The 115,343-nt window shown below is 57.0% G+C and carries 106 protein-coding genes, 9 tRNA genes and 3 pseudogenes (1 of these 118 only partly in view); 34 read left to right on the top strand and 84 right to left on the bottom strand.

Annotated features, from left to right (window positions below; translation table 11 throughout):
• Nucleotides 1–690 precede the first annotated feature (690 nt).
• Both A6070_RS16795 and A6070_RS07145 read right to left on the bottom strand, forming a co-directional pair.
• Nucleotides 691–1,053 (bottom strand): hypothetical protein, encoded by a 363-nt coding sequence (locus A6070_RS16795; RefSeq protein ID WP_456119764.1) that lies wholly within the window; start codon nucleotides 1,051–1,053, stop codon nucleotides 691–693.
• Nucleotides 1,054–1,089: 36 nt separating this feature from the next.
• Nucleotides 1,090–2,220 (bottom strand): deoxyguanosinetriphosphate triphosphohydrolase, encoded by a 1,131-nt coding sequence (locus tag A6070_RS07145; protein WP_083558808.1) that lies wholly within the window; start codon nucleotides 2,218–2,220, stop codon nucleotides 1,090–1,092.
• A 167-nt stretch (nucleotides 2,221–2,387) separates the two neighbouring features.
• Here A6070_RS07145 and rsmD point away from each other — a divergent pair, with 167 nt between their 5' ends.
• Complete coding sequence (gene rsmD, locus A6070_RS07140) at nucleotides 2,388–2,966, top strand: 16S rRNA (guanine(966)-N(2))-methyltransferase RsmD (protein ID WP_072287677.1); 579 nt, start codon at nucleotides 2,388–2,390, stop codon at nucleotides 2,964–2,966.
• Nucleotides 2,963–3,451, top strand: a complete 489-nt coding sequence (gene coaD, locus A6070_RS07135) for a pantetheine-phosphate adenylyltransferase (RefSeq protein WP_072287676.1) — start codon at nucleotides 2,963–2,965, stop codon at nucleotides 3,449–3,451. The genes rsmD and coaD overlap by 4 nt, the downstream gene beginning before the upstream one ends.
• Before the next feature lie 87 nt (nucleotides 3,452–3,538).
• Here coaD and A6070_RS07130 read toward each other — a convergent pair whose 3' ends face one another.
• From A6070_RS07130 to gltX, 15 genes are all read right to left on the bottom strand, one after another.
• Complete coding sequence (locus tag A6070_RS07130; RefSeq protein ID WP_072287675.1) at nucleotides 3,539–4,258, bottom strand: creatininase family protein; 720 nt, start codon at nucleotides 4,256–4,258, stop codon at nucleotides 3,539–3,541.
• A gap of 36 nt (nucleotides 4,259–4,294) precedes the next feature.
• Nucleotides 4,295–5,056, bottom strand: a complete 762-nt coding sequence (locus tag A6070_RS07125; protein WP_083558807.1) for a 7-carboxy-7-deazaguanine synthase QueE — start codon at nucleotides 5,054–5,056, stop codon at nucleotides 4,295–4,297.
• Nucleotides 5,028–5,396: a 6-carboxytetrahydropterin synthase QueD gene (gene queD / locus A6070_RS07120; protein WP_072287673.1), complete on the bottom strand. Its 369-nt coding sequence runs from the start codon at nucleotides 5,394–5,396 to the stop codon at nucleotides 5,028–5,030. Before queD ends, A6070_RS07125 begins: the two co-directional genes overlap by 29 nt.
• A 7-nt stretch (nucleotides 5,397–5,403) precedes the next feature.
• The gene (locus tag A6070_RS07115; protein WP_072287672.1) at nucleotides 5,404–5,622 is read right to left on the bottom strand and encodes a DNA gyrase inhibitor YacG; all 219 of its coding nucleotides are present in this window, start codon (nucleotides 5,620–5,622) and stop codon (nucleotides 5,404–5,406) included.
• 138 nt (nucleotides 5,623–5,760) lie between these two features.
• Nucleotides 5,761–5,835, bottom strand: a tRNA-Gly gene (locus A6070_RS07110).
• A 39-nt stretch (nucleotides 5,836–5,874) separates the two neighbouring features.
• Complete coding sequence (locus A6070_RS07105) at nucleotides 5,875–7,179, bottom strand: tRNA nucleotidyltransferase/poly(A) polymerase family protein (RefSeq protein WP_072287671.1); 1,305 nt, start codon at nucleotides 7,177–7,179, stop codon at nucleotides 5,875–5,877.
• 68 nt (nucleotides 7,180–7,247) lie between these two features.
• On the bottom strand, nucleotides 7,248–8,552 hold the full coding sequence (locus A6070_RS07100) for an aminotransferase class I/II-fold pyridoxal phosphate-dependent enzyme (protein ID WP_072287670.1): 1,305 nt from the start codon (nucleotides 8,550–8,552) through the stop codon (nucleotides 7,248–7,250).
• A 75-nt stretch (nucleotides 8,553–8,627) separates the two neighbouring features.
• Nucleotides 8,628–8,759 (bottom strand): hypothetical protein, encoded by a 132-nt coding sequence (locus A6070_RS16320; protein WP_268807493.1) that lies wholly within the window; start codon nucleotides 8,757–8,759, stop codon nucleotides 8,628–8,630.
• Nucleotides 8,760–8,805: 46 nt separating this feature from the next.
• Nucleotides 8,806–9,606, bottom strand: coding sequence for a hypothetical protein (locus A6070_RS07095; protein ID WP_145926442.1), 801 nt, complete (start codon nucleotides 9,604–9,606; stop codon nucleotides 8,806–8,808).
• The gene (locus A6070_RS16040) at nucleotides 9,603–9,827 is read right to left on the bottom strand and encodes a hypothetical protein (RefSeq protein ID WP_236718916.1); all 225 of its coding nucleotides are present in this window, start codon (nucleotides 9,825–9,827) and stop codon (nucleotides 9,603–9,605) included. Before A6070_RS16040 ends, A6070_RS07095 begins: the two co-directional genes overlap by 4 nt.
• Nucleotides 9,827–10,765, bottom strand: a complete 939-nt coding sequence (locus A6070_RS07090) for an acetoin utilization protein AcuC (RefSeq protein ID WP_236718915.1) — start codon at nucleotides 10,763–10,765, stop codon at nucleotides 9,827–9,829. Before A6070_RS07090 ends, A6070_RS16040 begins: the two co-directional genes overlap by 1 nt.
• Nucleotides 10,766–10,989: 224 nt before the next feature.
• A tRNA-Gln gene (locus tag A6070_RS07085) sits at nucleotides 10,990–11,063 on the bottom strand.
• Nucleotides 11,064–11,188: 125 nt separating this feature from the next.
• The gene (locus A6070_RS16315; RefSeq protein WP_269085286.1) at nucleotides 11,189–11,869 is read right to left on the bottom strand and encodes an aminopeptidase N C-terminal domain-containing protein; all 681 of its coding nucleotides are present in this window, start codon (nucleotides 11,867–11,869) and stop codon (nucleotides 11,189–11,191) included.
• Between the two features lie 8 nt (nucleotides 11,870–11,877).
• Nucleotides 11,878–13,866: an aminopeptidase N gene (pepN, locus tag A6070_RS07080; RefSeq protein ID WP_269085285.1), complete on the bottom strand. Its 1,989-nt coding sequence runs from the start codon at nucleotides 13,864–13,866 to the stop codon at nucleotides 11,878–11,880.
• A 157-nt stretch (nucleotides 13,867–14,023) separates the two neighbouring features.
• Nucleotides 14,024–15,424 carry a glutamate--tRNA ligase gene (gltX, locus tag A6070_RS07075; RefSeq protein WP_072502051.1) on the bottom strand — a complete coding sequence of 467 codons (1,401 nt, stop codon included), beginning with the start codon at nucleotides 15,422–15,424 and terminating at the stop codon, nucleotides 14,024–14,026.
• 259 nt (nucleotides 15,425–15,683) lie between these two features.
• Between gltX and A6070_RS07065 the strand changes: the two genes are divergently transcribed.
• Nucleotides 15,684–16,592 (top strand): GGDEF domain-containing protein, encoded by a 909-nt coding sequence (locus A6070_RS07065; protein ID WP_072287664.1) that lies wholly within the window; start codon nucleotides 15,684–15,686, stop codon nucleotides 16,590–16,592.
• Between the two features lie 48 nt (nucleotides 16,593–16,640).
• Here A6070_RS07065 and amrB read toward each other — a convergent pair whose 3' ends face one another.
• From amrB to A6070_RS07005, 12 genes are all read right to left on the bottom strand, one after another.
• Nucleotides 16,641–17,444 (bottom strand): AmmeMemoRadiSam system protein B, encoded by an 804-nt coding sequence (amrB, locus tag A6070_RS07060; protein WP_072287663.1) that lies wholly within the window; start codon nucleotides 17,442–17,444, stop codon nucleotides 16,641–16,643.
• Nucleotides 17,445–17,593: 149 nt separating this feature from the next.
• A tRNA-Cys gene (locus A6070_RS07055) sits at nucleotides 17,594–17,667 on the bottom strand.
• Nucleotides 17,668–17,765: 98 nt separating this feature from the next.
• Entirely contained in the window at nucleotides 17,766–18,191 is a 426-nt protein-coding gene (locus A6070_RS07050) for a hypothetical protein (protein WP_145928199.1), read from the bottom strand.
• A 26-nt stretch (nucleotides 18,192–18,217) separates the two neighbouring features.
• Nucleotides 18,218–19,789 (bottom strand): hypothetical protein, encoded by a 1,572-nt coding sequence (locus tag A6070_RS07045; RefSeq protein WP_072502048.1) that lies wholly within the window; start codon nucleotides 19,787–19,789, stop codon nucleotides 18,218–18,220.
• 16 nt (nucleotides 19,790–19,805) lie between these two features.
• Nucleotides 19,806–21,185: a hypothetical protein gene (locus A6070_RS07040; RefSeq protein ID WP_072287661.1), complete on the bottom strand. Its 1,380-nt coding sequence runs from the start codon at nucleotides 21,183–21,185 to the stop codon at nucleotides 19,806–19,808.
• Entirely contained in the window at nucleotides 21,182–21,658 is a 477-nt protein-coding gene (locus tag A6070_RS07035) for a hypothetical protein (RefSeq protein WP_072287660.1), read from the bottom strand. The genes A6070_RS07040 and A6070_RS07035 overlap by 4 nt, the downstream gene beginning before the upstream one ends.
• Before the next feature lie 9 nt (nucleotides 21,659–21,667).
• The gene (locus A6070_RS07030) at nucleotides 21,668–22,345 is read right to left on the bottom strand and encodes a MotA/TolQ/ExbB proton channel family protein (protein ID WP_072287659.1); all 678 of its coding nucleotides are present in this window, start codon (nucleotides 22,343–22,345) and stop codon (nucleotides 21,668–21,670) included.
• 47 nt (nucleotides 22,346–22,392) lie between these two features.
• Nucleotides 22,393–22,935 carry a hypothetical protein gene (locus A6070_RS07025; protein ID WP_072287658.1) on the bottom strand — a complete coding sequence of 181 codons (543 nt, stop codon included), beginning with the start codon at nucleotides 22,933–22,935 and terminating at the stop codon, nucleotides 22,393–22,395.
• Nucleotides 22,936–23,143: 208 nt separating this feature from the next.
• The gene (locus A6070_RS07020; protein ID WP_072287657.1) at nucleotides 23,144–25,288 is read right to left on the bottom strand and encodes a carboxy terminal-processing peptidase; all 2,145 of its coding nucleotides are present in this window, start codon (nucleotides 25,286–25,288) and stop codon (nucleotides 23,144–23,146) included.
• A 510-nt stretch (nucleotides 25,289–25,798) separates the two neighbouring features.
• Nucleotides 25,799–27,499, bottom strand: a complete 1,701-nt coding sequence (locus tag A6070_RS07015; RefSeq protein ID WP_072287656.1) for an FAD-dependent oxidoreductase — start codon at nucleotides 27,497–27,499, stop codon at nucleotides 25,799–25,801.
• A gap of 182 nt (nucleotides 27,500–27,681) precedes the next feature.
• The gene (locus tag A6070_RS07010) at nucleotides 27,682–29,328 is read right to left on the bottom strand and encodes a putative manganese-dependent inorganic diphosphatase (RefSeq protein ID WP_072287655.1); all 1,647 of its coding nucleotides are present in this window, start codon (nucleotides 29,326–29,328) and stop codon (nucleotides 27,682–27,684) included.
• The gene (locus tag A6070_RS07005; protein WP_083558805.1) at nucleotides 29,325–30,326 is read right to left on the bottom strand and encodes a DUF3108 domain-containing protein; all 1,002 of its coding nucleotides are present in this window, start codon (nucleotides 30,324–30,326) and stop codon (nucleotides 29,325–29,327) included. Before A6070_RS07005 ends, A6070_RS07010 begins: the two co-directional genes overlap by 4 nt.
• 74 nt (nucleotides 30,327–30,400) lie before the next feature.
• Here A6070_RS07005 and A6070_RS07000 point away from each other — a divergent pair, with 74 nt between their 5' ends.
• Together A6070_RS07000 and A6070_RS06995 are read left to right on the top strand one after the other, a co-directional pair.
• Nucleotides 30,401–30,694, top strand: coding sequence for an ArsR/SmtB family transcription factor (locus tag A6070_RS07000; RefSeq protein WP_072287653.1), 294 nt, complete (start codon nucleotides 30,401–30,403; stop codon nucleotides 30,692–30,694).
• Complete coding sequence (locus tag A6070_RS06995; protein ID WP_072287652.1) at nucleotides 30,691–31,869, top strand: class I SAM-dependent rRNA methyltransferase; 1,179 nt, start codon at nucleotides 30,691–30,693, stop codon at nucleotides 31,867–31,869. The genes A6070_RS07000 and A6070_RS06995 overlap by 4 nt, the downstream gene beginning before the upstream one ends.
• Before the next feature lie 17 nt (nucleotides 31,870–31,886).
• On the opposite strand, the gene A6070_RS06990 is transcribed toward A6070_RS06995, so the two are convergent.
• The 4 genes from A6070_RS06990 to A6070_RS06975 are packed head-to-tail and all read right to left on the bottom strand — an operon-like array spanning nucleotide 31,887 to nucleotide 35,462.
• Nucleotides 31,887–32,693 (bottom strand): methyltransferase domain-containing protein, encoded by an 807-nt coding sequence (locus A6070_RS06990; protein WP_072287651.1) that lies wholly within the window; start codon nucleotides 32,691–32,693, stop codon nucleotides 31,887–31,889.
• Complete coding sequence (locus A6070_RS06985) at nucleotides 32,690–33,499, bottom strand: alpha/beta fold hydrolase (RefSeq protein WP_072287650.1); 810 nt, start codon at nucleotides 33,497–33,499, stop codon at nucleotides 32,690–32,692. The genes A6070_RS06990 and A6070_RS06985 overlap by 4 nt, the downstream gene beginning before the upstream one ends.
• Nucleotides 33,496–34,668: an 8-amino-7-oxononanoate synthase gene (bioF, locus tag A6070_RS06980; protein WP_072287649.1), complete on the bottom strand. Its 1,173-nt coding sequence runs from the start codon at nucleotides 34,666–34,668 to the stop codon at nucleotides 33,496–33,498. Before bioF ends, A6070_RS06985 begins: the two co-directional genes overlap by 4 nt.
• Nucleotides 34,659–35,462: a 6-carboxyhexanoate--CoA ligase gene (locus A6070_RS06975; RefSeq protein WP_072287648.1), complete on the bottom strand. Its 804-nt coding sequence runs from the start codon at nucleotides 35,460–35,462 to the stop codon at nucleotides 34,659–34,661. Before A6070_RS06975 ends, bioF begins: the two co-directional genes overlap by 10 nt.
• A 197-nt stretch (nucleotides 35,463–35,659) precedes the next feature.
• On the opposite strand from A6070_RS06975, the gene A6070_RS06970 reads away from it, so the two are divergent.
• Nucleotides 35,660–37,024 carry an ISNCY family transposase gene (locus A6070_RS06970; RefSeq protein WP_072286075.1) on the top strand — a complete coding sequence of 455 codons (1,365 nt, stop codon included), beginning with the start codon at nucleotides 35,660–35,662 and terminating at the stop codon, nucleotides 37,022–37,024.
• A gap of 228 nt (nucleotides 37,025–37,252) precedes the next feature.
• On the opposite strand, the gene A6070_RS06965 is transcribed toward A6070_RS06970, so the two are convergent.
• Entirely contained in the window at nucleotides 37,253–37,774 is a 522-nt protein-coding gene (locus A6070_RS06965) for an O-acetyl-ADP-ribose deacetylase (RefSeq protein ID WP_072288178.1), read from the bottom strand.
• A gap of 215 nt (nucleotides 37,775–37,989) precedes the next feature.
• Here A6070_RS06965 and modD point away from each other — a divergent pair, with 215 nt between their 5' ends.
• A complete protein-coding gene (gene modD, locus A6070_RS06960; protein WP_072288177.1) occupies nucleotides 37,990–38,841 on the top strand; it encodes a ModD protein in 852 nt (283 codons plus the stop codon).
• Between the two features lie 37 nt (nucleotides 38,842–38,878).
• Here the strand turns inward: modD and A6070_RS06955 are convergent, their stop codons facing one another.
• From A6070_RS06955 to A6070_RS06940, 4 genes are all read right to left on the bottom strand, one after another.
• Nucleotides 38,879–39,715 (bottom strand): BtpA/SgcQ family protein, encoded by an 837-nt coding sequence (locus tag A6070_RS06955; protein WP_072287647.1) that lies wholly within the window; start codon nucleotides 39,713–39,715, stop codon nucleotides 38,879–38,881.
• 129 nt (nucleotides 39,716–39,844) lie between these two features.
• A complete protein-coding gene (locus A6070_RS06950; RefSeq protein ID WP_072287646.1) occupies nucleotides 39,845–40,081 on the bottom strand; it encodes a MoaD/ThiS family protein in 237 nt (78 codons plus the stop codon).
• Between the two features lie 487 nt (nucleotides 40,082–40,568).
• Nucleotides 40,569–41,717, bottom strand: coding sequence for an iron-containing alcohol dehydrogenase (locus tag A6070_RS06945; RefSeq protein ID WP_072287645.1), 1,149 nt, complete (start codon nucleotides 41,715–41,717; stop codon nucleotides 40,569–40,571).
• 147 nt (nucleotides 41,718–41,864) lie between these two features.
• On the bottom strand, nucleotides 41,865–42,809 hold the full coding sequence (locus A6070_RS06940) for an AraC family transcriptional regulator (protein ID WP_072287644.1): 945 nt from the start codon (nucleotides 42,807–42,809) through the stop codon (nucleotides 41,865–41,867).
• A gap of 208 nt (nucleotides 42,810–43,017) precedes the next feature.
• Here A6070_RS06940 and A6070_RS06935 point away from each other — a divergent pair.
• Nucleotides 43,018–43,421 (top strand): annotated as a pseudogene (locus tag A6070_RS06935) ((R)-mandelonitrile lyase).
• Between the two features lie 214 nt (nucleotides 43,422–43,635).
• On the opposite strand, the gene glnA reads toward A6070_RS06935, so the two are convergent.
• From glnA to A6070_RS06905, 6 genes are all read right to left on the bottom strand, one after another.
• Nucleotides 43,636–45,045 carry a type I glutamate--ammonia ligase gene (glnA, locus tag A6070_RS06930; RefSeq protein ID WP_072287642.1) on the bottom strand — a complete coding sequence of 470 codons (1,410 nt, stop codon included), beginning with the start codon at nucleotides 45,043–45,045 and terminating at the stop codon, nucleotides 43,636–43,638.
• Between the two features lie 68 nt (nucleotides 45,046–45,113).
• Nucleotides 45,114–45,452, bottom strand: a complete 339-nt coding sequence (locus tag A6070_RS06925) for a P-II family nitrogen regulator (protein WP_072287641.1) — start codon at nucleotides 45,450–45,452, stop codon at nucleotides 45,114–45,116.
• A 341-nt stretch (nucleotides 45,453–45,793) separates the two neighbouring features.
• Entirely contained in the window at nucleotides 45,794–46,306 is a 513-nt protein-coding gene (locus A6070_RS06920) for an NUDIX hydrolase (RefSeq protein ID WP_072287640.1), read from the bottom strand.
• Nucleotides 46,307–46,315: 9 nt separating this feature from the next.
• Nucleotides 46,316–46,840, bottom strand: coding sequence for a ferredoxin domain-containing protein (locus tag A6070_RS06915; protein ID WP_072287639.1), 525 nt, complete (start codon nucleotides 46,838–46,840; stop codon nucleotides 46,316–46,318).
• A gap of 157 nt (nucleotides 46,841–46,997) precedes the next feature.
• Nucleotides 46,998–48,341 carry a GTPase gene (locus A6070_RS06910; RefSeq protein ID WP_072287638.1) on the bottom strand — a complete coding sequence of 448 codons (1,344 nt, stop codon included), beginning with the start codon at nucleotides 48,339–48,341 and terminating at the stop codon, nucleotides 46,998–47,000.
• Between the two features lie 14 nt (nucleotides 48,342–48,355).
• The gene (locus A6070_RS06905; protein ID WP_072287637.1) at nucleotides 48,356–49,846 is read right to left on the bottom strand and encodes an aldehyde dehydrogenase family protein; all 1,491 of its coding nucleotides are present in this window, start codon (nucleotides 49,844–49,846) and stop codon (nucleotides 48,356–48,358) included.
• Between the two features lie 224 nt (nucleotides 49,847–50,070).
• Between A6070_RS06905 and lpxA the strand changes: the two genes are divergently transcribed.
• Nucleotides 50,071–50,862 carry an acyl-ACP--UDP-N-acetylglucosamine O-acyltransferase gene (lpxA, locus tag A6070_RS06900; protein WP_072287636.1) on the top strand — a complete coding sequence of 264 codons (792 nt, stop codon included), beginning with the start codon at nucleotides 50,071–50,073 and terminating at the stop codon, nucleotides 50,860–50,862.
• A gap of 172 nt (nucleotides 50,863–51,034) precedes the next feature.
• Here the strand turns inward: lpxA and A6070_RS06895 are convergent.
• From A6070_RS06895 to xseA, 7 genes are all read right to left on the bottom strand, one after another.
• Nucleotides 51,035–51,109: transfer RNA gene (locus A6070_RS06895), tRNA-Val, on the bottom strand.
• Between the two features lie 156 nt (nucleotides 51,110–51,265).
• On the bottom strand, nucleotides 51,266–51,667 hold the full coding sequence (locus A6070_RS06890; protein ID WP_072287635.1) for an acyl-CoA thioesterase: 402 nt from the start codon (nucleotides 51,665–51,667) through the stop codon (nucleotides 51,266–51,268).
• A gap of 17 nt (nucleotides 51,668–51,684) precedes the next feature.
• Nucleotides 51,685–52,359: a Crp/Fnr family transcriptional regulator gene (locus A6070_RS06885; protein WP_072287634.1), complete on the bottom strand. Its 675-nt coding sequence runs from the start codon at nucleotides 52,357–52,359 to the stop codon at nucleotides 51,685–51,687.
• A gap of 87 nt (nucleotides 52,360–52,446) precedes the next feature.
• Entirely contained in the window at nucleotides 52,447–54,348 is a 1,902-nt protein-coding gene (gene dxs, locus A6070_RS06880) for a 1-deoxy-D-xylulose-5-phosphate synthase (RefSeq protein WP_072287633.1), read from the bottom strand.
• 26 nt (nucleotides 54,349–54,374) lie between these two features.
• Nucleotides 54,375–55,265, bottom strand: coding sequence for a polyprenyl synthetase family protein (locus tag A6070_RS06875; protein WP_072287632.1), 891 nt, complete (start codon nucleotides 55,263–55,265; stop codon nucleotides 54,375–54,377).
• A 43-nt stretch (nucleotides 55,266–55,308) separates the two neighbouring features.
• Nucleotides 55,309–55,533 (bottom strand): exodeoxyribonuclease VII small subunit, encoded by a 225-nt coding sequence (xseB, locus tag A6070_RS06870; protein WP_083558803.1) that lies wholly within the window; start codon nucleotides 55,531–55,533, stop codon nucleotides 55,309–55,311.
• A gap of 134 nt (nucleotides 55,534–55,667) precedes the next feature.
• On the bottom strand, nucleotides 55,668–56,897 hold the full coding sequence (gene xseA / locus A6070_RS06865; RefSeq protein ID WP_072287630.1) for an exodeoxyribonuclease VII large subunit: 1,230 nt from the start codon (nucleotides 56,895–56,897) through the stop codon (nucleotides 55,668–55,670).
• 102 nt (nucleotides 56,898–56,999) lie between these two features.
• Between xseA and A6070_RS06860 the strand changes: the two genes are divergently transcribed.
• Entirely contained in the window at nucleotides 57,000–58,394 is a 1,395-nt protein-coding gene (locus tag A6070_RS06860) for a ParA family protein (protein WP_072287629.1), read from the top strand.
• A 92-nt stretch (nucleotides 58,395–58,486) separates the two neighbouring features.
• Here the strand turns inward: A6070_RS06860 and A6070_RS15350 are convergent, their stop codons facing one another.
• From A6070_RS15350 to A6070_RS06740, 24 genes and pseudogenes are all read right to left on the bottom strand, one after another.
• On the bottom strand, nucleotides 58,487–59,716 hold the full coding sequence (locus tag A6070_RS15350) for a divergent polysaccharide deacetylase family protein (RefSeq protein ID WP_072287628.1): 1,230 nt from the start codon (nucleotides 59,714–59,716) through the stop codon (nucleotides 58,487–58,489).
• Nucleotides 59,717–59,768: 52 nt separating this feature from the next.
• On the bottom strand, nucleotides 59,769–61,085 hold the full coding sequence (locus A6070_RS06850; RefSeq protein WP_072287627.1) for a S41 family peptidase: 1,317 nt from the start codon (nucleotides 61,083–61,085) through the stop codon (nucleotides 59,769–59,771).
• Nucleotides 61,086–61,107: 22 nt separating this feature from the next.
• Nucleotides 61,108–62,274: a murein hydrolase activator EnvC family protein gene (locus tag A6070_RS06845; protein WP_072287626.1), complete on the bottom strand. Its 1,167-nt coding sequence runs from the start codon at nucleotides 62,272–62,274 to the stop codon at nucleotides 61,108–61,110.
• 2 nt (nucleotides 62,275–62,276) lie between these two features.
• Nucleotides 62,277–63,173 (bottom strand): permease-like cell division protein FtsX, encoded by an 897-nt coding sequence (gene ftsX / locus A6070_RS06840; RefSeq protein WP_072287625.1) that lies wholly within the window; start codon nucleotides 63,171–63,173, stop codon nucleotides 62,277–62,279.
• Between the two features lie 65 nt (nucleotides 63,174–63,238).
• Nucleotides 63,239–63,904 (bottom strand): cell division ATP-binding protein FtsE, encoded by a 666-nt coding sequence (ftsE, locus tag A6070_RS06835; RefSeq protein WP_072287624.1) that lies wholly within the window; start codon nucleotides 63,902–63,904, stop codon nucleotides 63,239–63,241.
• 7 nt (nucleotides 63,905–63,911) lie between these two features.
• Complete coding sequence (locus A6070_RS06830) at nucleotides 63,912–64,379, bottom strand: type IV pilin protein (protein WP_083558800.1); 468 nt, start codon at nucleotides 64,377–64,379, stop codon at nucleotides 63,912–63,914.
• Nucleotides 64,321–64,812 carry a type II secretion system protein gene (locus A6070_RS06825; RefSeq protein ID WP_327191983.1) on the bottom strand — a complete coding sequence of 164 codons (492 nt, stop codon included), beginning with the start codon at nucleotides 64,810–64,812 and terminating at the stop codon, nucleotides 64,321–64,323. The genes A6070_RS06830 and A6070_RS06825 overlap by 59 nt, the downstream gene beginning before the upstream one ends.
• A gap of 1 nt (nucleotide 64,813) precedes the next feature.
• The gene (locus A6070_RS06820; RefSeq protein ID WP_083558799.1) at nucleotides 64,814–67,129 is read right to left on the bottom strand and encodes a secretin N-terminal domain-containing protein; all 2,316 of its coding nucleotides are present in this window, start codon (nucleotides 67,127–67,129) and stop codon (nucleotides 64,814–64,816) included.
• Nucleotides 67,110–67,784: a hypothetical protein gene (locus A6070_RS06815; protein ID WP_072287622.1), complete on the bottom strand. Its 675-nt coding sequence runs from the start codon at nucleotides 67,782–67,784 to the stop codon at nucleotides 67,110–67,112. The genes A6070_RS06820 and A6070_RS06815 overlap by 20 nt, the downstream gene beginning before the upstream one ends.
• On the bottom strand, nucleotides 67,781–68,338 hold the full coding sequence (gene pilO, locus A6070_RS06810; RefSeq protein WP_072287621.1) for a type 4a pilus biogenesis protein PilO: 558 nt from the start codon (nucleotides 68,336–68,338) through the stop codon (nucleotides 67,781–67,783). The genes A6070_RS06815 and pilO overlap by 4 nt, the downstream gene beginning before the upstream one ends.
• Before the next feature lies 1 nt (nucleotide 68,339).
• A complete protein-coding gene (locus tag A6070_RS06805; RefSeq protein ID WP_072287620.1) occupies nucleotides 68,340–68,882 on the bottom strand; it encodes a hypothetical protein in 543 nt (180 codons plus the stop codon).
• Complete coding sequence (locus tag A6070_RS06800) at nucleotides 68,883–69,770, bottom strand: type IV pilus biogenesis protein PilM (RefSeq protein ID WP_072287619.1); 888 nt, start codon at nucleotides 69,768–69,770, stop codon at nucleotides 68,883–68,885.
• Entirely contained in the window at nucleotides 69,767–71,500 is a 1,734-nt protein-coding gene (locus A6070_RS06795) for a GspE/PulE family protein (RefSeq protein ID WP_072287618.1), read from the bottom strand. Before A6070_RS06795 ends, A6070_RS06800 begins: the two co-directional genes overlap by 4 nt.
• 18 nt (nucleotides 71,501–71,518) lie before the next feature.
• Nucleotides 71,519–72,532 carry a type II secretion system F family protein gene (locus tag A6070_RS06790; RefSeq protein ID WP_158514034.1) on the bottom strand — a complete coding sequence of 338 codons (1,014 nt, stop codon included), beginning with the start codon at nucleotides 72,530–72,532 and terminating at the stop codon, nucleotides 71,519–71,521.
• 286 nt (nucleotides 72,533–72,818) lie between these two features.
• Nucleotides 72,819–72,895 (bottom strand) — tRNA-Asp (locus A6070_RS06785).
• Nucleotides 72,896–72,933: 38 nt separating this feature from the next.
• Nucleotides 72,934–73,009: transfer RNA gene (locus tag A6070_RS06780), tRNA-Val, on the bottom strand.
• An 8-nt stretch (nucleotides 73,010–73,017) separates the two neighbouring features.
• Nucleotides 73,018–73,094: transfer RNA gene (locus tag A6070_RS06775), tRNA-Asp, on the bottom strand.
• Nucleotides 73,095–73,205: 111 nt separating this feature from the next.
• Nucleotides 73,206–73,478: an HU family DNA-binding protein gene (locus tag A6070_RS06770; RefSeq protein ID WP_072287616.1), complete on the bottom strand. Its 273-nt coding sequence runs from the start codon at nucleotides 73,476–73,478 to the stop codon at nucleotides 73,206–73,208.
• A 102-nt stretch (nucleotides 73,479–73,580) separates the two neighbouring features.
• A pseudogene (lon, locus tag A6070_RS16705) lies at nucleotides 73,581–75,985 on the bottom strand (endopeptidase La).
• A 42-nt stretch (nucleotides 75,986–76,027) separates the two neighbouring features.
• Nucleotides 76,028–77,278, bottom strand: a complete 1,251-nt coding sequence (gene clpX, locus A6070_RS06760; RefSeq protein ID WP_072287614.1) for an ATP-dependent Clp protease ATP-binding subunit ClpX — start codon at nucleotides 77,276–77,278, stop codon at nucleotides 76,028–76,030.
• Nucleotides 77,279–77,300: 22 nt separating this feature from the next.
• Nucleotides 77,301–77,885 carry an ATP-dependent Clp endopeptidase proteolytic subunit ClpP gene (gene clpP, locus A6070_RS06755; protein WP_072287613.1) on the bottom strand — a complete coding sequence of 195 codons (585 nt, stop codon included), beginning with the start codon at nucleotides 77,883–77,885 and terminating at the stop codon, nucleotides 77,301–77,303.
• Nucleotides 77,886–77,889: 4 nt separating this feature from the next.
• A complete protein-coding gene (gene tig, locus A6070_RS06750) occupies nucleotides 77,890–79,209 on the bottom strand; it encodes a trigger factor (protein ID WP_072287612.1) in 1,320 nt (439 codons plus the stop codon).
• 162 nt (nucleotides 79,210–79,371) lie between these two features.
• A tRNA-Leu gene (locus tag A6070_RS06745) sits at nucleotides 79,372–79,454 on the bottom strand.
• 163 nt (nucleotides 79,455–79,617) lie between these two features.
• A tRNA-His gene (locus A6070_RS06740) sits at nucleotides 79,618–79,693 on the bottom strand.
• 443 nt (nucleotides 79,694–80,136) lie between these two features.
• Between A6070_RS06740 and tmk the strand changes: the two genes are divergently transcribed.
• From tmk to A6070_RS06710, 6 genes are all read left to right on the top strand, one after another.
• Complete coding sequence (tmk, locus tag A6070_RS06735) at nucleotides 80,137–80,787, top strand: dTMP kinase (protein WP_072287611.1); 651 nt, start codon at nucleotides 80,137–80,139, stop codon at nucleotides 80,785–80,787.
• Nucleotides 80,787–81,752 (top strand): DNA polymerase III subunit delta', encoded by a 966-nt coding sequence (gene holB / locus A6070_RS06730; protein WP_083558798.1) that lies wholly within the window; start codon nucleotides 80,787–80,789, stop codon nucleotides 81,750–81,752. Before tmk ends, holB begins: the two co-directional genes overlap by 1 nt.
• 29 nt (nucleotides 81,753–81,781) lie before the next feature.
• The gene (locus A6070_RS06725; protein ID WP_072287609.1) at nucleotides 81,782–82,888 is read left to right on the top strand and encodes a PSP1 domain-containing protein; all 1,107 of its coding nucleotides are present in this window, start codon (nucleotides 81,782–81,784) and stop codon (nucleotides 82,886–82,888) included.
• The gene (gene metG / locus A6070_RS06720) at nucleotides 82,885–84,417 is read left to right on the top strand and encodes a methionine--tRNA ligase (RefSeq protein ID WP_072287608.1); all 1,533 of its coding nucleotides are present in this window, start codon (nucleotides 82,885–82,887) and stop codon (nucleotides 84,415–84,417) included. The genes A6070_RS06725 and metG overlap by 4 nt, the downstream gene beginning before the upstream one ends.
• Nucleotides 84,418–84,486: 69 nt before the next feature.
• Nucleotides 84,487–85,881 (top strand): TatD family hydrolase, encoded by a 1,395-nt coding sequence (locus tag A6070_RS06715; RefSeq protein ID WP_072287607.1) that lies wholly within the window; start codon nucleotides 84,487–84,489, stop codon nucleotides 85,879–85,881.
• A gap of 154 nt (nucleotides 85,882–86,035) precedes the next feature.
• Entirely contained in the window at nucleotides 86,036–86,314 is a 279-nt protein-coding gene (locus A6070_RS06710; protein WP_072287606.1) for a DinB family protein, read from the top strand.
• Nucleotides 86,315–86,587: 273 nt separating this feature from the next.
• Here A6070_RS06710 and A6070_RS06705 read toward each other — a convergent pair whose 3' ends face one another.
• Nucleotides 86,588–86,938 carry a DUF3135 domain-containing protein gene (locus A6070_RS06705; protein ID WP_072287605.1) on the bottom strand — a complete coding sequence of 117 codons (351 nt, stop codon included), beginning with the start codon at nucleotides 86,936–86,938 and terminating at the stop codon, nucleotides 86,588–86,590.
• Between the two features lie 70 nt (nucleotides 86,939–87,008).
• Nucleotides 87,009–87,557, bottom strand: a complete 549-nt coding sequence (locus A6070_RS06700) for a hypothetical protein (protein ID WP_072287604.1) — start codon at nucleotides 87,555–87,557, stop codon at nucleotides 87,009–87,011.
• 353 nt (nucleotides 87,558–87,910) lie between these two features.
• Here A6070_RS06700 and A6070_RS06695 point away from each other — a divergent pair, with 353 nt between their 5' ends.
• Both A6070_RS06695 and A6070_RS06690 read left to right on the top strand, forming a co-directional pair.
• On the top strand, nucleotides 87,911–88,477 hold the full coding sequence (locus A6070_RS06695; RefSeq protein ID WP_158514033.1) for a DNA-binding protein: 567 nt from the start codon (nucleotides 87,911–87,913) through the stop codon (nucleotides 88,475–88,477).
• 256 nt (nucleotides 88,478–88,733) lie between these two features.
• The gene (locus A6070_RS06690; RefSeq protein ID WP_072287602.1) at nucleotides 88,734–89,447 is read left to right on the top strand and encodes an ATP-binding protein; all 714 of its coding nucleotides are present in this window, start codon (nucleotides 88,734–88,736) and stop codon (nucleotides 89,445–89,447) included.
• Nucleotides 89,448–89,514: 67 nt separating this feature from the next.
• On the opposite strand, the gene A6070_RS06685 is transcribed toward A6070_RS06690, so the two are convergent.
• The 5 genes from A6070_RS06685 to A6070_RS06665 all read right to left on the bottom strand — a co-directional run bounded on the left by A6070_RS06685 (nucleotide 89,515) and on the right by A6070_RS06665 (nucleotide 96,962).
• On the bottom strand, nucleotides 89,515–89,790 hold the full coding sequence (locus A6070_RS06685) for a DUF4242 domain-containing protein (protein ID WP_072287601.1): 276 nt from the start codon (nucleotides 89,788–89,790) through the stop codon (nucleotides 89,515–89,517).
• A 147-nt stretch (nucleotides 89,791–89,937) separates the two neighbouring features.
• Nucleotides 89,938–90,453, bottom strand: coding sequence for a hypothetical protein (locus A6070_RS06680; RefSeq protein ID WP_072287600.1), 516 nt, complete (start codon nucleotides 90,451–90,453; stop codon nucleotides 89,938–89,940).
• A 94-nt stretch (nucleotides 90,454–90,547) separates the two neighbouring features.
• Nucleotides 90,548–93,904 carry a UvrD-helicase domain-containing protein gene (locus A6070_RS06675; protein WP_072287599.1) on the bottom strand — a complete coding sequence of 1,119 codons (3,357 nt, stop codon included), beginning with the start codon at nucleotides 93,902–93,904 and terminating at the stop codon, nucleotides 90,548–90,550.
• Nucleotides 93,895–96,582: a PD-(D/E)XK nuclease family protein gene (locus A6070_RS06670; RefSeq protein ID WP_072287598.1), complete on the bottom strand. Its 2,688-nt coding sequence runs from the start codon at nucleotides 96,580–96,582 to the stop codon at nucleotides 93,895–93,897. The genes A6070_RS06675 and A6070_RS06670 overlap by 10 nt, the downstream gene beginning before the upstream one ends.
• Nucleotides 96,579–96,962, bottom strand: coding sequence for a VanZ family protein (locus A6070_RS06665; protein ID WP_072287597.1), 384 nt, complete (start codon nucleotides 96,960–96,962; stop codon nucleotides 96,579–96,581). The genes A6070_RS06670 and A6070_RS06665 overlap by 4 nt, the downstream gene beginning before the upstream one ends.
• A 453-nt stretch (nucleotides 96,963–97,415) precedes the next feature.
• On the opposite strand from A6070_RS06665, the gene A6070_RS06660 reads away from it, so the two are divergent.
• The 3 genes from A6070_RS06660 to metF all read left to right on the top strand — a co-directional run bounded on the left by A6070_RS06660 (nucleotide 97,416) and on the right by metF (nucleotide 100,756).
• Nucleotides 97,416–97,883 carry an RrF2 family transcriptional regulator gene (locus A6070_RS06660; protein ID WP_072287596.1) on the top strand — a complete coding sequence of 156 codons (468 nt, stop codon included), beginning with the start codon at nucleotides 97,416–97,418 and terminating at the stop codon, nucleotides 97,881–97,883.
• Nucleotides 97,884–98,028: 145 nt separating this feature from the next.
• A complete protein-coding gene (gene glgP, locus A6070_RS06655; protein ID WP_072287595.1) occupies nucleotides 98,029–99,741 on the top strand; it encodes an alpha-glucan family phosphorylase in 1,713 nt (570 codons plus the stop codon).
• A gap of 106 nt (nucleotides 99,742–99,847) precedes the next feature.
• Complete coding sequence (metF, locus tag A6070_RS06650; RefSeq protein ID WP_072288174.1) at nucleotides 99,848–100,756, top strand: methylenetetrahydrofolate reductase [NAD(P)H]; 909 nt, start codon at nucleotides 99,848–99,850, stop codon at nucleotides 100,754–100,756.
• A gap of 18 nt (nucleotides 100,757–100,774) precedes the next feature.
• On the opposite strand, the gene A6070_RS06645 is transcribed toward metF, so the two are convergent.
• On the bottom strand, nucleotides 100,775–101,923 hold the full coding sequence (locus tag A6070_RS06645; protein WP_072287594.1) for an aldo/keto reductase: 1,149 nt from the start codon (nucleotides 101,921–101,923) through the stop codon (nucleotides 100,775–100,777).
• Between the two features lie 256 nt (nucleotides 101,924–102,179).
• Between A6070_RS06645 and lexA the strand changes: the two genes are divergently transcribed.
• From lexA to A6070_RS06630, 3 genes and pseudogenes are all read left to right on the top strand, one after another.
• Complete coding sequence (gene lexA, locus A6070_RS06640; RefSeq protein WP_072287593.1) at nucleotides 102,180–102,788, top strand: transcriptional repressor LexA; 609 nt, start codon at nucleotides 102,180–102,182, stop codon at nucleotides 102,786–102,788.
• Nucleotides 102,789–102,849: 61 nt separating this feature from the next.
• Nucleotides 102,850–104,016, top strand: a complete 1,167-nt coding sequence (locus A6070_RS06635; protein ID WP_072287592.1) for a Y-family DNA polymerase — start codon at nucleotides 102,850–102,852, stop codon at nucleotides 104,014–104,016.
• Between the two features lie 82 nt (nucleotides 104,017–104,098).
• Nucleotides 104,099–107,130: pseudogene (locus A6070_RS06630) on the top strand (DNA polymerase III subunit alpha).
• Between the two features lie 26 nt (nucleotides 107,131–107,156).
• On the opposite strand, the gene A6070_RS06625 reads toward A6070_RS06630, so the two are convergent.
• A complete protein-coding gene (locus tag A6070_RS06625; RefSeq protein ID WP_083558796.1) occupies nucleotides 107,157–107,639 on the bottom strand; it encodes a GtrA family protein in 483 nt (160 codons plus the stop codon).
• 485 nt (nucleotides 107,640–108,124) lie between these two features.
• Here A6070_RS06625 and A6070_RS15345 point away from each other — a divergent pair, with 485 nt between their 5' ends.
• The 10 genes from A6070_RS15345 to A6070_RS06580 all read left to right on the top strand — a co-directional run.
• The gene (locus A6070_RS15345) at nucleotides 108,125–108,349 is read left to right on the top strand and encodes a hypothetical protein (protein ID WP_145926440.1); all 225 of its coding nucleotides are present in this window, start codon (nucleotides 108,125–108,127) and stop codon (nucleotides 108,347–108,349) included.
• Nucleotides 108,346–108,528 (top strand): Flp family type IVb pilin, encoded by a 183-nt coding sequence (locus A6070_RS06620; RefSeq protein ID WP_072287589.1) that lies wholly within the window; start codon nucleotides 108,346–108,348, stop codon nucleotides 108,526–108,528. Before A6070_RS15345 ends, A6070_RS06620 begins: the two co-directional genes overlap by 4 nt.
• Nucleotides 108,529–108,595: 67 nt before the next feature.
• On the top strand, nucleotides 108,596–109,204 hold the full coding sequence (locus A6070_RS06615) for an A24 family peptidase (protein WP_072287588.1): 609 nt from the start codon (nucleotides 108,596–108,598) through the stop codon (nucleotides 109,202–109,204).
• A gap of 111 nt (nucleotides 109,205–109,315) precedes the next feature.
• The gene (gene cpaB / locus A6070_RS06610; RefSeq protein WP_072287587.1) at nucleotides 109,316–110,149 is read left to right on the top strand and encodes a Flp pilus assembly protein CpaB; all 834 of its coding nucleotides are present in this window, start codon (nucleotides 109,316–109,318) and stop codon (nucleotides 110,147–110,149) included.
• Nucleotides 110,150–110,176: 27 nt separating this feature from the next.
• Complete coding sequence (locus A6070_RS06605; protein ID WP_158514032.1) at nucleotides 110,177–111,694, top strand: type II and III secretion system protein family protein; 1,518 nt, start codon at nucleotides 110,177–110,179, stop codon at nucleotides 111,692–111,694.
• A gap of 20 nt (nucleotides 111,695–111,714) precedes the next feature.
• The gene (locus tag A6070_RS06600) at nucleotides 111,715–111,984 is read left to right on the top strand and encodes a hypothetical protein (protein ID WP_072287585.1); all 270 of its coding nucleotides are present in this window, start codon (nucleotides 111,715–111,717) and stop codon (nucleotides 111,982–111,984) included.
• Between the two features lie 81 nt (nucleotides 111,985–112,065).
• On the top strand, nucleotides 112,066–112,548 hold the full coding sequence (locus A6070_RS06595; protein ID WP_072287584.1) for a TadE/TadG family type IV pilus assembly protein: 483 nt from the start codon (nucleotides 112,066–112,068) through the stop codon (nucleotides 112,546–112,548).
• A 20-nt stretch (nucleotides 112,549–112,568) separates the two neighbouring features.
• The gene (locus A6070_RS06590; RefSeq protein WP_072502044.1) at nucleotides 112,569–113,864 is read left to right on the top strand and encodes a TadG family pilus assembly protein; all 1,296 of its coding nucleotides are present in this window, start codon (nucleotides 112,569–112,571) and stop codon (nucleotides 113,862–113,864) included.
• Between the two features lie 56 nt (nucleotides 113,865–113,920).
• Nucleotides 113,921–115,099, top strand: a complete 1,179-nt coding sequence (locus A6070_RS06585; protein WP_072287582.1) for a response regulator — start codon at nucleotides 113,921–113,923, stop codon at nucleotides 115,097–115,099.
• A gap of 21 nt (nucleotides 115,100–115,120) precedes the next feature.
• Nucleotides 115,121–115,343, top strand: the 5' portion of a protein-coding gene (locus A6070_RS06580; RefSeq protein ID WP_072287581.1) for a CpaF family protein. It continues 1,133 nt past the right edge of the window; only the first 223 of its 1,356 coding nucleotides appear in the window; its start codon is at nucleotides 115,121–115,123; its stop codon lies off the right edge, out of view.

The raw sequence follows: 115,343 nt of genomic DNA, 5'->3' as shown, positions 1-115,343 counted from the left end.
ATCAAAAAATGAAATCAGGAAAATAAAGCGTAAAGCGGCGAAAAACCCTTTTTCCCTTGCAAACGGCGTTTGCCGCGCCTGTGGCCTTGCGGTCAGAGATCGGACACAGCATCTCACCTGCCCATGGCAGAACGTGCAAAATAAACCATACAACGGGCATCACTGTCAATGACTTAACTGCTTAATTTTAAACGGTTTTTTTGGAACATATCGAGACGGACCACAAATAAAGTTGTAACACATTGTGCCGATCTGTAACTACCTGGCCGAGGAAAACATTCGTTGTCGCCCTTGATATGCCTGAAAAGAGGATAAAAACCGAAAAATCAGAGAAATGAGAAAAGACAATAGGGACAAGATGCCCCGGAGGATCTTGAGGTGATCGAAGCTATACAACGGTTCCCTTTTCAGGAAAGGCATCATAAAGTCAATCTCAATGAAATCCGACGGCAGAAACAAGCGTCAGATCGGAGTTATCAGCGAACCCGCCAACCATCTTGGCGATAAAAAATTCGCGTGTATATAAACACCTTTTGGCCAATGGGTCAACCCCTTAATTGCTGCTCAGAATAGACACATTCTGAACCACATCCCGCCTTGGCAAGGTCCATAACGCGACACCTAGGCGCCCCAGCGGGAAAATTCGGGAGAAAAGCAATAAACTTCAAGACAGATCTTTTTATCGTTTGATCATTTACCAATTTTTTGGTAGAAGGTGGGTTTGACCAAAACTTCAAGGAGCCTTTTAAGATGCGAAATCATTCGCTTACAGGAAAACAGACCAGGTACCTCCGAGGCATCGGACACCACCTGAAACCCCTCGTCCAGATAGGCAAGGAAGGAATGAGCTCTGGATCGATACAAAATATACTCCAGTGTCTGGAAGATCACGAACTGATCAAGATCAAACTGCTGGAGACATGTCCCTTTGACCGCAAGAAAGCGGCGGTCGAGATCGCCGCTATGACCGGATCGCATGTAGTTCAGATCATTGGCAGGACGATCCTCCTTTATCGTCGCGGCGAAACGCCCGAGATATCGCTGCCATAACAATTTCGGACATCATCTCCATCGGGTTCCCGCAACCCTTCACACCGGTTCGTAGGGCTCAAACAGCTTCTTGTATTCTTCCAGGGCGTACCGATCCGTCATGCCGGCAACAAGATCGCAGATGGTTCTTTCCTTCCCATAGATCTCAAACTTGCGGTGACTCTCCTCGGGCAGAAGAGACGGCGTTTTCAGGTAGGTTTCAAATATCATGGCAAGAACACGCTCCACCTTGATACGCATTCTTTCAACCTTGTAGTGCCGGTATAGTCTGTTTTTAAGAAAGCTCTTCAAAAAATCATTCTGTTCCGCGACGGCGGGGCTGAAAGAAACAAGGCGGCCCTCCTGTCGCCGCACGTCCGGCATGCTTTGCACATTGCACATGGCGATGTTGTCCTGGGCCGTGTGGACAACGTCGCCGATAAGCCGGCCTATCAGGGTGCTGATAGTCTGATAGACATGACGTGTTTCATTCAGCAGGGGATATCTCTGGCCGACATCGGCAAACGTCTCCCTCCATAAAGGGACGCTCTTCAAGGCGTCGAGGGTAATGTACCCCGCATTGAGACCATCGTCGATATCGTGGTTATTGTACGCAATCTCATCGGCCAGATCAATGATTTGCGCCTCCAGAGTGGGTGGTACCCCGGGAGAATATTCTTCGGCCTCCGGCCAGACCAGACGGTTCTTGCCGGAGTGCTTGACGATGCCCTCCCGGGTTTCCCAGGTAAGGTTCAAGCCGCAGAAATCCGGGTAGCGCTCTTCCAGAAGCTCGACAATGCGCAGACATTGATGGTTGTGTTCAAAGCCGCCATAGCCCTCCATAAGGCGGTTGAGTACCTCTTCACCGGTATGACCGAAAGGCGTGTGGCCGAGATCGTGCGCCAGGGCCACGGCTTCGACGAGGTCTTCATTAAGGGACAGACGACGCGCTATACCACGGGCAATCTGCGCAACTTCAAGTGAATGTGTAAGCCGAGTGCGAAAATAATCACCCTCGTGGTTTACAAAAACCTGTGTTTTGTACTCGAGCCGCCTGAAGGCTGCGCAATGGATAATCCGGTCACGATCACGACTGAATGCCGTTCGCTCATCTCGAAACACCTCCTGGTAGCGTCTCCCACGGCTTTGATTGCTGCGGGCGGCATATGGAGCAAGGTCTGGGCGTTCCACGTATACCTCCAAATTATAGGGGTCTTCTTGACCGAATGGGTGCGCTATGCTAGATTTTTCGCCAAATTTTTGATGAAATCATCGAAGGCTCGCCTTGCGGGGCCGCAGGGCTGCATGGCGCAATTTTTACGGCGTCACCGATTTAATCAGAATGAAGGAGCGTTCGGGTGCGCATTATAAGCGGAACTGCAAAAGGGAGAAAACTCAAACAGTTCAAGGGCCAGCGCATCCGTCCTACGGGAGACCGGGTTCGGGAAGCTGTATTCAGCAGTCTCCAGAGTCGCTTCGGGACATTTGAAGGACTGAAAATACTGGATCTTTTCGCCGGTACTGGGGCGCTCGGCATCGAGGCGCTCAGCCGCGGGGCCGCAAAGGCGGTTCTTGTCGATCAGAGCCCACAGGCCGCAGATATCATCGCCGACAACATACGCTCCTGTGGCATGGCCGAACGTGCCGATTTTTTCAGAGCTTCGGCAGACAAGATTTTTGACAGGCTGGTACGATATGCCCCGTTCGATATCATATTTCTCGACCCGCCCTACAACCAGGGTTTGATTGGACCAGCCTTACGCGGAATCATAAAAAACAGTCTGCTGTCCGAAAAAGGTGTCGTGTGCGTCGAATCGGCGCGTGACGAACAAGTGCCGGTGGATGTCCTCGAAGTCGTCACAATGAATCGCAAGGAATATGGTGCAACTGTCGTGACTTTTCTTTCCCTCTCCATCCCAGAGGCAACCTCCCGATGAAAAAACGTATTGCGGTTTATCCCGGCTCCTTCGATCCCATCACCAACGGCCATCTGGATATAATCCATCGGGGTCTTCAGATATTTGACGAGTTGATTGTGGCAATTGCTCACAATGTCTCCAAAAAAGCCCTGTTTTCCATTGATGAAAGGCTGGCATTGATCCGGGAAAGCGTCAAGGATTACCCACAGGTTCGGGTCGACACCTTCCAGGGTTTGCTGGTGGACTACATGACACGGCAGGGGGCCAGAATCGTATTGAGAGGTTTGCGGGCGGTTTCGGATTTCGAGAATGAATTCCAGCTGGCTCAAATGAACCATACCATGAACAGCGAGCTTGAAACCCTTTTCATGATGACTTCCGTTTCCTACGGTTATCTCAGCTCCTCAATTGTCAAAGAGGTCGCCTCCTGGGGAGGCGATATCGATGAGTTCGTGCCCCTTTGCGTTAAAAACGCCCTGAAAAACAAGTTTTTTCAGGAATAGCCAAAAGCGGCCTGCCAACCCCGACGGATCACCTGCAGGAAGCCTTTCGGGTGGGGTTGGCAAGCCGGCTCAGGGGAGCCTGGCCCCCTACTCTACCCAGCTTTCGAGATGGTCGACAAAACGATCCAGGGCACTTACCACCAGCTCTTCAATCCTCAAACCTTTTTCCGCTGAAGCCTTGCCTGGATCTCCCCAGACACCGCCCTGCCAGAACTTCCGCTTATCCCTGACCAGAATGCCTTTGGGGAAGCGCGGAAACTCCCTTGCGGCATCACCTCTGACCAGATGCGGATGAGAATGAAGCATGCGTGATGTTTCAATCTCCCCGGCGTGGGAATCGCCTTCCGTTTCTATCAGCCCCCTGCCCTCTTCCGCGGCCAGTTGATATTCGGTCAATACAGCGATTTTGAGATCGTTGAAACGTTCCAGCAATTCCTCGCCGGCATCGATCAGGGCGGCACTGTGGGTTCCTCCGGCATGCCCGGTAAGCAGAATGAAATTCCGCAAGCCGTGCCTGTAAAGGGAAACCACAACATCGCGAACAAGCGCCTTCAGGGTTTGCGTCGTGATGCTCAAGGTCCCGGGGTGACAGCAGGTGGACCGGCAAACCCCGTAGGGTATGGCGGGCGCGACAAATATGCAGCGCCGTTCGGCTAACCGCCGTCCCACGGACACCGCCTGCAAGGTGTCGGTCGACAGGGGAAGATGCGGGCCATGCTCTTCCGTTGACCCGATGGGGATGTAGACCGTGCGGGTTTTTTCCAGTCCGGCGACAAATTCCGGCATGGTCATGTCTTCAATGATCATAAAAAGACTCCAGGAGGCACGGAAGACGTGTAGCGATTATAACAGGTTCATAAAAACATGCATTTGCGGGACAACCCTGACATTGGCATGCTGTTTTGCCACCGCCGCCTGCAGACAGAGGAGATGGTTTGACGACATGCCGATCTTTCCCTGCTGGGTGACGGGTTGCAAATAGACACTGGTGTCAGGGGACATCTGGCGCACCATCCGACCCAGATCGATCATTTCTTCGACAGGCGTCTCCTCGCCCACAACAGCCTTCACACAAACTTTGGTTCTGCTGGCTATTTCCAAAAAAGCCCGGTGCAGCTTCCAGGGTGTGGCAACACCGGTTACGGAAGAAAGTTTGACATCCATGGATATCATATCCAGGTGGGGCACCAGCGGCTCCAGGGCCGCGGCACAGGTGCCGTTGGTTTCAAGGTGCAAAGGCAGAATTTCCCGCAGGACCGGGGCCCAGTTCAGCAAGACCGGCGCCTGAAGCAGGGGTTCGCCGCCGGTGAGGCTTATGGAATGGTGCATGCCGGGAGATGCGTCCACCCAAGCGCTCACCAAAGAGGCTATGACTTCCAGAGATACGGGATTGGCGATGCCACGAAACTGCCCCGACCCGGGAGCATCCTCGACGCGGCAATGCTCCCGAAGCGAGTAATCGGTATCGCAATAAGCGCAATGCAGATTACAGCCTGCCAGTCGAATGAATATCTGCCGATACCCGACCAGTTCCGCTTCGCCCTGGATAGACGAAAATACTTCAAGCAGCTGAGCATCATTGCAGGGCATAACTTGCACAGGCATTTTCGGATTCCCAGATACAAACGCTTTCAATAACCACAGCCTCGTTGAATACCTGCTGCAGTTCCTCGAAAACAAATCGCGCAATGTTTTCCGATGAAGGGCTTATGTCTTTAAAAAATGGCAACTCGTTAAGGTATTTGTGGTCGAGAAGACCAAGAATGCGTTTCGTTTCCTTTTTGAGAACCTTGAAGTCGATACCCAGTCCGGACTTATCGAGTTGCCGCGTCGCAACCGTGACTTCAACCTTCCAGTTATGACCGTGCAGGTTTTCGCAATCCCCCTGATAATGCATGAGATTGTGAGCTGCCGCAAAATAAGTGCTAATCATCAAGCGATACATTAACTTTTCAGCTCCATTTATCTGTATTGTCGTATGTTGTTTCGCAGGAAGCATCCGCTTCGGAAATGTCGGATGTCACTGGAACACGATACTCCTCATCGATCCACGCCCCGAGGTCGACCATGCGGCATCGACGGGAACAGAAGGGACGCCAGGGATTATCCTCCCAGCGTGTCGGCACGCCGCAGCGGGGGCATTTGAATTGTCGTGGGTTTTTCGGGTCCATCCTGAGCCAATCCGCATCTGGAGTTTGAATATGATTCGTGCACGGATATTAATAGCATACCGTCAACTGGTGTGACAATCCAAAGCCGCCGGAATGAAAAAAGGGCCAGGCACGATACCTGACCCCGAATCAAGCTATTGGAGCGGGAAACGGGATTCGAACCCGCGACCTTCAGCTTGGGAAGCTGACACTCTACCACTGAGTTATTCCCGCCTGATGAGAGCCGAATTATAGGAGCGGCCCCCGGCATTGTCAATGGGTTTTTTGACACCTTTTCTCCAAAAAGGTATAGGCCTGCCTGATGTTGCAGACCCTTCCTGCGATTTCTTCCCGTCGCAGAGCACGCAAGGCGCGCCCTGTCTCCGGTCCGGGTTCCACGCCAAATCGCTGCAGCAGACAACGACCATCCACCAGATCCCGAAGTGGCGCCGCAACGGTAAACTCCCGGGCCATGGCAATCGCTTCCAGGGCGGCGCGGCGGTTTTGATGCCAACCGGCCGCGGCCAGAAACAGCAGACATCCTACGGCATCGTGGCCGAGGTCCGCAGTCCACCAGTATCGGCCGCGAGCCCCACAGCACAATCGCTGCACATCCGACAATCGGGAAAAAGCCAATTCCAGGTAGCCGCGGATCGCCCTGCTGGCCGTTCGGCTGAATTTCTGGTTTAAGAGAAAGGTCTTTGCCGCAGCAGGTTCGATGGCGCGCAGTATCATCGTCAGGTTGAACGCCGCTCTGCGGGTCATGCCCTCTTCCAGCGAATGCCCAATACTGGTCTGAAAAAACAAATTCGTTTGCATGTCCTGAATGTTGCGTCCCAGCATTTCCAGCGCCGCCACAATCTCATTGTTTTTGCAGGCATGGACTTCTCCGAAAAAATATCGGTGCAGACCAATGGAGACCAGACGGCGGTAGACAAGGGCCGGCCTGACATGGTCGAACAGCAAGCCTGTTTCCCTGCGAATCCGCTCGGCGGCAACGCCGGCGATGCCGCACGCCGCGGCGCGCATGGCGGACAAGGTATCCGGACAGGGTTCGACCCCCATGTTTGTCCAGTGACGCAACCCCTTCAGGATGCGAAGCGGGTCGTCCTTCAACACGTCGCGGGAGCAGATCCGCAATCTGCCCGAACCCAAGTCACCAAGCCCGCACAGGGGATCATAAAAATCCTCCCCTTGCGTCTCTCCACGGACGCGCATTGTCATGGCATTGATGGTAAAATCCCGCAATTTCAGGTCCTCCAGGAGACCGGGGGACCGCAGGGGTGCAAAATCACAGGAAACCTGAGTATCATTAAAAGGCAGAAGGATGCGGCTTTGCCGACGCGATTCATCCAGAAAAAACCAGCGACCACCGAAATTGCGGGCAAGGGTTCTGGCCAGAGCGGTAGGATCAAAGGCTGCAGCAAAATCCAGATCGCTGCAGGCTCTGCCGAGGAAAAGATCGCGAAGCGCGCCGCCTACCAGATAGAATGGCGCAGCGTCGGGCAGCAGTTTTGCAAGCTGCGCAAAGGGGAAAAGCCCGTTCAGTTCATCACAGACCTGATTGACTGATCTCATGACATCACGCTTTCCGGAAAGCGACGCATATGGCAAAGCCCGCTGTAAGCGGGCTTTGCCATACTACATCAGGAAAGGTCACCGGCCGCCTGGTATATCAGGTCAAACAATTCAGGGAGATGCTCTTCCTCGATACAACTGAAGGCGATGCGAAGATCTGTCCGATTGATGGCGATGGTGCCGATTCCGTAATGATCCAGCAGGTGCAGCCTCAAACTCTCCGCATCAACGTTTTTGAGCTTGAGACACATGAAATAGCCTGAATTGAATGGATAAAAACTCCATGCATCATCGTAACGCCCGCTCTCCAGAACCTGTCGCGTTTTCAGGGCGCGACTTTTCATGATTTCGAATTTCTGCTGTTTTTGAGTTTCGTAATCGGACGATCTGAGACCTTCAATCACAAAGGTTTGCGACGGATGAGGACAATTGGAGATGGTTCCGCGGATAATGCCGAGAGTTTTATTCTCCAGTACCTGAATGACATTGGATGCTGCTGTTGCTGCACAACCACCAAAAGTTATGAATCCGACCCGGAATCCCCAGACAAATTCCTCTTTGGTTGCTCCGTCAATTTTGACGGCAAGAATACGCGGATGCAGATCCACCAATTTGCCAAACAGGGATTCCTTGAGACAATCCTGATAAAAAAGCCCGAAGTAGGCGTCATCCGTAACCGCGACGATATTGCAGCCATTATCGGCTTCCTGACGCAGAACCTCCAGCAGAGCGTCGCCTTCTGCGACGCTTGGCGTATAGCCGCTGGGATTGTTCGGAAAGTTCAAGACAACCACGGCCTTGCCTTTTTCCCGGGCGACACTTTGTAAGACCTGTCGGAAGGCTTCTATGTGATAAGCGCCGCTTTCGGTAAAGGTGGTATGCTTGCGTATTACCCCGCCCCGGCGAACCCCAAAAGTAAGGTTGTAGTTACCCCACATCATATCTGCCATGATGACCTGGTCGCCTTCGTCGACGAAAAGGTCGGCCACAATGGAAAGACCATGGGTAAGCGCGCTGGTAACAATCGGCGTGCCGAAATATTTTCCCGTCAGAGAAGGATTTTCCCGCAACATCTTTTCACGCCACAGGTTGCGGAGTTCCGGTTTCCCGGCAGGGGGGGCATAACCATAAAGGTCCGAAGGCTTGAAGGCGGACAATTTTTCATGAATACAGGGCAGATACATAGGTTCGCCGTTCTCGGTGGCAATCCCGATCGTGGCGTTGAATTTATGGGCCTTGGTTTTTGCCTCAGCGGATTGTGTCAAAATTCCTTTGGGAAAATAGAGTTCTTTCCCCAGCCGAGAAAGCAGGTCAAGAGCCGAGGAACATTCCTCTTCCAACTGCTTGTTCAAGGCGAGCGCCAGCGGATTCACGGTTTTTCCTCCCCAGGTTCAGGCTTTTAAACCAGCCGTATTCGGAAGAATCTGCATCGGCTGGCAGGTTTGCAGTTAAAAAATCAGGGTGATCGGAGCCGAGACATGCAGCACCACAGGTCTGCGGGCTTGGATGATTTGAAGGCCGAGCGACTGTTTGCCCCTGTCGGCGGTGCGCATTAAATCAGGAAAGAATGTTTTTTTCAACGTAAATATACTCCCTGCCCGCAAGCAGTTCGAGTGTCGGATGGATTTACCACTCCAGCCCGGAAAACGTCCGAATGCCGGCGTCCTGTCCGATGACTTTGTAAATCCGGATGCCGTCCCAGGAACACTCGAGAATGCCGTCATGAATGGCCCAGCTGCGCCCGCGGACGGTCCGGTTCATCCCCGGTTGTCGAAAGGCACTGGATCCATCGAGTTTTTGGGTAAGATCTCCATCGTCACGAAAGCCGGCATCGATGCGCCGCATAAGGTTATAGCCGCAGAGATAACCGAACCCCATCTCCTCATACAGAAGCGCCGTATTATACGAAAGGGGTTCGGCAACGATGGTGTCGATGCCGAGATCTTCGGCAAATTGTTCAAACAAACAAAAAAACTCCCGGAACAGACCGAGTCCGGGGAGCACCTGGTGGGGGCAGAGGCCTGCGCGCATTGCGTCTATTTCTTCAGGTATGTTGCGAGTCAGGGTGCCCAGGCAATTGTCCCGCCCCTCGGCATCGCGGTCGATGTCGTATCTTCGTCCATCGATATTATTGATAATACACAATGTCAGTTCAAGTTGCCCATAGGGCGTATCTGCGGCCTGCATGAAAAACAGGCAATCGCGATCTGCCTCGGACCTGCGCACTTCGATCCGGACCAAACCCAGATTTTCCGGGCAGATGTAGCGAATAAGCGGCCCATTGCGCCCCGCGGCCCTCCAGCGGGGATCCTGCAGAATCGACGCCGGAATCAGGGTTCGATAAATCGCTTCCCTTCGCGCGGCACTGGTATTGTTGAGATTCCTGAGGGAGCCGAGGGATCCGGTTGTTTTCCATGAAAAGTTCAAGAAAAACCTCCTCCCCTGCCGAATATGGTCATGCCATGAAGCGGGAATAGCCGTCTTTCCAGAAAAGCCAGATTTCTGTCAAACTGTTCCTGAGCACGGCAGAAGTCATCGGGATGGGCAAGATGCGGCTCATCGCGCAAGGCCGTTGTCGCATAGCCAAGCGTCTTCAAAGTCGAAAGAATCTCCTCGGGCAGATCATCCGCAACTTTTTGATCGCTCATCACGGCCCAAAGCAATGTCCACCCCGTGCCGTATTGAGTCTGTCATAGCCTCCGCCACCGAGAGCAACCCAGGGCAGTCCCGTCCGCCGCAGCAGACGAGCGGCCAGCTCAACGGATCCGGTGGTCATTTCGAGCCTTGTCAACGGATCGGTTCTCAAAATATCCATTCCCATCTGCGAAACCAGTACATCGGGTTGATAGGCATGCAGCAACGGCATGACCACGCGTCGCAGGGCCTGCTCGAAAACCAGATCGTCGGAATGCGGGGCAAAGGGAAGGTTTACCGTGTACCCATATCCGGCTCCCGCGCCTAATTCCCTGACAAAACCCGAATAGGGGAAAAAATCCTTTCCGGTCTCATGCAGGGATATGGTAAGAACCCGGTCCGTCCGATAAAATGCCTCCTGAACGCCATCTCCATGATGAGCGTCAAGGTCGATATATGCAACCCTCAGGCCACGGTTCACCATGGCGTTTATGGCAATGACCGCATCATTGAGATAACTGAACCCCGAAGCCCTCGCCGCATGAGCATGATGCCATCCGCCTGCCATGTTGAATGCGCAGTGGCACCCTTCATCGAGCACCTGGCGTACAGCTTCCAGGGTTGCACCGCAGCATAGGCGGACCCAGTCAAACACCCCGGGGAAAACCGGATTTTCATGGTCACCGAGGCCGAATCGAAAATCGGCCCGGCGGCCTTCGGCCTCACTGAATTCTTTGAGTTTTTCAAGATAATCAAGATGATGGAAGGAATGAAGATCAGATTCATCGGCTAGTTGCGCCTCTACGATCCGAACCTCGGGAGCAGACAACAAGTCGAGACCACACAGCAAGCGATGGGTCAGGGCGAAACGTTCCACTTTAAAGGGATGGTTCCCGCCAAAGCAGAAATCGCCAAAACGATTTGAATATATAAAGGCACAATTTTCAGACATGATAGCCCCCGGTATCTGTTTTACACTGCGTCATGGCGCAGGTCAACATTCCGGGCAATCAAAGGCAAGCACACCGGCGGTCAACGGCTATTAAAGATAATTTTCATTGAAGATCGACAAGATAAAACCCGACCCAAAAAAAAGGTGGAGAAAAACTCCACCTTCTGGCCGCCCCTCGGGACAGCCCCAATCCTATGACGGCACGCCTGCCGGCGTGTTTGATTTGGCTGGGAGACAAGGATTCGAACCTTGGTTGACGGAGTCAGAGTCCGTAGTCCTGCCGCTAGACGATCTCCCAAAAGCGAGTGACTTTTTAGCAAAGCTGCAGCCTGGTGTCAAGGCCAAAAACAGAATTTTTAAAAAATCGTCGAATTTCTTAACCCGCCGCCGGTTTTGTGTCCATCCGGAAACTTTGAATGAAAATCAGTCTTGAGCCGGTGTCATATCCTGATGCAGGCAGCGATGCACAATTTCTTCCAGGTCGGATGAAAGGCATTGCTGAGCGGCAATGTTTTCCAGCTGGGCTTTCATCAGGAGGCGCCGCCTCCGGTCATAGCGTTGCCAGGCACTGAACGCCCCGGCAAGTGATGCTGCTACCTGGGGATTGATCCGGTCAAGTTGTATGACCTGCTCACCGACCAGGTGATACCCTTCGCCGTTCGCAGCATGAAATCCGCCGGGATTGCCGCGGGCAAAGCTATGCAAAACAGAGCGGACGCGATTCGGGTTGCGTAGTGTGAAATCCCGATGCGATAACAGAAGACGCATTTTTTCAATAATGGAAGGATTTCGTGCGGCAGCCTGCGCGGCGAACCATTTATCCAGGACCAGGGAATTATGCCTGGACTGATCATAAAACGACGCCAGCACGGCCTGGCTTTCCGGCGATTCCCGCTCGGCAAAAATGGCAAGAATAGCCAGACGATCGGTCATGTTGGAAGTTTGCCCATAGAGGTCGGCGAGCCAGCTCCAGAAATCACTGCACGGCTGCGCGGCAAGATATCCCAGACACGTGTTCTTCAAGGCGCGGCGGCCAGCATCCTCCGGAGAAAAATTGAAAGCGACAGCATCTTCACCCTGACAGAATTGCCACCTCGCCAGCAAGGCTTCCCTCAGCTGCCCCCCAGGGCTTGCCGAACCTTCTGACGTGCCTGGCAGATGGCATCGATATCGATGCAGTCTTGTTGTTCCGCGAGAAAATTTTCACTGGGCAACATCAACATCTGGGCGGCAAGCCCTTTATCCCCGAGATCGCCATCAAGCACTTCAGTGAAGGCCTGTGACAAAATCGGGTCGAGGGCAAAATCCGCTCCTGTTCGCAATTGATCGACACAGCGCAAAATGATCCGGCAAGCGAGTTTCTGTGCGGCGTCCCATCGATTGAAAGCATCCGAGTCGTGCACCATCAAAAATCGCAGATCCGCATCCGAATAGTCGTAGTCGAGCCTGACGGGCGCGGAAAAACCTCTCAGCAGAGAGGGTACGGGCCGGCAGGGCACATTGCCAAAACGGAATGTCTGCTCTTTTTGGCACAGCGACACCACGGTGCTGGGGCCGAGATCAGGGTCTGGGGCACCCGGCAGACAAAGGGGAATTTGCCCGCCGGTGTTGTCGAATAAAGCCAGGGCTACGGGGATGTGAAGCGGCCTTTTTTCAGGTTGTCCCGGTGTCGGCTGACACTGTTGGCGAAGCGTAAGGCTGTACTCCCTGCGGTTGGCATCATAACTGTCGGAAACGACAACTTTGGGCGTCCCCGATTGGCTGTACCACAACCGGAACTGCGATAAATCGATATTGGCGGCATCCTCCATCGAACGCAAAAAATCCTCGATTGTAACCGCCTGCCCGTCGTATCGTTCGAAATAAAGATCAAGACCCCGGCGAAATCCTCGCGCACCAATCAAGTTTCGAAGCATGCGAACGATTTCGGCTCCCTTTTCGTAGACGGTTGCGGTATAAAAATTGTTGATCTCCTGGTAGGATTCCGGGCGCACTGGATGAGCCAGAGGACCGGAATCCTCGGCGAACTGGACCGTGCGCAGCAACCGCACATCATGAATCCGCTTCAGCGACATGGCTACCAGATCAGCCGAAAATTCCTGATCCCTGAAAACCGTAAGGCCTTCCTTGAGACTGAGCTGGAACCAGTCCCTGCAGGTAACCCGGTTCCCGGTCCAGTTATGAAAATACTCATGAGCGACAACCTCCTCGATAGCCTGAAAATCGGCATCGGTAGCCATGTCACTGTCAGCCAGCACATATTTCGAATTGAAAATATTCAGACCCTTGTTTTCCATGGCGCCCATATTGAAGTCATCGGCGGCGACTATCATATAGAGATCCAGATCGTATTCGAGTCCATAGACCTCCTCATCCCAGCGCATGGCTTTTTTCAAAGCTCCAAGGGCATGCTTTCCCCGGCCACGGTTATGCTTTTCCAGATAAATCCGCAACTGAACCTGACGTCCCGAACGTGTCACGTAAAAGTCTTCTTCGACGGCCAGATCACCCGCAACCATGGCGAACAGATAGGAGGGTTTGGGAAACGGATCCTGCCAGACGACACGATGCCGCCCCTGCGGGAGGGTTTCCGTCGAGACAGGATTACCATTGGAAAGCAGTACCGGGTAGCGATCAAGGTCGGCGGTGATCGTGGTGGTGAACCGGGTCAGCACATCGGGACGATCCGGGAAAAAAGTGATGCGTCGAAAGCCTTCGGGTTCACACTGGGTACAGAACATGGCGCCTGAACGGTACAGCCCCTCCAGGGCCGTATTATCCTGCGGACGAATTGCCACCACGGTTTCCAGGGTAAAACGGTCGGGAACACCATGGATCCGCAAACCATGTTGATCCACGGTGAAACCGTGGGGGGCAACACGCCGGCCATCCATTTTCAGGCAGCGCAGCGCAAGGTCCTTGCCGTCAAGAAAAAAGCCTCCCGACCCAAGGCTCACAGCGGGGTTCCGCCGCACCTGCAACTCCGTGTGCACCTCAACAACTTCTTCGCCAAGGATAAAATTTATTTTTGCAGCATCGACCACAAACGCCGGCGGCGTGTAATCTTTCAGCCAGACTGCTTTGCGATGAGTTTCCGACATAACGGAACCTGTTCCCCTTAAAAAAAATAAAACCGCAGGCCGACCAAACCTCGAAGCGCATGCGCAGACCATGCAGAACAGGGTGCCCTGCCTGTTGTGCCTCGGCAAAACACCCTGTCAATGCCATAAAATGAGTTACCGCCCCTGAGCGACAGTTTTAAGCCGGTCGGGAAAGAACATTCCGCAGGCGATCGAGGGTTTTTTCCTTTCCAAGGATCTGCATGATCTGACAGATGCCTGGCCCGTTGGTGCTTCCCGTCAACGCGACCCTGGCAGGTTGGGCGAGCTTTGCAAATTTGAGCCCCTGAGACTCCAGCACCTTTTTAAAGACCGGATCCAGAGCCTCCTCCCGCCAATCTGAACATGTTTCAAGATCGTTCAGAAGACCTTTTAAAGGAAGGCGACTTTCCTCTCCCAGGAATTTTGCCACCGCAGCTTCGTCAAAATTGACCTCGTCGACCAGAAAGCACACCGCTTGCCGGGCCATTTCAATGAGGGTTTTACTGCGGTCCTGAAGTGCCGTAACGATGGACGTTAACGGCCGGTCCTCGCCAACCGCGATTCCTTCAAAGGCAAGGTGCTCCCTGAGCAGATCCGCCAGGCGTTCCGGATCACCGGTCTTGATATAGTGACTGTTGAGCCATAACAGTTTTTCAGGATTGAAAACGCTGGCCGATTTTCCGATATTTTCAAGGTTGAACAACTGGATCAGCTCATCCATGGAAAAAATTTCCTGGTCGCCATGAGACCAGCCCAACCGCACCAGGTAATTGACCAGTGCTTCGGGCAGATATCCCATCTCTTTATAAGCCATCACCGATGTAGCGCCATGCCGTTTGGACAGCCGGCTTTTGTCCGCTCCGAGAATCATCGGCACATGGGCAAAGTCGGGTACGGGGTAGCCAAGGGCTTCATACAGCATTATCTGCCTCGGCGTGTTGTTGATATGGTCGTCGCCACGCAGAACCAGATTGATTCCCATCTCCGCGTCGTCCACAACAACCACAAAATTGTAGGTTGGCGTTCCGTCGGTACGCTGAATGATTAAATCGTCCAGCTCATCGTTCTGGAAGGTAATGCTCCCCTTGATGCGATCGACAAAGGTCGTCTCTCCTTCCTGGGGCGCTTTGAAACGTACGACAAAGGGACGGTCTTCAGCTGTCCCCTGCTGCCCTTCACGGCAGGTTCCGTCGTATTTGGGCTTGCGCCCTTCCTTGAGTGCGTCTTCCCGTTTGCGTTCGAGATCATCTGCCGAACAGTAGCAGCGGTAAGCCTTGCCTTCGGTCAGCAGTTGATCAATTTTAGCCCGGTACAGATCGAAGCGGTCCGACTGATAAACAGGCCCCTCGTCGCAATGCATTCCCAGCCAGTCCATGGCCTGCAAGATAGCATCCACGGATTCCTGGGTTGAGCGGGCAACATCCGTATCCTCAATCCGGAGTACAAATACGCCCTTTTCCCGGCGAGCCAGCAGATAATTGAACAGGGCAGTTCGGGCACCGCCAATATGCAGATAGCCCGTCGGGCTGGGCGCAAAACGGACACGCAATCTGGACATCACATTCTCCTGTAAGCGTAAAAATAAAAACGGGCTGTCTTTTTGACAGCCCACACTTTTATACTGCAAAGAAACAGGCTTGACAAGCGGTTATTTGCGACCGGAAAGCGGCCGACACCTTGAAATATGCTTTTGAAAAATTCAGCCATTTCAAATATATTGCCCTGAGGGTACCGCACATACCGGTTGTCGTGCGGCAGTTTTGCCGGACCCGACGCTTTTATACCGATGCTCATATTCCCGGGAAAGGACATCTCTTTTGCTTCGATTCACGCCCGATTTACAGCATCTGCTGGACAGCCTGTCGGACGGATTTTATTATGTCGACCGTCAGAGAACAATTTGCTTCTGGAATCGCACCGCGACCCGCATTACCGGGTTTAATGCCACGCAAATGCTCGGCACGCACTGCCAGGACAATCTTCTCAGACACGTGGATGGCGAAGGAATTCATCTCTGCACGGAGCGGTGCCCCCTGGTCAAGGCCATGGAGGAAAACCGGTGCGTCGAGGCCGATGTCTATCTCCACCACCAGGCCGGGCACCGTCTGCCGGTAAGGGTGCGCATCTGCCCGGTCCATGATGCCAGCGGCACGGTTGTGGGCGCGACGGAGCTGTTCTCCGATCTGAGCGAAAAAACCGGCATTCTGCTGCAACTGGAAGAATTGCGCCGCCTGGCCCTGATCGACCCCTTGACCGGCCTGATCAACCGCACGGGACTGGAACGGGAAATGGAAGTCCGCCTTCAGGAACGTTATCGCTATGACTGGCCGCTTGGAGTGCTGTTTTTCGACATCGACCATTTCAAGCAGATCAACGATACGTACGGACACGATTTAGGGGATGAGGTACTCAGGCTTGTAGGCAACACCCTGAAGAGCAACTGCCGTCCCTTCGACACCTTTTGCCGATGGGGTGGCGAAGAATTTGTCGGCCTGCTGCGCAATGTCGATGCCACAACACTGTGTGAGGTTGCCGAGCGAATCCGCATGCTGGTCGAGGAATCCTTTACCATGCACAATGGCGAGCGCATCGGCGTAACCATCAGTATCGGGGCCACATTGGGGAAAATGGATGATTCCTCGGGCAGCCTGATCAAACGCGCTGACCGCCTTATGTACCAGAGCAAGCAGGAAGGACGCAACCGGGTTACCTGTGACGTCGCCTGATTTAGCGGATCCCAGGACTGATGGACAACAGGGAGGAAGCACGCTCTGTTATTCGACGACAACTCCGGCATAGCCGACCACTTCGGACTGATCGCCGGTCACTTCGCCGGAATTGCCGTAGCAGACAACCTCACCCTTGAGGGCTCCGAGACATTTGGCAGCCGCAAGCATCACCACCATTGAAACAACCCCGCACATGCTGATGTGTTCATCGCTTACCGTTCGATACAAACCTTCCGGATCCAGTCGACAGATTTTTTCAAGCGCCATCCGATCTTTTTGCCTGGCGAGCTGTCCGGGTTCGTAATGGGTCATATCAGAACTGGCCACCAGCAGAACGGGATCCGGCTCCTCTGCCAGTACCTTCCCTATGGCCTCACCGAGCAATAACAGTTCATGCAGCGGGACGGGGGCAAGGCAGATGGGCACTATCCGGGCCTGGGGGTTCTTGATCTGAATAAAAGGAAGTTGGACCTCCAGAGAATGCTCAAAACGATGAGCAAGATCATCGGCGCATAGCCGCGGGTAGGACCGGACAATTTTATCGGCCAGGGATTCTTCGACGGCCACTTCCCCCAAAGGCGTTACCCAACTGCCCCGGCAAAACACCGCCAGGGATTGTCCGTAGCCGGTATGATTGGGTCCGATGATAAGAACCTTCGGCGGGACATCCACCTGCCCGAATGTTTTGCCGGCAAAGCTTCCCGAGAACACATATCCCGCATGAGGAACCATGACTCCTATTGCCGGTCTGGATGGTGCGGATTTGCCAATAAACCCGCTTACCATCGAACGCAGACTCTCGGCATCGGCGGGATAAAAATGACCTGCAACGGCTGGCATGCGACGCATAGGAACTCCCTTGCAACAATCGTCAGGGGCAATTGCGACTGACAAAAATCAATCTTAGCATGATTCCCGTATTTGGCAATTGATTCTCAGCTAAATCCAGATAACAAAAAAGAGCCGGCGAGTTCATCGCCGGCTCTTTTTTTGTTATCTGGAGGCCCCGACCCGATTCGAACGGGTGATGGAGGTTTTGCAGACCTCTGCCTTACCACTTGGCGACGGGGCCTTTCATCGCAAAAGCCCGATATTGATATCAGATCGTCCCACCGGGTGTCAAGCGTAAAAAAACATGACATTCAACCATAAAACAAAGCGCACCTTCTGTTATGGCAGGTTGCTGAACAACTGTACATATTGATGCTGTTCATAGGGAACTTCATAGAAAAGAGCTCGCAAAAAGTCATGTTCAGGACCGTCAAGCGATCCGAAAAGCGTATTTTTAAGTCGCGAAAACGGATACAGCTGCCCGGAATTGACAATACGGTCGATTTTTTTGATGGATATTCCGGAAACACCCGGGTTTGACGCCAATAAGACCGGTTTCGATGAAGAAAAGTCGGACCGCCCAAGGGTACTCATAATGCCGTCCATATCGGCATCTTCAGTGACCCTTTCATCATAGACTTTTTCCAGGACGATGACTTTTTTATAAAAACCATCCTCCGTGCCTTCCGCCTCGCGAATCGCATTGAGATGGGTGTAGGCGTTGAGCATGACGCCTGGTATTTCTTTACCGGCATGCCCGATCATGGCGTTGAACGGGGTCTGGTGGTTGCTCAACCACATATCGACAATCCTGGATTGTTCCAGGCGCCTGGCCAAGGGGTCATATACCGGAAATAACTCTCAACCCGCCCATCGAGATTGGCCTGATAAGCCAATTGCAGAATGTTGGCAACATCGAGAGGAAACAGCTCGACAGCCTGCAACTGGTAGGCAAAAAACAGCGCGTCAGCATCCACCCCGGTATTGAATTCGGAAAGGCGCTGATAAAGATCGGCAAGTTCCCTCGCCGCGTAAGCCGCCAGAAAAAAGGCATTGTCCGGAACGATGTCCTGATCAACACGGGCATGCCGCTTAAAAAGAGCGCAGTATTTGAGTAAGGGGCTTTCCACCGGGAAAAGCGTTTCTACTTCGTGGGCTTTACGCTGCGATTTGTACAAATCGGCAAGCATGATGGCAAGCTTCCCGGTGGCATCCCACAAACGATGCATGGAGGTCAGATAATTGGTACGAGTGTAATATCCGCTGGAAGCAAGATCCCTGGCTTGACCGGAAGCAACAGCGAGATTGTCGAAAAGTTCAATGCCCTCGTCAAGATAGGCAACGGCCATGCCGGGAATCTGTTTGAAAAACCGGCTGTTGGCCACGGCATCGTCGGGATCGGCCATGCGGCGGGTCACGTAGGTCAAAAATCCCATGGTATTGCTGATGATGGTGGCACGTCCCTTATTGGTATCGGCCCAACTGTAGGCAAGTTGATAATACTTACGCGCATCGTTGAATTTGGCAACCAGGGTATCCGCGTCGGTGGCCGCTTCAAAGTCATTGCGATTCGCCGTGGCCTCCAGAAAAGCAACGGCAAAATTGAGATTGTAGTTGTCCGAGGAAACACCATCCATGCGTTCGACGATGGCTCGGACAAGGTTTTTGTAGCCGTTATCCAGAGTGAGTTTGTCTTCCAGGGCAAGAATGATGGTTCCCAATGGAGCAAGGTCGGGCATTTGCTGCTCGATAATGGCACGGCGCACCACCAGATGCACGATATTCTCGTACAGATGAGGCAACTCCCTGACAAAACCGACCTTGGCATAGGAATTGTTCATCAGGATATCGTCAACTTCCTGTTTCAACAGAACATTCTCCCATAAGGCAAACACCGACGAAACAAACTGGCGGCTGTCTTTAGCCGTCATGTCCCGGTAGGCGGCAATCAGATGCTTCCAGAAAACAACTTCACCCCTGGGTTGTTTTTCGGGATAGACGGACAGTACCATTTCGGCATTGTCCAGATGCACCATATTGTCGCTGGCCAGATAGAGACAGAATTCCGCCAGGGCGAGACGATAGTAATCGGCCAGGGGTTTTGCCGTGAGCAGAGCGTCCTGCCGCAGACGCCCGTCGGGCCCCGTGCCGGTCGTGAGGCTGTCCAACAGGCCATCTCGGTAACTTTTCAGATCTTGACCGTGCTCCCTGCCTTTTTCCTGTAACAGGCCTTGCAGGTCGCTTTTTGGGTACCAACTGAAACGGTAGGCAACATCCAGCAGGTTTCCCCACTGCGTTGCGCCGGCCATGGCTGGCAGCAACAACAGCACTCCGACAACGATTGCAGATTTGATTGATTTCATTGAGCTAGCCTCGCTACTAAGGATTTACGCATCGGATGGCCGCGCGAAGAGCGTCGCATCGATCGACAAAATTATCGGGATTATATACATCGACTTGCAGGGTATAACCGTTTTCAGGATGTTTGAAAAAGAACACCATATTTCGGACAGCACAGCGTCCATCGGTGTCCAGGGCGGTCGCCAGGGATGCCTTGAGATTGAATTCCGCATCGGGATCGATACAGGCCTTGAGCTGATTCAGGCTGATCATGCGCGCCGGATCATAATGACCGTCGCCGACACCATCAAACTTCAGCCCGCTCGAAGCATTCCCGTCACCCGCGGGGGCAACAGACGAAACTGCGTTCCCTCCGGGCAATCCGGAAGCCGCCCCCAGGCCGGCAAGCACCGGGATATCGACATCCTTGCCGCCACCCATAGTACCGATCCTTGAACTCGCATTGCGGGATGCTCCCGAAGGCAATCCTTCAAATCCGGATGACGGCGCTACATTTGCCCTTCCCCCCCCTCGAATGCCGGAATGCGAGCCGAGGGATATGTCATCGGCATGGCCACGGGGCGCAAAGGAGCTTGAACTGCCGCTGCCCCTGAGAGTTTGAGAAGAACGCGTCATGCTGAAATTGCGGGTGGCCATGGCGGTTTGAGGAAGATCGACCTCCGTGGTGTTACCGGCAGATAAACGCGCCCGGCGTGAAACGGGCATGGCCGAAGACTTTGCTGGTGAATCTCCCCGATATCGCTCACCCACATCGGTGGATGCAACGAGCGGCCCTTGGCGAGACGTCATTTCAAAACGGGTGGCGGGCTGCGAAGACGGCATGGGCCCCGCAGCAACGGCGGCGTCGCGATAGGAACGGACCACTTTTTCAGGACCGGGCAGAACCGGCTCCCGGGACACCTTTCTCGGTATGATGTTCACCTTGGGGGGCGCGGAAAGAGCGACTTTGCGGGGCGGCACCACGGCCTTCGGCGGTGGGGCAACCTGTGGCACGGGCGGAGTCGCGGCCAGCACACGGTCGCGACTTGCCGGCGGAGGCACAGGCGCATCGGGAGCGCGCTCCTGCGGAGCCACGGGCATCTCGGGCACTCTGGCGAGGATCTCGACGGAGGGCTGCGGGATCGGTTCGGCAACAGGCAGATAAAAACTGGCCCAGGCCATAAAAAGAATCATGGCGAGCGCCCCTCCGATCACCCCGGCAAGTTGCCCAAGGGGAAAATCACGCCTTGCCAACTCAACCCATATAGACCAGAACCCCGTTGCCGATCCCGGGCTGCGACGCTCGACCGGCGCGGCGGCTGCGTTGTTTCTGCGATCGGCAAAAACATCCAGCGTGGCACGCGGTTGGGGGATGTTGCACACTCCCCATCCATAGAGACTTTCCTTCAGAATCATCATGGCAACGCGTCTTCCTCGTCAGGATCGACCTGCACGATGGTTCGACTTCCGTTCGTCCAGACTTTGGCGATAACACCGGCGGCATAAAGAAAATCCTGACTCAGAGAGTTCTTTTCAGGCAGAAGAATCGGCCGCAAATTGCGTTGTTTGAGGGCCTCGATGGCCGGCAGCAGCTCTTCGCGGGTCAGCACCTTTACATCCTGGGCGGAAGCGCTCTTGCCAACCCCTGCCCTGACAAGACGATACGGGACAGGACGTTGGTCAGACACCGCATACACCTGCAGCTCCCAGAGTTCCCGAACATTTGCCAGGGGGGCCATCTGCTCGTGTTCCGGCACACTGGGCACATCCATTTCCGCCAGCTTAATGGTGATATTGTCCGGTGCGCTTGGAATCAGGCTCAGGCTGATCAAAAGCAGAAACGCCAGATCGGTGAAGGAAAAGAGCCAGGTATGACCGTTTTTCATTTTCATGACAGCCACCTAGCCCCGGTCGCCAGGAACATCATCCGCCAAAAGAGTTATGGCAGACAGACCTTCATCGATGCGCCGATGCGCCAGGGCATAAAATACTTTGCGCAGGAATTCCAGAAAGGTAAAACAGATCAGAGCAATAAAGGTGGTATAAAGAGCCGTCGCAATGCCGGCTACGGTTATTTCCGTATTGAGGGTTCCGGAATTTGCGAGAAAGTGCACGACCATGCCGATAATGGTGCCGATGAACCCCATGGGCGGCATCAGATTGGCCATCATCGCCACGGGCTCGAGAAATTTTTCCTCAAAATAGCGTTCACTGAACTGAAACGCCGCATCGCGGATAAAGGCATCGGGGGGGATAACCTTGTCCACGGTGCCGCGTTGCTGTTCCTGCTCGTAATGTAATTTGGTGCGGACAAAAAATGAAGCGGCGAGCAAGGCCAGCGGCATCTTTATGTCGGCTGTCAAATGATGCAGGGAACGTCGGCTTTTCACTTTGCTGAAATCATAGAAGGAAAGCGCCCTGAAGGATTGATAGGATTTGACCAGGGCAAAACCGAAAATACTGGCCATTATCAAATACACCAGAATCTGCAACAGGCCGGAATAGCTGTTGATAATATAGGTAAGAACATCGATGATGCCATTGGATACGACGTTAAAAATACTCTCTTGGCCTGCCATAAAAATCACCTCTAAAAGAATTCTCGATTGATCCAAACCCAGTGATATCAGGGCGCGAACAATTTGGCTTCAAGCTTGGAAGCGCCCTCGGTCAGACGGGAGAAACCCATTTCCGTCGGATCGACGACCGCATTCTGAATGGCAGGATCCGTTTTATAGCGCTTGTTGAAGATCCGCAGAAGGCCGCGGGCGCGACTGTCCTGCCCTGTTTCCTCATAGGCATAAGCGCTCAGAAGATTGACTTTCGCTACTTCAAGGCGCGTTTCCACATGCTCGCGGGCCTCCTCGTCCTGAATGACGGGCATCGCGTAAACTTCAATGTACTTCTGAACTTCACAACGGAATTCCTGGCCTTCGCAGGGGGATTGCGCCTCTTGCGGAGTCAGTCTCCTGTGGGTGTCCAGTTCCTTGGCGGTAAGACGAAAAACCTTGAGATTCTGCCTGACGTTTTTCAGATAGGCTTTTTTCTGGGGCACGCTCATGTGCCCGAGAATCGGCTCCTGGGGCCAATCGGCCTTATTGCAGGCACAGCACCCGGAAAGTGCGGCGGCGAGGACGGTTACAGTCAGATAAAGGGTAATTTTTCTCATGCATGCCTCCTTGAAAATTTCACATATGACAGAAGTAAATCAGATTCCCTCGATATTTCCACTTTAAGCCTGCAGAAAATCTGTCGCCGGCCGATCCACGCAGGCGCGACCCGGCCGGTATCCATTTCATATCATCAAGCCAAGCAATAATCAGACCACCCGGGCGTTACACCAGGAACGTCGACATCTCTTCAGCGACATGAAAGCATCATCGGGAAGACAGGGCACCAGCCAAGGTACAATCGTGCCCGGCAAGCTGGTTGTGCAGATCGCCGAGCACCGCGATACTCTCCTGAACGTACAGATCCTGCGCGACCTTCTCTTCAAGATGCTTTCCGGAAAAATGTTCGAGCGGGGCCTCCACCTCATGGTCCGCCGTTTCGGCTTCAAGCCCACGCTCCTGCAACGCCGTTCGTTCCCGAAGAACGCTGTTGAGATTGAGCGAGCGCAAGGTCGCCCTGCTCCGCTGTGCATTGCGCCGGGTTTCAGCGACAACGGCATCGAAACGGTGCCCTTTTTCGACCCGCTGAGCGCTTAAATGGCGGAGCGTGGCAACCTCGGGAGCCTGGGCCCAGCGTTTGAAGGAGACCCGCCGGGTCGTATCCCAGGGCAGTGCATACTCGATGAACTTTTCCCCTGTTTCCAGAAACGCCAGGCGGTCCGGCAACTGGATATCCGGCACCACCCCCTTCACCTGGGTGGATCCGCCGCTGATACGGTAGAATTTCTGCACAGTCACCTTCAAGGCCCCAAGAGGCGCAAGCTTTTGCAGGGGACCATAGGCCAATGGCTGATCCATATCAAAAATGGCCTGAACGGTGCCTTTACCGTGGGTCCCGCCGCCGCCGACGATAACCCCACGGCCATAATCCTGAATGGCGCCCGCGAGAATTTCCGAAGCCGAAGCACTGAAGCGATTGACCAGCACCACAAGCGGCCCGCCGTAAACGATACCGGGGTCCTCGTCTTCATAAACCCGCACCTCCCCTTCACTGTCCTTGACCTGCACCACGGGACCCTTGGGTATAAAAAGACCTGCAATGTCAATGGCATCCGACAGGGACCCGCCGCCATTGTCACGCAAATCCAGAACCAGTCCATCGATCCCCTTTTTAACCAGGAGCTGAAGTTCCCTGCGCACGTCATCGGTAACGTTGCGGGCGGACTGGCCGTCGCGGGTTTCGGAAAAGTCGCGATAGAACGAAGGAATGCGCAAGTAACCATAGTGTTTTCCGGTTTTACCCGGGACGGGAAGCGTAGTGCTCTTGGCAAATCCTTCTTCGATTTCCACGACATCACGGACAAGGCGGATAATCTGTTCCCGTCCGGTCGGCTTGCGAACGGTGAGGCGAACCACCGTGCCCTTTTTGCCGCGTATCAGACGCACCGCGTCGCGCAACCGCGTTTCCGTGACGTCCACCGGTTCCCGGTCACCCTCTCCGACTTTAAGAATGATATCCTCCGCCGCGAGTTGTCCCTGTCTGGCGGCGGGACTGCCCGGGATGATCTCAACCACCCGGATGAATCCATCGTCCTCCCGCAGGGTGGCGCCGATGCCTTCCAGCGAACCCTTCATGTAGATTTCAAAATCCTCGAGGGCATCGGGTGCCAGATAGGCCGAGTGGGGGTCGTAAGCGCGGACATAAGCATTGAGAAAACGTTCGAAATGATCCTGCTCGGTTTCTTCCAGTAGCCTGCCCAGAAGATGATGGGTGCTTCGCCGCACCTTCTGAACGGCTTCATTCAGAAGGATCTTATCGACCTTCCCTTCGTTCGCAGCCGTATTTTTTCCAGATCCAGTGCGCTCTTCCAGCAATTGTACGTAGCGCATCAATACCTGATATTTCAGGATTTTTTCCCAGCGTCTCTTGAGATCGACAGAATTTTTAGCGTAATCGATTTTCTCAGGGTCTGTTTCAATTTGATCTTTTTTGTTGAAATCAAATTTTTTATTTAAAAGATCGTCAATCATATTCATGACGAAATTAACTCTTATCCTCAGAAGACGAGCACCGGTTTTATGAAGCTCAAGATTTCCACGTACTATATCATCGTCGATCCTGTTGCGGTACAAGGACAGCTGCTGAATATCCGATTCCAACAGAAACCTTTTCTGAAAATCAAGCTGCTGAATGTAAAGATCGAAGGCCGCCTGAGAAATTTTGTCATCCAGGGGTTTATGGCTGAAATGATTGACAGTCATCTGCTGCCGGATCAAATGGGTTAAAAGCTTGCCTCTCAAATGACCGGCATCGGGAGAAATCTGCTGGGATGCCAGGCCTGACCAGGACATGGTGACAGCAAACAACAGCACAGCCGCAAGCAGACAAAACCAGGATTTTTTATATTTCATTCTTTTTCCTCTTCCGGAAAAGCCAAACGATGGAAACAACCCCATGACAGATAATTACTTCCCATGATGCAACGCCTTGAAATATCATCAAAATTTCGGCGGAACCGACGCATCATGGCAGGCAGGCACTATGAAAAATCCCCACGGGACAACCACGCCCTATCCGACAACCGGCCTGGACACGGCATGGTTTTTATCTTTGCAACATACCATACATCGCATGCCCCGTGGAGTGCAACCGACCAGTTCTGCATATAACACACCGGTACCCGTTGCAAGCAAGGGGAGTCGTTATGAACATGGGGGGGAATGGTTCTGATCGGAACAGGGGCCGGCTCAAATAATATCGGAGAAAGGAAAGACAGAAACGCTCATCCGCTGCACTCAGGCCGCGATATATTCAGGTGGGCATCCCCGGCCAGGTGCGATGGAATCGGGCAGCGGCCGCTGCGGACAGCCGCTGCCCAGGGCAACTTGCATCATCCGGAGTTGCTTCCGGACGGACATTCACTATTTTTCGCGGCCGAAAGGCCAGGCCATAACGCCCCCTTCCAGCACTTTGACATTGCGCCAACCCGCGGACTCCAGCACCAGGGCCGCCTCGTAGCCACGCAGGGAGATCTTGCAGAAACAAACGATTTCCCTGTCTCTGTCTTCCGGTAAATCCTCGAACCGATGCCTGAGCTCGCCTATGGGAATCAGGGTTTCTCCAATGCCGATGCGCACGGCCTCGAACTCATCGGGAGTCCGCACGTCGAGGATAAAAGGATCTTTACCGGCATCCAGGTTTTTTTTCAGTTCAATTGGAGACATGCTCTTCAATCGGCCCTTGAGCTTGTTTTCCATCAAATGCGCGGTGGCGATGAAATGGTCGATCGGCAATGAAAACGGCGGCGCATACGGCAAATCCGCATTGACGACATCGGCGACGGTCAGTTTCCCATGCAGAGCCATGGCGGCCGTCGCGATCTGTTTGGCAACATCGCCGGGTCCAACGCACTGGACCCCGAGAATTTTGCCTGTATTTCCATCAACCACCATCTTGGATATCAGAAGCTTGGCGCCCATGAATTCGGGCTTGTCCAGGCTGGCATTGATGACCGTGACCACATTTTCATACCCTTCCTGGCGGGCTCGCAATTCGGACAAGCCGGTCGAACCGGCTGAAAAATCGAAAACCTTGCAGATGCCGGTATGCAATGTCCCGGGAAACGTGACCTGATTGCCCAACACCGCATTTTCACCGGCCACGCGCCCCTCCAGATTGGCCAGGTCGCCAAACGGAGCGCGGGTTTTCTTGCCGGTGATGCGATGCACGAGTTCAACGCAATCGCCAACCGCATAGATATGCGGGTCGGATGTCTGCATAAAATCATCGACAGCAATGCCGCCGGTCTGTCCGATATCCAGACCGGCATCTCGCGCCAGGTCGGTATTGGGAATGACGCCAATGGCAAGTACCGCCAGGTGACAGGGCAGTTCAGTGCCGTTCTCGAGTTTTACGCCGGTCAGTTGGCCATTCTCCCCGACAAACCCCGCAACCTTGACATCGGTGATGACGTTGGCGGCATTACTGCGGACATGGTTTTCAAGGATCTTGGCCAGTTCCCAATCGAGAAACATCAGAATCTGGGGCAACATCTCGATGACGGTTATATCGATGCCGGACAACTGCAGGGCTTCACAGGTTTCGATGCCGATGAGACCTCCGCCGATAACCACGGCCTTGGTAATGGACTTGTCGTCCCGAATCCTTCTCAGAAAATCGGCGTCTTTCATCGATTGCAAGGTGGTCACGCCGACAAGATCGACTCCCGGGATCGGAGGCTTTCGCGGTCTGGCTCCGGTGGCGAGAATCAGCTTGTCGTAGGGCACATCATCCAGATCGCCACTGTGCAGATCGCGACAGCGAACCGTGCGACCTTCCCGATCAATAGACACGGCTTCGGTCAAGGTGCGGGCCTTCACGCCCTTGGTGTGAACAAAAAAATGCGGGTCCCGAACTTCTCCGTACGGCGTGCTCAGCAAGGCGTTACGGTTATCGAAAACCCCGCCCACATAGTAAGGGTAACCGCAGGAAGCCATGGACATTTCCGGCGCTTTTTGAATGATTGTGACTTCGGCATCGGGGTCGAGGCGCTTGGCCCTCGCAGCCGCCTTGGGACCTGCCGCAGATCCGCCGATAACAACAATTCGCTTCCTCTCCTTCATTGAGATGCCTCCTTTATGTGGTAAGGTTGAGGGAAAACATGCCAGGTCGCAAACAGGTCATTTCGACCTGGTTAATTCGTATATTCATATAATACGAATTATTAGATATGGCAAGCAGTTTTTTCCTGTATACACCTTCACATCGACGCAAGATGTCCAGTCCGGGCCGGCAGGGGTAACTCTTACGCTTTGAGGATCTTCAGAACATGCGGCAACAACTGCTTTTTTCTTGAGAGTACGCCCTTGAGTTCAAACAGGCCGTCATCCAGACGCGGATAACCGATCCTGACCATCAATTCCGAATTGCCGGCCAACAACAACAGACTCGTGGCACGCACAATGTCCGTAACCAGCAACCCGGCAAGGTCAAGGGCGCGGTCTCGACAAAGTTCCATCAGGCTGGTGGCGATCCGCGCCCGTTTTTCGTAAAATTCGTCGAAACTGACCACCTCCACCTGACCGATGCCGAACTGCCTGCCTTCCTGGGAATACTCCTTGAAATCCGCAAGGATCAACTCTGTCATGCTGCCGTAGGCGGCCAATGCACTTCCGGCGCGGAACATGCGGCGCCCGAATTCCTGCGGGTCAAGATGGGCCAGTGCCGCCAGCCAGCCACAGAGGTCGCGGTCGCATTCCGTAGCTGTGGGAGATTTAAGCATAACGGTATCGGAAAGCAACCCCGCCAGCAGCAATCCGGCGGTTTGTGCATCCGGAACGATACCGGCGCTTTTATACAGGCCCGCAACGACCGAGCAGGTGCTGCCCAGCGGTTGGTTGATAAACCGGATCGGAGCATCGGTATGCAGATTGCCGAGTCGATGATGGTCGATAATTTCAAGGATTTCCACGCGGTCGGCCCCCGGAACGGCCTGACCAAGTTCATTATGATCCACAAGAATGAGCTTGATGGGCGGGGGTTGCAGCAGGGTACTTTTGGTAGCGACGGCAAGCACCTTGCCGCTGTCGTCAAGCACCAGCACCCCGGGCTGGCTGGAATCCAGCAGCCGATAACGCAACGTTTCCAAAGATTCTCCCATCGCCGCCATGGGAAAATCGGTGATCATAAGGCTGTCCACCGGCGTGGAGAGCCTTGCCAGGGATGCGGTGGTGGCGGTGTCGAAACTGGTGGCCAGCACCGTGACCCCATTCTGCCTGGCGGTATCGATAACCTCGGGACTCAGCGGTTGGCCGCCGGTTACCACCAGCAACCGCACCCCCAGTTTCGCTGCGTGCAGCTGGATGTCGTCACGGTCTCCGGTAATCACCAGCAACCGTTTTGAATCAAGCCCAGCCATACGCTCGCAAAAGCTTTTAAAAGCCATGGCCCCGACATAAAGATCAAAATCCTGAACCTCGCCGCAGAGATCGGCCGTGAACCGCTCGGCGTGCAGGCAGCGGGCCAGAACCGCAGGTGATGTCAGGATCCGGCGCATGCTCTGCTCCTGTCCGCCAACCAGGAATTTATCGGCGACCTGGCGCAGCGAGAGCATCCCCAGAGCGATGCCGCCGGAATCCACGATCGGCAGCAGACCGATATCGTAACGATGAAAAAGGTCGAGAGCCCAGACCAGCGGAGCACCACTCTGAATCGTCACGGCCGGTTGCTTGACGACATCCCCAACCCTCGGCACAACATCGGAAACCAGCTGCGGCGTTTCCGCGCCAAGCTGTTCAAGGACAAATTCGGTCTGCCGGTTGAGATAGCCGGCCCTGGCCGCCACGACCCCTTCGAGCCCTTGCCTGCTGCGCAAACGGGCATATGCCAGCGCACTGCAGACGGAATCGGTATCGGGATTGCGGTGACCCACAACAAAGATGGTGTCATTCATTTTCCGGATTCTTTCCCTGCGGATCGTAAATTGGCACGCACATCTCCCATGCCAATGACATTTTTCACCAACACCCGGTCGGGACGCATGGCCTTATCGAACCATATATAAAGGGTCCCATCCCCCGTGTCGAAAACCTCCGGATCAACCACAACCTTGACCACCAAACCTCCTGTCGGAAATCCGCCCTCTTTGGGACGATCCTTGTTCGCAAGGACTGATATATCGATTGCGGAAGGAGCCCCCTTGGCGAACGTCGGCACCTTACAGGAGGTACCGACCTCTAGGGGCCCCCAAAGCCCGGCCCGGAAATTATAAAAGGCCGAAAGGATATCGTAGGGATACGGGCCAGAACCCATTGCATGCCTTTTGAGCGGAGACTTTCGGCCATTACGCGTGACCTTTTCAATAACAAGCCGACGCGGATAATCGAAAGCCCAATGTTTGAGGCGACTTTTTACCTTGTCGCCACTGCGTCTGTACATGTCTGCATCAAAACTCACAGGTCGCAGGCCACCCTCATCGGACAGGCGCAATGTCGAAACATACCTCTGAACCCGGTTTCCGGTCAGCCAGGCGGCAGCCCCCATGGTCCTGGCTTCAAGAGTGGCTCGATAGGTTTGGGGTTGTTCGGTTTTTTCAAGAATAAAATCCCCCACGGCCAATCGGTCAAACCACAAAAAAGCGATATCGTAAGACAATTTTTCACCACACAAAGGATCCAGGGTTTGTCTTGAAAAAGATTTACCTGTTGGATCCGAAGAGTTGGCGCCGGCATTGGCGTCGACCGGCAGGCACAAACCAAGGATTGCAAGAATCCACACCAGGGTTTTCACTGTTTTTCTCCCGTGAGAGCACATATTCGCGATGGACGCCGGCCATCCTGGCCAGAGGTGCGGCAGTCTAATAAGGAACATGGGAAAAGTCCATAGCCATGACATGCGGAAGCATATTTCTTGACATGCACCCCCTACGCCACTACCATGCGCGTACATCATACCAGAAAACCCGTTCGCCCCCCAGGTGGACAACGGGCGGAATATACCTATTTGCGGCAGAGAATATCGGAACGATGGTTTTTGACAAGACCCAAAATTACGAACGCGAAGCAGAAATCCTCAAAGTCCTTGGCCACCCCATCCGTCTTAAAATCGTCGCCGGACTGCTCTCGGAGACCTGCAATGTCAAGAAGATCTGGGAGTGCCTCGGACTGCCTCAGGCCACCGTATCCCAGCATCTGGCGCTGCTCAAGAACAAGGGAATCATCGAAGGGCATCGTACCGGCGTCGAAGTGTACTATGCCGTCACCTCCGATGAAGCCCGCCGTATCGTAAAAGCCGTTTTTGACCTGAGTACGCAGGCATGATACAGCTCGTTCTGCGCCCCGGACACGAGCGCCGCGTCCGTCGCGGCCACCCCTGGGTATTCAGCAATGAAATCCAGCCCCCGAGCCAGGACACGCTGCCAGGCCAGGCCGTGGAGATAGTGACGGCCGGCGGCGAATTCCTCGGGACCGGTTACTACAACCCCCATTCACTGATCGCAGCGCGCATTCTTTCCCGGCAGAGGCAGTGTATCGATTGCGTGGACTTCTACCGCAACCGCCTGCAAGCCGCCTTCGCCATGCGCGAGGCAATCTACAACGGTACCACCGCTGTGCGCCTGGTTCACGGCGAAGGCGATCACCTGCCGGGGCTTGTGGTCGATCGCTACGACCGGGTGCTGTCGGTTCAGTTTCTGACCCGGGGCATCGATTGCAGACAACACTTCATCCTGCAAGCCCTGCAGGACATCTGTGACCCCGAGGCGATCGTCGCCCGTAACAATGTCGCGGTGCGCGACCTGGAGAACCTTCCGCGCCAGGTTGAAATCCTTCACGGGCAGCTTCCCGACCGCGTCGAAATAACTGAAAACGGTCTGCGCTTCAAAGTCGATGTTCTTCAGGGGCAAAAAACCGGTCACTTCCTGGATCAGAAGGAAAACCATCTCGCCCTGCGGGACCGGGCCGCCGGCAAGCGTATGCTCGATCTGTTCTGCTATTCGGGAAGCTGGGCCATACACGCCGCCCGTTTTGGCGCCGCCGAGGTTATCGGCATCGACATTTCACCGGCGGCCGTGGCACTTGCGGAAGAAAACGCACGATTGAATTTCAAAGACGACACCTGCCGGTTTGTGACATCGGACGTCTTCGACAGTCTGCGCCAATTTAATTCCGGAAACGAGCGATTTGGCGGGATTATCCTCGATCCTCCAGCGTTCATAAAAAACCGCAAGCGTTTGCGCGAAGGGATCAAGGGCTACCTGACCATCAACCGGCGCGCGATGGAATTGCTGGAACCGGGAGGTTTTCTGTTTACCTGCACCTGTTCCCACCACATGGACCGGGAAACCTTCCTCGATACCCTGCGGCAGGCGGCTTTTCTGGCAAAACGGGAAATGCGCCTGCTGGAAGTTCGCGGGCAGTCCTATGACCACCCGGTGCTCTGCTCCTGCCCGGAGACCGAATATTTGAAATGTGTCGTGATGCAGGCCTGCGACTGATCCATTCTCCGCCAGTTTTACCCGCTCTTGCCGGCAATCCCGTAAATTACCCGATAGGTAGCCGGCAGCCTCCCACCGTCGGCAAACCTTTGGATATAATTTCCTTCGAGGCGTTTCATGACCTGTCGCGAAGCCAGCCCTCGGGGACGGCATCGGGAAGCGTTATGCGCCCCTACCCCCTTGAGGCACCGCAGCAACGAAGCCAGAGAACCGTGATACTCCCTCTCGACTTCCTCCCAAACCCGGAAAATTTCAAAGCCGGCGGCGGCAAGTGATGCATCAACCCGATGTTTCGATGGCATCGGCACCAGGTAATCGGGGGATTCCCGCCCCTCGCACAGCAGAGCTTCCCGGTAAGCACCCCTGAGTTCGTCAAGCGTTCCGTCTCCGAACAGGGCAAAGATGAAACTCCCGCCTTTTTGCAGAACCCGATGACATTCTCCGAAGGCCCGGGGCAGGTTTTCCACCCACTGGTAAGCCGACGCGCTGCAGACATACGCCATGGTTTCCGTAGCCAGCGGCAAGGCCGCGGCATCGAGATCCATGGCCCAGGCCCCTGGCAACCGCTGGCTTGCGGCGCGCGTCATGGCATGGGCGAGATCCGACACCAGGAGCCGCAAGCCCGGATATCTTGCCGCGATAAGTTCGGCAAGATATCCTGTACCGGTGCCGACTTCCAGCATCGGTCCCTTCGCGGCCCCCTCAACCTGTACAAGGTTCGCGACCTTGCGCGCAACCCGTTTCTGAACATCGGCACAATCATCATAACTGCAGGCGCTGGCTGAAAAATGGCGTTGAACCTGACGACGGTCGATAGCGTTCATATCAAAAAATCCGCCAGGATATCCGCGCAAAAGTCCAGCCTGCCGATGAAGGGAGCATGTCCGACACCATCCAAAAGCTTCCATTGCGCCTCAGGCAAGCGGCGGGCCAGATACTCACCGGCAGCCGGAGGGATGATGGCATCGCATCTTCCATGCATGATCAGGGTCGGCAAGCATCGTGGGGAGAGCTCGCGCAGGTCCGCGTCACACAGGGTGCTCAACCCGCCCAGACCTGCCGATGCCAGAGGCAGGGGAGCAAGATCGAACAGTTCATGCTTGCATGTCTGAATGAGAGGCCCCTGTTTTGTCTCGCCATCGAACTGCTGCAGGAAGAACCCTTCCAGAGCCGCTGCGGGATCGCGACGGAAGCGCCTGGACAGTGCATTTACCCGAGATGCCGGCTGGCCGTGCGGCCAACCGTCGCGTTGCACGAAGCAGGGCGTTGTCGAAACCAGTATAAGTTTTTTAAGCCGTTCGCCGAGTCGTTCGACCATCTCGAGGGCCACCATGCCGCCAAGGGACCAGCCAAGCAGGGCGATTTCCTCGGCCCCCGCCAGGTTCAGGCATTGTTCGATATCCGCCGCGAAATCCCCCAGCGCATAGCCTGGCCCGCCATGGGAATGCCCGTGCCCTCGCAGGTCAGGAGCGATAATGCGACGGCAACAGGACAGACGCTGCATGAGGGGCGAAAACACCAGGGAAGACATCCCCCAGCCATGCAGCAGGACAAGCACGGGGCCATCGCCCCCTGCTCGGTAACTGACGGAGCGTCCGTCGTCAAGACGGCAGAATTTATGAATGATCATGCCGACAACGCTTTCCGGATCAGGTCAGCCGCCTGCAGCAGTTCGCCGGGTTGATGGGTGGCCATGAGGGTCATGCGCAAACGGCAGCTGCCTTCGGGTACCGTCGGCGGACGGATGCCCTGCAGGAAGATTCCCTGCTGCTGCAACCAGGCGCTGGCGCGCACCGTGGCCTGCGGTTCGCCGGTAATGATCGGCAAAATCGGCGTGTTGCCGTCAAAACCGGTGCAGATATCCGGGCCGAGATGTTGAGTAACAAGTGCTCTGAGCTGTTCCAGCCGCAAGCGCAGGGATCGTCCTTCCTCGCTCTGCACGATATCCAGAGCCGCCAGCCCGGCGCCGACCACTGCCGGTGGCAGACTGGTCGAAAAAATAAAGGAACGGGCGCGGTTCAACAGGGTTTGGATCAAAACATCCGGTCCGGCCACAAAAGCACCGAAGCCTCCCAGCGCCTTGCCCATCGTCCCCATATGCAGATCGATGTTGGCAAGGCATCCGAAATATTCCCCGGTACCTTTGCCGCCTGCGCCCAGCACACCGGTTCCATGCGCATCATCCACCATCAACAGACAATCGTAGCGGTTTTTCAGGGCAACCAGTTCCGGCAGCGGCGCCAGGTCGCCGTCCATGCTGAAAACACCATCCGTGACGATCAGCCACTGCCCCTTGCGCCCCGCAGCCTCTCCGGCCATGAGCCGCTCAAGGGCCGCCACGTCCCGATGGGGATAGACCAGAGTCCGCGCGCGGCTCAGACGGCAACCGTCGATGATCGACGCATGGTTGAGCCGGTCGGAAAAGATGATATCCTCCGGCCCCATCAACCCCTGAAGAATGCCCGTATTCGCTGCGTAACCGGAATTGAACAACAAGGCTCGCTGCGTGCCCTTGAAACAGGCCAGCCGGGTTTCGAGCTGCTCGTGAAGTTCCATGCTGCCGGAAATAAGCCGGCTGCCACCGCTGCCGGTGCCATAATGTGCCGCGGCCCGGCTCTGGGCCTCGACCAGCGCCGGATGATCGGCCAGCCCAAGGTAGTTGTTGGAACAAAGCAGCAACATCTCGCGCCCCTGCATGTGAACATGGGCGCGTTGCGGACCGGTCACGGTCTGCAGGCGGCGCAGCATGCCGCAAGACGCCAGCGCCGCCAGAGCATCCTGCCAGCTTTTCAGGGACATGCCCTCCACCTTTCATCGGGCAGCATCCGGCCAACCCGATCGACCAGAACCGCCTGTTTTTCGAGAAAACGGTACAAACCGGTCACATCGGTGCCCGGGGCGAGAAAAAAAGCTCTGCCGCCACGATCCTCACCCCGAGGCTTGAGCAGCGGAAAACGCACGTAGCCCAGACAAGGCGCGGCAACATAACCTGCCGTGTAATCGGGATCATCCGACCAGCAAAGCTCGGCCAGCACTCCAGGGGCATGCAGCACTTTGGCCGCCAGCACCAACGCCTCTTGAACATGCGTGTTGTTCAATCCGATGGCTTGCAGCTCCCTGGCAAGCACGGCAGCGGCGCGTTCTTCGAGATCCATGCGCGACACCCGCACGCCGCGCGCCGCGTCGAATTCAAGACGCCGCCCGTCGAGGGCGTCGACCAGCATCGCCCCTCGCATACTTTCCCCATTCGGAGCAGCCCCCCCGGCCAAGGCCTGCATGGCACTACGTGCCGCCTGTTCGGAAATCCCCGCGCGAAGCAGTCCGGCCAGTGCAGCGTTTCTGCCCTGCGCCACCGAGTCGACGCCGACAGTGCGTATATCCGGCAATCCGATACGCATCAGCCTCGAGAGGTCAATTTCCTCGATGGTCAGGGAAATGCTGTCAGGCAGCCCCTTGGGATGGCCGAGCGCCCGTTTCACCATGCCGGCCGCGAGGCCATCCAGACAGTCGGCGCCAGCCAGTCTTTCGGCCCCGGAAATATGCCGGTCTCCACGGGCGGCACGCATGCGAATACTGAAAAGAGGTTCTTTCATGGAAAGGAAAATTAACAGTGAACAACGGGATTGTCAACATCCAAAGCGTGCTTAGTTAGTGTCTATCCGGAAAGTCATAAGCTGTTGTAATTACGAACAAAATACACGTTTTTGTACTTGAATTCTTGAGCGTGGCATGACAATATAACCCTCTAACTCGTTGAATTTATTCAACTTCAATACGGTCAGGAGGGCTTGTGAGGCGAAAAATCAATCGACAAATGTCCATCTTCGAGCTCATGCATACCAGCGCCATCGCCAAAGAGCTGCGCTGCATTTCGCAGATTCTGGATCACACGCCGGATATCCTCGATGCTGTTCACCGCGATCTGCTTCAGGGTCGGCGCGAGGATACCGGGCGCTGCGGGCTGACGGCTGACCAGGTGCTGCGCTGCGCCGTTCTCAAACAGTATCGCGAGCTGACCTATGAGGAACTGGCCTTCTACCTGGAAGATTCCGTCGCCTTCCGCTCTTTTGCTCGCCTTGAGATGGGCGTTTATCCCCGCAAGTCGATCCTCCAGGACAGTATCAAGAGCTTGACGGAGTCAACCTGGGAGGCCTTGCACCACCTGATCCTCGGCTACGCCGCCGGGACGAGAATCGAGACGGGCAAGAAGGTGCGCATCGACTCCACCGCCATTGAGACCAACATCCATCATCCCACCGACTCCTCGCTGCTGTGGGACGGTATTCGGATCATGACCCGTTGGATGGTCGAGGGCCATCAGCTCAGGCCTCGTCCGGATTACCCATTTTCCGATCATCGCCGGGTAGCCAAAAAGCGCGCCCTAACCATCCTCAATGCCCGCAAGCAGGAAACCCGCGTGGCCGCTTACCGCGACCTGGTGGAGGTAGCCCGCAAGGTCTGCGGCTATGCCCGGGAGGCGATCCCCGTTCTGGGCGCCTACCAGGGCGGCAGCTTCCAAGACGGCTGCACCGCGCACCTTCTGGCACAGCAGCTGGAGCGCGCCCTGCGCATTCTCGAAAAGGTCATCGACCAGACCGAGCGGCGTGTTTTTCGCGACGAAAAGGTTCCGGCCTCGGAGAAAATCATCTCCTTTTTCGAGAGCCACAGCGACATCATCGTCAAGTCGCGCCGCGAAACCGAGTACGGTCACAAGGTCTTTTTTACCGGTGGCGCCTCCAATCTGATTCTGGACTGCGTGATCGCCCGCGGCAATCCCGCCGACAGCGATCAATACATCGACATGCTGGAGCGCCATCAGCAACGTTTCGGCACCATGCCGCGCCAGGCCAGCGCCGATGGGGGCTTTGCCTCCAGGGATAATCTGTCGTTTGCCAAAGAGCATCAGGTCAAGGATGCCGTCTTCTCCAAGCGGCGCGGCCTTGGGGTGCTCGACATGGCCAAGAGCAATTGGGTCTACAAGCGCCTGAAGCACTTTCGCGCCGGGATCGAGGCCAATATTTCCGCCCTGAAACGGCGCTTTGGCCTGACCCGCTGTACCTGGAGCGGATGGCGCGGATTCAGGCGCTATGTCTGGAGCAATGTCGTCTCGTACAACCTGCTGGTTCTGGCACGCATCGAACTGGCCCAGGGCTAACGCGACAAAAAAGGCTGTAAAACTCGCCCCCGACAGGAATCGTGCGTCCTTATGCCGCACTTTTGGGATAAATCGGGGGTGCTATGAGACTCAACAATTTCGAAACCCTGCGGATCTGGCATTTGTCTTGCCGCCAGAGTGGCCACGCCTGACAAAAACCGGGGTTTCCGGATGGACACTAGTTAACAATCAGACCGGGCAAAGGGACAGGCAGGAAAACCAGGGGATTCAGGCATGCGCAGCGCGCCATGCAGCCATGCATTCCTGATATATTCTGAAATGATCCGCTGAATAAACTACCAGATAGACCTTGTGGATGGAAGCTTCCTGCCGCAGAAAACCAAAGATGGTTGCAAGGGCGATGCGACAGGCTTGTTCCGCGGGAAAACGGTAGGCGCCGCAGCTTATTGCCGGAAATGCAAGCGTCCGTATGCCATGGGCCACCGCAAGTTTGAGGCAGTTCTCATAGCAGCTGGCCAGCAGTCGCCCGGGTTCAGGGTCGAGGCCGTAGACCGGCCCTACGGCATGAATCACATAGCGGGCCGGTAACCGGTAGCCGCCGGTTATGCGGGCCTCGCCCGCCGGGCAGCCGCCAAGACGGCGACAGGCCTCCGTCAATCCCGGCCCGGCCGCCCAGTGCACCGCGCCGTCAACGCCGGCCCCGCCGAGCAGGGAACCGTTCGCGGCGTTGACAATCGCGTCGACTTCGAGACGGGTAATATCGTCCCAGATCAGAAAAACCCTGTCCATGGCATCCATGTGGCATCCCTGAGAGTCAAAAGGCGGAGGATCTGCCGTCAACGGTGTTGCCTTTTTTGCAGGCGCTATATATCCTGCACGATATCGTGCGGAACAAACCGGCGTCCGGACGTAATGCAGCGCAGGATTTATTTTTCACAACCGGCAACCAGGGGCATATCCCCCAGGATCGCCACTCTGCCGGTATTTTCCAGAAAGGTGTTACAATGCCGACATATTTTTCCGAAGCATGGCTCGATCAAATCATTGAGGACGACATTCCCTATGGGGATCTGACCACCGAATCCCTCGGCATCGGCGACAAACCCGGTAAAATCGTATTTTCCACCCGGGAACCGACCGTTATCTGCGGCACCGAGGAGGCGGCGCGCATTTTTAAAAAACTGGGAGCGCAAATCAATCGTATTACCGCCAGCGGCACCGTCCTGTCTCCCAATACCGATTTTTTCGAGGCCGAAGGCAATGCGCGAACTCTGCATGCCGGTTGGCGGGTCTGCCTGAGTCTTCTTGAACACGTCTCCGGCATCGCCACACGCACCCGAAAAATTGTCGATCTTGCACAAAAAGTCAATCCGCTGATTTCCGTAGAAACCTCCAGAAAGTCGTTTCCCGGCGGAAAGAAAGTCACCATCAAGGCCGTGTTGTGCGGCGGAGCGCACCCCCACCGACTGGGGCTGTCCGAATCCCTGCTGGTTTTCAGGCATCACCAGGTATTCATGGAAAGCCAAAAGAGCTTCTGGGCAGCACTCGATCGGATACGCAATGAAATCCCGGGTAAAAAACTGACCCTGGAAGTCGAAAATGAAGCGGAAGCCATGCGCGCTGCCCAGGCCGGCGTCGATATCATCCAGTTGGACAAAATGCCCGTGGAGACGCTCAAAACAGTCATCGACAAGGTACGAAAGGATTATCCGGCCATAAAAATAGCAGCGGCGGGCGGCATCAACGAAAAAAACGCATCGGAATACGCAGCGACAGGGGCCGATATCCTGGTGCTGTCTTCCGTCTTTGCCGGCAAAACCAGCGACATCGGCGCGCGTATCATGCCACTGGCGTAAAAGCGGCACAAGTTTCAGGAAAAACGCCGACCGACATTCAGGCGTCACCCCGCACGATCCTTGCGGTTTTCATGAAGCTTTCGACCAGAGAACCGTCAACGGGATTTCGCAAATCGCCTTGCAGCTTGAAACTGCTGCCGACAATAGCGCCATCCGCCAGGGGCAGCAAATCCTGAATGTTTTGCCGCGAGAGTCCGCTGCCGATGAGCATGGGGATCTTGATGGTTTTGCGAAGCACGTCAAGATCCTCGCTTCGGGGCGGGCTGCCGGTCTGATGTCCGGTCAGGATTAGACCATCGGCCAGGGCGGCTTCCACATCCTGTGCCTGGGCAATCAAACTTTTATCGGCAGTGATCTGATGGCTGCCGTGCTTGACGTGAAAATCGCCGAGAATCATGATCCGGTTTTCCGCCTGCAGAAACCTTCGATAGCGCAGCGCCTGGGGCCCGGCAGCTTCGATTACCCCTGCCTCGGCGATATAGGCATTGGCCAACTCGAAGGCCCTGACCCACTGGCAGCCTGTCGCTGCGGCAATCGCCAGGGCCTGGTTCACGCCGTTGAGATGAATGTTCACCCCCATGGGCACCTGAAACCGCTGGCGCAGATGCGACACCACGGCGGTCACTGCGGCGACGGTTTCAAATCCGATCTGCGCAGGCTTGAGAAATGGCCGATCCCCCTGGTTTTCAATCTGGACGCCATCGATGCCGCCCTCGATCAAACGCCGGGCGTCGGCTTCCGCGGCCTCGATGATGTCCGGCATGCCCGCCTCGGGCCGATACCCCGGAGCCCCCGGCAGAGGCCTGAGGTGTATCATGCCGATGATGGGTTTTTCGGTTCCGAAAATGTGCCGGAAATTGAAGGACGATACCATGGCCACCGCAACCCTTTCTGTTAAATTATGAAACTTGCCGGCACTGCCCTGTTACGGAAATGCCGGCAATCCCGGTTGCCTTGCAGGTTCATCGCAAAAAAACTGTTCTCAGGCCCTTCGCCGCAGTGATCACATACCGCCGGTTTTTGGCGACAGAGCCACCTGGTCTCCTTCTTTCAAAACATGATCCATCTCCACTTCCTTGTGATTAACGAAAACAATCTTGATATCCTCGGGATTGAACTCAAGACTCTTCACCAGGTCCAGGACCGTAGCCATCTCCCCGATTTCATAAGCTTTACTGCCATGATGATCGCAAACATTTTCCTGGGACAGACCCGAAAAGCACTTGATGTTCACTTTCATAAATCACCTCTCCCTCTCCCCCCAGCCGGATCAGACAGACCCAAGGCAAACGGAACCAAGACCTACGGATGATACTGTTTAACCAGATAACACCAGGTGCTGACCTGTCAACCCGATGGTCGCTTCAAAAGGACAATCCGGCCGTTTTTAAAATGAATCACTTTTTATGCTCCGGCGTACCATGCGGATGGCGGCGAGTGCAACAAAAAGCCCCCGACACAGCGCAAGCCAATTAGTTAGTTTTCATCCGGAAACGGCCCTTTTCCGCCATGGCGGCGTCAATCCGCAGGCTTGCTTGTGCGGCGTACCGATGTACGCCTCCGCGCAACCCCTTGATTTCCTTGCCACAACAAAAAATTGCTCGTTTCCCATATGAAAACTACGCTGTATCCATCCGGAGTTTCCGGATGGATACTAGTTAACCTGTTGAAAAACAATGGATGTTTTCGTTCACTCCAAATCCCTTCGCCCGCTTGATTCATGCGGGCTAGACGGCCAATTTCAGAATTTTGGAGATTCGCTCCTGGGGGTACATCGTATCCATCTTCCAGAGTTTGGCATTGCCAAAAGCATTTTCGGCGATGGGATCGACAGCGTCCTCGGAGAGCCCCGCCTGGGCGAAGGTGACAGGGGCACCGATGGTGCTGAACCATTCAGTCAGCTTGTCGATGCCGGCATCGACGCCGGAGGCGCCGAACACCTTGTCGGCGAATCGCTCAAACCGCTCCGGCATCTGATTTTTGATGTCCTTCAGCCAGGCGGGCAGCACCACCGCCAGCCCGGCACCGTGCGGCACATTGTACAGCGCCGACATGGCATGCTCGATCATGTGGGTGTCGTAGGTGTTGCCCTCGACGCCGACGAAGGTATTGCCATTCAGCGCCATGGTTGCCGCCCAGGCGAACTCGCCCCGCGCATCGTAATCGTTGGAATTTTTCAGCAACGCATCCGTGGTGCGCATGACGGTTTTCAGGATAGCCTCGATGAGTTCGGCGCTGAATTCTGGAAGGTAGCTGGCGGAGAAATACAGATCGAGGCAGTGAGAAAAAACATCCACAGCTGAATAGGCCAGATAGTCCCGGGGGACGCTGGCCATCAGTTCGGGATTGATGACGGATACCTTGGGAAACAACAGGGGGGAGACGATGGCGTATTTCTGCCGGGTTTCATCATTGGTCACGACGCCGGCCATGTTCATCTCGCTGCCGGTAGCGGCCAGGGTCATGATCGAGAATACGGGAAGGGCCGCTTCGACCACGGCTTTGCCGACAAAAAAATCCCACACGTCGTTGACGTATTTCGCGCCGGCGGCAACGGCCTTGGCGGAATCCAGCACCGAGCCACCGCCCACCGCCACGACGGCCTGCAGGTCTTTTTCCTTGGCGATTTTGACGGCATCGCGCACGCGGCTGATCAGCGGATTGCTGATTACCCCGCCCAACTCGACAAAGGCAATGCCCTGCTCTCCCAGGGAGGCGGCCACGCGGTCGAACAGCCCGTTCTTCTTCACCCGCTCCGACCCGTACAGAATCAAAGCGCTGTCGACGCCAAACTCTTTAAGGTATAGCCCGATATTGGCTTCTTTGCCCTTGCCGAATTCGATTCTCGTTGGGTTGAAAAATGTAAAGTCGCGCATGGTGCCTCCTTATTTGTAAGTGGTTTTGGAGTTTGCTTTTTTCTTTCCCCAATATTAATGGCTTACAGCGAAGCAAGAAATACATGGAACTCTTCGATTTTTGCCCGATCCTACTTGCTTTGGTGTTTTGCGCAACCTTTCATTCGCTCACCCTTCCCCACCAACCGCCGCCTGTCGCAGATTAATCACATCCCGCAATGGCGGCGCCCCGAATAACCGACTGTATTCACGACTGAACTGAGACGAGCTTTCGTACCCAACCTGGAAGGCCGCCCTGGTCGCATCCAGATCTTCCGCCAGCATCAGCCGCCGCGCCTCCTGCAGGCGCAGGTGCTTCTGGTATTGCAGCGGACTCAGGGAGGTCATGGCGCGAAAGTGGCTGTGGAAACTCGATGCGCTCATATTGGCGATTCCGGCCAGCTCGTCGACCCGCAATTGCTGGGCAAAATGGGTTTTCAGCCACTCGATGGCCCGCGCCACCCGGTGGCTGCGGCTACCGTTGGAGGCGATGTGGCGAAGCCTGTCCCCTTGATCGCCCACCAGCAGGCGATAGAGGATTTCCCGGTGCAGCATCGGGGCGAGTATCGGGATATCTTCCGGTTCGTCAATCAGAGCGACAATCCTTTGAAAAGCGCTCAGCAGGGGCAAGGTGACCTCGCCTGTCGACATGCATCGATCGATAGCCCTGTTGCGCGGTGCGGGAAGATTGCTGTCGATCATCAGGCGCGACAGCTCGCGCATATCGAATTTCAGTACGAGTCCAAGATACGGCTCCTCGGGGCTGGCGGAAATGACCTGATACGAGCTCGGCAGATAAACGGATGCAAGCAGGTACCTGTGGGCATCATAGTCAAATATTTCGTCCGCGAGATGTATCCTCTTGGCCCCTTGCGCAATCAGGCAGATACTGGGTTCGGCCAGGCCGGGTTTCGGTTCGGTCGGTTTATTATGGCGATAAAAGGTCAAGCCCGGGACAGGTGTTTGAAATTCATCACAATCTGTGGTCCATCGGGCAATGTCTGCCACCAGCACATTGAGCGGTTCGCTCTTATCCAATGCAAGTCCGGCATCACCAACATCTTGTTTTTGCATTCTATTTTCCTCGCTTCGGTTGTCTTGATAATACCAACCCCTTCTTCATCAGGCAATATTTCAGATTATTTTTGGAGGTTCGGGCAAGAATTAAAAAGGATCAGTCTATCCGGATTGTTCCTCCGGGGAGTAGCCTTATAACCGTAAAGGAGTTCCAACGATTGAACGAGATGAGGGTCTGTCAAAAAAACCACGAAGGGAACAGAAAATGGAAATACAACGAAACGGTTCACAGGCTTCGATCCAGGGACCGGCCGCCTGGTTCACCGGCACGGTACGCATCGACCCGCTGTTTCTCAAGCCGCAAGAACCGGCGCGCACCACGGGTGCTTACGTCGTCTTTAAACCCGGTGCCCGGACGGCCTGGCACACCCATCCGCTGGGCCAGACCCTGATCGTCACCGCCGGTAGCGGCCTGGTGCAGCGCGAGGGTGGGCCGATCGAAAAGATTCGGCCCGGTGACGTGGTCTGGTTCCCCCCGGCGAGAAGCACTGGCATGGCGCTGGGCCGATCACATCCATGACCCATATTGCGATTCAGGAGGAATTCGACGGCAAATCGGTGAAATGGCTGGAACATGTCAGCGACGAGCAGTATCGGGCAACCAAGTGAAAGGAAGGTAGGTATGGACAGAACTAGTACAACCGCAGGGTCGCCCTGGTAACCTGAGCCACTCCGGGCATGGGGTGGCGACCCACTGTGACGTTGTGGACGAAGCATTTTAAAATGAATTCCTTTTTATGCTCCGGCGCATCGTGCGGATGGCGCCGAGTGCAACAAAAAAGCCCCCGACACAGCGGGGGCTTTTTTGTTGCAGATCGAAAACTCAGCAATCGTAGTACAGAGCGAATTCGAGGGGCACCGGGCGCATGCGGACGGGATCCACTTCGGCCTGGGTTTTGTACTCGATCCACTTTTCGATAACGTCTTCGGTGAAAACGTCGCCTTTGAGCAGGAAGGCATGATCTTCCTTGAGAGCCTCAAGAGCCTCAAGCAGGCTGCCGGCAACGCTGGGGATGGTGGCCAGTTCCTCGGGGGGAAGCCCGTAGATGTCCTTGTCCAGCGGTTCGCCCGGATCGATCTTGTTTTCGATGCCGTCAAGACCGGCCATCAGGATAGCGGAGAAACACAGATAACCGTTGGCTGCCGGGTCGGGAGTACGGTATTCGACGCGCTTGGCCTTGGGGCTGTTGCCCTGGGGAATACGCAAGGCGGCAGAGCGGTTGCGACCCGAATAGGCCAGATTGACGGGTGCTTCATAGCCGGGCACCAGGCGCTTGTAGGAGTTGGTGGTGGGATTGGTGAAAGCGCAAAGAGCCTTGGCGTGCTTGATGATGCCGCCGATGAAGTACAGGGCGTTCTTGGACAGGCCGGAATAGCCATCGCCGGCAAAGGTATTGACGCCATCTTTCCAGATAGAGACGTGGCAGTGCATGCCGCTGCCGTTATCACCGAACAGGGGCTTCGGCATGAAGGTCACGGTTTTGCCATTGCGCACGGCAACGTTTTTGATGATGTACTTGAACCACTGCAGGGTATCGCCGTTATTCAGCAGCGAATCGAATTTAAAGTCGATCTCGCACTGGCCGCCGGTAGCGACTTCGTGGTGCGATGCCTCGATATGAATGCCGACTTCCTGGCATACCTGCACCATCTCGTTGCGCAGATCCACCAGAGAGTCGGTGGGAGCGCAGGGGAAATAGCCTTCCTTGTGGCGGGGTTTGTAGCCGAGGTTGGGGAATTCTTCACGGCCGGTATTCCAGATACCTTCGCTGGAATCGACGCAATAGAAAGACTCGTTGCAGGTGGAGTTGAAACGCACATCGTCAAAAATGAAAAACTCGGGTTCGGGACCGAAATAGGCGGTATCGCCGATACCCGTGGATTTCAGATAGGCTTCGGCCTTTTGCGCGATGAAACGCGGGTCGCGGCTGTAGCCTTCCTTGGTAATGGGATCGAAAATGCAGCAGATCAGGCTCAGGGTCGGAACCTTGATGAAAGGATCCCGTTTGGCGGTGTTGGGGTCGGGGATGATAGCCATGTCGCTGTTATGAATAGGCTGCCAACCGCGGATCGAAGAACCGTCGAACCCCAGGCCTTCTTCAAACACATCTTCGCTGAATTCGCAGATAGGAACCGATACGTGCTGCCAGACGCCCACGAAATCAAGGAACTTGTAATCCACCATCTGGATGTTGTTTTCCTTGATAAATTCCATTACCTGTTTCGGTGTCATTGCGATTGCTCCTTTTTACTGACCTCGGTTGAAATAAATAACCGTAAGCTCCGAAAACCCATGTCGGCCTACAGTGCGTCCTCACCTGTTTCGCCCGTGCGGATGCGGATAACTTCCTCCACCGGGCTGACAAAGATCTTGCCATCGCCGATACGGCCGGTGCGGGCCGCCTCGCTGATGGTTTCAATAACTTTTGCGACCATATCATCCTTGACGATGATCTCGATCTTGATCTTGGGAATGAAGTCGACCACGTACTCAGCGCCGCGGTAAAGCTCGGTATGCCCTTTCTGTCTGCCAAATCCTTTGGCTTCGGTAACGGTAAGCCCCTGAATACCGACTTCGTTCAGTGCCTCTTTAACTTCATCCAACTTGAACGGTTTGATAATTGCCTCAATTTTCCTCATCAATCGGCCTCCTGCAGACGATGTTCCGTGGCGGCATAGTCCGCCCGTTTTCGCCAAAACTGGCATTAGGAGCAGCGCCGTTCACCAAAGAAGTTGCCGGGATTCTGTTTTCCCGCTTCATTGCGACTTCTTACTAGCAAACCGCTTGCCAACTTTTAACGATCCCCGAATCACAAACGCAACTTACCGAAATCACATACTTTTATTCAGGACAAATTAAAGCCATGGGCAGCTCTTGTCCCATCCTTCAACAAACATAAGAGTAATTTTTATGCACTGAATCACCTTTGTCGCCCGATTTTTAGGCACGCTCGGAAACAGGGCTTTGCTCCCCCGGTTTTTTAAAAGGACTGATGTCTCCAATCATTGAACATATGCCACTCCTGCTCGAAATTGGGGGTAAAAAAACCCTCGCCCAGCCGGGCTGCTATCTCCTCGGGGGAGAAAAAGCGCACGGCGTCGATTTCTACCGGATCGAACCGGATGTCCCCGTCATACCGGGCCAGATAGGTCGCAACATTTTCCGATTCAAAGGCGTTGCGAAGCCGGGAGTGGTATAAAAACCGTATGGCAACATTATCAATCCCCAACTCCTCGCGCATTTCCCTCAATGCCGCTTCGTAATACCCCTCACCCGGGTCAAGATGACCGCCGACGCTGGTATCCCAGCGCCCGGGTTGCACATCCTTGCACAAGGACCGTTTCTGAAGCAGCAACCGCCCCTGTCCATCAATAACCAGGACATGGGCGACACGATGAATCAGACCGGGGTTGCCATGGCACTCGGAGCGCAGCGCCCGCCCCACCACCCGATCCTGCTCATCCACGATATCAAACCACTCTTCCGCCGCCATCCGCACACCCTACTTTCTGTCGAAAAACGGGTTTTTGCCGGTCATGGAAAGAGGCAGCCCGTAAGCCAGAGCAGCATCCTTGCCCATCAATCCAAGCTCGAGCGCGGCCTTGCCCGCACTGTAGAGAATCCGGTTGTCGAGACGCAGGTCGGCGGCGCGGCTCACGGCGGAACCGATGGCGATGCCGAGATCACCGCTGTTGAAGGCGCAAACACCACCGGCGCGCTGCAATGCCTGACAATTTTCAAACCCGCAATAGCCGCAATGAGGAAGGCCCAGCGGCTGATTTTTACTGGCAAACATTATGATCAGGGGGGCCTGACAGACATTGCCGGCATCGCGAGCAAAAAAGGCCACCCCGTCACGCTCCGCAATAAGACGCATATGCTCCGCAAGCCTGTTCTTTTCTTCTCCGTCCAGAATCGCCGTGGTCAGCAGGTCGATGCTGCGTGCCTTAGGGGCGGTCCGCGCGGCGGCACAGATCATGCGGGCCATATGCAGCATGCCATTCTTTTCATCGTCAAAAACCAGCATCGTTTCTCCTTCTGCAGGTGTGGCAGGAATTTATGCAAACCCGTTGCGGCGGGGATCAGGCGCAGACAATGGCCGCAGGTTTGCGATCGGAGCTATCCTACACAGGAATGAACTGGTGTTAAACAGAAAATCTTCCGTGGCCAAAGTCTGGCAACTCTCAGCGATTCGTCGAGGTTATGCCCAAACGGTGCAGCATAGCGTTTACCGCCGATCGCAGGGTGCCGGAAGAAGCATCGCAGAACTCATAGGAAACGCGCAGAACAGGCCTGTCGATAACCAGAAGCCGGGCCAGGTCGACGGGGGTAGCCGACAAAACAAGATCACATGGCACCGCCGCCAGGGTTTGCCGCAGATCGTCCAGTTGCGCAGCGCTGTAGCCCATGGCGGGCACCACCGCACCGATATGGGGGTATTCCGCATAGACCCGGGCAAGACTGCCCACCGCATAAGGTCGCGGGTCGACAATTTCCCCGGCCCCGAAACGCCGTGCGGCAACGACGCCGGCTCCGAAGGCCATGCCTCCGTGGGAAATGGTGGGACCGTCCTCGACGACCAGCACGCGACAGCCGGCCACTGCCTCGGGCGACGCCACCGAAACCTGGAGGTCGCCCTGCACCAGCGGCGTTTCGGGCACCGAGCTCTGCAGATTCCGGCGCAGGCGGTCGAGGTTTGCCTCGGGCACTTCGGAGCGTTTGCTGACGACAATCAGATGGGCGCGGCGCAGATTCACATAGCCCGGGTAATAGGACAATTCGTCGCCCGCCCTGAAAGGATCAACCAGCACGATGTCAAGATCCGGAAAGAAAAATGGCGTGTCATTGTTGCCGCCGTCCCAGATCAGGATATTGCCCGCCGGTTCGGCAGCCCGCAGCACCGCCTCGTAATCGATACCGGCCAAAAGCGGCACACCGAGGCGCAGCAGCGGCTCGTATTCTTCACGCTCCTCAAGGGTGCACTGATGGGCATCGAGATCGTCAAGGTGACGGAACGACTGCACGGCGCGATGTTCGAGGCGGCCGTAGGCCATGGGGTGACGCACAACCACCGGGCGCTGACCGGCTTCCAGCAAGTGCCGGCAGATGTAACGTGTAACCGGGCTCTTGCCGCATCCGGTACGTACCGCACACACCGATATGACGGGCAGCGAAGCTTTAAGCATGGTATGTTCGGCGCCAACCAGCCTGAAATCACATGGCGTGGCGAGAATCGGGGAGGCAATCTCCATCAACCTTTGATGGGATACGTCGCTGAAGGAGAAAACCGCCTCGTCGATGGCGAGGCGACGTACCAGTTCCCCGAAAGGTTCCTCGCCGATAATCGGGATACCGTCGGGGTAGAGGGCACCGGCCAGCGCGGCAGGATACACCCGGCCCTGCTGAAACGGAATCTGGGACGCGGTGAAGGCCAGCACCTCGCAATCCTGCCGATGCCGGTAAAGGAGATTGAAATTGTGAAAATCCCGCCCCCCCGCCCCAAGGATCAATATGCGCCGACGCCTCATAAATTTTTCCGATTTCAGGAAATGTCAATCTGGGCCCTTTGCAGCCTGCCGCTGAAATCGCGGTAAACGACCTTGATTCGCGAAAAGAAATCGATAGCCCCCATCCGCCCGCCTGCCTCGGGGTGGCCGGAGCCCGAATGCTTGAAGCCGCCGAAAGGCAGTTGAATTTCGGCGCCGATGGTGCTGGCATTGATATAGACCAGGCCCGTTTCCAGATCCCTTTCGGCGCATGCCGCGAGGTTGACATTGCGGGTGTAAACCGACGCCGACAGGCCGAAACGGCTGCCATTGACAATGGCGACCCCCTCCTCGAAGGAGCCGCATTTCATGACAGCTACCACCGGCCCGAAAATCTCTTCCTGGGCAATGCGCATGCCTGGCAGAACTTCTGAAAAAATTGTCGGCTCGACGAAATAACCTTCGGCAAGCGCACCGTCGGAGGCCTGCTTGCCGCCGCAATGCAGACAGGCCCCCTCCTCGACCCCGATGCGTATGTAGTTGAGAACCTTGTTCACCGCGCGCCTGTTGATCAGCGGCCCGACATCGGTGCCCTTATCCAGGCCGTCGCCCAACGACAGATTGGCGCTGGCCCGCGCCAGGCGCTCAAGAAAGGCATCGTGCACCCGTTCATGAACAATGACGCGACTGGCCGCCGTGCAGCGTTGCCCGGTGGTACCGAAAGCTCCCCACAGCACCCCCTCCAGGGCCAGATCGAGATCTGCGTCGTCCATGATGAGGATAGCGTTCTTGCCGCCCATCTCCATGGCGATGGGACGATGCAGTTCGGCCGCTGCACCGGCCAGCGACTCGCCAACGGCACAGGAGCCGGTAAAGGATATGCCCTGCACGTCCGGATGGGTCGCCAGCGCTTTGCCGACGGTATCTCCGGAACCGGTGATCAGGTTCAAAACGCCGTCCGGAAGGCCGGCCTGCTGCAACGCCTCCGCAAAAGTTACGGCGCACAGGGGCGTATCGGAGGAAGGCTTGAGTACCACGGTGTTGCCGCAGATCAGGGCGGCAAACACCTTCCAGGAAGGAATGGCGATCGGGAAATTCCAGGGGGTGATAAGAGCGAAAACCCCCAGAGGAACCCGGATCGACTTGCCATCCTTGTTCGGCAGTTCGCAGGGCACCGTTTCCCCTTGCAGCCGGCGCCCCTCGCCGGCCATGAAATAGGCCATATCGATGGCCTCCTGCACATCGCCCAAACCTTCCGGCAGCACCTTGCCCATTTCCCGCGTCACCAGTTCCCCGAGCTCGTGCTTGCGCCGGCTGAGAATTTCCGCCGCCTTGAACAGAATCTCCGCCCGTCGCGGTGCCGGCATGCTCCGCCATCGCGGGAAAGCTTCGGCAGCCGCCGCGACGGCGCGGTCGACATCCTCCTTTTCACTCAAAGGATAGCGCGCCACGATTTCCATATCATGGGCAGGGTTTACACTCTGACCGTATGCACCGTTTGCCGGCGCAACCCAATGGCCGCCGATAAGATTGCGAATTGTTGTCATGATCCTGACTCCCGCCGGAAGAGCAATGCCCGAACCGCGTCCGAGGCCTTGAAATCGAAACCTGTTGAACACTTCCAGCTTAGCAGATACCCCTGCCCTTTCAAGAAAACCGCCGTGCGAGCCTGCACGCCAAAATATCTTGAAAGCCGGCCACATCTGGGGCAGTATAGGTGCGATCATGCAATCGGTGACGCATCTGCATTATTCAACTTCGAGGAGTTTCCATGGCCATTATCCATCCCACCGCAATCGTTGATCCATCGGTACATCTGGCGGACGACGTTGAAATCGGCCCCCATGTTTTCATCGATGCGGATGTCGCCATCGGCGCGGGCAGCCGTCTCATGCACGGCGCCCACATCGGCCGCTGGACAACCCTGGGCAAGGGCAACCAGGTCTTCCCGGGTGCCGTCATCGGGCAGTCCCCCCAGGATATCGGCTATCATGGCGAAGAAGCGTACACGGTCATCGGAGACAACAACATTTTTCGGGAAGGGGTTACCGTGCACCGCGGTAATCGGGAGAACACCTCGACCATCATCGGCAACAACAACTATTTCATGGTCAACAGCCATGTCGCCCACAACTGCCGCATCGGCGACCACGTCATCATTGTCAACGGCGCGCTACTCGCCGGGCATGTCGAGGTCGGCCATCGCGCCATCATCTCCGGCAACTGCCAGGTGCATCAGTTTGTGCGCATCGGCGATTATGCCATGATGCGGGGCGGCTCCGGCGCCACCAAGGATGTCCCGCCCTTCTGCATTAACGACGAAATGAGCTGGATCCGGGCCGTCAACCTCATCGGCCTGCGCCGCAACGGCTTCGACACCGACCGCATCCTGGCCGTCAAAAGGGCCTTCAAAAAGATCTTCCGCTCCGGCATGCGCCTGGAAGATGCCGTCAACGAACTGGACACCGCCCCGGCCACAACGCCCGACGTACGCATGCTGATCGATTTTATCCGCGCCTCCAAGCGCGGTATCGGCAGCGGCCATGGCAAGATCCGGGAGTGAAACGCCAGCAGCGCATGAGACCGTGAAAACCAGAAAGGGGAAACGAAGTCAGCCGCTTCGTCACCCTCCGCACGCAACCCTCATGGTCAAAAATTCCAATGATATGTGACAAGCATTGACGATCGAAAAAAGGGGTCCGCGAAAAAAATCGCAGACCCCTTTGTTTGTGAATTGGTGGGCGTTCACAGGATCGAACTGTGGACCCCTGCCGTGTGAAGGCAGTGCTCTCCCGCTGAGCTAAACGCCCGATGTGCTTGAACTTATATCAAGCGCCTGTGATCAAGTCAACAAAATATTTCGGTTGCCGAAGGGTTGCGACGCGGTCTTCACGAACAAAGCCAACCAGCTCTTGCGCTTTTCAGGGAATCGGCTGGAAACGGGCTGTCGCCGCCGGGGATAGCCTTCAGCACGAAGATGGCGTCAGTTTGTCCAGCACCGCTTTTGGCAGGCCATGAGGCTTGCGATCAGCTCCGACCACCAGATGCCGGGTGCGCCCTTCGACAAGCAGTCTGTTTTCCTGGTTGCGAATTTTGTAGCTGAACTCCAGCATGCGGCTGCGCGCTTTTTCCAGGGTTGTCTCGACGGTGATTCGGTCTTCAAAAAAGGCCGGAGCGCGATAGGATACTTCCACGCCTGTCACCATGACGAAAAAACCGTCCCGCTCCATGTCGCTGTAGGCCAGACCACGCTGGCGCAGAAAGTCGGAGCGCGCTTCCTCGAACCACACCAGGTAGCTGGCATGGTGCACGACGCCCTGAGCATCGGTTTCGGCGTAGCGCGCGATGAGATTGGTGCTGGTAATCATGTCGCAAGCTCCCGGTTTTATTCCTTGTAACGTTCGGACAAATCGACAAGCCCCTGAAAATCAATGATTTCGATGGTCCGGCCCCGCACCCGGAGCAGGTTGTCGTCGGACATTTTCCGCAGGGTGCGTGACAGCGTCTCGCCGGCGGTATTCAGGTTGGCGGCCAGTTGCGTTTTGGAAACAGGCAGATGCACGTGCCGCTTTTGCATATCCGACAAATCGAGCAGATAACGCGCCAGCCGGGACGGAACATCCCTGAATGTCAGGGACTCGACATGATCCATCATTTCCCGCAGAATCCGCGAGATTCCTCCGATCATGTTTATGGCAAGCTGCGCATTGTGGTGCAGCAAATCCAGAATGGCCTGTTTGGGAAAAAACAAGAGCACTGAGGGCTCAAGGGCCTGAGCGCACGCCGGGAAAAGTCCGATATCGAAAATGGCCGCTTCGGCAACGGTGCGCCCCGGATGCGCGATGCGCAAAATACGTTCCTTTCCCTCCGGTGACAGCTTGAAGAGCTTGATTTTGCCCTCCACCGGAACGTAAAAACCCGTGGCCTCATCCCCTTCGGAAAAAACCATCTGCCCCTTGACGAAAACCTGCCGCCGGGCAATGCGCGTCAAATCGTCGAGATCGCGATCCGTCACGCCGGAAAACAAGGGACAGCTTTTTATGGCATCGCGATCATTCATCCACGAACACCTCTGTATCTGGCGGTCCTGACAAAAACCGCCTGTCGAAAGGACAGGCGGTCCCATATCCCTGCCGGCAGAATGGCCCTATGCACCTGATGCCCGGCTTTGAGGGTTCGTCGTCTGCCCATGGATGAAATTGCGCACGCCGGCCGCAATGCCTTCGGCATCGAGGCCATAACGGGCATGCAGCTGCGGTTGCGTTCCCTGCTCTACAAACCGGTCCGGCAGACCGATACGCAGCACCCGCGCGGCGATGCCTTCATCACCGAGCATTTCCAGCACCGCCGACCCGAAGCCGCCCTGACGCACGTTTTCCTCGACGGTAACGACGACCCCGGTGCGTCTGGCTTCGGCGATCAGCAATTCCTTATCCAGGGGTTTGAGAAACCGCGGGTCGACCACCCCGACGGATAGCCCCTCGCCTGCCAGCATATCGGCGGCAAGCAGCGCCTCCCGGCAGACGGTGCCCAGGGCAAAGATCACGGCATCGTTGCCATCCCGCAGTTTTTCCCCCCGGCCCACGGCAAACGGCTCGATGGCGTCGGGCAATGGCAGACCGAATGCCTGGCCACGGGGATAGCGGTAAGCCACCGGACCATCATGCAGGGTCGCGGTCAGCATGGCGCGTTGCAACTCGATTTCGTCTCGCGGGGCCATCACGACCATGTTGGGAATGTGCCGCAGGAAGGAAAAATCGAACACGCCATGGTGTGTCGGTCCATCCGCGCCGACCAGACCCGCCCGGTCGATGGCGAAGGTCACCGGCAACCGCTGCAGCGCCACATCATGCACCACGTTGTCGTAAGCGCGCTGCAGAAACGTCGAATACAGGGCAACCACCGGACGCATGCCCTGACAGGCAAGACCGGCGGCAAAGGTAACGGCGTGCTGTTCGGCGATGCCGACGTCAAAAAAGCGCTGCGGGAACCGCTGCGAAAATTCCTTGAGTCCGGTCCCTTCGAGCATGGCCGCGGTAATGGCAACGATGCGTTCATCCTTTTCCGCCATGGCCGTCAGGGTTTTACCGAAGACACCTGTGAAGCTCGCGGGACCGCCTTTGCCGCCACGGACCTCGCCGGTCGCCTTGTCAAACGGCCCGACCCCGTGGAACAGGCTGGGATTGCGTTCCGCGGGCTCAAAGCCCTTGCCCTTGCGGGTAACGACATGCACCAGCACCGGACCTTCCAGGTTGGCGACGTTTTCCAGGGCCGGAATCAAGGTTTCCAGGCGGTGTCCGTTGAGAGGTCCTACATAATCGAACCCGAAGGCCTCGAACAGCATGCCGGGCGTAAAGAACCCCTTGAGCGAGTCCTCTGCCTTGCGGGCGACCTTGAGCAGGTCCTTGCCGATGCGCGGAACATGGCTGAGAAAATTTTCCGCTTCCTTTTTGATGCGCACCACCAGTTCGGAGGTCATTTTACGGTTGATCAGCGATGAAAGCGCCCCGACATTCGGCGAAATCGACATTTCATTGTCGTTAAGCACCACGATCAGATTCTTTTGCTGATCCCCGGCCTGGTTGAGGGCCTCGAAGGCCATACCTCCCGTCAGGGAGCCGTCCCCGATGACAGCAACAACCTTTTCCTGGCTTCCGTGACAGTCGCGAGCCGCTGCCATACCCAGGGCCGCCGAAATGGAGGTGCTGGAATGCCCGACATCGAAGGCGTCGTAAGGGCTCTCATCGCGTTTCGGAAAGCCGCTGATCCCCCCCAGTTGCCGCAGGGTATCGAACTGTTCGAGACGTCCGGTCAACAGTTTGTGCGCGTAAGCCTGGTGCCCGACATCCCAGACAATTTTATCCGCAGGCGTGTTCAGCACCCGGTGCAGGGCAATGGTCAACTCCACCACCCCGAGAGAGCTGGCCAGATGTCCGCCGGTTCGGGATACGGTATCGATGATCTTTTCACGAATCTCTCCCGCAAGAACTTCAAGCTGTTTCACCGAAAAGCTCTTTAACTCATCGGGAGTTCGAAGTTTTTTCAACATACTCACTCCAAAAACCTCCGTTGTCCTCAGAAGGATCGATCCACGATATAGTGAGCGATGCGCCGCAGGGGTTCCGCTTTTTCGTCAAATCCGGAAAGACTCTCCAGAGCCAGGTCCCGCAATTCGCGGGCCCTGGTCCGGGCCGCTTCGAGGCCCAGCAGTGCCGGATAGGTTGCCTTGCCGCGCTGCTGGTCGCTGCCGACATCCTTGCCGAGCAGAGCCTGATCGCCGACAATATCCAGAATGTCGTCAGCCACCTGAAAGGCAAGGCCGGCAGCCTTGGCATAGCGACCGAGTGCCTCGACCTGCAATTCGCTGGCGCCTCCGACCAATGCACCGGACTGTACAGAAGCCAGAATCAGGGCTCCGGTCTTGCGGGTGTGGATATATTCGAGGGTGGCGAGATCAATTTCCTTGCCCTCCGATTCCATATCGACCACCTGCCCTCCGACCATGCCCATGGAACCGGCGCAGCGAGCGATAAGAGAGGTCACGCGGCGCCCCGTATCAAGAGCAATCCGGTCATCCTCTCCCATGCGCGACAGCAGGATAAAAGCTTCCGTCAGCAATGCATCCCCGGCCAGGATGGCCAGCGCCTCGCCGAAAACCTTGTGACAGGTCGGCCGGCCGCGCCGAAAATCATCGTCGTCCATGGCCGGAAGGTCATCATGGATCAGGGAATAAGTATGAATCATTTCCATGGCGCAAGCCGCGGGCATAACCGCATCCGGCGCTCCGCCGACGGCTTCGCAGGCGGCCATCATCAGAATGGGACGGATCCGCTTGCCGGCGGCGAATATAGAATAGCGCATCGCTTTATGAAGCTTTGCGGGCAGCATCTCTTCTGCCGGAAGGTAGCTGTCGAGAGCTTTATCCACCCTTGCCCGGCAGTCCTTAAGATAGGCATCCAAATCCATTTATCCTCCACTACGATTGGCAGGTAAAAAGGGTATCAAATCGTCATTCTTCAAAATTACCAATAACCATGGATCCATCAGGTTTTCTCAGCAGGGTTTCCACTTGCGTCTCGACTGCCTTGAGCAGTTCCTGGCAGCGGTTCGCGCACTTGACCCCGACTTCAAAGGAAGCCAGCGCCTCCTCCAGAGGAAGGTCCCCCGCCTCGAGTTTCTCCACCACCGCTTCGAGAGCCCTCAAGGCATCTTCAAAGGTTTTCGTTTCTTCCATACACATCCTCACAAAGATTGCTGCTGATTATCCCCATCGGAAGCAAAGCGAGTCAAGACATTTCCCGGCGGGCCGTTCGTCGGTATCGCAAAAGCCCCTCGTAACCTTTTGAACGGCGACACCTTTCGCGGTTTTCAGCGACGGGCGGGCGGAGGAAGGCGCGGCTCATGATCGGTTTTTTCCACAATGGCCGCCACCTCTCCCTCAGCCAGCCGGATCGAAACCCGGTCGCCTTTTTTCAGTGCTGTGGAACTGCGCACCACCTGCCCTGTCCTGTCGGCAAAAACAATCGCATAGCCACGATCCAGAGTAGCTAGTGGCGACAGGTCATGCAGCCGGCTGGCCGCCACGCCGAGACGATGCGTACAGCGCTGCAGGGCCCCTTGCATGCCGCGCTGCAGGCGCAGCCGACTCTGGTCGAGGGCAGTGCGCTGCTTGCGCACATCCTCGACCGGCGAACGCAGGCGCCGGCGCAGCCCGGCCACCCGCTCCGCCAGCAGTTGCAGTCGTCCCTGCATCTGGCCGCTCAGGCGCAGGATAAGGTGATCGACATGCCGTTCCAGGTCCTGGCGTCCCTGCACCACCAGCTCGGCTGCCGCGCTCGGCGTCGGGGCCCGCAGATCGGCAACCAGATCGGCTATGGTCACATCGACTTCATGACCGACGGCGGAAATGACGGGAATGGCGGATTCGAAAACGGCCCGCGCAACAATCTCTTCGTTAAACGCCCAAAGATCCTCGGGAGATCCCCCGCCCCGTCCGACGATAATAACGTCCGCCTGGCCGTTGCGATTAAGATCGGCAATGCCCCGGGCAACCTCCTGCGCGGATCCGTCTCCCTGAACCCTTACCGGGCAAAGCAGCACCCGCAATCCGGCCCCGCGCCGGCGCAGCACATTGAGGATGTCGTGAATCGCTGCCCCGGTCGGCGAGGTAACCACGCCGATAGTGCGGGGGAAAGGCGGCAGCCTGCGCTTGCGGGCAGCGTCGAACAGCCCCTCGGCACCGAGTCGCCGTTTGAGTTTTTCAAATGCCAGCTGCCAGCTGCCGACCCCCAGCGCCTCCATGCGCTCGACCACCAGCTGCAGTTCGCCCCGCTGCGGATACAGGGACACGCGCCCCCAGCAGACAACCTGAACACCGTTCTCGGGCATAAAATTCAACAGGCGATTCGCGGTGCGAAACATGACTCCGCGCAGTTGCGCCAGATCGTCCTTCAGTGCAAAATACAAATGGCCGGAAGATGGCGCGGAAAAGTTGGCAATCTCCCCGGTGACGACAACCTGAATGAAATTTTCCTCGACCAGATCCCTGAGCAGGGAAACGAGACGTGAAACCGAAAGGGTTCCGTCGTTGGCATGCATAAGCGGCAACCTTGATTTCGATGATTATCTGTGGGGATGTTGACTTCCCGGATGGGTTTCCTTATAAATTGCCCTGGATCACTTCCCGACAAAGGACACGGCATGATTGAACCCTATGTGGTAACCGTATCGAGCGAAAAAGGCGGCGTCGGCAAAACCACGCTTGCCACCAATCTGGCCATCTATCTCAAGGCTCTGAATGAAGAACTGCCCGTAACCCTGTTCAGCTTTGACAATCACTTTTCGGTAGACCGCATGTTCCGCATCGGGCGCGGCGCGCCGAAAGGCGACATAATGGATCTGCTGGCAGGCCGGCCGGTCGACCAGTTGCTGGAACTGGGCGAATACGGGGTTCAGTTCATTCCTTCCAGCCGCAAGCTTGAAGCGGTTGCACACCAGGTACGGGATCGCGATCTGCTGGCCCGCGCCCTCGCCGGTTCGAGCATCCGGGGAATCGTCATCATCGACACCCGGCCGACCCTTGATATATTCACCCAGAACGCCCTGTTTGCGGCCGATCGTGTCATTGTCCCGGTCAAGGACACACCGTCACTGGAAAACTGCCGCCACCTTTACGATTTTTTTGAGGAGCAGGGCCTTTCCAAACGCGCCTTGCGGCTGTTGCCGTGTCTCATCGATTCCCGCGTTCGCTTCGACGGCCCGTTCAAAAACGCCTATCAGCTGCTTAAAGGATACGCCATCAATCGCGGCTACAAATGCCTTGAAGGATACATTGCCAAAAGTCCGAAAGTGGAATCCCTCAACACCAATCCCGAAGGTAAAATACACCCGGTGCTGACGCACGGCCGCGGCACCCGTGTACATGTCCAGTTTGCCCACCTGGCACGGCAGGTCTATATCTGTGCCAAAGAAGCATCCGAGCGGCGTCTGCAACAGGTCCGGCAGGACATCGAGCATCAGGAACGTAAACGGGACGCCGACTTCCTGGGGCGCCGCGCCCGAATCGCGCCGGATTGCCTGATTTGCGGAAGGCCGCTGGTTCATCACAACACCATGGAGCCGGCCGGCTATTTCTGCATCACATCCGATCACGAGATCGCGGGGTTTCTCGATGAAGAGTGTTTCTCCACGCTGGTTTTCCGCCACTGCTACAACGCCCAGAAGAAAATCAGCCCCGCGGATCCGCTGATCGATCTATTCAGAGAATCGGCACTGCGGTCGTATTTCGTTCTGAGTCACGCCGGTGATGCAAGCCTGATGTTTCACCGATTCGACGAGGAAGGGTTTGAAATATCAAGCAAATCGATTGCGCTGCGGAAACACGAATCCCGCTTTTTACCCAAAGAGCCTTCTGCCCTCTACAGCCTTGCCTGCCGTACACTCTTCGACGGGGAAACCCCGGTCCGGAAGCGTTTTGTTTTTATCCGCCGCATCAACAGCGAGTTTCCGGAAGAGATTCTGCTGAACGACCCTTTCAACCGCCTCGATGCAGCCATGCGCCACATCGGCGCGCGGCTGCCGGTATCACCTGACTGATTCACCCACCCGGTCGGGCACCAAACAGCTGCGCCTGTATTCGGCTGAAATTTACGCAGGCATCAATCCCGCATGCGGGGCATGGTTTCGGTTCAGCGCTGCAGCAGATGCGATACCGGAACCACCTGCAGATCCGCCTGACGTAAAAAAGCCGCCTCCCGCTTCAGGGCAGCCAGCGTTTCCGGGTAGGGATGACAAATGGCTATCGCCTGGCGCCGCGAACGGGCAATTTTCACCGTTTCACGCAACTGGCGTGCAATCGCCTCGACATCCTGATAATTATCCAGAAAAACATCCCTGGTGGCCGCGGCGACTCCTGCCTGCCTGGCCTCTGAAAAAGCCACGGAACCGGGGCTGGTGCGACTGTCGACGAAGAACAAACCGTGATCCTTCATGACCTCGAATACGGCCCGCATCCCTTCGGGATACTGGGTAAAACGCGATCCCATGTGATTGTTGCCGCCGACGGCATGGGGCACCTTTTCAAACATCGCGGAGACCCGCTGTCTGATTTCCACCGGGTCCTGGCCGAGCAGCAAGGCCCCCGGCCCCGGATCATTGCGCGGATAGCTGTCCGGCTCCATGGGCATGTGGACCAGCACTTCCCGGCCGGCCCGGTGCGCCAGTTCCGCCGCCTGCCGCGTATGCGGTTCGTCGGGCATGACCGCCATGGTCAGGTCCAGATCCAGGGACAGCAAGGTCCGCAGCGCCTCAAGGTCCCGGCCGAGATCATCGACCACAATGGCGATTTTGGCCTTGGGTCCCGGGACTTTTCCCCGGGGAGGAACCATAACCTGCGAATCCGCCGGCGGTTGAAAATGCAAAACCACCTGGGGCTCCTTGTGCATCGATATGGTGAGCCGTTGCCCCGGCGGAATGCTTTGTTCCAGGGAAACCGAGGGGAAATCCTGCTCCAGCACGCGACGCAGATCGTTGTACCAACTGCCTTCCGGCAGGGCGCCGGACAAACGGTAATGGAGAACCCCCTGTTCGAGAACCACATTCCGGTTGCTGAAGGCCACGCCCCCCTTCCACAGGGCACGTTCGATAAGCAATTGCAGCGCGGCATGATCTGTTTTTTCCTCCGGCACCGTAGCGCAAGGGGGCACTTCGGGCGCCGGAACTTGCGGCGGTGACGGCGCCGTGGCTACGGCCGGAGGGGCAACCTGCGGCCGGTTGCGCTGCACCAGCGTCAGGACTGCAAGGCTGGCGACCAGGAAAACCAGCAGAAACAGAGAGGCCAGCAGAACCTGAAAAGTTCGGTCCGTTTTGCGCCTTGAGGTCGGCCGTTTCCGGCGGGAAGGATTCTTGTTGGTGGCCATAATTTAAAAAAGGGGGATGTTTCATCCCCCTTCCATGCGTGAGGTGATGTTTTCAGGCTGCGGATTTGAGCCCCTTGAGCAATTCCCAGCCACGAAGCAGATCGAGCGCCCGCAACAGCTGGTAGTCTTCCGGCAGACCAGCCTCCGGCCGGCTCCCGTCCACGGTCGACGCACCGGGTGTCGATGGCGGTTCCGCCGCGGTGTTTTCTTCCATGTGATTGCTCAGGTCCTTCTCCCTCAACGTCGGGCCGTCTTCGACTTCCCGCAGTTCCATCGGCCGGACCGTGATATCGGGCGTAATACCCTTGGCCTGAATGGAGGTGCCGTTGGGGGTAAAGTAACGAGCGGTGGTCAATCTCAGGCCGGATTCGTTTTCCAGGGAAATGACGGTCTGCACCGAACCTTTACCGAAACTCTGGGTGCCGAGAACGATAGCGCGGCGATTGTCCTGCAGGGCGCCGGCGACGATTTCGGAGGCGCTGGCACTACCGCCGTTGATCAGTACCACCATGGGATAGTCCGGCTCGGTACCCTGACGGTGGGCTTCAAAGCGCAGGCGGCTGTCCTCGATTCTGCCCTCGGTGTAGACAATGAGCCCCTTGGACAGAAACAGGTCGGCGACTTCCGCGGCCTGTTCGAGAAGTCCGCCGGGATTGTTGCGCAAATCAAGGATCAGTCCCTGCAGCCCACCCTTGTTCTGCGCATGCAACTGCTTGAGCGCCGCTCTCAGGTCCCTGGCGCTGCGCTCCTGAAACTGGGCAAGACGCACATACCCGAAACCGTCATCGAGCAAACGGGATTTTACGCTCTTGACCTTGATGTTTTCCCGGGTGAGGGTTATTTCCTTCGGTTTATCGAAGGCATTGCGCATGATGGTGATGGTGATACTGCTTCCGGCCGGACCGCGCATCAGCTTGACCGCTTCCATGATGGTCAGGTCCTTGGTGAAACGGTCGGAAATCTTGACGATCATGTCCCCGGCCGCAAGACCGGCACGGTGCGCCGGCGTATCCTCGATGGGTGAAACAATGGTCAGCACGCCGTCCTTGATGGTGATTTCGATACCAAGGCCGCCGAACTCTCCGGTGGTATCGATCTGCATCTCCCGAAACATCTCGGGGGACAGATAGGAGGAGTGCGGATCGAGCACGCCCAGCATACCGTTGATGGCGCCTTCGACGAGTTTTTCCAGAGGCACTTCCTCGACGTAACTGTTTTGAATAATGGTCAGCACATCGGTAAACTGTTCCAGTTCCTTGTATGGCGTTCCGGTTTTTGCCTCGCTGCAGCTGACAAAATAGTTCGCCACCGCAAAGCCTGCCGCCAGCATCAATAGCGATAACAGGACAATCCGCTTGCCTTTCGTCATCCGGACATCTCCTTCCAGCATATTAACGTCGCGGTTTGAGCCACTGGAGAGGATCCAGAGGCGTGCCGCGTTTTCTTATTTCGAAATAGAGCGTCTTGCCGCCACCAAAACCGGACATGCCGATCTTATCCCCCGGGGCAACCGTATCTCCGGCTTTTCTGAGCAATTGGCTGGCCTGGGCGTAAAGGGTGAAATAGCCGCCGCCATGATCGAGAATGATCATGTTGCCAAAACCGTGAAAGACTTTGGCGAAGGCAACCTTACCCTCGGCAACCGCATAGATCGGAGATCCGGCGGCCTGCGCCAGTTCGATCCCCTGACTCTCATAGCGGGTGCCGAGTTCGGCATTGAAATTACTGCCGAATCGTACGGCCAGCGACCCGGGGCCGGGCCATGGCAAGGAACCTTTTTTGCGACCAAAGGGACCTGACGCGCCACTATACTCGCGCGGTTTTTCCGTTTCAAGGGTTTTAAGCAGGCTCTGAAGACGTTTGGCCTTCTGGCGCAATTGTGACAGCTCGTCCTTCAGGGCCGCACGGTTATCCCGCAGGTTCCCGAGCGCGGCCTGTCGGGTCTGACGCCCCTTGTCCAGCGTACGCCGGCTGGCGGCAAGCACGTCCAGCCGCTGACGCTGGTCCTTCCGCAGCTGTTCCAGTTCGCCAAGCGTGGCATGCAATGTGCGCCAATCATCACGGAACTGCTTGAGCAGTTGACGGTCCCGACGCACAAGACGGGCAAGATAAAAGAAATTTTCGGCGATTTTTGCCGGTGAAGCCTGCTCGAACAGGAGGTTGAAAAGGCGCATTTCGCCCCGTCGATACAAGACCCGTAGACGCCGCCGTACCTGTTGATCCTGTTTGGTAATCTGCGTTTTCAATTGACCGGCGTGCTGTTCCTTTGCCGCGATATCTTTTTCCAGGCGGGACAGTCGGCCCTGCAAACGGCTGGAGTCGCCTTGCAATGTCGCGAGCTGATTTTCAAGCTTCCGCAACTCCTGTTCAACCGACCCCTCCTGCTGCTGGCTGCTTTTAAGTTGCCGGGAAAGGTTGTCGATGCGACCTTGTATTTCCTTGAGATTCTTCCGTTGACGCGCCAGATCCCCGGCACTGGCCGGACAGACACCACCCAGCATGATAACCAGGGAAACGGCCAGCAAACAGGCGAAACGCAAACCCCGATTCCATATCATCGTTAAATCCTGACAAATTTTCTCAGGGAAAGCAGGCTTCCGACCAGACCCAGAGCCAAACCGCCCGCGGCCAGGATGGCCTGTTGTGTCGCCGACAAAAAAAGGATTCCGTCCACTCCGGCAACCACCAGCACACCGTGGAGTCCTTCCCGCAGCATCAGAGAAAACAGGGCCCAGGCTCCGATCAGTGCCAGCAGGCCACCCGCCAGCCCCTGCAATGCACCTTCAAGAAGAAAAGGCATTTTGATAAACAGCGGGGTACCGCCAACCAGCGTCATGATTTCGATCTCCTCACGCCGGGCGTAAAGGGTCAGCTTGATGGTATTGGAGACAATGAACAGAGCGGCGAACAGCAGAAATCCTCCAAATACAAAACCTCCCACCCGCAGCAGCCCCACGAAAGCGTCAAAGCGCTCGAGCCATTCCGGTTCATAACTGATATCCTGGAGTTCGCCGATCTGCCGCAGTCTGGCCACCACCGCCTCGACCCCGGCCTTGTTGCGGCGTTTCTCGTGCAGAACGATTTCAAGAGAAGCAGGCAGAAAATCCCTTTCGACGCCTTCCAGCAGGTCGGCATCATCCCCCAACCGCTTCTGGAAACGCTTGAACGCCTCTTCCCGTGAAACGAAATGAACCTGTTGCACTTCCTCCAGGTTCTTCAGCGAAGCCTTCCAGCCCTGCAACTTGCCAGCATCAGGAACGCGATCAAAATAGGCAACGACTTGTATTTCACGGCTCCACTGCCGGGCAACCTGCTGCACGTTGATGACCACGATGCCGAAAAAAGCGATGATCATCAGCGCTACAGCGACCGTGCCGATGGCCGCACTGCACAATACAGGCGTCTGTCTGAGATTTCGCCCTACCCGTCGTATGAAATATCCGATGGTCTGCAGCAAGTTCCGATCCCTTCAGTCCAAAACAGTGCATGAATCAAGCAATGTGGAGACAGAGCCCAGACAGGTCAGGGTGTGTGGTCTTCGACGAGCCGGCCCTTGTCGAGGACCACGATCCGTCGCGGAAAGCGCCGAATCATTTCCCGATCATGGGTGGCGAAAACAACCGTCGTGCCCCGTGCGTTGGCTCCCTTGAAAAGCTCCATGATATCGTTGGCAACGTCGTCATCGAGATTTCCGGTGGGCTCGTCGGCCAGCAGTATCAAAGGATCCGTAACCAGTGCCCGGGCAATGGCGGCCCGCTGCTGCTCGCCGCCGGACAGTTGCAAAGGCAGACGGTTCAGCTTTCCCTGCAACCCGACGTGTTTGAGGGCCTGATAAACCTTGTTGCTGATTTCGTAGCGCTTTTTACCCTGAACTTCGAGGGGAAAAGCGACGTTCTCAAACAAGGTCCGGGTGGATATCAATTTGAAATCCTGAAATACGATGCCGATTTTGCGCCGCAGCAGAGGAATGCGCCAGGATCTCATACGGGTTATGTTCATGCCATTGACCAGAATCTGGCCTCGACTGGGCTTTTCAGCGCCGTACAACAATTTCAGAAGAGTGGATTTTCCGGCCCCGGAGGAGCCGGTCAGATAGAGAAAATCACCCTTGGGAACCTTGAGACTGAAATCGGTCAGGGCGCTGGCGTCTTTCTGATATGACATGCAGACATTGTAAAGCTGAATCATGAAATCTCTACCAGTCGCGATAAGGAATGCCGTTGAGTCCTGCCAGGTTGCTGCCGCTGCGTACATCGTAGACAGCGCCAGGATCCCCCGCGCCAAGATCCAGTACTTCTGGTGGTATGGTGTACCATGTTTCCGCACTTCCGGTAAAGGGGTCCTTGGGAATGCCCCGCAAGTAACGCTTTTCGACCAGTTCTTCCAGGCTCTCCGGGTATCGCCCCTGATCGGCGAAAAAGCCGTCAATAGCCTTGCGCATCTGATACAGGTTTTCCCGCAGCACCGATTCCCGTGCCTGAATCAAATTTCGCTGGTAATGGGGGACGGCAATGGCGGCCAGAATCGCCACGATCGTCATGACGATCATCAATTCGATGAGCGTAAAACCGGCACAGGGCCGTACCCGGAGCTCCGCAACGGTCTTACCAGGAACTGTAGGCGGTCCCGTCCAGCGCTGTCTGATCGCTTCGACTGTACACATCATAAACATCCTTACCGTCCCAGGAAGGTGAATCCGGCGCATCGCGATAGCCACGCATCCCCCACTCTTCCTCGGGATTGAAGGGATCGCGAGGAATCCGCCGCAGATATTTGCGGGGAAAGGCATAAAGCCCGCCCCAGTTTTTGCCCGTCACCAGTTCCTCAAGGTTGAGCGGATAGCCGGTCTGGTCGGTATCCGAAACGATGTGTTTGTCCAGAACCGCCTTGTCGAAATCTGCCTTGTACTGGTCGATGGCCGACCGCAATTCCCGCAGCGATCGCCGCAGTTCCATCTCCTGGGTACGCTTGATCGTAACTTCGGCAAGGGGCAGCACGGCCGAGGCCAGGATACCGACAATGGCGACCGTAATCACCACCTCGATCAGCGTCATCCCCGCAGGGTTTCGGGCGACGGAAAACATTCTGCGCATCATGTCATCTCGCCTCGGCAGTCATGCTCCCGGCACTGCAGGACAGAGTCTGGCCGTCGGCAGAAACCAGCTCGCACGCCTCAAGAGAGACCTCCAGCCTGCCAGCCGCCAGGACCTTGAAAGCAACCAGCGCCAGAGCCCCTTCTCCGGAGACCCCGGGGATGCCCTCAACCCTGCTCACCTGGGCCTCGATGGTGCCGGCAGGAACCCCTGCCAGCAAAGCACGGCTTTCCTCTTCCTCCTTGCCCATAAGCGGCCCGGGGTGAATGCCGGCAAACTCGGCGAGGGTTCCGGGATAGCGCAACGTCAGACGCGCGGCGACGAGATCCCGGACCTTCGACGCCACAACCTGCACCACGAAAGAGTCTCCCGCTGCCACCTCCGAAGGGCCGTAAAGAGCGATCTCGACCGGCGTTTCGTCCGATCCCGGACCGGCCTCGGACGTCATTTCAGGTTCCTGCATGGCCGGCACCCCTCGAAAATCCTCGCCGCCCGGAACGTCGGCAAAGGAGGGGAAACGCAATCCCGGGGTCAGGTCATTCTCGCTGCCCGACCAGATGGTCGCCACATCCGGGGCCGGCAAATCGACCGTGCGCACGATGTGGGGCGTGATCGACAGAAGAATTTCCCGCTTGTTTTTTTCCTTGCTGCGCCCCGTGAAAATCTGCCCCAGAACCGGGATGCCGCCGATGAGCGGCAGAGTGTTGCGGGAGTCCTGCAAGTCGTCACGGATCAGCCCGCCAATGATGGTCCGCTCGCCATCCTTGAGGATCAGGGAAGACCCGGCATTGGTGGTCGATATGCGCAACGCCGACCCTCCTCCCGCGATCTCCTCTTTTTCCAGGATGCTGCTGACCTCCAGCGCCAGGGTGGTGATTACCGTGTCATCCAGCCGGATGATCGGCTGAACGTCGAGCTTGACGCCAACATCGATATACTGCACGTTGGTAGAGGTGATGTCACCGGTCGTTGTACTGATATTGGTGGTAACGATCGGCTCGCGGGTACCGATGTGTACCTTGGCTTTCTCCCGGTTTTTCACACGTATTTTGGGATTGGCCAGAATCTCGCTGTCGGTCAGGGTCTTGGCAAAATCAAAGGTGGCGGTCGGCAGGGTATAAAAAGACTCGAGCCGGCTGAAGCTGCTTGCCAGGGTGTCCGTGGAGCCGCCCGCGGTCAACACATCGCTCAGCAATTGACTGACCAGATTGCCATCGCTGTCGACCATCGATTGCCCGAATCCGGCACTTATGGAATAGGTGCTGAGTTTAGGTCCGAGTTTCAGAACGTCGCGGTGACTGACCTCCACCAGCTCCAGATCGAAAACCACCTCCGAATCGTTGCGGTCCGCGGCTTCCAGAAGCTGCCGCGTCAGTTCTATGACCTCGGGCTTGTCGCGCATGACAATGGCGTTGAGCTCTTCATGAACATAGATCTTGCGCGTCTGCATCATGGTCCGCAACATATTGACGGCGTTCTTGGCTTCGATATTGGACAGATAGAACACCTGGATAACCCGGTCTTCGTACTGTTTTTCCTTCTCGGGATTTTTCGGGTAGACAAGAATGGTGTGGCTGTTCAGCACGCGCTTGCCGAGTCCGTTGAGCTTCAGCAACAGATCCAGGATCTGGGCAAAAGAAGCATCCTTGAGCAACAGGGATACCGGATTCGGGGGAATAGCTTCGTCAAGAATGAAATGAATGCCGGACAACTGCCCCAGCACCGCGAAAGCCTGCCGCACGTCCATCTGCGAAAACTGCAGGCTCAACGGCTCGCGGGAGGACAACTCCAGTTCATACCCGTCCATGACGAGCTGGTCCGCCATCTCGATCTGCTGCATCAGCTGCCTGGCCTCATCGTGTCCGGCGTCGAGTTTCAAGGCCTTTGACAGGCTGGCTCTCGCCTGGCTGTAACGGGCCGCCTTGATAAAGTCCCTGGCCTCGCTCACGAGCTGTTCCACCGCGATGCGCGTCTGCACTTCCTTCAGTTTCTGAGCCGCGGCCGTCAAACTGCCATCCAGCTGGACCGACTGGCGGTATTCGGCGACGGCCTGCAGCAGTTGCCCCTGCCGTGCAAATTCCTGCCCGCGATCATAGTGCCACAAGGCGGAGCGATTACGAGTATCGAGCCATTTCAGACGGTATTCATGTCTTGCCGGCTCTCTGGCCATGGCCTCGGCAAATTGTTCCAGCGCCAGATCGTATTCACCCTGTTGCAGATACCTGTCCCCGGCATCGAAGGCCCTGGATCCGGCGCACCCTGTCAAGATCGCCAGCAACAGGACAATCGTCCACAACGCCCTATTTTTCAACGATACCATCAGCAGGCACCTCCTTGTCTATGTCTTCCGGCTCGGCCGGCACCGAAAACTCCGCAGGTTGACGCGTCAGGGTTGCGGGCGCGGTTGATCGACCGATGGGCGAGAGAATCGAAATGGGCGGCTGGAGTGCCTCTATCCGGTAGCTCTCGGCTTCTTCATCGTGTTTTACAATCAGATTTTGCCCGTCGATCTGCAGCAGGGCGTAATGGTCCCCCGGACCGAAACGCTCTCCGGAGCGCACCACAAAAACCTCTCCGGACACCGACAGAAAAACGCGGTGCACCGCTGCATGCTTGAGCATGCCAAGAAACACGGGCCGGGGAGGAGGAGGCGGCGTCAGAGGGGCCAAGGCAGCGGACGCGGACGCAGAGGCCTGTGCCGGTCGACCGTTGGCCGTCGAGGACAGGCGTGGTTTGGCCGCTGCGGGAAACAGCGGTGCAAAAATGTCCCGGGCCGATGGACCGGATCGATCGGCATCCTTTTCAACCGGTGCCATTGCGGCTTCTTGCCCGGCATCGACGGGTTTGCGCGGTACCGCCGCAAAAGGCGGGCTGTCGCTCACGGTATTCTGCCGTGGCCAGTTGAGATAGGCGTAAAGCAGCGCACCCCCCAGCAGGAGCAGAAACGGCAGAAGTATTTTTAACGACCGGTTCATGGCGACCCCGTATTGAAATATGCCGACAGCCGGAGGCTCAAAATCACTTCATCCCTCTCCGGTTGGCGGGCATCGAGGCGGATCTGCTCAACCACCACAAGTTGCTCCCATTGTTCAAGTCGTTCCACAAATTCCCGGAGCGTGCGATAGGGTCCGCTCACCGAAAATTCAAGCGTATAGCGAAGAATGTCCGGCAGGTCGGTGTTTTCCGGGCGATAGGCAATGCGGTTGATGGCAAGTTCGGAATCACTGGCATACTGATAGAGTTGCTGGATAAAATCCGGGAATGTCCGGTACGCGGCTACCTGCCTGTAAAAATTGTCGCGATCCTGCAACAACGCCCCACAGGCCACTGTCGGGCCTGGCTGCTCCCTGGCAGTACGAGCGGCAGCCTGCCGCTGCGCCAGCAGCGAAACATCCCTCTCCAGCCCCGGCAGCATAATACCGTGTAACATACCGTACAGCAGACCATTGAGCAGCACCCCTGCCAGCAACAGCAGAAGCAGGCTGCGATGGCTGCGCCAGAGTTCCGTAAAAATAATTTTCAAGGCCATTTCAAAAGCCTCCACGAATGCGGAACTCGGAGCGGATGATGGTCAGACTGCGTCCCCCGGCATCCTTGATATCGGTTTTTTCCTGTCGCAGCAACAGCACCTCGCTGAAAGGTTCGTAGCTTAAAAGCTTATCCAGGTAGGCACGAAACACCCTGTCATTTTTTGCAAAAACGGTAATGCCAAGGGTCTTGTCCTTAAAGTCAGGCTGGATGGAGCGAACCTGAATGCCTTTGATCCAGGTGTTTTCGAGATGCTCCAGGATGTCCGACCAGAAAAATTCGCGCCGCTGCAGGATTTCCCTGATCCGGGAAGCTTCAGCTTGCATCGCGGCCGATTGCTCCGGTTTCACCACGACCTCCTGCGGTGCGGCGGACAGGCTACCCAGTTGCTGGACCACTTGCCGGCGACGCTGCCGGACCCCGTACATCGCACCGAAATTTACCAGCAGCAAAACCGCCATGCAGGCCACGAGCAGGATGCAGATCCGGCGCAGCACCTGCGCGTCGGGAGGATGTTGCATCGCGAGATTCACCTTCAGCTTCATTCAATCCCCCATCATCAGGCATTCCGCCGCGCCCAGAGCAGCGGCCAACACCAGCGGGCTGTCCCCGTGCCCTTCCAGAACCTCTGCTTTTCGCCCGAAACACTCGTTGATGGCCTCTACAACAGACCTTTCGACGCCTCGGTCGGCATGGAGAAACAACCGGTGGCGAATCCTTCCGGAAAATTCCCGGGCATAACCGGCCACGATTCTGTGCAACTCCTGCACCTGCCGGTCAGACTCTGCACCAGTCCGACGCGAGTTGTAATACTCCAGCCTGCCAGCGCGATAGATTTGCAGGTTGACGCCGTCTTCCGTCATGACAACCAGTATGGCGTCTCCCTCGGGATCGAGACGATAACGCCAATGCCGGTAAAGGTTCAATCCATGGAAGGAAACATGGACGGAGCTGAAACCGGCGTCCTGCAGCAGTTCCTGGTAGAGACCGAGCAGGCTTTTTTCAGCCGCGATGACCAGCAGGCGGGTCGGGTTGCCCGGCTCCCGTTTCAGAACCTGATAATCGAACTGCAATCCGGAACACCCGGGCAACAGCTTTTTAAGCTGCCAGTCGATCATCGCCATCCCCTCTCCCCGCAGTCGGGGAAACCCCTCGATTTCCATGGGCAGCACGTATCCGCAACGATCCGGCAGAGACAGGGCGATCCGCTTTTCCCCGACAGCCACAGGCTGAATGGCATCGCGCAGCGCAGCCAGCAGGCCCGTTCTCTGGCCGTTGTCCAGCTCCCGGAGCCGGACCGGCTCCAGACTGTGCTGCAAATCCACAACCCGTCCGTCAACCGGCATTCCGCCTTTGCGCCACCTCTTCCGCAATGCCGCAATGCGGAGCTGCGTATCATGGATGTCGACGCCAACATATCTTCGCCAGGTCATGTCGGCACCTCGGCATCGGCGAAGGTCACCCTGTCGATTTCCGGAAGGCTGGTGACTCCCTGAAGAACTTTCTCAAGCGCGGCCTGACGCAGGAAAACCGTACCCATGCCGGCCGCCGCCCTGCGCAACCGCCCGGTTGGCGCACGATTGATGATCAGCTCCCGAAGCTCGTCGTTGATTTCAAGCAACTCGACAATGGCCGAACGACCGGCATAGCCAAGACCGTGGCAATGCTTGCAACCGCGGCCTTCATAAAAAGTTTGTCCGGCATGACGGGCAGGATCGAGCCCGAACCGCTCCATTTCATCCTCGGAGTAGGTAACCGGCTGTTTACAATGGACACAGAGTTTTCTGACCAGTCGCTGGGCCAGAACCATATTCAGGCTGGAAAGAAAATGATAAGGGTCCAGGCCCATATGCAGAAACCTTCCCAGTACATCGAATACATTGTTGGCATGTACCGTGGTAAATACCAGATGTCCGGTCAAAGCCGACTGAACGGCAATTTGAGCCGTCTCGGCGTCACGAATCTCTCCAACCATGATCTTGTCCGGGTCATGGCGCAGAATCGAGCGCAGCCCCCGGGCAAAAGTTAGCCCCTTTTTTTCATTTACCGGCACCTGGACAACGCCGGGGACCTGGTATTCCACGGGGTCTTCGATGGTGATGATTTTTTCCTGTTCGGTATGAATCTCCGCGAGTGCGGCATACAGGGTCGTGGTCTTGCCGCTGCCGGTAGGGCCTGTCACAAGCACCATGCCGTAAGGTGCGCGAATCTGACGACGGAAGCGGGCGATCTCTCTTGGATTGAAGCCGAGAGATTCCAGCGTCAAGCCTTTCAGGTCGACAGCAATACTGCTCTTGTCAAGAATACGGATAACCGCATCCTCGCCAAAGCTGCTGGGGAGAATGGAAACCCGGAAATCGATGGACCTGCCGCCAATGCGGGCCTTGAACCGGCCGTCCTGGGGTATCCTGCGTTCGGAAATATCCAGCTCGCTCATCACTTTGATGCGGGAAATGACAGGCCCTTGAAATCGTCTGTCGAGCGGTTCCATAGCCCTGGAAAGCACACCATCGATGCGGTATTTGATCACCACGCCATCCGGTCCGGATTCGATATGAATGTCGCTGGCCCGTTTCTGCAGGGCATCCACCAGGGTGGTATCGATCAACTTGATAACCGGACTGTGCGCCTCTTCTTGCGTCTCGCCCAGCAGCAGATCCTTATCTTCCCGCGGCCTGCCATTGGCCAGGCCCCTAAACTTTTCCAGCGTGCTTTCAAGGGCTTCGCCGGTGGTGCCGCGACTGCCTGCGGCTACGCGCTGGATCTGGCTCTTGCCGGCAATTTTGAGGGTTACGGGGCCGCCTATCTGCCATTCGAGCTGATTCAGGCGCGAGATATCCGTGGGATCAGCGGTCGCCACCACCAGATCCTCGCCGGCATACTCAAGAGGGACAACCCCGAACCGCACCACAAGGTCTTCCGGAAGACCTGCGGGAGGTGCGAAATCGGAATCCAGTGAGGACAAATCAACATAGTCCATGCCAAACTGGCGCGCCAGTGCCTGGGCAAGGATCTCGTCCTCAAAAAAGCCGAGTTCGACCCCGGTCTCACCAAAACGCAGGCCGCTGGTTTTCATCCTCTCGAGGATTATTTCGGTCTGACCCGGAGCAATCGCCCCGGTCTCAGCCAGCAATTCGCCAATTTTTAGCCAGCGATAGGCCATACGCTTGACTCCCTGCGCTCATCCAACCGTTCCGGCCAGTTGGAAAACGGGCAAATAGATCGCTATCACAATCCCGCCGATGACCAACCCGACGAAAACCAGGACCAGCGGCTCAAGAAGACTCGCAATCCTCTCCAGACGGTTGTCAATCTCCGATTCATAATAATCGGCAACCTCGTCAAACATCTGCTGTAGGTTACCGCCTCTCTCACCGGTAGCCAGCAAACGGTTGGCCACCGGTGGGAAAACCGCATGCCAGGCAAGCGCATCCCCCAGATTTTCACCTTCATTGAGGGAACCGATGACAGCCGCCAGACCCTTTTGAATAACCACATTGTTCAAAACACCCCTGGCAAGCTCAAGCGCCTCGACCAGGGGTAATCCGCTGCCGAGAATAGTCCCGGTGGTTCTGCAGAAATTCACCAGCGCACTCAATCGAAAAAAATCACCCAACCAGGGCAGGCGCAGCAGCGTCTCATCGAAAATCACTCTGCCTTTGGGCGTTCTTATGAAATGTCCAACCGCCAGAAAAAGGACCCCGGCCATCAACAGGATCAGGAACCAGCCCCGGGATAACAGTTCGGCGCTGTACAACACTATGCGGGTCAGAAGCGGCAATGCGACCTGCGCATCGGCATAAATCCGCACGAAGCTCGGCACGACGAAAAAAATCATGAAGAGGAGAACCAGCATGGTGGCGCAGGCCAGAACCAGGGGATACATTGCGGCGGACTTCAAACGGTCACGCAGGCGCAACATCCTTTTCTGATACTCAAGGTAGCGAAAAAGAGTCTGGGCGAGATCGCCGGTCTTTTCGCCAGAGGCAACGGTTGCAACGAACAGGGACGGAAAAAATTCGGGAAACAGTGAAAAAGCATGGGAAAGAGAACTGCCGCCTTCAACGGCGCTCCGAACATTTTGCAGAACTTCCTTGACGACAGGAGGATCCTTTTCCTGTTCAAGGGACTGGAGCACTTCAAGAATGGGCATTCCCGAGCGAAACAGGACAAGCATTTCCTGATTGAACAACAAAAACCTTTTCTGCGGCCAACGGTTTTGACGAAGCGGCCTGAATAACGCAACAGGCAAAAACACGCGTCGCATCTGAAAAACGCAACACCCCTCCTCCGCCAGGCTTTCCTGGAGTTCGAACCGGTTGCGGGCGTGGCAGGAGCGATAGACAACCCGTCCGTCAGATGTACCGATCTTGCAGATAAAAAGGGCCATGGTTGACAAAAGTGTACCACAGCCAGGTAAAGATAAAATCAGGTGCCTGAAAACAGAAGAGGCATCGCAAATTGCGATGCCTCTCGTTTTATGGCGGGGCTGACGGGACTCGAACCCGCGACCTCCGGCGTGACAGGCCGGCGTTGTAACCGACTCTACTACAGCCCCTTTTGTGTATTTGTGCAGGCGCCAACGCGCCAGTGTTATGGTGGGCGAAACAGGGATCGAACCTGTGACCCTCGGCTTGTAAGGCCGATGCTCTCCCAGCTGAGCTATTCGCCCGTTTTAAATGGCGGGGCTGACGGGACTCGAACCCGCGACCTCCGGCGTGACAGGCCGGCGTTGTAACCGACTCTACTACAGCCCCGTATTTTTTTCGCACTAAAATAGGAAACGTCTTCGGCCTCAGGGAAGAGTGGGTCTTATTGCGACCGGGCGTTTCCTATGCGTATCTTCGTTCAGCAGTCTATTTCCGTTATCAGTTAACGGAATCTTTCAGCGCTTTGCCAGGTTTGAACTTGGGCACCTTCGCGGAGGGAATGTCCATTTTTTCACCGGTCTGCGGATTCTGGCCGACACGGGCCGCACGCTCACCGACGCTGAAAGTCCCAAATCCGACCAGAGCCACCTTTTCACCAGCTTTCAGAGCATCCGTGATGACATCGGTAAACGCTTTGATGGCTTTTTCGGTATCGGCTTTGCTGAGCCCTGCTTTTTCAGCCATTGCATTGACAAGATCGGCTTTGGTCACAATATACCTCCACTTTTAATTGAAAGATTTGGTGCCGCTGAAAGTGCGATACTTATATCAGAACTCGAAAAACAGTGTCAAGGGATTATTTCTACTTTTTTGCTAGTGACAAACAGGCCCATCGACACCGAGAGACTGGTCTTTCACCGGACTTGCGGGTGCGAGAGGCGCGGCCATCCCGAGCGCCTGGTCAAGGACCTCGTCCATGTGCGAGACAGCCACTATTTCCAGAGCCGAAAGAATGGCCTGCGGCACGTCTTCGAGATTCTTCCTGTTTTCGGCGGGGATCAACACGCGCTTCAGCCCTGCCCTTCTGGCAGCCAGCAACTTTTCCTTGAGACCTCCGATGGCCAGCACCCGCCCACGCAGTGTGATCTCTCCCGTCATGGCCAGGTTGCGGTCGACTTCCCGCCCGGTAAGCGCGGAAGCCAGAGCGGTCGCCATGGTGATCCCGGCGGAGGGCCCATCCTTGGGAATGGCGCCTTCGGGAACATGAATGTGAATGTCGATTTTATGATAAAACTCCCTTTCCAGCTGGAGAGCCTGCCAGCGCGACCGCACGTAGCTCAATGCGGCCTTGGCGGACTCCTGCATGACGTCGCCCAGCTGTCCGGTTACGATAAGCTTGCCGTGTCCCTGAAGCACCGAGGTCTCGATGGTGAGCAACTCCCCGCCGACCTCGGTCCAGGCCAGGCCGGTGACAAGACCGACACTGCTTTCCTGCTCCCTGACCCCGTACTCGTAACGGTGAACCCCGAGATAGCTTCTGACCGCTTCTTCATCGATATTGAAGTTTTGTTTTTTGTCTTTTGATAAAACCACCTGGCGCGCAACTTTCCGGCAGATATTGGCAATTTCCCTTTCGAGATTTCGCACCCCCGATTCCCGGGTGTAGTGCCGGATGATTCGGTAAATGGCAGCATCGCAGAAGCGAATCCGCAAGGGGTCCAGCCCATGCCCCTTGACCTGTTTGCCAACCAGATATTTTTGCGCGATGTTGACCTTCTCGTCTTCCGTGTACCCTTCCAGGCGGATAACCTCCATCCGATCGAGAAGAGGCCTTGCGATACCGTGCAGGCTGTTGGCGGTAGCGATGAACATCACGTCGGACAGATCGTACTCGATCTCCAGGTAATGATCGCCGAAGGTGGCATTCTGTTCGGGGTCGAGCACCTCGAGCAATGCCGATGAGGGGTCCCCCGGAAGTCGCTGCTTATCTTGTCGATCTCGTCGAAAAGAAAAACCGGATTTTTAACCCCGACCTTGCGCATGTTCTGAACAATTTTCCCGGGCATGGCGCCGATGTAGGTACGCCTGTGCCCGCGGATTTCCGCCTCGTCACGCAACCCCCCCAATGAAATACGGGCGAACTTTCTGCCAAGGGAGCGGGCAATCGATTTGCCGAGGGAGGTCTTGCCAACGCCGGGCGGTCCCACCAGACAGAGAATCGGCCCCTTGATCTTCTTGACCAGTGCCTGTACGGCAAGGTACTCGAGAATACGCTCCTTGACCTTGTCCAGTCCGTAATGATCCGCTTCGAGAATGCTCTCTGCATAGACCATGTCGCGACGGTCCCGGGTTTTTTTCGTCCAGGGCACGGAAACCAGCCAGTCGATATAGTTCCGCACGACGGTCGCCTCCGCCGAACTCGGAGACATCATGCGCAATTTGCGCAATTCTCCCAGGGCGCGCTCTTCGGATTCCGGCGACATGCGCGCATCCTTGATGCGTGTCTCGAGTTCAGCCAGCTCGACCTTGAAATCGTCATTCTCGCCGAGTTCTTTCTGGATGGCCCGCATCTGCTCGTTAAGATAGTATTCCTTCTGACTGCGCTCCATCTGCCCTTTGACCCTCGAACGGATCTTCTTTTCGATTTCGAGGATTTCCACCTCACGGGCAAGCAGTATGACGAGCCTGTCCAGACGCTCCGTCGGATCACAGACGTTCAGCAGTTCCTGTTTTTCCTGCACCCTGAGACCGAGATGCGCCGCCACCGTATCGGACAGCCGTCCGGGATCCTGTGTGCCGGCGACCGAGGCAGCGACCTCGGTCGGAATCTTTTTACTGAGAGAGACGTAGGACTCGAAAAGCTCGCTGACGCTACGCAGCAACGCCTCGAGTTCCGAATCTTCCGCGACGTCCTCGTCATCGAGCCGGGTTACGGCAACCTGAATATGATTTTCCTCGGCGTTCCAGCTGTCGATGCGCGCCCGGACCTGTCCTTCAACCAGCACTTTGATCGTGCCGTCCGGCAGCTTGAGCATCTGTACGACCTGCGCCAGAGTGCCCACTTCGTAGACATCCTCCAGACAGGGGTCGTCGACCTGCGGATCCTTCTGGGTGGCAAGTAAAATCAGCTTATCCCCTTCCATGGCGGTTTCAAGCGCACTGATGGACTTGTCACGCGCTACGAACAGCGGCGTAACCATGAAAGGAAAGATCACAATATCGCGCAAAGGCAGCAGCGGAATGCCGCTGCTGCCTGTGGGTGTGTCCTGTATAGTCATTATGGATTCAGCTTCTCCCGGTAATCGCACCTGCAAGTGGTCCTAGGCCGATTCCGCGCAATCGTAAACGATAATAGGCTTGCCTTGCTGGCGAATGACATCTTCGTTGATAACCACTTCCTTGACCCGGTCCTGGGAAGGGATGTCATACATGACGTCAAGCATGGAGTTTTCGATAATGGACCGCAAACCGCGGGCGCCGGTTTTGCGCTTCAACGCCTCCTCGGCCACCGCGACCAGCGCCCCGTCGGTGAACTTGAGCTGCACTTTTTCCATGTCGAAAAGTTTCTGGTATTGCTTCACCAGCGCATTCCTCGGTTCCTTGAGAATGCGTACCAGAGACTCTTCATCGAGTTCCTCGAGGGTGGCGATCACCGGCAGGCGTCCCACGAATTCGGGAATCAGTCCGAAACGGATCAGATCCATCGGTTCCGTAAGGGCCAGAACTTCGCCGATGCCCATTTCTTTTTTTTCCCTGATTTCGGCGCCGAAGCCCATGACCTTGCTGCCACTGCGCTGTTTGATGATGCCGTCAAGCCCGGAAAAAGCCCCCCCGCAGATGAACAGGATATTGGTCGTATCGACCTTGAGAAACTCCTGCTGGGGATGTTTCCTTCCGCCCTTCGGAGGGACACTGGCCGTCGTGCCTTCGATGATCTTGAGAAGCGCCTGCTGCACCCCTTCGCCGGAAACATCCCGTGTGATGGAGGGCGAATCGGACTTGCGCGCAATCTTGTCCACTTCGTCGATATAAATGATGCCGCGCTGCGCCTTTTCAAGATCGTAATCGGCGGCCTGCAGCAGGTTCAGAATGATGTTCTCCACATCTTCGCCGACATACCCGGCCTCGGTCAGATTGGTGGCGTCGGCAATGGCAAAAGGCACGTTCAACAATCTTGCGAGGGTTTGCGCCAGCAGCGTCTTTCCGCTGCCCGTGGGACCGAGCATAAGAATGTTGCTCTTCTGGATTTCCACCCCGTCGCTGCTCTGAGCGAGTTCGACCCGCTTGTAGTGATTGTACACGGCAACGGAAAGGATCTTCTTGGCCCGCTCCTGACCAATGACGTATTCATCCAGAGCGTCTTTAATTTCGGACGGGCGCGGCAGCCGTTTAGGCCCCGGTTCGCCTCCCCCTTCCAGCTTTGCTTCTTCTGCAATGATGTCCTTGCACAGCTCGATGCACTCATCGCAAATGTAGACATCGGGTCCGGCAATAAGCTTCTTTACATCGTCCTGCCCTTTCCCGCAGAAAGAACAAGTCAGATATCCGGACTTTCCATCACGATCGCTCACATAATCCTCCGTGCTAAAAAGTTCAGGTTTTTCTCTTCACTATGTCGTCAACGATACCATACTTTTTAGCTTCCTCGCTACCCATGAAAAAATCACGTTCCGTATCGGCGGCGATTTTTTCCAGAGACTGTCCCGTATGCCTGGCGAGCACGCCGTTGAGCGTTTCCCGCAAACGCAGGATTTCCTGGGCGTGGATATTGATATCGGTGGCCTGCCCCTGGAAGCCGCCCCACGGCTGATGAATCATGATGCGGGCATGCGGCAGGGCAAAACGCTTGCCTTCGGCGCCGGCGGCAAGCAGCACGGCACCCATGCTGGCGGCCTGTCCCACACAAAGGGTGGAGACAGGACAACGCACATACTGCATGGTGTCGTAAATGGCCATACCCGCGGTCACTACCCCGCCGGGAGAATTGATGTAGAGAAAGATCTCCTTCTCGGGATCCTCGGATTCCAGAAACAGCATCTGGGCGATGATCAGATTGGCTACCTGGTCATCGACAGAACCGCCAAGGAAGATAATCCGGTCCTTGAGCAGGCGGGAAAAAATATCGTAGGCCCGCTCGCCCCGGCCTGTCTGCTCAACTACCATGGGGATAAGACTCATGGAATCACTCCTCCATCATTGCGGATTTTTCGAGGGCTTCCTTGTCAACCATCTCGATTTTGGCCTTGCCGGTCAGAAAGGCCACCACCTTTTCCTCGGCCATCTGCGAAACCAGACTGCGCCGCCGTTCGTCGCTGCTGTAGAAATTCATCACCGCTTCGCGGGGGGCACCGCTGGTTTCGACGATTTCATCCAGTTTGTCCTGGATTTCGTCTTCTTCGATCTTGAGATTTTCCTGGATGGCAATCGCTTCCAGAATCAGGCTGCCCTTAACCTGCCTGATGGCAAGATCGCGGTAGATGTTTTTGAAGGATTCGGCGGTGATCCCCATATCCTCAAGGCGCATCCCCTGGGACTGCATGCGATTTTTGAGGTTTTCCAGCATGAAATCCAGCTGCGAATCCACCATCGCATCGGGCAGGTCAAAAGGATTTGCCTGAATCAGGGCCTGTATCATCCTTTCACGAAATTCCTTTTCAATACGATCCTGTTCCTGTTCCTCGATGCTTTCCCGAATCTTGGTTTTGAGATCCTGGATGCTCTCCAACCCCGCTTCCTTGGCAAAATCTTCATCCAGTTCGGGGAGGATTCGTTCCTTGATGTCATTCAGCCGGACCTTGAAAACCGCAGCCTTGCCGGCGAGATCCTGGTTCCCGTAGTCTTCCGGAAAGGTCACCTCGATGTCTTTTTCCTGCCCGCACTCAATTCCGGCCACCTGGTCCTCAAAACCGGGAATGAAACTGTTTGAGCCGAGTTCCAGTTCATGATTTTCGGCCTTACCGCCCGCAAAAGCCTCACCGTCGACAAAGCCCTCGAAATCGATCACGGCGATATCACCCATCCGGGCAACGGTGCGTTCGCTCTTTTCGACCTTGGAGCGGCTTTTGCGCATCTGCTCCAGTCTCTCTTCAACGACCTTGTCGTCGACGGAGAATGTTTCTTTCTTGAGTTCGAGACCCAGATAATCCTTCGCTTCGATTTTCGGACGAACCTCGACATGGGCCTCGTAGGTGAACGCCTGCCCGGCTTTCAGCAGGCTGTTGTCCACGATTTCAGGAACGGAAACAGCATCGATCTTCTGTTCGACCAGGGCTTTGAAAAAGGTTTCGTTAACCAGTTTTTCAAAAACCTGCGCCTCCACGGAAGGTCCGAATTGCCGCTCAAGAACATTGCGAGGCACTTTGCCGGGACGAAAACCGGGAATTTTTGCGGTTTTGGCCAACTTGGCGAATGCTTTACCAAATTCGACATCAACCGTTTCGGCGGGAATTTCAAAGGAAAGCTTTTTCTTGACGGCGTTGACATCTTCAACTTTAACATTCATTGCTATTACCTCGCGAAAAATAATTGGCGATTCGTTACATCAATTCGTGAATTCAGTCGACCGTACCGCCGTCTCCCCGATAAATTCCCGGAAGACCGGCAGCGTATTCCGACACGTCCACACCCCTGTGTTCAGGGGCATCAAGGGGGTTGCGAATCTGAATGGTGCGAGAGGGGGGAGTCGAACCCCCACGGTTGCCCGCTGGATCCTAAGTCCAGTGCGTCTGCCAGTTCCGCCACTCTCGCAAATCGTGAAGCCGGCGCTTGCCGCGGTCGTCATCCGACGTGGAGGCTTATCCCCTGATTGCGGCACCGGGCAATTAAAACAAAAAGCCCGTCACTCGTCAACCGGGCCAGATCCCTGGGATCCGGCGCCCTGGTCAAACGGCAGACGGGCATGGTCGATAAATGGGGTGAGTGAAGGGGCTCGAACCCTCGACAACTGGAGCCACAATCCAGTGCTCTACCAACTGAGCTACACCCACCATGAAAGCGGCGGAATTGTACTTAACCGTCACACACTTTGTCAAACAATTTTTTCCGGTCCCGGCTGCCGCCTGACGGCCCCGCCGTTGCCTCACTGCCGGCCCGGTAACATCCCCCGCGGCCTGACCACTCGATAAATCAGCCCAGGCACCACGATCGGAGGCCAGGAATATATGCCAAGGGCAAGGTGAAGTCAACAAAAAACAAACATCTCGAACCTGTGTTCATGAGTCCTGGCTTTCCTGCGGAAAACCCACGGTATCCATCCGTGGTTTCCGCATGAACGGGATGCTGGGAATAATTCCGGTGGAAGCGCGCAGCGGATGGGGAAACGCCTGCCGAAACAAGGGCCCGAGATGGGTAAGCGGAGAATTTCCTTGATAAAGTAAATGACGATTTCTATAATTGCGCATTTAAGGCTATTCAATGGATCGGAAAACAAATGTCCCTGTTTATAAGCCTCGAAGGCATTGAAGGCTGCGGCAAGACCACGCAGATTAAAGTTCTGGCCTCCCGGCTCGAAGACCTCGGGATCAGGGTATTGGTTACCCGTGAACCCGGCGGCTGTCCCATTTCCGACCAGATCCGGCAGATTCTCCTGAATCCCGGCAACAACCTGCTGGTAGCTAAAGCCGAGCTGCTTCTGTATGCGGCGGCACGGGCGCAACATGTGGATGAAATCATCGCTCCGGCGCTTCAAAAAGGCGCCATCGTCCTGTGCGATCGCTTCAGCGACGCGACTCTGGCCTATCAGGGATATGGTCGCGGACTTGACCTGGAACTCATCCACCTGTTGAACGATGTGGCGGCCGGGACCTGCCGTCCGCATCTCACCCTGCTGCTGGACATGCCCGCGGAGCAAGGCATCACCAGAGCCCGGGCGCGCAACGCCGCCAGTGCAGGACCGGACGAAGACCGCTTCGAGCAGGAGGCGCTGGCCTTTCATCTCAAGGTCCGCCAGGGTTACCTGGAACTGGCGCGCCGGGCACCCTCCCGCTTCAGAATTATCGACGCAGACGGTACCCCCGAGCAGGTTGCCGACCGCATCTGGCAGGTCACTTCGGCAATGGCCATGGCGGCAGGGAGGGCCTGATGTTCAACAGGATTCTGGGGCACCAGCAACAGAAAAACCTGTTGCAAAGAGCCGTCTCTTCGGGGCGGTTGCCGCACGCCTATCTTTTCGAGGGACCCGAAGGTGTCGGCAAGCGCCTCGTCGCCCTGGCGCTGACACGCATGCTGTTTTGCGCCTGCGGCAACAGTTGCGGCAACTGTCCGGCCTGCCACAAGATAGACCATCATAATCATCCGGATCTCCATCTGCTCGGGCCGGACGGAGCATCCATCAAAATCGAACAGATCCGTGCCCTGCAGAAGGAATTGTCCTACCGGCCGCTGGAAGCTTCCCACAAGGTATGCATTATCGACGGCGCCGAAAAGATGAATCCCGCCGCCGCCAACTCCTTGCTGAAAACCCTGGAGGAACCGCGTCCACAAACCCTGATAATTCTGCTGACCCCGGCACCGGATGCGGTGCTGCCCACGATCCGGTCACGCTGCCAGCGGCTGCCCTTTTCCCGCATCCCCAGGGAAAAACTGCAGGAAGTGCTGGCCGCGCAGCTGAACCTCGACGATATCCAGTCGCATGTTTTGGCAACGTTGTCCGAAGGCAGTTTCAAAAAAGCCCTTGGCAAGGACCGTGATCTGTACCTGCAGCGGCGCAGGGAACTTCTTAAACAAATCGCAGGGCTCAGCCCGGGGAGCATACTTCCCCTGCTCCAGCTCGCTCAGGACATCGCCGAAGAAAAAGATCTTGTTTTCGATATCCTCGAAATCATTCAGGCCTTTTACAGGGACCTGCTGCTGCTGAAGCACGGATGCACAGTCGAGGAACTGGTGAACATCGACATGCTGGAAACCCTCGAGCAGGTGTCTCGCAGGGAAGACATCATTACCATCGTCAGAAAACTCACCGCCCTGCTGGCTTCACGACGACACCTCGAAAGGAACGTCAACCGACAATTGGCAATGGAAGTACTGCTGCTGCAACTGGTGGCCTGAACCGTTGCCTTACAGGAATACAGCAACTTATGACTAGACTCGTTACCATAAAATTTCGCACCGCGGGAAAACAGTATCACTTCAATGCCGGGGAACTGGAACTCTCACCGGGACAGGCGGTCATCGTCGAAACGGAACGCGGCCGCGCTCTTGGCACCGTCGTAACCCCTCCCCGGGAGGTTACCGAAAACGAAACACCGGAAAACCTCAAAAAAATCCTTCGCGTGGCAACAACCGAAGACATCGCACAGGCGGAAAATTCCGCGGCCAGAGAAAAAGAAGCCTTCCGGTTTTGTCTCGAACGCATTAAATCCCGGCAGATGGACATGAAGCTTGTTCGTGCGGAATATCTGTTCGACGGCTCCAAGATCATTTTTTTCTTCACCGCCGACGGCAGAATCGATTTTCGCGAACTGGTCAAGGATCTTGCGCATTATTTTCATACCCGCATCGAAATGCGTCAGATCGGGGTCCGTGACGAAGCGAAGCTTATCGGCGGCATTGGCATCTGCGGACGCTCCCTTTGTTGCTGCACGTTTCTCACGGACTTCGTGCCGGTTTCGGTGAAAATGGCCAAGGAACAGGGACTGGCCCTCAATCCCAGCAAAATATCCGGGCAATGCGGACGTCTGCTGTGCTGCCTGAACTACGAATACAAAACCTACCTTTCCCTCAAGCAGCAATTGCCCAAATGCGGGAGACAGGTAAAAATCGAAGGCCAGGAAGGGGAAATCGTCGGGCAGAACGTTCTGGACCAGACCATAACCGTTAAACTCGATGAAAATCAGCAGGTCGAAGTCCCTCTGGACAAAGTGGAGATTTCGGAGGCCAGAGAAAAGTCATCCCCGCCCGAGGAGGCTCCCGCCTCCAGAAAACGTTCCAGAGGATCTTCGCGGCCCCGAAGAAGCCCGCGATCCGGCGATGACGCCAAAACCGCCCGCAGCGAAGAACAAAAACCGGCTCAGACCTCATCTCCTGCACCGCCGGCCGAAACCAAGCGCCGAGAGGGAAAACCCGTGCGCCGTGGCGGAACGGCGCCGCAGGAAAACGAGTCGGGCGCACCCAAAAGGCCCAGGAGAAAAAACCGTCCCAGGAACCGCTCACCCAAAAATCCGCCTTCAGGAGATAAATCATGAGCCAGCGCTTTTATGTGACCACTCCCATCTACTACGTAAACGACGTGCCTCACATCGGTCATGCCTACACCACCGTCGCCTGCGACATGCTGGCCCGCTACAAACGCGCGCAGGGCAATGAGGTCTTTTTTCTTACCGGCACCGACGAGCACGGACAGAAAGTCGAAAAAGCTGCGCAGACCAAGGGGGAAACCCCCCTCGAACTGGCTGACCGGGTGGTAAAGCGCTACCAGGCATTATGGGAAAAACTGAATATCTCCCACACCGATTTTATCCGCACCTCACAGGAGCGGCACAAAAAAGGCGTCTGCAACCTGTTCGAAAAACTGCTGGCATCCGACGATATCTACCTTGGAGAGTATGAGGACTGGTATTGCACGCCCTGCGAAACCTTCTGGACGGAAACCCAACTGGTGGACGGATGCTGTCCCGACTGCGGCAGGCCGACGGACAAGCTTAAGGAAGAATCCTATTTTTTCCGCATGAGTCGCTACCAGGAAGCGCTGCTGCGGCATATCGAAGAGCACCCTGATTTCATCCAGCCCAGATCGCGGCGCAACGAGATCCTCAACTTCGTTCGCGAAGGCCTGCGCGACCTCTCCATTTCGCGCACCTCGTTTTCCTGGGGAATCCCGGTTCCGGGCAATGAGCGGCATGTCATCTACGTCTGGTTCGACGCGCTCACCAATTACATCACCGCCCTGGGCTACCCCGACGACCCCGACGGCCATTACCGGCAGTACTGGCCTGCCGACGTGCATGTCATCGGCAAGGATATTCTGCGCTTTCACACCGTTTACTGGCCGACCTTTCTTCTGGCCGCCGGTATCCCCCTGCCGAAAAAGGTCTTTGCCCATGGATGGTGGACCGTCGAAGGGCAAAAAATGAGCAAGAGCCTGCAGAACGTGGTGGAACCCAACATGCTGGTCGACAAGTACGGCGTCGACGCAATCCGCTATTTTCTGCTGCGGGAAGTTCCCTTCGGGCTGGACGGGGATTTCTCCCATGCGGCGCTTGTTCACCGCATCAACTCGGATCTCGCCAATGACCTGGGCAATCTGCTGAGCCGATCCACTGCCATGCTCAACAAATACTTCGACGGTCTGCTGCCCGAACCGAAGGATCGCAGGCCGCAGGACGAGCCTTACATTGCGGCCTTTGCGGAAACGGTCAAAAATGTGGACCATTTCATGGCCGACCTCGCCTTCAACAAGGCCCTGCAGGCCATCTGGGAACTCATCGGTCTCGGCAACAAGTACATCGACGACACCGCCCCCTGGTCATTGGCCAAGGACGATTCCCAGAAGGAGCGCCTCGGCACCGTGCTGTACAATCTGCTGGATTCGTTGCGGCTGATAGCGGTTCTGATCGCCCCGGCCATGCCGGAGACCGCCTGCCGGATCCTCGAAATCCTCGGGTGCGACCCGACGGCCCTGTGTCTGACCGGCAAGGACAGCTGGGGCGTCCTTAAACCCGGCACCCACATTGCCAAAGCCAGGCCTCTTTTCCCGCGCATCGAATCGGACTGAAACACCCGTTATGCCAGCAACCTTTGCCGGGGGCGCGTCAGCGCCCCTTGATTTTTGGAGCCACATCCCATGAGCCAGACACTGCCGCCGCTTATCGACACCCATGCCCACCTCGACAGCCATCAGTATGAAGGTGACCGTCAGGAGGTGATCCAGCGCGCACTGCGTGCAGGCATCTCTCATATGATCACCATCGGTTGCGATCTTGCCAGTTCCCGTGCCTGTGTGAAGCTGGCCGAACAATATGAAACCCTGTATGCCGCCATAGGGGTCCACCCGCACGACGCTGCAACCCTCGATGACGCGGCCCTGGCGGAGCTGGAACAGCTGGCGGGCCGCTGTTCCAAAGTGGTAGCCATCGGAGAAACCGGGCTTGATTACTACCACCAGCACTGCCCCCGGGACGTTCAGCAGGAAGCCTTCCGCCGGCAGATACGCCTGGCGCGAAATCTCGGCAGGCCGGTGATCATCCATGACCGCGACGCGCACGAGGATGTGATCGCCATCCTGCAGCAGGAAAACGCTTCAGAGTGTTGCGGCGTGCTGCACTGTTTCAGCGGCGATTCGGCAATGGCCCAAAAATGTCTCGACCTGGGGTTCTACCTGTCCTTTCCCGCCACCATCACCTATCCCAAAAACGACCTGCTGCGCGAGGTTGTCAAACAGCTTCCGACCGAGCGACTGCTGATTGAAACCGACTGCCCCTATCTTTCGCCGCAACCTTTGCGCGGTAAACGCAACGAACCGGCCCTGCTGCGCCACACCGCCGAGGAAGTGGCCCGCATCAAGGGCCTGAGCGTGGTCGACGTATCGAGGATAACCAACCTCAACGCCTATCGACTGTTCGGCATCGGGCAAGTTGATTTATCCGCCAAAATAGCCTACAGGATTCGCAATTCCCTGTATCTGAATATCACCAACCGCTGCAGCAATGCCTGTGTGTTCTGTGCAAAGTTCCGGGATTTCGCGGTCAAGGGCCATCAGCTCAAACTCGATCGTGAACCGTCCTGCGAGGAAATCAAGCGGGCCATCGGCAACCCCAAAAATTATACGGAGGTTGTCTTCTGCGGCTATGGCGAATCCTTGCTGCGGCTGGATGTCGTGCGCGAAATCGGGCGCTGGCTGCACGCACAGGGCGTACCGGTCCGGATCAATACGGACGGTCTGGCGAATCTGGTTTACGGCCGCAACATTCTCCCGGAACTGGGAGAATTCGTGGACGCCATTTCCGTCTCCCTCAATGCCGCCGACGCGGCCACCTACCAGAAAATCTGCCGCTCATGCTTCGGCGACGCCGCCTACCAGGCCGTCAAGGATTTCATCCGGGAAGCGGCAAAATACATCCCCTCCGTCACGGCCAGCGTGGTCGCCATGCCCGGCATCGATGTCGAGGCTTGCCGCCGGATCGTCGAGCAGGAACTGAAGGTCGATTTCCGGGTGCGCCCGTACAATGAGGTCGGATAAACCCGATCCGGAGTCCAGGGATTGAGACCGGAGAAAAAACCGGTGGCAATATCACCCTTGCGAATATCGGTTAAAATGAAAACAGGGTGAAACAAGCCGGGTTCCTTTCTGAAACCTTGCCCTCTTGCGACAGCATCAGCAAAGGAGGTCTGACATGAAAGGGCTTCTCATCAAGGATCCGACCCATTGGCGCGATGCGTGGTCGGCTCACATCGCTACGCATATGGCAATATGCGATTCGACGTATAACCTGCTGATCTTTGACGAGCGCCACAGCGCCGAAGAAATCACGGCGCAGATCGCGGAGGCGCCGGAGCACGTCTTCCAGATCATCGATCTTGAAGAAGCGGCCGAGCATTGCTGTGATTTTGTCAGCGACGCGGGCAGATACTACAGGCGCGTCCGAGCGGGCCGGCCGCGGACCGCCGGATAGCAGGGGAGCGAACAAAAAAAGACGCGCTACGCAGGAGGTCACGGTAACGCGTCAAAAGATGGAGGGTCAGACCTTTGCTCGCCAACCGTTCTAGCAACAGGCGTTTACGAACAGGTCTTTGTATTTCAATGCTAGCCGGAACCAAAGGTTTTCACCACGTCATTTCGCGTAAAAACCGGCAACCGATACAACATTATCCGACTGTGCATTTAAACAGGACTCGCCGCCCTGCAGCGGCGAAACATCCACCCCGGGAGCCGCACGGGCACAGCTTCAGTGCCTGGAGGGGCCGTGCTTCAGTGGCAGGATCCTGGCGCCCGGGCGCGGTTGTCCCTGCCGTTCGGCAAGACAGCTCAAAGGATCGTTCAAAACGCGGCTGAATTCTTCAAACTGTTCCCAGAATATTCCTGCCATGGCATTCATGCGGCTGACAGGATCACGGTAGCGCCTCAGTTTCATTTCCAGCTGAAACTGCAGGCCCCGTGCCCGCTGGCGATGCTCTTCGGGAAAAGTCTCGATGGTGCGCCGAATAATGTCCGCCCGCATTTTTTCGAAAGCTTCCGGGTCCTTCTGGTACAAGCCGATCATGGCCAGGATCTGGCTGTTTTCCCCGCGGTTCTTCATAGCGCCACCTCCTTCGCGAAGGTTGTCGAATGCGCCCTCCCTGGCAGGTCCTGTCACATCCTGTGCCGGCTCAACATTCCCGGGACAAGCCATCGAGTTCGATAATGCGGCATCCGGGCTGCAGCGCCCTCCACAGGGTATTGGCGTGCCCGCAGCAAATCCCCGCCCGCGACACCGCCTCCGCAAAATGCGGTGCTGTCCATGGCGGCATCGCGGCGAGCCGGGTGCGCGCCGTCGCAAGCCAGTCGCGCAGCGTATTCTCGACGACAAAGATCCTCGCCTGCTGAAAATTGGATCCGAAAAACCTGACCATCAGACAATCCTGGTTTTCAAGCAAATGCAGAACCCGCCGGTCCGAATCCCTCTGAAAATCCAACCAGGAGGCATAGACATACCGTACCACCTCCCCCACGCTCAGAAGGATGCCGACCGCGCCGGTCTGTTCAAAAACAAACAGCCCCCCTCGCAAGGCGGCTCTGGAGTCGCCGAAATAGGCGATGGTCGGCGTTCTTTCCAGTACCTGGATAACGACCTGATCCATCATCCGCCCGGAAAACGCGAACGCCATCTGTTCGAAAACATAATCCTTCAGAGGTTTTTCGGCCATCGTCACCGCCAAGCGGCACCCCCTGTTCCAAAGAATCGCGAATGCCGGAAAAGACGTGCTTGCCGCAAGAATTTGATTCTTTTATACTTGCACTTCATGCTGCATACCCGGATCCGGCCTCCGGATCGGGCGCCGGCAGGGCTTTGTGCCTGCGCGGGGTTTCCGGATGAAGTCTTTTTTCATTTTATCCTGCTGCCGGCATTCGGGAAAGCAACGGCAGAAATATTTTTGTTGAGTCAGCTTTCATCCGGAGTTTCCGGATGGATACGAGTTATTATTCCGTGCGGACTCTTTTGAAGTTCGCGGATCAACTGCGACGCTTTCCCGGAAAAGCGAAACAGCTGCAACGGAGGCGGGATCCAACCATGCCCAGAAACGGCATCCTTTACGAGCAGGTCACCGAAGCCATCGTCACTCTGCATCAGAACCGGAAAAAGGTCACGGTCAGGGCGATTCAGGCTCTCACCGGTGGTTCGATGTCAACCGTGCTCAAGCACTACCAGCGCTGGCAAGGCGAACAGCTGGGCCAAGACGCCGACCATCCCGGCATTTCGGACCAGCTGCTAGAGGCTTTGCAACGGGAACTGCGCAACCACGCCAGACGGACTCTGCTGAACACAAATGCCCGCCTTGAGCAAAACGATGAAAATTGCCGCCGCGCCGAAGCCGCCCGCGCCGCAGCGATGGCGCGCATCCTGGAACTCGAAGGGCAACTGCAGAAGGCCCACGGCCAGATACGCCTGCTGCAAAAGGAGCTTCGACAACAGGGGCTGCTCCTGGAGCAAACTCGTGACAATGCCGTGCGCCTGGAAGGCGAACTGCAACAGCAGCGTCAACAGAACCGGTCCCGTCCGCCCCGCAACGCTACGGTCGCCAAACCCGCGTTGCCCAGCACCTGCGACGACGCCCAGCAGGAAACCTTCGAGTTTTAACGATCAAGCCCTTCCCCGGGCGGTTAGCCCCGCCGGTCAACCACGATTCACGCACCCTTCCCTTCGCAAAACCACTCTATAAACCACTGCCTGCCGCAAACCGTTCCCCCACGCGGCAAGGAAACCCCGTCACGACGAAAATCGGGAAAAAGCAAATTCTTGACACCTGTCAAGGGAGCCTCCGGCCGTTTGTGGAAGGATACAGTCAACGAATCAACAAACAACACTGCCACGCCTGAGCGAAGGGAGATAGAGCATGAAACGGAATATCATTCATATCGATGAAGAAAAATGCAACGGTTGCGGTCTCTGCGTACCGGCCTGCGCCGAAGGCGCGATTCAGATCATTGACGGCAAGGCACGCCTGGTGGCGGACAACCTGTGCGACGGACTCGGCGCCTGCCTCGGCCATTGCCCTCAGGACGCGATTCACATCGAGACCCGCGAAGCCGATGCCTTTGATGAAGCCGCGGTAACGGAAAAACTCGGCGGCAAAACCGCCACCGCCCATCCCCCGGCACATGGGCATGGCGGATGTCCTTCAGCGCGCACCATGTCGTTGAGCCGGCCGACTCCCGTCGTGGCGGACGCGCAGGCGCCGCAGGCGTCGGCGCTGGGCAACTGGCCGGTACAGCTCAAACTGATTCCGGTGACGGCGCCGTTCCTCAAGGAGGCCGATCTGCTGCTGGCCGCTGACTGCGCCCCCTTTGCTTACGCCGATTTTCATCGCGAACTGCTGGCCGGCAAGGTGCTGCTTATCGGCTGCCCCAAACTGGACGATGCCGCGGAGTACAAGGAAAAACTCGCGGCCATCCTGTCGCAGAACCAGATACGGTCACTGACCGTAGCCTATATGGAAGTACCCTGCTGCTCGGGGCTGGTACAGCTGGCGCAGCAGGCTCTGGCAACAAGTGGCAGCCCGCTTGAGCTGCAAAAAGTATGTATCGGCATTCGCGGAGAGCGGCGCTGACGAGACAATAAAAGCCCTGGCCGATTCGACTGCCGGCCAGGGCTTTTAAATTCAGGGGCGGGGCGGATCAATCTTCCGCGGTGGTCGGTCCGATAACCGTCGTTACTCTGGCGATGCTGTTGGCGGGAAAACCGCCTTTTTGGGCATGTTCCCGTATGGCATTTTCATCGGGAGCGATATACACGCAATAAATCTTGTCGGCCGTAACAAAACTCTCCAGCCATTGAATCCGGGGACCCATGTCGTTCAGGATCGCACAGGAAGACTGGGAAATGTTCTGCAGGTCCTGGGCAGAAAGGCTGCCTGCACCCGGAAGCTCCCGTTCGATGATGAATTTGGGCATGTTTTTTTCCTTTCCTTGGCGGCAAGAGGCACATGACGATCGGATCGGTGGCAATCCATCAAACACTGTTTCAAAATGCCTCATTTCCGGCCTGGAAGCAATCAAAAAAAACGGAATGCCGCATGGCTGCGACACGGCCGGAATCCGCTATTCCCGGATGCGGGAAATCTGGATGTCGGTGCCGCCCTGTTTCCCGTTTTCCGACAGCACGATGGTTTTGACCGTGGCATCTTTTTCGATGGTCAGGGTCACCATCCTGCCGGTCGGCATGGCCATTTCGAACACCCGGGGCTGCTGGTTTTTCAGCTCTTCCTTGTAGTATTGGGCCACCTTGTCGATCGCGTCGTTACTATGCACGGAAACCGAAAAAACCGAGCCGGCCCCCTGCTCGGCCTGGTTTTCAAACTGCATCGTGCCGCCCTGCCCCGCTGTGGCGCCGGGATACAGAGAGATGCCAAGATCCTCCGGCAGAACGGTTTTGCCATATTCCATAGTGGCGGTGCCTTCCTTTCCGGTTACCGTTACTTTGTCGGGTTCTCCAGCGGCATCCCGCGTTACGGTAACATCGCCCTCCTCGCCGGAGTAAACTGTTTCTTCCTTCTTACCGCACCCGCTCAGCATGACCAGCACACCGAACACGACCATCACCGTTTCGAGTCTCATGGAAACATCTCCTTTTCGAAAACAAGAAAAAGAACAAGCGCAGCCGGCAAATCCGGCTTTTCAGGTTCCGGCAGGCCCGTATAGCATACCGGGGTTACAACGTAATCCAACCATCAAACAGGGGAAAATACAATGCCGTCCGTACTTCGCGCCCCGGATCCATCGCCCGGTACAGACGCTCATAGATGTCGAGCTGCGTCCGGTAGATTTGCGCCTGCTGTTGCAGAAAGATTTCCCTGTCGCCATCCCTGCTGTCCACGGTTTTATAATCGATGATCCACCGGACTCCAGCGCCATCCACAAAAGTACGATCGATTTCGGCATGTACCAGGCGGCCATCCAGCACACCGGACAGGGCTATCTCGCAGCCCGCCTGCGCATGCTCGCCGAGAATCCAGCGTCCACGGTCGCTGCCGAGGGTCAGAACCAGGGCCGTCACGACGGATTCCACAGCCCCGGCCAGTCGATCCCGGGCCACGCCGAAGCGGGCCAGACGATGAATGAAGTTCGGCCGCTGCCTTTCCACCCGCGCGAGGTCCCACCCATCGAGCCCATCCGTTGCGATACGCTCCAGGCAGGCATGCACAAGCGTTCCGATGTGGCGGCCATCCTCGGTCTCTGGCAGCAGGGTTTCCGGTCCGGAATGCGTCGCGGTCGCGGAGGGCCGCAGAATGTCCACCGCTGCATCGTCGCAGCCGGAAGGCAGCTCCGGCAAGGTCCATCCGCAAGCCAACCGCCGCACCGTAATGACTGATGCCGGCGAGACCGGGGCAAGCGGCGTTTCCGCAGGCAGGCCCTGGAAACAGGCCTCGACGGCCGGCCAGAGCTTTTCCAGAAAAGATCCGGAGGCCGGGCGGTAATCTCCGGCGGCCGAAACCGATGCGTACCCGAGCAAATGAAGATACTTTTTGGCCCGGGTGGCCGCCACATAAAGAACCCGTGAAACTTCAAGATCGCTCTTCTGCTTTTCAATCCGACCGATGGCATCGTAGATGGGATCGCGACTCTGCCCGTCCAGAGGGGCCAGAGGCGCAAGCAGCAACCCGGCTTCGGGAAGATCGAGCCAGCGCATCAGGGGCGGATCCTCGACCCGCGGGCTGCGGCCCAATCCGGGCAGAATGACGGTATCGAATTCCAGTCCCTTGGCCTTGTGGATGGTCATGACCTGCAGCGTGTCGTCGGCTGCGGGATCGGCAGCGGCGAACAGCTTGTCCAGCTTTGCCGCCAGATCTTCCAACGGCAGCAAGTCACCGCCATGATCGAGCCTTTCCAGTACCCCGAACAGCGTGGCGGCATCGGCCATGCCTGCCTCATCCAGACAGGCCGGACCGCCGAGAGCCAGCCAGGCCCCTTCCACCAGCATGCGCAGCGGCACCCGCCCGCGCTGGCCGCGAGCCTGGTTTAAAACCGACAGGCAGCGTTCCAGGCGCCTGCGGCCATCGCCGGAAAGCAGCGCCAGCCGCTTCGGTTGCCGCAGCAGTTCGGGGAGCGTGGCGTCCGGCATGTCGCCACAAAGCGCGTGAAGATCGGCCAGGCTCAAACCACACCATGGCGCCCGCAACACCGCCAGCCAGGCAACACGGTCGGCGGGATGCAGCAGGGCGCGGGTCAGCGCGCAGATATCGCCGGCGATGGGCCTGTCTTTCAAAGAATCGATCTCCTGGGCGCGAAACCGCAGCCCCTCCTGCTGAAAAACGCGCAGGATTTCCCTGAGGTGACTGCGCGCCCGCACCAGAACGGCGACGGTGCCCTGCGGATCATCGCGGCGCGCCTGGCGCACCAGTTCCACCACCCGCAGGGCCTCGACGCGGTCGTCGCGCTCCGCCTGGGGGTGAAACATCACCGCCGTGCCCGACAGGCTTTCGCGCGCCGCGACCGAGGGAGCATAGGTCACGCTGCCCAGGGCCGCATCCTCACGCTCGGGAAACAGGACCGGAAAGACACGGTTGACCCATTCGACAATCCCCTGCTGGCTCCGGAAGTTCGCGGTGAGGTACAGCGGCTGCAACGGCAACTGATGCAGCCCGGCCTGCCGCGCCTCCAGGTAAAGGCCGACCTCCGCTTCGCGGAAACGGTAGATGGACTGCATCGGATCCCCCACCAGAAACAGGCTCCTGCCATCACCGTGCTGCCAGCCGGCGGTCAGTTTTTTCAACAGGATGAACTGCCCCCAGGAGGTATCCTGAAACTCGTCCACCAGGATATGGCGAATCCGGCTGTCGAGATGCAGCAGCAGATCGGTGGGCGCGTCCATCTCGCCGAGGGACCGGTCCGCGGCAAGGGCAACCTCGACAAAATCGCACTGCCCCGTCTCCCTGAAGATCAGCCAGAGCTCCGCGACGGCGCGCGGCAAAAGTGCGGTGAGCGCCTCCAGCACCTGCCACTGGTCCTCCTCATAAACCACCGGCGGCAAACCGCGAACCTTGTCAAATCCCTCCACCACGCCGTCCGCAGCGGCAAGTTCCTCCAGCAGCCGGTTCATGGCATCCTTCATGGAAGCCAAAGGCTCCTGCCGGCCGGCGGGAAACCCGCAATTTTTATCCAGACGTTTACGCAGGGTGCCGGCACGGGTCAGAAGCAGCTCGGCAAACCCTTGCCATTGCAGCAAACAATCCGCCGACGCTGCGGGAAAATCGTCCAGCCCGGCCAGGCGGCGGATACCGTTTTCGATCTCTTGATCCTGCAGATTCGAAGCCGCAAAAGCGCCGAGGCGCGCCATCTCCTGCCGCTGCCGGGGGTCCAACCGCTGGTACAGGTGGCCAAGTTCGGCGTCCACCAGGTTACGCAGGCCGCCCTGCAGCAGCCCGCGCCGCTGCTCCGCCCGGAAACCGCAGAGATGCCGCAGCCACTGATCCCGCCGGCAGAGCATGCCGGCCAGCAGGTCGCGCAACCGCTCCATGCGATTGTCGAGATGCGACAGGAGCAGACGGGCGGACGCACCGCAAAGGCTATCGTCATCGGCCAGGCCCAAAACCCTTTCGGCGGCCTGGCGATAGAGATCCCCGGCGTCTTCGACAACCGAGGCGCCGGCGCCAAAACGGGACAGCCACGGCATGCGGCGCACCAGAGCGGCGCAGAAACTGTCGATGGTCTGCACCCCGAGGCGCACGGGATTCTGCAGCAGCCGCCAGTCGCGGCGCGCATCGTTGGCCAGCACCGCCCGCGCCAGCCGCCAGGTGGTGGCGGCATGATCGGCTTGCGGCTTTGGCCCCTGAGCGACCTCCAGTGCCGCCACCAGACGATCCCGCATTTCCCCGGCAGCCTTGCGGGTAAAGGTGATGGCAAGCACCTCTTCGGGTTGCGCCGCCGCACCGAGCAGAGCGAGGATGCGCTGGATGAGCAGTTCGGTCTTGCCGCTGCCGGCCGGAGCCTGAACGATAAAGGATTCCAAAGGGTTGAGTGCCTGCTGACGCGCGGCAAGATCCGGCGGCTGAGTCCATCTCAGTTGCATGACAGGTCATCTCCCCCGAGCATGGCGTCCCGTTCCGACAAGCGGCATAAAGGCTGCAGATCACAGCGTTCGCAAGCCCGGCGACTGTCGACGGGATCGACAACGGCCTTGCCACGGGAAAAATCGTCGCCGAGTTGTTGCAGGGCAAGGCGCCAGGAACGCAACAAGCCTTCCCAGTCGGCAATCTCCGACCCGGCAAGCAGGCGATGTCCGCTTGCCGCGGCCACTCCGGGCAGCAGCTCGCCGCTGCGCCCGATGCCGATAAAACCGCAGTCTCCCCGGCGCAGTTTTCCGAAAGCCACGGCGGCGGGCCCTGCCCCGCCGCGGCCCATGGCGTACAACGGCAACTGCGGCTCCACCGGCCGGTCTCCAAGCCAGTCGGCAACTGAAGCGATCCCCGTCTTGTAATCGATAATAATCTGCGATCCGTCGGCCAGGCGGTCGATGCGATCGATGCGCGTCTGCAACGTCAACGCCCCGAAGGTCTCACGATGCCAGGATTCGAGCGTCTCCACTGTAAATGGCGGACGTTGCGCCTCGGCCTGCAGCCATTCCTGCAGCAAGGCGAGCAAACGCTCCTGTTCCAGCCGTTTCTGACCGGGTGGCAGTGCTATCCGACGTTCCGTTTCCATTTCCTCCAGAGCCCGCTCGGCCAAACCGGCGAGAGTTCCGCTCAACGTTTCCGACGGCAGGGCCGTCAATGCCCACCAGTCCCTGACGTCCTCCCAGAACCATTCCAGCACACGGTGTACCAGCGAACCCCGGTCAAGACCGTCAAAGCCGAGACTGGCGGTATCCAGCCCCCTTGCACCCAGGCGGTGCCGGGCAAAGGCACGAAACGGGCAAAGCGCCTGATCCTTGAGAATCGCGGTGCCTCCCGAAATCCTGGCGCTAGCCGGAACAGGCGGCCCCGCAGCGTCGATCAGACTTTCAAGACAAGCGTCCCCGGCTTTGATCAACCCGGAAGGACAGCGGCTTTCGGACAGTTCCGGCAGGATTTGCGGCAGGTGCCGCACCAGGGTAGCCGGGTGCCGTTCGCGGCCATCCAGTTGCAATGGCCAGCTTACGACCAGTTCGGGAGCGCACACCAGCAGCCGCTCGGTGACTTTGCAGGCAAAATCGAGTTCCCGGACGGCATCGGCATGCGGCATGCCGAAACGGCGCTGCAATTCGATGGGCAGCAGCGGATGGGGGCGCGCCGGTGCCGGCAGAACCTCCTCGTGAACGCCAAGCACCCAGGCCGCATCGAACTGCATGCCAGCCGTCTCCAGCGCGCCCAGAACCTGAACCCGTCCCGCGGAACCTTCCGGCTGAAAAACCGTATCGGCCGCCAGTCGTCTGAGTATCCCCAAAGCCTCCCCACGCTTCATCGGTTCGCAAACCGGATCGAGACGCGCCATGCCGGCCAGCAATTCCTTCCAGGCGGTAAAAATCTGGTACTCCCGGCTGTCAAGGCTGCGATCTCCGGGCCACTGGCAGGCCTCCAGCAGCAGCGCGAACTGCCGCGCCCAGGCCCCGGGCAGACGCGGGCTCGAGTCCGGCAGAATATGGAGGGCCGCATCCAGCTGTCGGGCCAGGATGTCCGAAATACCGATTTTTTTGCGCAATCCCTGCCGGGCAAAACGGACGACCTGCCGCAAAGGCAGTTGTCCTGCGCGCAGGCTGCGCAATTCGCGGTCGAGCAGCGCCCGGGAATGCTGTTCGACGAGGTGTCCCCAGATAAACGGGGAGCGCAGCAGGTAACCGAGGGTGTCGAGGGGCACGACATGGCCCAGCGACAGCCACTCCAAAGCCGCGACGATCATGGCCTCCTTCGCCAGCGGCCTTCCCAGGGACAGGTTGAAGACCTTTTCCGGTCCGGCTCCGGGAAGCAGCGCCCCCGGAGACAGCTCTTCGCAAAAAATCCGCTGCAGACAGTCCTGGTAGCCGCTCATGTCCAGGGCAATGACGCCGATGCTCCCGCTCTGGCACTCCAGCATCCGCCGCACCCAGCGTGCGCAGCCACGCACCTCCTGCTCCACATCGGCAAAAGCGGCAAGACCGGCTTCGCGCCGGGGGCTGGCTGGCGGCATCCAGTGCCGGACGGTGGCGCCCCGTGCCTCGGCAATCGCGCATAACCGGGTGACCATCGGCGGACAGTCGTCAAACCCGGCCAGCCATATTTCATGCGGCAGAGACACCGCGTCATCCTGCAGCGCCTGCAGAAAACGGCCCTGCAGCAAAGCCGGATCATCCCAGCCCCCTTCCAGGCAGAGCTGGTTGTAACGCTGACGCCAACGCAGAAAGGCCCGATGGTCCGCGCCTCCTTCCCCGGCCGGGAAATCCGCGCCGTACTGGCACAACAGCAGATGGGCCTTGCCTGCCTGCCTCGCGGCCTCCGCAATCCGAAGCAGGCCACTGTCGGCAGCCTCCGGATCGTCCTCGATGGCTCGTTCCCAGAGCCTTTGGGCCTGAACCGGGTCAAGCGTGTTGTCATCCAGCCCGAGGCGGGCGCACAGGCGTCGCTGCCATCCGTCGAAGGAATGAACCGCGGGGCTTTGCCAGACACTGTGCCCCGCCTGACGCTGACGAAGGTCATATGTCTGTCGCAGGTAGCGGGCCAGGCGCTTGTTCACAGTCAGCACCAGCGCCCCCTGCTCAAGACGGGAAACCATTATATCCAGGGTAACGGCACTCATGGGCAGGATCCCTTTTGGCGCAAACGGGCAACAACAAACCAGATCAGATAGACAACCGCCGCGCCAATAATGTCGGCCGCGCCATCGGCAAGCTGGGGGGAGCGACGCCCTCCCAGCCCCTGCAGCACTTCAATGACAAGCCCGTAACCGATGGCAAGGGCAAAGGCCAGCCGCCAGGCGCGGGGAGCGCCAAAAACGGGCGTCAGCGCCCAGCCGCCAAGCAGCGTGAAAACGGCATAGGCCAGGGCGTGCTGCGCCTTGTCCCAGGACAGCACCTCCTGAATCATCTCCGGAGGGCTCGGCATGACGGACAACACCAGAATCGCCAGGGCAAAGGCGATAAACAGAAAAAGACGCAGGCCTGCGGGAATCCGGATCATATAAACCTGAGTGACGGCCCCGCAGCGGAGGCTGCGACAGGCGGCAGAAGGACAAAACGACTGGCGGTGCGCGACAATGAAAAAACGGTCACCATGCTGGCGACTGGGCCAAGGTAGCCTATTTCAGCGCAAAAAAAAAGAGGCAGGTCCCATCGCTGGATTTCTGGTTAAACAATCCATCAACCCATGGCGCCCGCGCGCTTTGATGTCATCATGCGGAAAAGGTCGATGTATGCGCAAAACCAGTCGCCTGGAGCGGCCGGAATCAATTTGTTGACAAAACTTGCGGGAAATCTCCTTTTATGATAACAAGGATGGACCACAAAGCGCGGTCAAGATCCGAGACGTGCCTCTCGCCGCGATGACAGGGATGCATGATCCTTTGTTGAGATAAAAACCGTTGAACTCTCGGCTGCCTGGCGAAAAACAGCCGGTTCTTTTGTGAGGAAACCCGTGAGACTATCGACAAAAAGCCGTTATGGACTGAGGGCATTATTCGACATCGCCTACAACGCCGGCAACCAGCCGGCCCAGATCAAGGATATCTCCAGGCGTCAGGAGATTTCTCCCCGCTATCTGGAACAGATATTCCAGAACTTCAAAAAAGCGGGCATCCTGAAAAGCAAAAAAGGCCCTCAGGGAGGCTATTTCCTGACTCGTAAGCCCGACCAGATCAGTATCCGCCAGATCGTCGAAGCGGCCGAGGGGGACACCTTGCTGGTTGCCTGCGCCTGCGAGGCTCCCCGGGACAAAACCGGATGCACCATGAACGGCCAATGCGTCACCCAGACCGTCTGGACCGAAGCCACAGCGCATCTCAACGGCTTTTTTGAGCACATGAGCCTGCAGGATCTGTGTGAACGCGGCCAGGACATGGGCGTCAAACGGGAAAGTGATCACCGCTTCATGTACTATATCTGATGGCGTCGCAAAAACTCGCCAACGGCCGGGCTGCATCGCGACACCAGCCGGCCTTTGTTGTTGACCCCGGGCGAAATTCGTTTAACCTGTTACGAATCCAGCCGCGTCCCCGGTTTTTCTGCATTGCACGGTCAGGGCTTCGCCGATGAGTGATTGGAAAAAATTCCTTACGGAACAGCGCATCGCCTATTTCTCCATGGAAATCGGCCTTACCGCCGAAATTCCGACCTACAGCGGCGGCCTCGGGGTACTGGCCGGAGACACCATCAAAACCGCCGCCGACCTCAAAATCCCCCTCGTGGCCGTCACCCTGCTGAGCCGCAAGGGCTACTTTCTGCAGACCATCGACGACCAGGGCCGCCAGCAGGAGAGCCCCAACACCTGGGATCCGGAAAAACTGCTGGAGTGCCTGCCCGCCAAAACCCTGCTCAGTATAGAAGGGCGGGACGTGAAAGTGCAGGCCTGGCTGTACCGCGTCACCAGCCCGAGCCGGGGCCAGGTCCCCGTACTGTTTCTCGACACCGACATCCCCGGCAACGCCGATGAAGATCGCGGCATCACCGATTATCTCTACGGGGGCGACCAGGCCTACCGTTTAAAACAGGAAATCGTGCTCGGCATTGGCGGCGCCCGGCTGCTCGCGCAGCTCGGCTTCAGTATCCGCAAGTATCACATGAACGAGGGGCACGCCAGCCTGCTGACCCTGGAACTGCTGACCCGCAGCCGCCGCCCCCTGGAAGACACCTGGGACGAGCGCAATTCCTGGAACACCCGCGAAGTTATCTCCAAATGCGTTTTTACCACGCATACGCCGGTGCGGGCCGGCCATGATCAGTTTCCCTACGAACTGGTCGAGCGCATCCTGGACCATGAAATCCCCCTCGACCTTCTCAAGGGCCTTGGCGGCCAGGAGCAGCTCAACATGACCCTGCTGGCCATGAACCTCAGTCAGTACGTCAACGGCGTGGCCAAAAAGCATGGCGAGGTTTCCCAGGCCATGTTTCCGGGTTTCGAGATTCACGCCATTACCAACGGCATTCACCCCTTCACCTGGACCTCACCCTATTTCGTCAACCTTTATGGCCGCTACCTGCCCAGCTGGGCCACCGAACCGGAAATGCTGGTGCGGGTCGACAGCATCCCCGACGCGGAAATATGGGAGGCGCACTGCGGCGCCAAAGCCTATCTGTTTCAATACATCTCCGAGACCTGCGGCATCGAGCTGGATCCGGATATCCTGACCATCGGCTTCGCCCGGCGCGTGGCCACCTACAAACGGGGCGATCTGATCTTTACCGATCTGGAACGCCTGCTGCGGATCGGAGAAGGAAAACTGCAGCTGGTTTTCGGCGGCAAGGCGCATCCGCATGACACCCCCGGCAAGGAACTGATCCACCGCATCATGGAGGTCATCGCGTCCTGTCGGGACCGCATCCGCATGGTCTACCTGCCCAACTACAACATGGAGGTCGCTTCCCGCCTGATCCCGGGGGTCGATTTGTGGCTCAACACCCCCATGCGCCCCCTCGAGGCCTCGGGAACCAGCGGCATGAAGGCGGCCATCAACGGCGTGCCCAACTTCAGCGTACTGGACGGCTGGTGGATCGAGGGCCATATCGAGGGCGTGACCGGCTGGTCCATCGGGCCGCCCTCCAAGGGTAACTCCACAAGCCAGAACCATACCGCCGAGGACGTCGAGGATCTCTACGCCAAGCTCGAAAACACCATCATGCCCCTGTATTACCAGGACAGGGCCGGCTGGATCCGCGTCATGAAAAACGCCATCGGCAAAAACGCCTACTATTTCAATACCCACGTCATGATGCGCCGTTACGTCACCGAGGCCTACTGCCACTGAACATTATCCGGGCCGGGAACATTGAACAATTGACCCGCGCCCGGCCAGCGGATAAGATGACGTGCCGACCCGCGATGTTTTGACCTCTGTCCCGGACTTTTCATTCATGCATATTCAGGATATTTTCAGCCACCACGCCACCACCTTTTCCTTCGAGTTCTTTCCGCCCAAAACGGACAAGGCGGCGCAGCGTCTGTATGAGACCATCCGCCAGCTCGAAACGCTGAAACCCCATTTCACCTCGGTCACCTACGGGGCCGGCGGCTCGACCCGCGAACGCACCCACGATCTGGTGATGCGCATCCGGGAAGACAGCTCTCTTGACCCCATCCCTCACCTGACCTGCGTGTGCAGCCCCGAGCAGGAAATCCGCCGGATCCTGGAACGCTACGCCGCGGCCGGCATCAGCAACATCCTGGCGCTGGCCGGCGACCCGCCGCCGGACATGCCCGGCTATGATCGTTCGCAGGACGCCTTTCCCCACGCCGCCGACCTGGTGCGGTTCATCCGCCGCTTCAACGACGAGGGCCTCCATCCCGACCGGCGCGGTTTCGGCATCGGTGTGGCCGGCTTTCCGGAAGGACACCCCGCCACCCCCAACCGCCTGCTGGAAATGGACCATCTCAAGGCCAAAATCGACGAGGGCGCCGATTACATCTGCACCCAGCTGTTCTTCGACAACCGGGACTTTTACGATTTTCGCGAGCGCTGCGAACTGGGCGGCATCAAGGTGCCGATCATCGCCGGCATCATGCCCATCGCCTCGGTCGAGGGCATGAAACGCATGGCTGAACTGGCCGCCGGCGCACGCTTCCCCGCCCCGCTGCTGCGCGCCGTGGAGCGTTGCCAGAACGACCCGGAAGCGGTACGCCGCATCGGCATCCACTGGGCCACGGAGCAATGCCGCGACCTGCTCGACAACGCGGTGCGCGGCATCCATTTCTATACCCTCAACAACTCCGACGCCACGCGGCAGATCTTCCAGTGCCTCGGCCTCAACGCGAACACTCAGTAAAACACACCGCCGGCATCCTCAGTCCTCCGGTTTTTTCGACAGCACGCGATGGCATTCCTCCAGCATGTCCATGATGGCAATGCGCTGGGGGCAGTGCTTTTCGCACTGGCCGCAGCGCGTGCAATGGTCGGCCAGCGCGGTGGCGTTCAGGGTAATGGTGTAGGCGCGGTGGGCAAACAGCATGTCATCGTAGATGAAACCATCGTTGTAAATCGTGAAAATTCTGGGGATGTTGACCCCGGCCGGGCATGGCAGGCAATAGCCGCAGGCGGTGCAGGGCACCTTGATGCGCTGCCGCAGGGTATCGCGCACCCGCGCGATCAGCTCCCGTTCCTGCACGGATAAAGAGCCCGGGTCGGCCTGTGCGGCGATGTGGCAGTTCTCTTCCACCTGGGCCGGGTCGTTCATGCCGCTGAGTATCGATGTCACCTCCGGATGATCCCATACCCAGCGCAGCGCCCACTCCGCCGGCGTCCTGCGCACCGGGGCACTGTCCCAGAGCGCCTGAATATCAGGAGCGGCGGCGCGGGCCAGGTGCCCGCCGCGCAACGGTTCCATGACCGTCACCCCGAGACCCTTCGCGGCAGCGTACTCCAGCCCCTGCCTGCCGGCCTGAACCTGTTCGTCCATGTAGTTGTACTGGATCAGGCAGAAGCTCCAGTCATAGGCATCGACGATTTTTTTGAACACCGGCAGTTCATCGTGGAAGGAAAAACCGGCGGCGCCGATGCGCCCGTCACGGATCGCCCGGTCGAGAAAATCCAGCACCCCCAGGCGACAGAGTTTTTCCCACCAGTCGGCCTTCAGAGTGTGCAGCAGGTAAAAATCGATGTGATCGGTCTGCAACCGCTGCAACTGCTCGTTGAGGAAACGGTCGAAATCGGCCGGGACTTTCACCGCCCAGGACGGCAGCTTGGTCGCCAGGCGCACCTTGTCGCGCAGTCCGCCGCGCAAGACCCGCCCCAGAAACGCCTCGCTCTGCCCCTTGTGATACGGATAGGCCGTATCCAGATAATTGATGCCTTTCTCCATGGCAACCCGCAGCACCCGCTCCGCCCGCCGCTCATCGATCCTGCCCTCGTCGCCGTCGACAACCGGCAGACGCATGCAGCCAAGGCCGAGAATCGACACCTCCACCCCGGAACGCCCCATCGTGCGATATTTCATAAACAACCCTTCCGCATCGCTGTTTTACAAAAACGGACACAACTTCAGTCAGAGTAGGAACATTCCCCAAAACTGTCAAGGCGCGCAGGAGGGGGGGAGAAAGCTGTGAGCTGTAAGCCCCGCGTTCTCCCGAACCCGGATTTCCGCGTCCCGCATCCCGCAAACCGCGTCCCGAAAGCCCTTGCCCCTTGAACCTTGACTTACGCAAAACTTACGCATACACTTACAGCATCCGACAACCAGACAGCGAGGCCGCATGAGTCCCCTTACCCCCAAACAGAAACAGGTTTTCGACTATATCGCCCGGCACATCGAGACCCGGGGGTTCGCGCCTTCCCAGCAGGAGATCGCCCGGGCCTTCGGCTTTCGATCCCTCGGCACGGTGCAGAACTATCTGGTGCGCCTGCAGCGCGAGGGGTTGCTCGACCGTGACTGGAATGCCCGACGCGGCCTGCAGCTGCGCGCCGCCGAGGAGCGCGGCCTGAAACTGCCGCTGGCCGGCACGGTGGCGGCCGGCAAGCCGATCGAAGCCATCGAGACTCCCGGCAGCATCGAGGTCCCGCCTTCCATGGTGGGAGCGGGCGAGCATTTCGTGCTACGCGTGGCCGGCGACTCCATGATCGGCGACGGCATCATCGACGGCGATTACGTGGTGGTGCGCAAACAGGCCACCGCCGAGCACGGCCAGACTGTCGTCGCGCTGCTCGACAACGAAGCCACGGTCAAGCGCCTGCACCGGCGCGGCGATCGAATCGAGCTGCACCCGGCCAACCCCGCCATGCAGCCCATCGCCGTCAGCGATGCGGAAACCTTCCGCATCGAAGGCGTGGTGGTCGGCGTGATCCGGCATTACCGAACGGCGTGATCCGCGCACCGTTCAAGAGCCAAAGCGTTTCAGGATTTTTCAGGATTTTTTAGCCTTGCGCATGATCCGCGACATTCTGCACATAGCCATCCCCGACTTCGATGTGGCCCTGGCGCGCGCCATCGACCCGAGCCTCAAAAACCGCCCCGTCGCCGTGGCTGCCGGCGTCAGTGACAGGGCGCTGCTGCGCTGCGTTTCCGCCGAAGCCCGTGGCGACGGGGTGCATAGCGGCATGAGCGTACACCTGGCGCGTAAATGCTGTCCGTCCCTGCGCCTGCTGCCGCCGCGGGTGGAACCGGCGCGGCGGGCGCAGCGGCACTTCGCGGAACTGGCCGCCAGATGCAGCCCCCTGTGGGAACCCGGCCCGCACGGGCGGTTTTTCATCGACCTGACCGGCAGCCGCCGCCTGCTTGGCGCCACGCTGGACATCGCCGCCCGACTGGAGAGGGATATCGTCGAACGCCTGCGACTGCCGGCCAACTGTGGCGTGGCCGGCAACAAACTGGTGGCGCGCATCGCCGCCGACTACCTGCACCGGCCCGGCATTTGCGACGTGCTGCGCGGCAGCGAAGGCTGTTTCATCGGGCCGCTGGCCGTGTCGGCCCTGCCCGGCGTCGGCAGCATGCGCGGCAGCCGCCTGCTGGAAGACCTCAACCTGCGCCGCATCGAACATATCGCAGCCCTTTCCGTGTCCCAGCTGACGCCGGTCTGCGGCCCCTTTGCCGCCCTGCTGCATCAACGCGCCCGGGGTATCGATCCGAGTCCGGTATGTCCGCCGCGGCGATCCTCCGCCATTGTCGAAGAGACCCTGCTGGCGCAGGCCGACAACGACGACACGGCGGTGCGCGCCGCTTTGGGGCGTCTCGCCGAAACCTGTGGATGGCGTCTGCGCGATCTTGGCAGGGGCGCAACCCGGCTGGGCCTGCAGGTGCGTTACATCGACGGTCCGTGCGAGCGGAAAACCGCTTCCTTTCCCACGCCGCTGACCCTCGATCGGCAACTCATGAGCGCCGCCGACCAGCTGCTGCAGCGCACCTGGCAGCGCCGCGTGCGCCTGCGCGCCCTGCAACTTGGCTGCGACCGTCTCGCCATCCTGGCACGGCAGATGCCGCTGTTCGCCGATCCGGAAATCAACGAACAGACCGAACCCCTGCAAACCGCCCTGGATCGGCTGCGCCGGCAGTTCGGCCATGAAACGATCCAGTGGGGACGAAATCTGAGAGGATAAATCGTCATTGGTCACTTGTCATTGGCTTTCGCGTCATGCGTCACGCGTTCCGGCCGTATTCCTCAGACCTTGGGCCTGAACCATGTCCTTCACCCATCTCCACGTACACTCGGCCTACTCTCCCAACTGGGGCCTTCACGCGCCGGCTGTCCTGTGCGCCGCTGCCAGAAGCGCGGGCATGACCCATCTGGCGCTCACCGACCGCAACGGACTGTATGGCATTCCACGTTTTGTCGAGGAAGCGAAAAAAGCCGGCATCGCTCCTCTGATCGGCGCCGAAGCGGTCAGCGGAACGCAGCGGGCGGTGCTGCTGGTCAAGAATCAGAACGGTTATGCCGTTCTGTGCCGCCTGCTTTCGGCCCTGCATGCACGACAGCCCTTCGATCTTGCCGATGCCCTGACGACTTTCCGCGAGGGGCTGTACATCCTCAGCGATGATGTGACATTGCTTCAAACACTTGCGGAGCAAAGTCGCGCGGGCCTGTATGTCGAGATTTCCCCCGGCCACCATATGGAGCGGGCCATGGCCCTGGCCCGCAGATTGGCACTGCCCCCTGTCGCCACAACCCGTGCCGTCTATCTTGGCGATGAGGACATCGAAACGCACCGGGTATTGCGCGCCATCGCCGGCAATACCACCCTGCCGCGCCTCAGGCCCGGAGACTGCGCGGCGACCGCCGATTTCCTGCGCACCGAAGCGCAAATAAGAGCGCTGTTCCCCCACTGTCCCGAAGCGCTGGAAAACACCGCCCGCATCGCCGCCAACTGTCAAACGGAGTGGGATTTTTCCAGAACCATCTTTCCCCGTTTCCGCGACCTTGCGGATCGCCAGGCCGCCGCCCTGCTGGAACAACGGGCACAAAAAGGCGCCCTGTGGCGTTACGGCCGTCTGGATGATAAAATCACGGCGCGACTGGACAAGGAACTGACCATCATCCGCGACAAAGGGTTCGCCCATTATTTTCTGGTGGTGGAGGAGTTGGCAAAACGCTCGCCGCGCACCTGCGGACGGGGCAGCGCCGCCGCCTCCCTGGTCGCCTACTGCCTCGGCATCACCCACGTCGACCCGCTGCGCTACAACCTGTTTTTCGAGCGGTTTCTCAACGAAGAACGCATCGATCCCCCCGATATCGACATCGATTTTCCCTGGGACGAGCGGGACGGGGTCATCGATTTCGCCTTCCGGCACCATGGCACGGACCGGGCCGCCATGGTCGCCAACCAGATAGGCTTCAAAAGCCGCGGCGCCGTGCGGGAAGTCGCCAAGGTGTTCGGCATCCCCGCCGACGAAATCAAGGCGGTTACCGGCAGACTGTCGAGCCACGGGTCACCGCAACGGGGCATCGCGTCCATGGGCAGCCACCCCCTGTTTTGCGGAGAATCCCGCAGCAGCGACTGGCGAAGGATCCTCGCCATCGCAAGCCGTCTCGACGGCCCGCTGCGCCATCTGGGCCAGCATTGCGGCGGGCTGGTGATCGTGCCCGACGACATCCGCCAATACGTGCCGGTGGAGCTGTCCGCCAGCGGCCGGCCCCTCATTCAATGGGAAAAAGACCAGGCCGAAGCGGCCGGGCTGGTCAAGATCGACATTCTCGGCAACCGCTCCCTGGCGGTGATCCGCGACGCCCTGGCAGCCGTCGCCCGCCATACGGGCAACACCATCGACTATCGGGACTGGCAGCCGCTGGCCGATGCCGGGACCCGCGCCCTGCTCTGCGCCGGCGACACCATCGGCTGCTTTTACATTGAATCACCGGCCACCCGCCAACTGCTGAAGAAGATGTGGAACGGCCGCCCCCTGCCCGATGAAGACACCCTGTTCGAACATCTGGTCATGGCATCATCGATCATCCGGCCGGCGGCCAACATTTTCATCCGCGAATTCGTCGCCCGCATGCACGGCAAACCCTGGCGCCATCTGCATCCGCTGCTGGCGCCGATTCTCGATGAAACCTACGGGCTGGCGGTCTACCAGGAGCAGATCACCCGGATCGCCATGGCCCTGGCCGGCTTCAGCGCCGGCGAAGGCGACCGGCTCCGCAAAATCATCAGCAAAAAGGACCGGGACCAGTCCCTGGACGACCAGCGCCAGCGCTTCATGGACGGCGGGGCACGCAGCGGCGTGGCCGAGGCGGTGCTGAGCAAGGTGTGGCGGCAGGTGCTGTCCTTCGCCGGATACTCTTTCTGCAAACCCCACTCGGCTTCCTACGCCCTGGTCAGCTGCAAAGCCGCCTGGCTCAAAGCCAACCATCCGGCCGAATTCATGGCGGCGGTGATTTCCAACGGCGGCGGTTACTACACGACCCTCGGTTATCTTTCCGAGGCGCGCCGCCTGGGCCTGACCATCCTGCCGCCCGACATCAACGTCAGCGATTGGGCCTACCACGGCAAGGGGCAACGGTTGCGCGTCGGCCTGATGCAGATCGCGTCCGCAGGCCGCCAAACCACCGAACATATCCTGCGGGAGCGTAACCGGGGGGGGACTTCCGGGACTTTGAGGATTTTTTGCGGCGATTGCCACAGCTGCCGGCCGCCGATGTCACGACCCTGATCAAAGCCGGCTGTTTCGACGCCCTCGAAGGATGCCGACAACGCCCCCGTCTGATCTGGCGATTGCTCGACCTTCACCAGCGCCCGGCCGAGCGGGACAACGGCCAGCTGTTCATCGCGGAGCCGCCGCCATCGCCCACCCTGCCCGCTTACGACCAGGCAACCCTGCACCGCCAGGAGCTTGAAACCCTCGGCCTGCCCGTAGCCCGTCACCCGCTCGAGCCCTTCGCGGCCATCATCCGCAACCGTCGCCTGATTCCTGCCTCCGACCTGAAACGCTGGGTCGGCCGCCATGTTACTCTGGCCGGATGGTGGGTCACCGGCAAACCGATCCGGACCGGCAAGGGCCAGCCGATGGAATTCGCCACCTTCGAGGATGCCACCGCGCTGTTCGACGCCACCTTTTTCCCCGCCGCCTATGCCCGCTTCTGCAAAAAGCTGGGTCAACCGCGGCCCTACCTGATCAAGGGCGTGGTCGAAGAAGAATTCGGCGTGGCGACCGTCAATGTCATGTGGCTGGGATTTCTGGATGAGGAAGATCAGAACGGGAAAAGGCGTGAATGAAACGACAAACAGGATGCACCGGCTTTTCAACGCAGCGCCGACTTGACCCGCTCGCCGCAATGCCCCGAGGCGCCTTCGTCCGCGCCAATCCGGGGGCTGAAAACAAACACTTTGTAAGCGTAGAAGTTCCAGACCATGCTGGCCACCGAGGCGGATAATTTAGCCAGATTGAGGTGCATGAAAAAAGAAAATGTCTCGGGGAAAACACCGGAGGATAAAAAGTAAAGCACCAGACAGTTGATGCCGAGACCGCCCAGGGAACAGAACAGAAACAGAAGATATTCTTTTTTCGACCAATGACTGCGATCCTCGAAGGTCCAGCGCTTGTTCAAAACATAGCTGTTAAGATTCGCGCCGAAAAAAGCGGCGATATTGCACAAGACCAAGCCCGCCGACGAAATAATCCCCAACGCCAGCACCAGAAGATTCAGGACTACATAATCCACCAGCGTATTGGCGATGCCGACCATCCCGAATCTTAGCAGCTTCCTGCGAGTGTCTGAAATCATAAGGTCCCCAATACGCCCCTGCCTCAAATATGTTTAATCTAGCTTTCATCCGGACCCGGCCCTTTTCCGCCGTGGCGGCGTCAATCCGCGGGCTTGCTTGTGCGGCGTACCGATGTACGCCTCCGCGCGCCCCCTTGATTTCCTTGCCACAACGAAAAATTGCTCGTTTCCCATATGAAAACTACGCTGTATCCATCCGGAGTATCCCGGATGGATACAAACTATATCCAACCCGAGAATCTTTACCAGACATGCCTCGTTTTTCCGATTGTTTCGAATCCTTATGCTATACCTTCAAAAACATAACGATGCGATCTGTTTAAATAAATCCTGCATTACGGATATATAAACGGATACATAAACCCATTTAAAGTTGAATAGATAAGGCCGCTCATCAACCCCACGCCACCCATGCTATCTCGACAACCCACCACAAATCACGAAACACAAGTCATCAGAATGACTTCGGGTGCATATATACTAGCTTGACAACCTTTAATTTGCAAGCTAACCTCAAATTGAAAAATGCCAATTGCATTCATCGGGCAGCAGACAAACCGAAAAAATGTGATAAAAAAGTAAGTAAAGTCGATTACCAACAGGCGCGGCAATCAACAACCGCAACCGGTCCGAATGATTTGCAGCAGGAGGTGCTTCAAATCACCGGGGCAGCAGGCCATCACCCAGATCAAAAAGGAGGAAACAGATGAAAAACATGCTACTGAAGAAAATGAGGGAACTGGTTCGTAGTGAAGAGGGGGCCACCGCCACCGAATACGCCGTCATGCTGGCTCTGATTATCATTGTTGCAATCGGGGCAATTACCTTGCTTGGCAATAGGGTCGAGCAAACCTTTAACAATATCGCTACAAGGATTCCAAATTCGTAGTAGAGGTAATTTTCCCGAGTAATGAGTTTGTCTGAATTTAAGTTAGTTTAAACTTGAGGCAGCCGGAATGATAGAAATTGATTTATTTAAATCTATGCGCTATGCCCTTGGCCTAACAGCCATGGTTATGGCCATATTGTTTATTTTCTGCTATCCCACGAATATTTTCATTCTGGCTGCCTCAAGTTACCTTTTCCTTATCTGTGCATCAGATACCCTGTATTCCAAAATTCCCAATATTTTCACTTTAGCTCTTATTGTTATCGGATTAAGCACCAACATCGCCATTTCTGGCTTGCCCGGCATCATGGTTTCCATAACAGGATTTACCATCGGTCTCTCACTTCTTCTGATTCCTTTCCTGATGGGGGGCATGGGCGCCGGCGATGTCAAGGCGCTAACAGCGCTGGGCACTTTACTGGGACCAGATATAACTTTCCAGCTATTTCTTTACATGGGAATTATCGGCGGACTGTTGGGCCTGTTATTCCATCTCACAAACCCAGGTAGCAGGGTCCAGCTTCGCCATTACATATCGTCACTGAAAAATGCATACCTGACCCGTGACTTCAAAAGTTTCAGCAGACCGGTCAACCGGTCATCAAACCGGTTCCCTTACGCCACGGCTATCGCCTTTGGATTTTTTGCCCAGACATTTTGGGGTTCCCTATGGTGAAACAAGCCGCCTCGGCGAGTTTTTCTATATCGGAGGATTGCACAGGGTTTAAACCCCTGTGTCTTGAAAAAGCAGTCCGATTTTCCTTTTCCGTTTCACAGGAGGCCCAGCATGAAAAAATATGGCACCATCATCGCCCTGGCACTGGCCGTCATATTCGGGGTCATTGCTGTCATACTGGTCAACAAGTGGCTGTCGACCAAAGCGACACAAACGGACACTTCCCCAACCACGGCCATGTCCATGACCGAAATTGTGGTCGCGGCAGCGGATGTCAACATTGGCACCCGCCTCGACAAAACCCAGTTGACCACCGCCCCATGGCCCAAAGCCAACGTCCCTCAGGGAGCCTTTGAAAACGTCGAGCAGGTGGTGGGTCGGGTTTCCGTCTCCAAAATGGTGGCGGGCACTCCGATCCTCGCCGCGGAGCTGGCCGCACCCAACTCCGGAGCAGGCCTGGTAGCGATGATCAAACCCGGCATGCGCGCCATGGCCATTCGGGTCGACGAGGTGGTCGGTGTCGGCGGCTTTATTCTGCCGAACACCTTTGTCGACATCATTTCCATCGATCAGAAATCCGGCAACATCCGCACCGCCAAAACCTTCCTGCGCAAGGTCGAAGTTCTGGCCATCGCCCAGGAGACCTTCATTGAAGAGGGCAAACCCAAAGTGGTGCGCACCGTCACCCTCGAAATCGCTCCCGAGGATGCGGAGATGCTTGCGGAAAAAACCCACGAAGGGCCGATTCAACTGGTGCTGCGCAACCCCCTCGACGAAAAGGAAGTTGAAAAAGCGACTCCGCCACCGGTCAGGAAAGTGGTAAAAAGGGCTCCTGTCCGCACTGTAAAACCAAGAGTTTACACGCCGCCGCCAGCGGGCTTCACTGTCGAGGTCATTCGCGGGGATGAAGCGGGCAAGGAATATAAGGTTCCCGCCCCTAAATAAATGAAGTTTTATAAAATGGAGGTCATTATGATAACGCGCCGAGCCATTTTACCGGCAATCTGCTTCCTGGGCCTGTTCTGCCTGGCTCTGTTCGCCGGCGCCGCTGTTGCCGACGAGATCGAGCACCTGACGCTCGATGTCAATATCGGCGGATCGGAACTGGTGAAAATCCGCAAGCCGAGTCCACGCATGAAAATACTCATCTCCAACAGCGATATCATTGGCGCCAGACCACTAAGAGCCGACCTGGTCAATATCTACAACCTGGGAAAACAGATCGGCTTTTCCCGGGTCACGATCTGGGATGACCGGTCAAACGAAGTCAATGCCATCATCGACGTCAGCGTCAACCTCGACCTGACCCCGCTCAAACAGAAAATCAGCCAGCTCTATCCCCATGAAGACATCCAGGTGCACGCCTCGGAGACCGGCGTGGTCCTCTCCGGCACCGTATCCGGCCCAGAAGTCGTCGAGCAGGTCCTGCGCCTCACTCAGACCTTCCTCCCCCAAAAAGCGGAAGCGTCAGGCAGCGACGAAGGCACCGGCAAATCGGGCAGCGGCATCACCAACCTGCTGCGCGTCGGTGGCATTCAGCAAGTCCTGCTGGAGGTGAAATTCGCCGAGGTCACCCGCTCCTCCGGCCGTGAATGGCAGGCAGCCCTCGGTTTCAATGGTCTCGGGGATCATTCCGCCGTGATCGGCGGTGTGGGCGACATCACTTCGGTGCCCACCGGAATCGAGGCGGGCAGCGTGTTGTTGAACTTCGCCGATTTTGTCACCGGCAACAATCCGGCCAACATCTTTTTGCAGATGGGTGACTTTACCTCCGCCCTGCGATTCCTCGAAACCGAAGGGCTTGCCCGCGTTCTGGCGGAGCCGCGCCTGGTGGCCATCAGCGGGCAGGAGGCGAGTTTTCTGGCCGGCGGCGAGTTCCCCATCCCGGTCCCCGATGAAGACGGCATCACCATCGAATTCCGTGAGTTCGGCGTATCCCTGACCTTTACGCCCATCGTCATGAGCGACGGCAAAATCAGCCTGCGGGTGGCCCCGAGCGTCAGCGATATCGTCTCGACCAGCACCATCCCTGCCGCGATTACCGGCGCCTCTTTCAACGTGCCCAACCTGACCACACGCAAACTGGAAACCACCGTGCAACTGCATGACGGCCAGACACTGGCCCTCGCCGGCCTGCTGCAGGACAGCCTGCGGGAAAGCGTGACCAAGATCCCGGGACTCGGCGACCTGCCGATCCTCGGCGCACTGTTCCGCAGCACCAACTACACGCAGGAGAAAACCGACCTGCTCATCGCGGTGACACCGCATTTGGTCAAGCCCGGCAAGGAAGGCAGCATCACCTTCCCCGGCGAATACATGCAGCCCCCCAACCGCCTCGAGTTCTACCTGGAAGGCCGACTGGAAGGGCGCCGTTACCCGGAGGATCCTTCCGCCATGAGCCGCCACAGCTTTACCGTGCCGGCCAGCACCACGGAAACCAGCGGCGGTCTCGAGGGTGAATTCGGTCACGAGCCAAGTCCGGCACAATAACGAGCCAAGGGGGTCATACCATGAAAAATCTAAGCCTGATCGTTACTACCGTCCTCCTGCTGACCGGATGCGCCTCTTTGCAGGAAGCCTATTACATCGACCGGGAATTCGGTCAGCACAGCCAGGCAGCCTGGGATCAGCAGATCGCCTATCCCGATTACCGCTATGCGGCAAAAACTCCGGAAACATTGGAAGGCATAACAGCTGAAAACGTTATGGATGTCTACAATGAGACATTTGCTGAAGAACCCCAGGACTTTGAAGTAATTCAATTCGGGTTGGAAAAGTAGCATGATCGGTTTGCTGCGATGCCGCCGCATCGCAGCAAACCGTGAAAAGACTAAAAAGATCCTACACAGAGGAGTAGCACTATGAACTTTAGATCTCAAAAGGGAGCAGCAGTCGTCGAATTCGCTGTCGTCCTGCCATTGCTGCTCCTGATTGTTTTTGGCATTATCGAGTTTGGTTTCATTTTTTACAACAAGGCTCTTCTCACCAATGCCAGTCGCGAAGGCGCACGGCGAGCTATAGTGTTTCGAACAGACAGCACCACAGGCAATCGCATTATTCCCGTAAGCGATGTTGAAAATGCCATACACAATTACCTTTACAGTGGCAACGATCTGCGGTTAGTAAGTTTTGGAACCGACAACCTAACCGCAACAATTGAGACAGACAGCGGGGTCAGCACCCTTAACCCCGCCAGCCCTGGTTCGAGCAATGAACAAGTCACCCAGGGTGAATATGTCGTGATAGACGTCAGTTATGATTACGATTTCCTTCTCCTACCTTCGCTTGGCGGCATTCCAGATGCCATAAAACTGAATGGAATAACAACCATGCGAGCTGAATAGCATTCATTTGTGAGGAAGCTATGTTCAAATATTCAGAATTATTTAAAAAAAAGCAAAAGGGAGCCGTAGTCGTTCTTGTTGCCATTCTACTCATTGTATTTTTAGGTATGGCAGCTCTCGCAATTGATGTTTATCATCTTTTCGTTGTACGCAACGAACTTCAAAATGCTGCGGATGCAGCCGCCCTAGCAGGTGCGAGAGAGCTTTACCTGGATGATGGATCTGCTATAAACCCTAATGCAAACACTATTGCATACAACACCGCCTTACAAAATCTTAGTGAAAAAATCGCGGTAGAAGTGAATGATTATTCTTCTAATTCGGGCGATGTGCAGCGAGGACATTGGAGTTTTTCGGCAGAACGCTTCGATGCAAATGACTCCCTGTCTGCCATTGCAATTGGGAACTACACAACCGAGGATCTTGACAATCCTGATCCAAGCATTAATGGAGGCTTTATCAATGCTGTAAAGGTGGTTGTTCGCCGCCAAGATAAGCCGGCAGCGTCTTTTTTTGCCCAGATTTTTGGCTTTGAAAATTTCGGCATGACTGCGGAAGCGGTAGCTTTTCTTGGTTTTGCAGGGTCTTTACCTCCAGGAACTGTGGATGAACCTATAGCAATATGCGAGGATTACCTTAAAGACGGAGATGGGAACTATTCATGTAATATGGGAAGAATGATTAGTGAGAGCGAGGAAACTGGAGGATGGACAAACTTCGACCAAACCGAAGGATGCGGAAATGTAGGAACAAGCCAGAACGGAATTGGTGGACTTTTGTGTAGTGGGGGGAATCCAGTAGAAATTATATTTGGCAAAGAAATTGGAACGAATAATGGCATGACAAACCTTCTATCTGACTTTTATGACAATTGCTGGACAGATGGGTCGAACAATCCGCCAACTGCTCCTTTAAATGTCACTCTTCCTGTAGTTGAATGCGAGGATGGTACATTTGACCAATCTTGTGTTGAAAAAGTAGTTGGTGCCGTGAACGTTGACATAATTTGGATTAACACCAATAACGCATCAGAGAATTTTGGCAATGTTGGGAAAAACAAGGAAAATCCACCTACTTATATGGTAGCTCCAGGACACGAACCTTTTTCATGCAGTTATACTGACGCTCAGACAGCTGAGGTTTGTTGGAACAACTTTGTAAATCATTTTGATATAAAAGACAGGGATGGCAATCCAGCGCCTTATCTAACACAGTCAATATATTTTCTCCCAAACTGTGAAGTTCACAAACCTACAGGCATTACCGGAGGAGTTAACTATGGAGTGTTAAGTGAATTCCCTGCTTTGGTGGATTAATTACTCATATATTCAGATTAGACCGAAATTTAGACTCCCATAAATTAAGGTGCTTCATGCCACGTAAATTGCTTGTAGCCATTGAAATCTCCGACACCCGCCTGGTTCAGGCGATCCAGGAAAAACTGGGAGAAATCCCCAACTTGGAGACCAACCAGTGGTTCGACTCTGCGGCCGAAAAAGGCCCTCTTGCCGTCAAGGGGTCGCCAGACATTATTATACTCGATGATCCTACTGACGGGCCTACCATCTTTAACCGGCTCAAGCCGATCCGGCAGAACTTCCCTCGTGCCGAGGTATTCGTGGTGTCCTCCAACCAGTTTCCCCAACATATCGTGGAGGTCATGAAAGCCGGGGTTGCGGAATTTCTGGTCAGCCCCATCAACGACAAGGTGCTGAACAACGCCGTCGAGGAAGTACGACTCAAGCTTGCCGCCGGCGGGCAGATCTCCCGCGGCAGCATCTACAGTTTTATCAGCAGCAAGGGAGGCATCGGCTCGACGGTTCTCGCGGTCAACACCGCCTGCGCGCTGGCCGGCAACAAGGATGTGCGGGTGGCGCTGTTCGACATGAGCTTCCAGTCCGGAGACGCTACGGTGCTGCTCGATCTGTACCCGCAAACCACCATGAGCGACATCGTACGCAACTACCACCGTCTCGATGGTTCTTTCCTGCTGGCGGCCATGACCAAACATGCTTCCGGGCTGGAATTCATGGCCGCGCCGAACAATCCGGAGGAATACGACGCCATCAAGGCTGAACATATCGCCAAAGTGCTCAGCCTGGCCTGCAAAATCTACGATTATGTGGTGGTCGATTGCACTTCCATGTCGATCAACGACAGCAACATCGAAATTTTCAAGAATTCCGAAATCACCTTTCTGGTGACGGACATGTCGGTTCCTTCAATCCGGAACTGCGCCCGTCTGCTGAACCTGATGAAAAAGCTCGGTATCGACGAAACCCATATAGAAATCGCCATCAACCGGTACATCAAGGGCGGCACCCTGAGCCTGAACGACATCGAGAAGAACCTGGGGAAAAAGGCGTTCTGGATGTTCCCCAACGACTTCAAGGGCGTGGTTTCTTCCATCAACAAGGGCGAGCCTCTGTCGATGGGGCATTCGGGAACGCCGCTGGCCAAAAACATATGCCAGTTTGTCGAAAAGCTGCAGTCCCCTGAAAGCTCCCGGGCCTTCCGTGGTATCCGAGGGGTGTTCGGGAAGGCGATTTAATTTATTACCAAGGAGGTCGACATGGCCATCAAGGATCTGTTTTCATCGGGAAAATCCGCCCCGCCCGTACAACCCCCGGCCAAACAGGCCGATGGGGGACGCGACGCACTGTTTTATGAAATAAAGCACAAGCTCCACAACCGTTTCGTTGAAGAAGCCAACCTCGCTGCCCTGGACGACCTGGATCAGGCCGAAGTCAAAACGGAGATCAGCAAAATTGTCGATTATTTCCTCAGGGAAGAGC

Origin of the sequence: Syntrophotalea acetylenica (genome assembly GCF_001888165.1) — a bacterium.
Classification (GTDB): Bacteria; Desulfobacterota; Desulfuromonadia; order Desulfuromonadales; family Syntrophotaleaceae; genus Syntrophotalea; species Syntrophotalea acetylenica.
This window is presented reverse-complemented; position numbering and strand designations above follow the sequence as displayed.

Coding starts and splice junctions, on each gene's coding strand:
- coaD (WP_072287676.1), top strand. CDS start 2,963: ATGAAAAAACGTATTGCGGTTTATCCCGGCTCCTTCGATCCCATCACC.
- A6070_RS07130 (WP_072287675.1), bottom strand. CDS start 4,258: ATGATCATTGAAGACATGACCATGCCGGAATTTGTCGCCGGACTGGAA.
- A6070_RS07125 (WP_083558807.1), bottom strand. CDS start 5,056: ATGCCTGTGCAAGTTATGCCCTGCAATGATGCTCAGCTGCTTGAAGTA.
- queD (WP_072287673.1), bottom strand. CDS start 5,396: ATGTATCGCTTGATGATTAGCACTTATTTTGCGGCAGCTCACAATCTC.
- A6070_RS07115 (WP_072287672.1), bottom strand. CDS start 5,622: ATGGACCCGAAAAACCCACGACAATTCAAATGCCCCCGCTGCGGCGTG.
- A6070_RS07105 (WP_072287671.1), bottom strand. CDS start 7,179: ATGAGATCAGTCAATCAGGTCTGTGATGAACTGAACGGGCTTTTCCCC.
- A6070_RS16040 (WP_236718916.1), bottom strand. CDS start 9,827: ATGAGCGATCAAAAAGTTGCGGATGATCTGCCCGAGGAGATTCTTTCG.
- A6070_RS07090 (WP_236718915.1), bottom strand. CDS start 10,765: ATGTCTGAAAATTGTGCCTTTATATATTCAAATCGTTTTGGCGATTTC.
- pepN (WP_269085285.1), bottom strand. CDS start 13,866: ATGTCGGAAACTCATCGCAAAGCAGTCTGGCTGAAAGATTACACGCCG.
- gltX (WP_072502051.1), bottom strand. CDS start 15,424: ATGTCCAGATTGCGTGTCCGTTTTGCGCCCAGCCCGACGGGCTATCTG.
- amrB (WP_072287663.1), bottom strand. CDS start 17,444: ATGCGTCGCATGCCAGCCGTTGCAGGTCATTTTTATCCCGCCGATGCC.
- A6070_RS07050 (WP_145928199.1), bottom strand. CDS start 18,191: ATGATCGGGCATGCCGGTAAAGAAATACCAGGCGTCATGCTCAACGCC.
- A6070_RS07045 (WP_072502048.1), bottom strand. CDS start 19,789: ATGAAATCAATCAAATCTGCAATCGTTGTCGGAGTGCTGTTGTTGCTG.
- A6070_RS07040 (WP_072287661.1), bottom strand. CDS start 21,185: ATGATGATTCTGAAGGAAAGTCTCTATGGATGGGGAGTGTGCAACATC.
- A6070_RS07035 (WP_072287660.1), bottom strand. CDS start 21,658: ATGAAAATGAAAAACGGTCATACCTGGCTCTTTTCCTTCACCGATCTG.
- A6070_RS07030 (WP_072287659.1), bottom strand. CDS start 22,345: ATGGCAGGCCAAGAGAGTATTTTTAACGTCGTATCCAATGGCATCATC.
- A6070_RS07025 (WP_072287658.1), bottom strand. CDS start 22,935: ATGAGAAAAATTACCCTTTATCTGACTGTAACCGTCCTCGCCGCCGCA.
- A6070_RS07020 (WP_072287657.1), bottom strand. CDS start 25,288: ATGAAATATAAAAAATCCTGGTTTTGTCTGCTTGCGGCTGTGCTGTTG.
- A6070_RS07015 (WP_072287656.1), bottom strand. CDS start 27,499: ATGAAGGAGAGGAAGCGAATTGTTGTTATCGGCGGATCTGCGGCAGGT.
- A6070_RS07010 (WP_072287655.1), bottom strand. CDS start 29,328: ATGAATGACACCATCTTTGTTGTGGGTCACCGCAATCCCGATACCGAT.
- A6070_RS07005 (WP_083558805.1), bottom strand. CDS start 30,326: ATGATGTACGCGCATGGTAGTGGCGTAGGGGGTGCATGTCAAGAAATA.
- A6070_RS07000 (WP_072287653.1), top strand. CDS start 30,401: ATGGTTTTTGACAAGACCCAAAATTACGAACGCGAAGCAGAAATCCTC.
- A6070_RS06995 (WP_072287652.1), top strand. CDS start 30,691: ATGATACAGCTCGTTCTGCGCCCCGGACACGAGCGCCGCGTCCGTCGC.
- A6070_RS06990 (WP_072287651.1), bottom strand. CDS start 32,693: ATGAACGCTATCGACCGTCGTCAGGTTCAACGCCATTTTTCAGCCAGC.
- A6070_RS06985 (WP_072287650.1), bottom strand. CDS start 33,499: ATGATCATTCATAAATTCTGCCGTCTTGACGACGGACGCTCCGTCAGT.
- bioF (WP_072287649.1), bottom strand. CDS start 34,668: ATGTCCCTGAAAAGCTGGCAGGATGCTCTGGCGGCGCTGGCGTCTTGC.
- A6070_RS06975 (WP_072287648.1), bottom strand. CDS start 35,462: ATGAAAGAACCTCTTTTCAGTATTCGCATGCGTGCCGCCCGTGGAGAC.
- A6070_RS06965 (WP_072288178.1), bottom strand. CDS start 37,774: ATGGACAGGGTTTTTCTGATCTGGGACGATATTACCCGTCTCGAAGTC.
- modD (WP_072288177.1), top strand. CDS start 37,990: ATGCCGACATATTTTTCCGAAGCATGGCTCGATCAAATCATTGAGGAC.
- A6070_RS06955 (WP_072287647.1), bottom strand. CDS start 39,715: ATGGTATCGTCCTTCAATTTCCGGCACATTTTCGGAACCGAAAAACCC.
- A6070_RS06950 (WP_072287646.1), bottom strand. CDS start 40,081: ATGAAAGTGAACATCAAGTGCTTTTCGGGTCTGTCCCAGGAAAATGTT.
- A6070_RS06945 (WP_072287645.1), bottom strand. CDS start 41,717: ATGCGCGACTTTACATTTTTCAACCCAACGAGAATCGAATTCGGCAAG.
- A6070_RS06940 (WP_072287644.1), bottom strand. CDS start 42,809: ATGCAAAAACAAGATGTTGGTGATGCCGGACTTGCATTGGATAAGAGC.
- glnA (WP_072287642.1), bottom strand. CDS start 45,045: ATGACACCGAAACAGGTAATGGAATTTATCAAGGAAAACAACATCCAG.
- A6070_RS06925 (WP_072287641.1), bottom strand. CDS start 45,452: ATGAGGAAAATTGAGGCAATTATCAAACCGTTCAAGTTGGATGAAGTT.
- A6070_RS06920 (WP_072287640.1), bottom strand. CDS start 46,306: ATGGCGGCGGAAGAGTGGTTTGATATCGTGGATGAGCAGGATCGGGTG.
- A6070_RS06915 (WP_072287639.1), bottom strand. CDS start 46,840: ATGCTGGTTTTTGACGATGAAAAGAATGGCATGCTGCATATGGCCCGC.
- A6070_RS06910 (WP_072287638.1), bottom strand. CDS start 48,341: ATGAGGCGTCGGCGCATATTGATCCTTGGGGCGGGGGGGCGGGATTTT.
- A6070_RS06905 (WP_072287637.1), bottom strand. CDS start 49,846: ATGACAACAATTCGCAATCTTATCGGCGGCCATTGGGTTGCGCCGGCA.
- lpxA (WP_072287636.1), top strand. CDS start 50,071: ATGGCCATTATCCATCCCACCGCAATCGTTGATCCATCGGTACATCTG.
- A6070_RS06890 (WP_072287635.1), bottom strand. CDS start 51,667: ATGATTACCAGCACCAATCTCATCGCGCGCTACGCCGAAACCGATGCT.
- A6070_RS06885 (WP_072287634.1), bottom strand. CDS start 52,359: ATGAATGATCGCGATGCCATAAAAAGCTGTCCCTTGTTTTCCGGCGTG.
- dxs (WP_072287633.1), bottom strand. CDS start 54,348: ATGTTGAAAAAACTTCGAACTCCCGATGAGTTAAAGAGCTTTTCGGTG.
- A6070_RS06875 (WP_072287632.1), bottom strand. CDS start 55,265: ATGGATTTGGATGCCTATCTTAAGGACTGCCGGGCAAGGGTGGATAAA.
- xseB (WP_083558803.1), bottom strand. CDS start 55,533: ATGGAAGAAACGAAAACCTTTGAAGATGCCTTGAGGGCTCTCGAAGCG.
- xseA (WP_072287630.1), bottom strand. CDS start 56,897: ATGCATGCCAACGACGGAACCCTTTCGGTTTCACGTCTCGTTTCCCTG.
- A6070_RS06860 (WP_072287629.1), top strand. CDS start 57,000: ATGATTGAACCCTATGTGGTAACCGTATCGAGCGAAAAAGGCGGCGTC.
- A6070_RS15350 (WP_072287628.1), bottom strand. CDS start 59,716: ATGGCCACCAACAAGAATCCTTCCCGCCGGAAACGGCCGACCTCAAGG.
- A6070_RS06850 (WP_072287627.1), bottom strand. CDS start 61,085: ATGACGAAAGGCAAGCGGATTGTCCTGTTATCGCTATTGATGCTGGCG.
- A6070_RS06845 (WP_072287626.1), bottom strand. CDS start 62,274: ATGATATGGAATCGGGGTTTGCGTTTCGCCTGTTTGCTGGCCGTTTCC.
- ftsE (WP_072287624.1), bottom strand. CDS start 63,904: ATGATTCAGCTTTACAATGTCTGCATGTCATATCAGAAAGACGCCAGC.
- A6070_RS06830 (WP_083558800.1), bottom strand. CDS start 64,379: ATGTGTACAGTCGAAGCGATCAGACAGCGCTGGACGGGACCGCCTACA.
- A6070_RS06825 (WP_327191983.1), bottom strand. CDS start 64,812: ATGATGCGCAGAATGTTTTCCGTCGCCCGAAACCCTGCGGGGATGACG.
- A6070_RS06820 (WP_083558799.1), bottom strand. CDS start 67,129: ATGGTATCGTTGAAAAATAGGGCGTTGTGGACGATTGTCCTGTTGCTG.
- A6070_RS06815 (WP_072287622.1), bottom strand. CDS start 67,784: ATGAACCGGTCGTTAAAAATACTTCTGCCGTTTCTGCTCCTGCTGGGG.
- pilO (WP_072287621.1), bottom strand. CDS start 68,338: ATGGCCTTGAAAATTATTTTTACGGAACTCTGGCGCAGCCATCGCAGC.
- A6070_RS06805 (WP_072287620.1), bottom strand. CDS start 68,882: ATGAAGCTGAAGGTGAATCTCGCGATGCAACATCCTCCCGACGCGCAG.
- A6070_RS06800 (WP_072287619.1), bottom strand. CDS start 69,770: ATGACCTGGCGAAGATATGTTGGCGTCGACATCCATGATACGCAGCTC.
- A6070_RS06795 (WP_072287618.1), bottom strand. CDS start 71,500: ATGGCCTATCGCTGGCTAAAAATTGGCGAATTGCTGGCTGAGACCGGG.
- clpP (WP_072287613.1), bottom strand. CDS start 77,885: ATGAGTCTTATCCCCATGGTAGTTGAGCAGACAGGCCGGGGCGAGCGG.
- tig (WP_072287612.1), bottom strand. CDS start 79,209: ATGAATGTTAAAGTTGAAGATGTCAACGCCGTCAAGAAAAAGCTTTCC.
- tmk (WP_072287611.1), top strand. CDS start 80,137: ATGTCCCTGTTTATAAGCCTCGAAGGCATTGAAGGCTGCGGCAAGACC.
- holB (WP_083558798.1), top strand. CDS start 80,787: ATGTTCAACAGGATTCTGGGGCACCAGCAACAGAAAAACCTGTTGCAA.
- A6070_RS06725 (WP_072287609.1), top strand. CDS start 81,782: ATGACTAGACTCGTTACCATAAAATTTCGCACCGCGGGAAAACAGTAT.
- metG (WP_072287608.1), top strand. CDS start 82,885: ATGAGCCAGCGCTTTTATGTGACCACTCCCATCTACTACGTAAACGAC.
- A6070_RS06715 (WP_072287607.1), top strand. CDS start 84,487: ATGAGCCAGACACTGCCGCCGCTTATCGACACCCATGCCCACCTCGAC.
- A6070_RS06710 (WP_072287606.1), top strand. CDS start 86,036: ATGAAAGGGCTTCTCATCAAGGATCCGACCCATTGGCGCGATGCGTGG.
- A6070_RS06705 (WP_072287605.1), bottom strand. CDS start 86,938: ATGAAGAACCGCGGGGAAAACAGCCAGATCCTGGCCATGATCGGCTTG.
- A6070_RS06695 (WP_158514033.1), top strand. CDS start 87,911: ATGCCCAGAAACGGCATCCTTTACGAGCAGGTCACCGAAGCCATCGTC.
- A6070_RS06690 (WP_072287602.1), top strand. CDS start 88,734: ATGAAACGGAATATCATTCATATCGATGAAGAAAAATGCAACGGTTGC.
- A6070_RS06685 (WP_072287601.1), bottom strand. CDS start 89,790: ATGCCCAAATTCATCATCGAACGGGAGCTTCCGGGTGCAGGCAGCCTT.
- A6070_RS06680 (WP_072287600.1), bottom strand. CDS start 90,453: ATGAGACTCGAAACGGTGATGGTCGTGTTCGGTGTGCTGGTCATGCTG.
- A6070_RS06675 (WP_072287599.1), bottom strand. CDS start 93,904: ATGCAACTGAGATGGACTCAGCCGCCGGATCTTGCCGCGCGTCAGCAG.
- A6070_RS06670 (WP_072287598.1), bottom strand. CDS start 96,582: ATGAGTGCCGTTACCCTGGATATAATGGTTTCCCGTCTTGAGCAGGGG.
- A6070_RS06665 (WP_072287597.1), bottom strand. CDS start 96,962: ATGATCCGGATTCCCGCAGGCCTGCGTCTTTTTCTGTTTATCGCCTTT.
- glgP (WP_072287595.1), top strand. CDS start 98,029: ATGAGTGATTGGAAAAAATTCCTTACGGAACAGCGCATCGCCTATTTC.
- metF (WP_072288174.1), top strand. CDS start 99,848: ATGCATATTCAGGATATTTTCAGCCACCACGCCACCACCTTTTCCTTC.
- A6070_RS06645 (WP_072287594.1), bottom strand. CDS start 101,923: ATGAAATATCGCACGATGGGGCGTTCCGGGGTGGAGGTGTCGATTCTC.
- lexA (WP_072287593.1), top strand. CDS start 102,180: ATGAGTCCCCTTACCCCCAAACAGAAACAGGTTTTCGACTATATCGCC.
- A6070_RS06635 (WP_072287592.1), top strand. CDS start 102,850: ATGATCCGCGACATTCTGCACATAGCCATCCCCGACTTCGATGTGGCC.
- A6070_RS06625 (WP_083558796.1), bottom strand. CDS start 107,639: ATGATTTCAGACACTCGCAGGAAGCTGCTAAGATTCGGGATGGTCGGC.
- A6070_RS06620 (WP_072287589.1), top strand. CDS start 108,346: ATGAAAAACATGCTACTGAAGAAAATGAGGGAACTGGTTCGTAGTGAA.
- A6070_RS06615 (WP_072287588.1), top strand. CDS start 108,596: ATGATAGAAATTGATTTATTTAAATCTATGCGCTATGCCCTTGGCCTA.
- cpaB (WP_072287587.1), top strand. CDS start 109,316: ATGAAAAAATATGGCACCATCATCGCCCTGGCACTGGCCGTCATATTC.
- A6070_RS06605 (WP_158514032.1), top strand. CDS start 110,177: ATGATAACGCGCCGAGCCATTTTACCGGCAATCTGCTTCCTGGGCCTG.
- A6070_RS06600 (WP_072287585.1), top strand. CDS start 111,715: ATGAAAAATCTAAGCCTGATCGTTACTACCGTCCTCCTGCTGACCGGA.
- A6070_RS06595 (WP_072287584.1), top strand. CDS start 112,066: ATGAACTTTAGATCTCAAAAGGGAGCAGCAGTCGTCGAATTCGCTGTC.
- A6070_RS06590 (WP_072502044.1), top strand. CDS start 112,569: ATGTTCAAATATTCAGAATTATTTAAAAAAAAGCAAAAGGGAGCCGTA.
- A6070_RS06585 (WP_072287582.1), top strand. CDS start 113,921: ATGCCACGTAAATTGCTTGTAGCCATTGAAATCTCCGACACCCGCCTG.